Raw genomic sequence first — 113,726 nt, 5'->3', positions numbered from 1 at the left:
ACAAGGCGCTCGCCTTCTACCGTGACGTGCTGGGCCTGGAGGTCCGGGGTGACGTCGGGTTCGAGGGCATGCGCTGGGTCACCGTCGGCTCGCCGCTCCAGCCGGATGTGGAGATCGTCCTGGAGCCCCCGGGGGCGGACCCGGACGCCTCTCCCGCGGACAAGCAGGCCATGGCCGAACTGCTGGCCAAGGGGATGCTGCGCGGAGTGATCTTCTCGACGACCGACTGCGACGAGCTCTTCGAGCGGGTCCGCGCCTCGGGCGCCGACGTCGTCCAGGAGCCCGAGGACCAGCCGTACGGCCTGCGGGACTGTGCCTTCCGCGACCCGGCGGGCAACCTCCTGCGCTTCGCGGAGAAGCGCGCCGCCCGCTGACCGGCACGCCCCTGGGCCTGCCCGGCACCCTTCGGGGCCCGGGGACCGGCCGTCGTTCCCGGGTGACGGCGGGCCCCGGCCGGGGGCGACGGGGGGCCGTGATCACGGGGGAGGGACACTACGTCCGTGTTCCGCGGGCAGGACCGGCCCGCGGGACGAACCGTCCGAACGCTTCGAGGAGCCACCCGTGCCGTCCGCGCGCCCCCGCGTCCTGTTCGTCAGCGACCTGGCCTATCCGGCCAAGGGGCGGCGGTACTGCGACGAGGACATCTCCCTGACCTCGCGGCTGCGCGAGGACTTCGACATCGCCGTGTGCCACCCGCTGGACGCGGCCGCGCTGATGACCGGCTTCGACGCCGTGGTCGTCCGCAACAGCGGGCCCGTCCTGCACTACCAGGCCGCCTACGACGCGTTCCGCGAACGGGCGCTCGCGGAGGGCGTCCGCGTCTACAACCAGCTCTCCGGCAAGGGGGACATGGCCGGCAAGGGCTACCTCCTGGAGCTGACGGCGGCCGGATTCCCCGTCATCCCGACCGTCGACCGCGCACAGGATCTGGACCTGCTGCCCGAGGCCGCCATGTACGTGGTGAAGCCGAGGCAGGGAGCGGACTCCATCGGCCTGGAGTTCGTTTCGCCCGAGGAACTCGCCGCCCTGCCGTTCGGCGACATCCTCGTCCAGCCGCGCGTCGATTTCCGCTACGAGGTGTCGTTCTACTTCGTCGACCACACCCTCCAGTACGCCCTGTACGCGCCCGACCCGGACCGGCGCTGGGCCCTGGAGCCGTACGAACCGACCGACGAGGACCGGGAGTTCGCGCAGCGGTTCATCGAGTGGAACGACATCGCGTACGGCATCCAGCGCGTGGACGCCTGCCGGGCACCCGGCGGCGAGCTGCTCCTCGTCGAGCTGGAGGACCTCAACCCGTATCTCTCCCTGGACGTCCTCTCCCCCGAGACCCGCGACGCCTTCGTGGCGCGGATGAAGACGTCGCTGCGCGCCCTGATCGCCCAGGAGGCGGCATGAACCGTACGGACGGCGGGGCGGGCAGGACCCTGGTGACCACGAGGCCGGTCATCCGGTGGACCCACGTCTTCGTCGACCGGCCCGTGGGGGAACTCGGACGGGCCCTCGCCTTCTGGACGGCGGTCACCGGCACGACGCTGTCCGAACCCCGCGGTGACCAGGGCGAGTTCGTGACGCTGCTGCCCGGCGAGGGGGACGCGTGCGTGAAGGCCCAGGGGGTCGGGGACGGCGTCGGGGGCGCGCACCTCGACCTGTCCGTGGAGGACGTACCGGCGCTGGTGGAGTGGGCGCTGCGGCTGGGTGCCACGGTCGTCGCGGATCATGACGGATGGGCCGTACTGCGCTCCCCCGGCGGGCAGTTGTTCTGCGCGGTGCCGTGGAACGGGGAATCCGCGCGGCCGCCGGTGACCGAGGGACCGGACGGGGCGACGAGCCGGCTGGACCAGGTGAGCATCGACCTGGCGCCGGGTGTGTACGAGGCCGAGACCGGGTTCTGGAGCGAGCTCACCGGGTGGGAGTCCCTCCCCGGAGCGCTCCCCGGGTTCCATCTGGTCAGGCCGCCCGCCGGGCTGCCGCTGCGCGTCCTGTTGCAGCGTCTCGGTACCGGACGTCCCACCTCGGCCCACCTGGACCTCGCCTGCTCGGACGTCGACGCGGTCCGTGCCCACCACGAGGCCCTGGGCGCGACGGCGGTCGGCCGGGGTGCGCGCTGGACGGTGATGCGGGACCCCGTCGGCGGCACCTACTGCCTGACCGGCCGCGATCCCGCGACGGGCAGCCTCCCCTAGGAGCGGCACGCCCCTCGGGGCCGGCCCGGCACGCCCCCTCGGATCAGGACCGAGCCGCGGCGCCCTGGTCCCAGACCTCCACGTCCACGACCGCGTCCACCGCGATCGGCCCGTAGACGTGCGGGAATTCCTCCCCGCCGGGGTCCATCGCCTCGAAGCGGACCGGTGCCGTGAGCCGTTCGGCGTCGACCACGAGGACCACGAGCTCGTCGTCCCCGGTGTAGGAGCCGTACAGCGTGGCGGCCACGGCGGGCAGCTGGCGGCGCAGCGAGCAGTGGATGAAGCCCTCCTCCTGGAGGGTCCGGCCGCGGGTGGATCTCTCGAAGGTGCCCGCCGCGCGGGCCGCGTCCCACAGGGAACGCTCGGTCAGATGCAGCAGAGGTTCGGACATGCCGGCAACGCTACGCACCCAGCCGGGCCGCCCGCACCTCCAAATAGCGGCGCTCGGGCAGGCTGAGGGTCTTGGCCGCCGCCGACGCGTAGGCCTCCCGCGCCGCGTCGGGGTCGCCCGCGCGCTCCAGCAGATGGCCACGGACCGCGTCCAGCCGGTGCCCGGCCGCCGACTCGTCCTCCAGCCGGTCGAGTTCGGCGAGGGCGGCACGCGGCCCGTGCACCATGGCCACGGCGACCGCGCGGTTGAGGCGTTCGACGGGACCCGGGACGCGGCGGACGAGGAGGTCGTACAGACCGAGGATCTCGGTCCAGTCCGTCGCCTCCGCCGACGGCGCCTCGTCGTGGACCGCGGCGATCGCGGCGCGGAGCGCGTAGGGGCCCGCCGGTCCCAGCGCCAGCGCCTCGGTCACCAGCTTCACGCCCTCCTCGATCGCCGCGCCGTCCCAGCGGGTGCGGTCCTGCTCGTCGAGCGGGACGAGTTCTCCGTGCGGCCCGGTCCGCGCCGCGCGCCGGGCGTCGGTGAGCAGCATCAGCGCGAGCAGTCCGGTCACCTCGCCGTCCTCCGGCAGCAGTTGCCGGACGGTGCGGGTCAACCGGGCGGCCTCATGGGTGAGTTCGACGCGCTGGAGCGCCGGGCCGGAGGTCGCCGTGTAGCCCTCGTTGAAGATCAGGTAGAGCGTGTGCAGGACGGCGGGGAGCCGTTCCTCCCAGTGGTCGGGGCGGCCGAGACCGACGCCCCGTATCCGCTGCTTGGCCCGGCTGATCCGCTGCGCCATGGTCGCCTCGGGCACCAGGTACGCCCGCGCGATCTCCGCCGTGGTCAGGCCGCCGACCGCGCGCAGGGTGAGGGCGATCTGCGCGGCCGGGGACAGCGCGGGATGGCAGCACAGGAAGAGGAGGGAGAGGGTGTCGTCCAGCGACGGGGCGCGGTCCGAGCCCGGCGGCGGCGCGGTGAAGGCGTCCCGCGGCGTCAGCGCCGCGGCCTTCTCCTCCCGCAGCCGCCGCGCCTCCTCCGCGCGCAGGGCGTCGACCAGCCGGCGCGAGGCGACCTTGATCAGCCATCCGCGCGGGTTGTCCGGCAGACCCCTCTCGGGCCATTGCCCGGCGGCGGCGAGCAGGGCCTCCTGTGTCGCGTCCTCGGCCGCGTCGAAGTGCCCGTAGCGGCGGACGAGCGCGCCGAGGACCTGCGGCGCGTGGCGGCGCAGCAGGTCCTCGACCTCAGTCGTGTCCCTCATCCCGCTCAGATGTCCCCGGCCCCTTCCTGGATGGGGCGGATGACGACGGGGCGGCCGGTCTGGCCCTCGGGACCCGGACACTGGGTGACCCGCTCGGCGATCTCGGTGACCCGCTCCAGGCTCGCGCAGTCGACCACCCAGTAGCCGGCCATCAGCTCCTTGGTCTCGCTGTACGGGCCGTCGGTGATCACGGCCTTGCCGTCCGGGCCCAGGGACACCTGGCGGGCCCGCGCCGGGTCGGTCAGCCCCTGGGCGTCGACGAGCTCGCCGGATTCGGAGAGGTCGTCGCCGATCGCGCCCATGTAGGCGTACATGGCCTGCAGTTCCTGTTCGGTCCAGGCCGGGGACCCGGCGGACGCCTTGCCCCGCATGGCCTCGTAGTCGGCGTGTGTGCCCTGCACCATCACCAGGTACTTCATGAGTCCGCTCCTTCGGCTTCCTCGGCTCGGACCGCCCGTCGTGGGCGGCTCTCACAGGGGACGTCGGAGCCGGCCCGCGTTTCTCTACACGTTCTCCGCACGTCTTTTCGCGACCTCGTGGGGCGGTGTCCGGTGTGCGTCAGGAAGGTTCCGCCGCGGTCTCCTCCGGCAGATCCGGCCCCTGGCCCTCACCCTGGCCGTCGCCGTGGCCGTGTTCGGGCTCGTCCGCGTAGACCGCGCAGTCCGGGTTGCGGCAGGGCCCGGGACCCCATCTGGGCACCCAGGCGCCCAGAGTCTTGTACCGATGCACGATCGTGGCGACCGGCTGTCCGCATTCCGGACATACATACTCATCCGTGCCCATGCCTTCAGGGTAGGACGGCGGACGTGCCGCTTCCTGTCGTACGTCCCGAAACAAGGCCCGGCCCCGATATCCGGAGACTGCCGGCCTAGGCCCGCGCCGGTCCCCCCGGACGCGGCTCGCGCCACATCGGCCACATCCGCGGGCCGTCCGGCAGGTCGAGGGGGCGGCCCGTGAGCGCGAAGCCGAGCCGTTCGTACAGGGCGCGGCTGCGGGGGTTGCTCGCCTCCAGGTAGGCGGCCAGTCCCTCGCGGTCGCAGCGGTCGAGGACCGACTCGATCAGCGCGCGGCCGAGGCCTTCGCCCTGGCGCCGCGGCGTCACCCCGATCATCCACAGGTAGGCGTGGGCCCGCCCCTCGGGATGGATGCCGGCCGTCAGCCGGCCGATCAGCTCGATCCGTTCGTTGTCCGGGTCGACGGCCTCCCGGAGCTGCGCGGGACCGTCCTCGTCGGCCCCGTCGCCTTCGCCGTCCCCCTGGTTCCCGCCCGCGCCGTCGTGGTTCCCGGCGGCGGGGACGGACAGCCACAGGGCGCACGCCGAACCGTCCTCGGCCAGGTCTATGCGCCCCTCGGCGAGCACCACATCGGTGAAGGCCGCCATCAGATCGGGGTGCTTCGCGCGGCGCCGCGCCGGGTCGGGGAAGACCCAGCCGCTCACCGGATCGTCCTGGAAGGCCTCGTCCAGCAGCCGGACGACCAGCTCCCGGTCCGCCTCGTCCGCCACCCGGATCGCCACACCCATGACCAGCCCCACCTCTCGCCCCAACCCGCCTCGACCGTACGGCGGTTGAGCCTATTACGCCCGCGCCTGGCGGGACGGGCGGGAGGACGCGGTCCCGCCCGCCGTGGGGGCGCGTGGGGCCCGCCCGGTCTCCGTGGGGGCGCGTGGGGCCCGCCCGCTCGCCGGAGCCGGGGCACCGCACGGATGTCAGGTTCCGTACGGTGCCCGGGGTTCCGGGGCGGTCGACCGGTGGCACCGGGCCGGTCAGCTGCTGCGCCGCGTGACGAACTCGGCCAGTGCGATCAGACCGCCCGCCGCCTCGGGGTCGGGCACCGCGCGGGACAGTTCGTGCATCGCCCGGGACATCCGGTCGGCCGCCTGGGCCTGCGCCCAGTCACGCCCGCCCGCCCGTTCGACCGCCAGCGCCGTGCGCTCCAGCTCTCCTTCCCGGTAGGGCGCCGCGTACAGCTCGGCGAGTTCGGCGGCCGCCGGGGTGCCCGAGGTGAGCGCGGCGACCACGGGCAGCGACTTCTTGCGGACGACGAGGTCCGCCCCGGCCGGTTTGCCGGTACGGCCCGGGTCTCCCCAGATCCCGATCACGTCGTCGATGAGCTGGAACGCGAGCCCCGCCTCCCGGCCGAACGCGTCGAGAGCCTCGACGTCCTCGGCGGCCGCCCCCGCGTACAGCCCGCCGATGGCGCAGGCGCTGCCGAGCAGGGCGCCCGTCTTCGCCTCGGCCATGGCGAGGCACTCGTCGAGGGTGACCTCGTCCGGGCCGAGCTTCTCCATGGCCGTGTCCGTGTGCTGTCCGGCGCACAGTTCGACGACACAGCCCGCGAGCCGCGCGGCGGCGGCCGAGGACGCGGGGTGCGGGTCCTCGGCGAGCATCCCCAGGGCCAGGGCCTGGAGGGCGTCCCCGGCGAGGATCGCGTCGGCGTCGCCGAACACGGTCCACGCGGTGGGGCGGTGTCTGCGGGTGGTGTCCCGGTCCATCACGTCGTCGTGCAGCAGGGTGAAATTGTGGATCAGCTCCACGGCGGCGGCCGCCCGTACGGCCGTCTCGCGCTGTCCGCCGAGCGCCTGGACCGCGGTCAGCACCAGCGCCGGCCGGATGGCCTTGCCGGCGTTCCCCGCCGCCGGGGTGCCGTCCGCCCGCTCCCAGCCGAAGTGGTACAGCGCGATCCGGCGCATGGAGCCCGGCAGCGAGTCGACGGCCCCGCGCAGCTCGGGGTCGACGCACGCCCGCGCCCGCTCCAGGACGACCGCGGCCTCCTGCGCGTCGAGCGGACCCGGCGGGCCCGGTCTCTCCGTGGGTCTCCCGCCGGAACCCCGTCGTTCCGAAGGCCCCGCCGGGCGCCGTCCGCCGGGAATTCCGGCCGGTCCCTGCCGCGTCCGGGTCGTCATGTCCTCACCCGCTCGATCGCACCGGAACACCTGCTGACGGTGGCGCCGGGAAGGCCGCCGTGCGCGGGCGCGTGTCCCCGGCACGGTCCCGCCCCGGAGGGCGGGACCACACCGGGCTCCGCTTCGCGGAAGGTCACCGCCAGCGCCCGATCTCGACGTTCTCCAGGATGCCGAGCGCGTCCGGCACGAGCACGGCGGCCGAGTAGTACGCCGTCACCAGGTAGGAGATGACCGCCTGTTCGTTGATGCCCATGAAGCGCACCGACAGGCTCGGCTCGATCTCGTCCGGGATGCCCGCCTGCTGGAGCCCGACCACTCCCTGTTCGGCCTCGCCGGTACGCATGGCGATGATCGAGGTCGTACGGGCGTCGGTGACCGGGATCTTGTTGCACGGGAAGATCGGCACCCCGCGCCAGGTCGGGATGCGGTTGCCGGCCATCTCGATGCTCTCGGGGACGAGCCCGCGCTTGTTCAGTTCGCGGCCGAACGCGGAGATCGCGCGCGGATGGGCGAGGAACAGCTTGGTGCCGCGGCGGCGGCTGAGCAGCTCGTCCATGTCGTCCGGGCTCGGTACGCCGTCGTGCGGCTGGAGCCGCTGGTCGTACTCGCAGTTGTTGAGCATGCCGAACTCGCGGTTGTTGATGAGCTCGTGCTCCTGGCGCTCCTTCAACGCCTCCACGGTGAGCCGCAACTGCTGCTCGGTCTGGTTCATCGGCTGGTTGTAGAGGTCCGCCACGCGCGTGTGCAGGCGCAGGACGGTCTGGGCGATGCTCAGTTCGTACTCGCGCGGGGACGCCTCGTAGTCCACGAAGGTGCCCGGGATGTCCTGCTCACCGGTGTGGCCGGCCGCGAGGTCGATCTCCTTCTCGCCGTACTTGTTGGTGCGCTGCGACGGAATCGCGCGCAGTTCCTGGAGGTGTTCGTTCAGGGACTCGGAACGCTCCGCCACCTGTTCGAGGTCCTGGCGGGGCAGTACGAGCACGGTCACCGCCGTCACCGCGCGGGCGGTGTACTCCCAGATGGCCTCCGGGTCGATGAGCGCCTGTTCGCCGAAGTACGCGCCGTCGGCGAGGACACCGAGCACCGCGTCGCCCCCGTAGGGACCGGTGCCGATCTTCTCGACCTTGCCGTGCGCCAGGAGGAACACCTCCTCGGCCCGGCTGCCGAACGAGGCCAGCACCTCCCCCGGGGCGAACTCCCGCTGCTGGCACCGCTGGGCGAGCTCGCCCAGCACTTCGTGGTCCTCGTACGACCGCAGCACGGACAGTTCTCCGAGCTCCGCGGGGATGACCTGGACACGGTCGCCCGTCTTGACGAACGTCACGCGCCCGTCGCCCACGGAGTAGCTGAGCCGCCGGTTCACGCGGTACGTGCCACCCTGCACGTTCACCCACGGAAGCATGCGCAGCAGCCACCGTGAGCTGATCTCCTGCATCTGTGGCGCGGACTTGGTGGTGGTGGCCAGGTTCCGCGCGGCTGATGTGCCGAGACTCTGCTGCGGACGGTTCTGCTCCGCGCGGACCTCTTCGCCTACCGACATGAAAATTGCCCTCCCGGTCGTGCACTGATCTTCGCGGCCAAGCCTTTCATCACGGTGTGTGCTGATGCCATTACACGAATGAGGGGGAATGGATCACTCCGGACCTGGGCAGGGAGGGGCGATTCCGCGTCGCCCGGGCTGACCGGATCGGCTCGCACGCTGTGCGAACGGCTGGTTCCGGCCACCCGGCCGGATATAGAAGCTGCGGTACCAGACGGCCGCGGCAGGGCGGCCGACGAACAGCGCGAAGGAGTCGGCCATGGCATCGCCCATGTCCGCGGGCAGGTTCCTCGACCGGATCAGGGACGAAGGTGTCCATGTCGTCGAGGTCGGCGACTGGGAGCACCACAACCGCAATCACAAGGGCCCGTGGGGGCCGGTGCACGGGGTGATGATCCACCACACGGTGACCTCGGGCAGCGCGCTCACGGTCGGGCTGTGCCGCGAGGGCCGCGAGGACCTGCCCGGACCGCTGTGCCACGGGGTCATCACCAAGGACGGCGTCCTGCACATGGTCGGCTACGGCCGCGCCAACCACGCGGGGCTCGGCGACGACGACGTGCTGCGCGCGGTGATCGCCGAGAAGGCGCTGCCGCACGACAACGAGGCGAACACCGACGGCAACCGCCACTTCTACGGCTTCGAGTGCGAGAACCTCGGCGACGGGAAGGACCCGTGGCCCGAGGCGCAGCTCGACGCCATCGCCAAGGTCTCCGCCGCGATCTGCCGGTTCCACGACTGGACGGAGCGCTCGGTCATCGGCCACCTGGAGTGGCAGCCGGGGAAGGTGGACCCGCGGGGCTTCACGATGAGCTCCCTGCGGGGTCGCGTCCGCGAGCTGCTGAAGTGAGCTGAGGCGAGCCGAGGCGCCGGGGGCCGGCGCGGACGGCCGGTGCCGCGGGGTCCCGCGTCCGGCCGTCCCCGGACAGGTGTCCGACAATGAACCCGTGACCAGCCCCGACACCCCGGACGGCGGCCCGGACCGCACCGGGCCCGCCCTCGGCGACCCGGAAGCCCCCGGCCCGGCCGCCCCGGGCCGCGCCGCCCGCCCGGCAGCCCCCGTGGACCCGGCGGTCACGGCCGGTCCCGCGGTCTCCCGCACCGCGCCCGCCGGCCCGCACCGGGCCGTCACGACCCCTCTCCTTGGCCCGGGTGTCCCGCGCGGGACACCCGGGCCCGTCGGTCCCTCGCCCCGGCTTCCGTCGCCGTTGACGGAGGCCGGGGACGAGCGGTTCGCCCGGCGCGGGGTGCGCCTGCTGCTGAAGCGGGACGACCTGATCCACCCCGAGCTGATCGGCAACAAGTGGCGCAAGCTGACGCCGAACCTCGAAGCTGCGGCGGGCCGCACGCTGGTCACGTTCGGCGGGGCGTACTCGAACCATCTGCGAGCCACCGCCGCCGCGGGCCGTCTCCTGGGCCTGCCCACGCTGGGCGTGGTCCGCGGCCAGGAACTGGCCGACCGCCCCCTCAACACCTCGCTGGCCCGCTGCGCCGCCGACGGCATGCGCCTTCACTTCGTCGACAGATCGACATACCGGCACAAGACGGAACCCGCGACCCTGGCCGGGATCCTGCGGGCGACGGGCACCGAGGACGCGTACGTCGTGCCCGAGGGCGGCAGCAACGCCCTCGCCGTACGCGGCTGCCGGGCACTCGGTGAGGAACTGCGGGACGAGGACGGCATCGACGTGGCCGCCCTCGCCTGCGGCACCGGCGGCACGCTGGCCGGGCTGGCCGCGGGCCTCGCCACGGGCCAGCGGGCACTGGGTGTCCCGGTCCTGCGCGGCGGCTTCCTCGAAGCCGGCACGACGGCCCTCCAGGCGGCCGCGTTCGGCGCCCGGCGCGGGAACTGGTCCCTCGACGACCGCTTCCACTTCGGCGGCTACGCCCGCACCACCGCCGAACTCGACGCCTTCGCCGAGGACTTCGAGCAGCGGCACGGACTGGCCGTCGAACGTCTCTATGTCGCCAAGATGCTCTACGGACTTGTCGCCCTCGCCGAGGAAGGGGCGTTCCCGCGCGGCACGACGGTGGCGGCGGTGATCACCGGAGCGCCGTTCCCCGGCCCCGGGGGACCAGGCCTCAGGCCGCCTCCCGGTAGGCCGCCGCCTCCTCCAGGTCCAGCCGGCGCAGCAGCGTGCGCAGCATCTCGTCGTCGATGTAGCGGAGGTCGCGCAGCCTGACGAAGACGTCGCGCTCGGCGCCGATCATCTCGCGGGAGAGACGGCGGTAGGTGTCGTCCGCGGTCTCGCCGGTGACCGGGTTGACCGCGCCGAGCCGCTCCCAGACGGCGTTGCGGCGCCGCTCCATGACCGTGCGCAGGCGCTCGGCGAGCGGCGGCGGCAGGGCGTTGCGCTCGTCGGCGAGGAGTTCGTCGAGGCGCTCCTCGGCGGCGCGGGAGGCCTGTGCCTGGGCGTTGGCCTCGGCGAGGGTCTCGGCCTGCGCGTCGCGTCCCGGCAGTTTCAGCAGCCGGATGAGCGGGGGCAGGGTCAGGCCCTGCACGACCAGGGTGCCGATGACGGTGGTGAAGGTCAGGAAGAGGATCAGGTTGCGTCCGGGGAAGGCGTCACCGCCGTCCACGGTGAGCGGGACCGAGAAGGCGATGGCGAGCGAGACGACGCCGCGCATGCCGGCCCAGCCGATGACGAAGGGTGCCTTCCAGGTGGGGTTGGCCTCGCGTTCGCGGATGCGCGCCGACAGGAGGCGGGGCAGGAAGGTGGCGGGGTACACCCACACGAAGCGGGTCGCGACGACGACGAGGAAGAGGGCCAGGGCGTACCAGGCGGCTGTCGTCCCCTCGTAGGCGCCGAGGCCCTTGAGGACGACCGGGAGCTGGAGTCCGATCAGCGCGAACACCGCGGACTCCAGGACGAAGGCGACCATCTTCCACACCGCCTCCTCCTGGAGCCGGGTCGCGAAGTCCACCTCCCAGGAGCGGTGTCCCAGGTAGAGCGCGACGACGACCACCGCGAGCACCCCGGAGGCGTGGAACTGCTCGGCGATGCCGTAGGCGACGAAGGGGATCAGCAGGGAGAGGGTGTTCTGCAGGAGCGCTTCGTTCATGTGGGTGCGCAGCCAGTGGATGGGGATCATCAGGACGAGCCCGACGACGACCCCGCCGACCGCCGCGAGCAGGAACTCGCGGACACCGCCCGCCCAGGTGGCGCCCTCGCCGACCGCCGCCGCGAGCGCCACCTTGTAGGCGGTGATCGCGGTCGCGTCGTTCACCAGGGACTCGCCCTGGAGGATCGTGGTGATCCGTGAGGGCAGTCCCACGCGGCGTGCCACGGCCGTCGCGGCCACCGCGTCCGGCGGCGCGACCACGGCGCCGAGGACGAGCGCCGCGGGCAGCGGCAGGTCCGGTACGAGCAGATAGGCGGCCCAGCCGACCACGAGGGTCGCGAAGAGGACGTACCCGACCGACAACAGCGCGACGGGCCTCAACTGGGCCCTCAGGTCGAGGTAGGAGCTGTCGGTGGCCGCCGTGTACAGCAGCGGGGGCAGCACCAGCGGGAGCACGATGTCGGGGTCGAGTTCGTACGTCGGCACCCCGGGGATGTACGAGACCAGCAGGGCCACGGCGACGATCAGCAGGGGTGCCGGGACCGGGGTCCGGCGGGCGGCACCGGCGATCGCCGCGCTCCCCGCGACCAGCAACAGCAGTGGCAACACGTCCATCGTCTTCCGCCCGCCCTCTTTTTCCGCGCGGTGTCCCGCGCGCCCGACGTAACCTGGCAATCATGAAACAGTGCACGCACGCCGACGCGCTGCCGCAGCCCGAACCCGACCCCGGGAGCGAGACCTGCCTGGAGTGCGTGGCCGCCGGTACCCACCCGGTGCAGCTTCGGCTGTGTCTGGAGTGCGGGCATCTCGCCTGTTGCGACTCCTCACCGCTGCGGCATGCCTCGGAGCATCACCACACCACCGGACATCCGATCATGCGCACGTTCGAGCAGGGGGAGAACTGGCGTTGGTGTTTCGTGGACCACGTCCTCGTCTGAGCCGTGGATCACGTACGCGCGTGACTCCCGATCCGGACGGTTCGACCGTCTGACGTCTGGGTACGTCAACCCGGCGCGCGCTCTTCCTATTTGGGGGCGCAGACCTCTAGCCACTGTCCGTACTCGTGGGCTTACTATGAGTGACAGCAAGGGGCGGGGTCCCCAGGACAGGAAAGTCGGGAGCGCGGTAGCGTCACCGCTGAACGACGTAGCGCGTTACCCCGGGGGGCGACCCTCGGCCCCCGAAAGAGCTCGAATGAGCTTGTACCACCATGGAGGTGAGGGTGTCCCAGATCGCAGGCGAGCCCGCGACGAAGGACTTCGTGGAAGTCCGGCTGCCGGCCGCGGGTGCCTACCTGTCGGTACTGCGCACGGCCACGGCCGGGCTGGCGGCCCGTTTGGACTTCACCCTCGACGAGATCGAGGATCTGCGCATCGCGGTGGACGAGGCCTGCGCGATCCTGCTGCAGCAGGCCGTCCCCGGCTCGGTGCTCAGTTGTGTTTTCCGGCTGATCGACGACTCACTGGAGGTCACGGTCTCGGCACCGACCACCGACGGTCACGCTCCGTCACGTGACACCTTCGCGTGGACCGTCCTGTCGGCTCTCGCGGGCAAGGTCGACTCCACCGTCTCCGAGGACAAGACCGTTTCGATCAGCCTTTACAAACAACGCGGCGCGGGACCCGGGCCGGCGTGAGGAACGGGGACGGGCCGGTGCGGGACGAAGAGCGCGGCACACGGGAGCCTCCCGCGGGGCGCGCCGACGGTCCGGGCGGGCCGCGGCACACGGCGGACGGCGTCGACGGCATCCCCGAGCAGGCCCGGCCGCATCCGGAGATCGGCGTCTCCTCGGCGGCGGCGCAGCCGGGAGCCTTCCCCGTCCGGGGAGGTCCCCCCGGTTCGAGCGCGGCCGAGGACACGGGGGAAGAGCCTCGAGCTCGGGAAATGGTGACGGGCGGGACTATGAGCGAGCACGAGCGAAACGCGGAGCAGAACGTGCAGGGCGCGCAGCACGAGCGAGAGCCTGAGCAGGGCGCGCAGGGTGTGCAGGGTGTGCAGGACGCCCAGCACGAGACCGAAGCCCGGCAGATCCAGCACGACCCCCGTGACCGCAGCGGGGCGCGGGCGATGTTCATCGAACTGCGCAAACTCCAGGACGGCAGCACCGAGTACGCGGAGCTGCGCAATCAGCTCGTCCGCATGCACCTGCCGCTCGTCGAGCACCTGGCCCGCCGCTTCCGCAACCGCGGCGAGCCGCTGGACGACCTGACCCAGGTCGCGACGATCGGGCTGATCAAGTCGGTCGACCGGTTCGACCCGGAGCGCGGTGTCGAGTTCTCGACGTACGCGACCCCGACGGTGGTCGGCGAGATCAAGCGGCACTTCCGCGACAAGGGCTGGGCGGTACGGGTACCGCGCCGTCTTCAGGAGCTGCGGCTCGCGCTGACCACGGCGACCGCGGAGCTCTCCCAGTTGCACGGGCGCTCCCCGACGGTGCACGAGCTGGCCGAGAAGCTCGCCATCTCGGAGGAGGAGGTCCTGGAGGGCCTGGAGTCCGCCAACGCGTACTCCACGCTGTCCCTGGACGTCCCCGACACGGACGACGAGTCCCCGGCGGTCGCGGACACCCTGGGCGCCGAGGACGAGGCGCTGGAGGGCGTCGAGTACCGCGAGTCGCTGAAGCCGCTCCTTGAGGACCTGCCCCCGCGGGAGAAGCGGATCCTGCTCCTTCGCTTCTTCGGCAACATGACGCAGTCGCAGATCGCGCAGGAAGTCGGCATCTCGCAGATGCACGTCTCGCGACTGCTGGCCCGCACACTGGCCCAGCTTCGGGAGAAGCTCCTCGTCGAGGAGTGAGCCCCGCTACTTCTCGTCGCGCGCGTCGCCGCCGGGCCCTCGGATGCCGAGGGCCCGTGTCGTCGCCGGGTTCGCCAGCAGCACCAGGGACACCACGGCGACGGCGGCGAGGGCGATACCGGCGGGGATCGCGACGCTGTCGGCCTGGAGCAGGGTGTAGGCGACGGGCAGCGCCAGGATCTGGGTGACGAGGGCCGGGCCACGGCTCCAGGCGCGGCGCAGCAGCAGTCCGCGCGCGGCGAGCAGCGGCAGCAGCGCGAGCGCGATCAGCGTGACGCCGCCGGTGACGGCCTGCCGCCGGCTGTCGGGATCGCCGGTGAGACCGAGGACGAGGACGCAGACGCCGCCCGCCACGAGGGCGGTCCCCTCCAGCGCGGCCAGCGCCGCGGCGGCGGTCAGCCGTCCGGGGCGGGGGTCGGATCGGGGGGCGTCGGGAGTGGGATTCTGCTCACGGCTCACCCCCGAAGAGTAGCCGTCGGTCCCGGACGTCCGAGTGCCCCGGGGCCGGGAACCGCACCGCCACGGGCGGCGCGGCGATCCGGTTCCGCACCCCTTCCGCACCCGCGATCTCTTACTGGATCCCTACCTCGGTCTGGGACGAGTACCACCCAGTAGGTACGCTGCATCGCATGCGTGCACTTCTCGTGGTCAATCCGGCGGCAACCACCACAAGTGCGCGTACGCGTGACGTGCTGATCCACGCATTGGCCAGTGAGATGAAACTGGAAGTGGTCACGACCGAGTACCGCGGGCACGCCCGGGACCTCGGACGGCAGGCCGCGGACAGCGACGACATAGACATGGTCGTGGCCCTCGGCGGGGACGGCACGGTCAACGAGGTCGTGAACGGCCTTCTGCACCGGGGCCCCGACCCCCGCGTTCCCGGCCTCGCCGTGGTCCCCGGCGGCTCCACCAACGTCTTCGCCCGCGCCCTGGGCCTGCCGAACGACGCCGTGGAGGCGACGGGCGCCCTGCTGGACGCCCTGCGCGAGGAGCGCGAGCGCACGGTCGGCCTCGGTCTGGCCGCGGGCACACCCGGCACCGAGGACGAGTCCGTCCCCTCCCGCTGGTTCACCTTCTGCGCCGGCCTCGGCTTCGACGCCGGGGTCGTGGGCCGGGTCGAACAGCAGCGCGAACTGGGCCGGCGCTCCACGCACGCGCTGTATCTCCGCCAAGTACTGCGTCAGTTTCTGGACGATCCTCACCGCCGGCACGGGACGATCACCCTGGAGCGCCCCGGCGTCGACCCGGTGACCGATCTGGTCCTGTCCATCATCTGCAACACCTCGCCGTGGACGTTTCTCGGCAATCGTCCGGTGTACGCGGCACCTAAGGCCTCGTTCGATACCGGACTCGACGTACTGGCACTCAGCCGCATGTCGACGCCCGCGGTCGCCCGGTATGCCACCCAGTTGCTCACTTCGTCCCCCGAGCGTGGACCCCACGGCAAGCACGCCGTCACTCTGCATGACCTGGCGGACTTCACCTTGCATTCGAAGGTTCCGCTCCCCCTTCAGATGGACGGCGACCATCTGGGACTGCGTACGAGCGTGACGTTCACAGGCGTACGCCGTGCACTGCGTGTGATTGTGTGAGCGGAAGGGGCCAAACTCCTTTCACTCGAACGTTTAGACCAGGGTCCACCCCATGGAAGTACGGCTGTGACTCAGCCGACACCGAGGAATCAAAAAAAACTTTCCTGAAGGGGTTGTATCCGCCGCTGAGGTTTGCGAGTCTCTACGTGGCGCTCGGGACGGCCCGCACCATCGGCCCCCAGAGCACCGGAACCCCTCCTCAAATCACAGGACCACACCAGTCCATCTGGTTGTCGGCCCTTCACTTGTTGAGGGATTCGTGAAAGCGTTCACATTCACAAGCAACGTGCATGTAATACCAAGGAGAGGTAGCAGCCATGGACTGGCGTCACAACGCCGTTTGCCGCGAGGAAGACCCCGAGCTCTTCTTCCCCATCGGCAACACCGGTCCTGCGCTGCTGCAGATCGAGGAAGCCAAGGCCGTCTGCCGTCGCTGCCCCGTCATGGAGCAGTGTCTGCAGTGGGCGCTCGAGTCCGGCCAGGACTCCGGCGTCTGGGGTGGCCTCAGCGAGGACGAGCGCCGCGCAATGAAGCGCCGTGCCGCCCGCAACCGAGCTCGTCAGGCCACCGCCTGACGTTCCACCCCGCACGAGCCTGAGCTTGGCGGCGCGTACAGCGAGTACGCAACTCCCGCCCCCGAGCCGCAGCGCGCAGTACCCCGATGCGCTTGATGCAACGAGCTTTCAGCCCCGGACCACCTTGGTGGTCCGGGGCTCATTGCTGTTCCCGTCCGAAGCCGGTCACACTGAGTGACGATCCTCGCGGAACGCCGACCGGCGCAGCCCACGGGCCGCCGGTGCGGCCCGTGCGCGCGTCGGGCGCGTCACTTGGGCACGACCACCGGGATGTCCAGGAGCACCTGGGTGCCGCGCTCCGGAGCGGCCACCATGTCGAAGCTGCCGCCCAACTCGCCCTCCACCAGCGTCCGTACGATCTGCAGGCCGAGGTTGCCCGAACGGTGCGGGTCGAAGCCCTCGGGCAGTCCGACGCCGTCGTCCTGGACGGTGACCAGCAGCCGGGCGTCCTTGGAGGTGCCGCCGCGCACCGCGGAGACCTCGACGGTCCCCCGGTCGCCCTCGCGGAAGCCGTGCTCCAGCGCGTTCTGGAGGATCTCGGTGAGGACCATGGAGAGCGGGGTCGCGACCTCGGCGTCCAGGATGCCGAAGCGTCCGGTGCGCCGGCCGGTGACCTTGCCGGGCGAGATCTCGGCGACCATGGCGAGCACCCGGTCGGCGATCTCGTCGAACTCCACCCGCTCGTCCAGGTTCTGGGAGAGCGTCTCGTGCACGATCGCGATCGATCCGACCCGGCGCACGGCCTCCTCCAGGGCTTCCCGGCCCCGGTCGGAGTCGATGCGACGGGCCTGGAGCCGCAACAGGGCCGCCACCGTCTGGAGGTTGTTCTTCACCCGGTGGTGGATCTCCCGGATGGTGGCGTCCTTGGTGATCAATTCGCGCTCGCGACGGCGCAGTTCGGTGACATCGCGGAGCAGGACCAGGGAACCGACGCGGGTGCCCTTGGGCTTGAGCGGGATCGCCCGGAGCTGGATCACCCCGTCGGCGCTCTCGATCTCGAACTCGCGGGGCGCCCAGCCGCTGGCCACCTTCGACAGCGCCTCGTCCACCGGGCCCCGGGACGGGGCGAGCTCGGCGGTGGTGGAGCCGAGGTTGTGACCCACCAGATCGGAGGCCAGACCGATGCGGTGGTACGCCGAGAGCGCGTTCGGCGAGGCGTACTGGACGATGCCGTCCGCGTCGAGGCGGATCAGCCCGTCACCGACCCGGGGCGAGGCGTCCATGTCGACCTGCTGGTCGGGGAACGGGAAGGTGCCCGCGGCGATCATCTGCGCGAGGTCGGAGGCGCTCTGGAGATACGTCAGTTCGAGGCGGCTCGGGGTGCGCACGGTGAGCAGGTTGGTGTTGCGCGCGATGACACCGAGGACCCGGCCGTCACGGCGTACGGGAATGGACTCGACCCGGACCGGCACCTCCTCGCGCCACTCGGGATCGCCCTCGCGCACGATCCGGCCCTCGTCGAGCGCCGCGTCCAGCAGGGGGCGGCGGCCACGGGGGACCAGATGGCCGACCATGTCGTCCTGGTACGAGGTGGGCCCGGTGTTCGGGCGCATCTGGGCGACCGAGACGTACCGGGTGCCGTCGCGCGTGGGAACCCACAGGACGAGGTCGGCGAAGGAGAGGTCGGAGAGCAGCTGCCACTCCGAGACCAGCAGATGAAGCCACTCGAGATCGGAGTCGTCGAGGGCTGTGTGCTGGCGTACGAGGTCGTTCATGGAGGGCACGAGTGCGAGCGTACCCGGAGGATCCGACAGGTCCCGAAATCGGCCACGCTCCGGGGGCTCCGGGAGCGCCGTGCGGCCCCCGAGAACACCCGCGGGCCGCGGCGCCTGAGAGGGACCCTCAACCCTCCCGGCACCGCAGCCCGGAGCAACAACGGCCGTGGGGTGTGCGGTCCCATTCGGCCGAAGAGAGGAGCCGGTGCAGTCAGGGCAGAGAGCGCCGGTTCCTCGGTCCGTCTTCCTGTGCGGGGAAGACGGAGGCTTGTTCAGTTTCTCAAAGCATTGTGGACTAGACCATGGTTCCGCGTCCATGCGTCCGCGGTCGCGGACGCGTCCACGACCCTTGCGCTCCGGTCGTGTTGGTCGTCGTTCACTCATCCAACACCAGGAGCGCCCGCCAGACTATCCCGCTTCGGTTCCTGAACGGGAGGCGTCATCGGACGGGCGGAGCCACCGGGCGAGCGGAGGGGCCAGAGCGGGGCGGGACGGATTCCCGCGGGGCCCGGCGGTTCACCTCGCGACGCGCCCCCGCGACGGGGCGACGGAAGGGTGACGCTCTGCTAGATTGGTCTATACCACATGTGTCCCCCTTCGGATTCGGATGCGTTCCTGAGTCCCCTCTCCAGATCGGCAGGCCCAGCGTGGAAGTTGTCATCGTCCCGGACGCCAAGGCGGGCGGCGAGCTGATCGCCGAGGCCATGGCGGAACTGCTCAGGCGCAAGCCCGACGCGCTCCTCGGCGTGGCCACCGGCTCGACGCCGCTGCCCATCTACGCGGCGCTGACGGCCCGAGTGGGTTCCGGTGCCGTGGACACCTCGGGTGCGCGCATCGCACAGCTCGACGAATACGTGGGGCTGCCGGCCGAGCACCCCGAGTCCTACCGCTCCGTGCTGCGGCGCGAGGTGCTGGAGCCGCTGGGCATCGGCATGGACGCGTTCATGGGGCCCGACGGCACGGCGGCGGACGTCCAGGCCGCCTGCGAGGCGTACGACAGGGCGCTGGCGGCGGCCGGCGGGGTCGACCTCCAGCTGCTGGGGATCGGGACGGACGGGCACATCGGGTTCAACGAACCGTGCTCCTCGCTCGCCTCCCGGACCCGCATCAAGACGCTGACCGAGCAGACCCGGGTGGACAACGCCCGGTTCTTCGACGGCGACATCGAACAGGTGCCGCACCACGTCATCACCCAGGGCATCGGCACGATCCTGGAGGCGCGGCACCTGGTGCTGCTCGCGACCGGCGAGGGCAAGGCGGACGCCGTGGCGGCGACGGTCGAGGGGCCGGTCGCGGCGGTGTGTCCCGCGTCGGCGCTCCAGCTGCACCCGCACGCGACGGTGGTCGTCGACGACGCCGCCGCGTCCAAGCTGAAGCTCGGGGACTACTTCCGCCAGACCTTCGCCGCCAAGCCGGACTGGCAGGGCATCTAGAGGCGGGCCAAGCCCCGGAGACAGACCGGTGCCGGGCACTCCCGAGGGAGTGCCCGGCACCGGTGCGTGATGGCGGGGCCAGGGCCCGGGGGAGACACCGGGGCCAGGCCCTGAACCGGGGCCCCGAGGCCCGGAGACCAGGACCTGAGCTGAGGCCCGAAGCCCAGAAGCCCGGCTGAGCTGCCGGCCCAGGGCCCGGAGGCAGGCCCTGGGGGCCGGGTCGCTACGTGCCTGCGATGACTTCCGCCGCCGCCAGGCCGCACACCCGTGCCGCGCCGTGGGTGGCGATGTGCAGGGCCCCCCGGGGCGCCGACTGGGGCACGCCCATCTCGACCACGACGGTGTCGGGGCGGGAGGCGAGCAGGGTGTCCAGGGCCGCCGTCATCCAGGGGTGACGGTGCTCGTCTCGGACCACCGCGACGAGTGGCCGCCCGGCGGCGGCCGCGAGCGCCGAGGAGCCCGCGTCCTCACCGGTGAAGCTGCCGGTCTCGGTGCCGGGAAGCAGCCGGGCCAGCTCCGCCGCGACGCCCCACGGGGTCTCGTCGCCGACGGCGATGTTCGCGACGGGGGTGAGCGCGGCGACGTAGGGAGCCCCGGTGAGCGGGCGGTACGCCGCTGAGCGGGTCACGGTCAGCGCGCGCCGAGCGGCGACCAGGCCCACATCGGCGGCTCGGGCCGTACCGCCGCCCGCTCCGTCCGGCCCACCCGCTCCGTCCGCGCTGCCCGCTCCGTCCGAGCCGGCTGCTCCGTCCGGGGTGCCCACTCCGACCGGGGTGCCCGCACCGCCGGCACCCGCTGTACCGTTCGCACCGCTGGTGACATCGGTACCGCCGGTACCGTTCACGCCACCCGTACCGCTCGCACCACCCGTACCGCCAGGGCTGTTCGATCCGTTCGAGCCGTTCAAGCCAATCGTGGCAGGGCGGGACTCCGGGCCGGAGGCGGCCGGGGAGGCCTTCCGGGCGGCGGCGGCCGCGGCCGTCCACTCGGCCAGCGCCCGCACCCGGTTCGCCGCGTCCGCGAGGCGTTCCTCGGGGAGCTCGCCGGACCGGACGGCGGAGACCAGGGCGTCGCGCAGCCGGCGCACGGTGTCGTCGTCCGCCAGCCCGCCGCCGACGCAGATGGCGTCCGCACCGGCCGCGATGGCCAGCACGCTGCCCCGCTCGATGCCGTACGTCGCCGCGATGGCCTGCATCTCCATGCCGTCGGTGACGATGAGGCCCTCGTAGCCGAGCTCCTCGCGCAGCAGGCCGGTGAGGATGCGGCGGGAGAGGGTGGCCGGGCGGTCCGGGTCCAGCGCCGGGACGAGGATGTGCGCGCTCATCACGGCACGGCTGCCCGCGGCGATCGCGGCCCGGAAGGGAACGAGTTCGCGGGACTGGAGGACCGACAGGTCCGCGTCGATGCGCGGCAGGGCGTGGTGGGAGTCCACCGCGGTGTCCCCGTGGCCCGGGAAGTGCTTGGTGCAGGCGGCCACGCCCGCGGCCTGCAGGCCCCTGACGTAGGCGGCCGTGTGCCGGGCCACCAGGCCGGTGTCGGCGCCGAAGGACCGTACGCCGATGACCGGGTTGGCCGGGTTGGAGTTCACGTCGGCGGACGGCGCCCAGTTGAGGTTCACCCCGCACGCGGCCAGCCTGCGGCCGAGTTCGAGGGCGACGGCCTCGGTGAGCGCCACGTCGTCGACGGCGCCCAGCGCGTGGTTGCCCGGGAAGGACGAGCCGGTGCGTACCTCCAGACGGGTGACGTCACCGCCCTCCTCGTCGATGGCGACCAGGACGTCGTCACGTTCGACGCGCAGCTGGGCGGTCAGGGCGGCGAGTTGATCGGGGGAGGCGATGTTGCGGCCGAACAGGCCGACGGAGGCGAGGCCTTCACCGAGACGGCGCAGCAGCCAGTCCGGAGCCGTGGTCCCGGTGAAACCGGGCTGGAGCACGGTGAGGGCGTCGCGCGTCAGGGTGTCTGTACCACTGGCGAATGTCGTCATCGGGAGGCGTTATCCCTTCACGGCGCCCGCGGTCAGACCCGCGGCCATCTTGCGCTGGACGAGGAGGAACAGGACGACGATCGGCACGGCCATCATCGTGGCTCCGGCCATCATCGGGGCGTACTCGGTGCCGTGCTTGGTGGTGAAGTTGCCGAGCCAGACGGTGGCGGTCTGGTTCTGCTGGCTCAGCAGCATGAGGGCGTAGAGGTATTCGTTCCAGGCCTGGATGAAGGCGTAGACGGATGTCGCGACCATGCCGGGGGCCAGCAGCGGGAAGACCACGCGGATGAAGGCGCCCGTGCGGCTGCATCCGTCGACCATCGCCGCCTCCTCCAGTTCCTTCGGGATGTTGACGATGAAGCCGCGCAGCGTCCACACCGTGAAGGGGAGGATGAAGGTCAGGTACGTGAGGATCAGACCGGAGAGCTTGTCGTACTGGTGCAGGTCGTTCAGCAGCAGGAAGACCGGGATGATCATGGCTACGAGCGGGATCATCTGCACCGCGAGGATGCCGACGATCACGACCTTGCGGCCGCGGAAGGCGAAGCGGGAGATGGCCAGCGCGGCCAGCATCCCGACCACGATGCCGATCACGACCACCGAGACGGAGACGATCAGGCTGCGGCCCACCGGGCCCCAGAAGTCGGCGATGTCCAGCGCGCGGCGGAAGTTGTCGAGCGTGAACCCGGTGGGGAACAGGCTCGGATCGGGGTCGATGGCGTCCTTGGCCGGCTTGATCGCCGTGTTGAGCATCCAGTAGACGGGGAAGCCCGCGGTCAGGAAGACGACCAGGCCGAGCAGGTTCCAGCCGAGCTTGGACTTGCGGGGCCGGGAGGACTTCCGCCCCGTGGCGGACGTACGCCCGGACGTGGCGACGGCGCTCATTCGACCTCTCCGATCTGCAGCATCTGACGCATGTACACGGCGACCACGCCCAGGAGCAGCAGCACGGTCAGCACCGCGATCGCCGAGCCCTGCGCGTAGTCGTTGACGACGAAGGCACGGTCGTACGAGTACGTGGTGAGCAACTGGAACTCCGCCTCCGGGTGGCCGCCCCGCATGACGAAGACCTGCGGGAAGACGCCCATGTCCCAGATGACCGAGAGGGTCGTCAGCATGACGATGATCGGCTTGAGGATCGGCAGCGTGACATGGCGGAAGACTCCCCAGGCACCCGCGCCGTCGAGCCGTGCGGCCTCCTCCAGCTCGGCGGGGACCTGGGTGAGTCCGGCGCTGAGCGTGATGACCACGAAGGGCACCGCGCCCCAGACGACCAGGAGCATGATCACGCTCAGGCCCTGCGTCCCGCTGGCGAACCAGTTGTGGCCGACCATGTCGACGCCGGGCAGCTTGCTGAGCAGCGCGTTGAAGACGCCGTAGTCGGAGTCGAAGAGCCACTTGAAGACGGTGGTGGCCACGATGATGGGCATGCCCCAGCTCGCCACCAGCACGATGTTGATCAGCGTCTTCACCCAGCCGGACACGCGCTGGAGGAGCAGCGCGATCAGCATGCCGATGACCATGGTGAAGACGACGGCGCCGCCGGCGAACAGGATCGTCCGGACGACCACCGCCCAGAACTCGTCGTCCGAGAGCACGCCCTTGAAGTTGTCGAGGCCGACCGACTCGGCCGGCTGGAAGCCCCAGAGCTGGGACTGCCCGAACTTCTGGAAGGAGAGCGTGACCAGGCGCACCAGCGGATAGCCGAGGACGACCGCGAGGATCAGCAGGCACGGGGCGAGCAGGGCCCAGGGGGCCGCCGCCGCGCCCGAGGTCCGCCTGGCGCGTGGCGCCTTCGCGACGGCCGGTGGTGGTGCCTGCCGCGGCGGCGGCACCTTGGCAGTGGTGGTCGTGTCTGCGGCACTCATCGCGCGCTCCTCAGCGGTCCCTCAGGTCGTACGAAAGCGAAGGCCCGTACGGCCGGGCGTCAGGGGGTGAGACCCTGGCCGGGCCGTACGGGAGGCAGGGCCCCGCCCCTCCGTGACGGAGGACCGACGGGGCCCTGCTCTCAGGTCACTTGGTGTTGATGACCTTGTCGATCGCGGTGTCCGCGTCCTTCGCGGCGTCCGCGACGGACTTCTTGCCGGTGCCGATGTTCTGCAGCATGGTCTGCAGGACCTGGGCCTTCTCGACCTGGCCCCAGCCCGGCGCCATCGGGACGAACCAGCTGGACTCGGCCGCGGTGGCCGGAACGGCCGTCGCCGGGTCGCTCTGCAGGCTGACCAGGTCGGTCTTGTTGTTGGGCAGGTTGCCCTTGCCCATCAGGTACTTCTGGCCCTTGGCGCCGGTGAACGCGTTGATCCACTCGGCGGCGACGGCCTGCGCCTTCGACTTCACCGGGACGGCGAGGTCGGAGCCGCCCAGGAAGACCGGGAGGTTCTTGCCGGACGGGCCGGGCATCACGAAGTTCTCGAGGTTGCCCTTGAGCTTGCCGGTCTTGTCGCTCTTCGGGTCCTCGGCGGTCGCGCCCTCCCAGGCCGCACCGAAGATCATGCCGGACTTGCCCTGGCCGTACACGATGTAACGGTCGGACTCGTCCTTGGTCTTGTCGCCGTGCATGTACTTGTCGACGATGGTCTTGAACTCGTTGAGGCCCTTGACCGACTCGGGCGAGGAGAGGTTGGCCTTCCACGTGCCGCCCTCCTCCTTCGCGATGGAGCCGCCGGCGTCGTAGACGAAGGACATGGCCGCGTACCAGTCGCGGGTGGGCTGGTACCAGGCGCTGAACTTGGAGCCCTGCTTCTTCTGGATCTTGTCCAGGTCGGAGGTGAGCTCCGCGTACGTCTTCGGCGTGGACTTCACGCCGGCCGAGGCGGCGATGTCCTTGCGCCAGTTGCCGACGCGGCCACCGGCGTAGTACGGGACGCCGTAGGTCTTGCCGTCGTAGGTCACGGACTCCTTGAGGCCGTCGAGCCAGGTGTCCGAGTTCTCGAACTTCGAGGCGTCGAGGGGAGCGAAGGCGCCCTTGACCATGTAGCCGAGCATCTCGGTGTTGCCCATCTCGACCACGTCCGGCGCCTTGTCGGTGGCGAGGACCGCGTCGAGCTTGGTGTTCTTGTCCGGCCAGCCGTAGTACTCGTGCTTGATCTTGATGCCGGGGTGCTTCGCCTCGATCGCCGTGTCGGCCTGCTTGACCAGGTCGGGCCAGTTGTTCTGCGCGTCGACCGTGAGCCAGACCGTCAGCTCCTTGGCGTCAGCGCCCTTGTCCGACCCCCCGGACTTGTCGTCGTTGCCGCACGCCGCGACGGAGAACATCATGCCCGCGATACCGATCGCGGCTATCAGCTTGCGCTTCACGCCACCCTCCTCAGGGATGCCACAAACCCCCCTGCTCCCCGCGGTGACAAACGCCGTGTACCGCCCGTGGGGCCGGGACTGGACCAATGGTGTAGACCAGTACCGGGAGCTTGGCCTAGACCTAGGGGGGTGTCAAGGGTGTGTAAGCCCGTCCAGTCGGCCGTTATGGGACCTACATATGCAAGGACCTTTAAGTAGCCAAGCGGCACAAATTACGGACCCGTTCGCGGCCTGCGAAAGAACCACCTCCGGTCCGTCCGCGCCGACTTCGGCGACACCGTCTGCGCGCGATGGACTAGACCAACAGGTACGCCGACGGTATATAGAGGGGATCACGGAGCGTGCGGGGAACACGCGCGCAACAAGCCGTGCCACGATGTGAGGCGTGGCCGACGACATGGCGGTCGCTTCGGCATCCGGAGCCGGGAAGGCAGAGCATGAGCACCGACGTCAGCAGTGCGGAGAACGAGGGTGGGGCGCCCATCCGTACCGCGCGCGTGCCCAAGTACTACCGCCTCAAGAAGCACCTGCTCGACATGACGGAGACGCTGCCGCCCGGTACGCCGGTGCCGCCGGAGCGGACCCTCGCCGCCGAGTTCGACACCTCGCGCACCACGGTGCGGCAGGCCCTTCAGGAGCTGGTCGTCGAGGGGCGCCTCGAACGCATCCAGGGCAAGGGCACCTTCGTCGCCAAGCCGAAGGTCTCCCAGGCACTCCAACTGACCTCGTACACCGAGGACATGCGGGCCCAGGGCCTCGAACCGACCTCGCAGCTGCTGGACATCGGCTACATCACGGCGGACGACGCCCTCGCCGGCCTGCTCGACATCACCGCCGGGGGCCGGGTGCTCCGCATCGAGCGGCTGCGCCTCGCCAGCGGCGAGCCCATGGCCATCGAGACCACCCACCTCTCCGCCAAGCGTTTCCCCGCCCTGCGCAGGTCGCTGGTCAAGTACACCTCCCTCTACACCGCGCTGGCCGAGGTGTACGACGTCCATCTCGCCGAGGCCGAGGAGACCATCGAGACCTCGCTGGCGACCCCGCGCGAGGCCGGACTGCTCGGCACCGACGTGGGCCTGCCCATGCTGATGCTCTCCCGCCACTCGATCGACCGGCAGGGAGAGCCGGTCGAATGGGTGCGGTCGGTGTACCGCGGCGACCGGTACAAGTTCGTCGCCCGCCTCAAGCGCCCGCAGGACTGAGCCGGACGGCGCCGTCGCGGACCCGGTCCCGACGACGCCGGCGGAACGGCCCCGGACACGCCGTCAGGCGCCGTACCCGCCGCAGGGGTTGCCCGACGGGCCCGCGGTTCCGCCGCTGCTGAGGGCGTGTGCGCGCCGACACCGACCCTTCACACCAGCCGTCGGGCACGGGTGGTTCCCTAAAGCCCAACCGTCCCCTAGATTGCCTGCGCGTTACCCAGGTGATCGACGAGGGGACGGAGTCGCCCGAATGTCCGACCTGCCCGAAGTGAAACCACCCCTGGTGACACCGGTACGTGTGGTGATCGCCCTCTGTCTGCTCGCGCCCTTCGGGGCGATGCTGTGGGTCGGCTCCTACACGAAGACCGACCCGGCGTTCATCGGCATCCCGTTCTTCTACTGGTACCAACTGCTGTGGGTACCCCTTTCCACACTGCTGACGGTGGTCGCGTACCAGCTCTGGCGGCGTGACCAGCGGGCCCGCACCTCGGCGAAGGAAGGTGCGGAGGCATGAAGGACGGTGTGAACGGCGTCGCCCTCGGCGTCTTCGTCTTCTTCTTCCTGGCCGTCACGGTCATGGGCTTCCTGGCCGCGCGCTGGCGCAGAGCCGCCGACGAGCACACCCTCGACGAATGGGGCCTGGGCGGACGGTCCTTCGGCACCTGGGTGACCTGGTTCCTGCTCGGCGGCGACCTCTACACGGCGTACACCTTCGTCGCGGTGCCCGCGGCGATCTACGCGGCGGGCGCGGCCGGCTTCTTCGCCGTGCCGTACACGATCCTCGTCTATCCGCTGATCTTCACCTTCCTGCCCCGCCTGTGGTCGGTCTCCCACCGGCACGGCTATGTGACGACCTCGGACTTCGTGCGCGGCCGCTTCGGCTCCAAGGGCCTGTCCCTGGCCGTGGCCGTCACCGGCATCCTGGCCACCATGCCGTACATCGCGCTCCAGCTCGTCGGCATCCAGGCCGTCCTGGACGTGATGGGCGTGGGCGGCGGCGACAGCACCCACTGGTTCGTCAAGGACCTGCCGCTGCTCATCGCCTTCGGCGTGCTGGCGGCGTACACCTACTCCTCGGGTCTGCGGGCCCCCGCTCTGATCGCGTTCGTGAAGGACGCCCTGATCTACATCGTGATCGCGGTGGCCATCATCTACATCCCGATCAAGCTGGGCGGCTTCGACGAGATCTTCAAGGCGGCGAGCGACAAGTACACGGCCGCGGGCGCCGGGGGGATCGTCCCGGCCGAGGCGGGCCAGTGGACGTACGCCACCCTCGCGCTGGGCTCGGCCCTGGCGCTCTTCATGTATCCGCACTCGGTCACGGCGACCCTGTCCGGCCGCAGCCGGGAGGTGATCCGCCGCAACACGACGATCCTGCCGCTGTACTCGCTGATGCTGGGCCTGCTCGCCCTGCTCGGGTTCATGGCGATCGCGGCCGGCGTCAAGGTCACCAACGGCCAGCTCGCCATCCCCCAGCTCTTCGAGAACATGTTCCCCGACTGGTTCGCGGGCGTCGCCTTCGCCGCCATCGGGATCGGCGCCCTCGTCCCGGCGGCCATCATGTCGATCGCGGCCGCGAATCTCTTCACCCGCAACATCTACAAGGACTTCATCAACCCGGCCGCGACCCCGCGGCAGGAGACCCGGGTGTCCAAGATGGTCTCGCTCCTGGTGAAGGTGGGCGCGCTGGTCTTCGTCCTGACCATGGACAAGACCGTCGCGATCAACTTCCAGCTGCTGGGCGGCATCTGGATCCTTCAGACCTTCCCCTCCCTGGTCGGCGGGCTGTTCACCCGCTGGTTCCACCGCTGGGCACTGCTGGGCGGCTGGGCGGTCGGCATGCTCTACGGCACGATCGCCGCCTACGGAGTGGCCTCCCCGACCCAGAAGCACTTCGGCGGCAGCTCGAAGGAGATCCCCGGGATCGGGGAGATCGGCTACATCGGCCTGACCGCGTTCGTCCTGAACGTCGCGGTGGCCGTCGTCCTCACCTTCGCCCTCAGGGCGTTCAAGGCCCCGGAGGGCGTGGACGAGACCTCGCCCTCGGACTACACGGCCGACTCGGGCGACCCGGGGGTCGAGACGGAGCTCCCGCCGGCCACGGCGGACGCGAGCCACTAGGAGCGCCGGAGACCTGTCCTGGCCGCGGGCCACGGGCAGGTCCCGGCGACAGCCGGGAACGACGGGCCGCCGGACGAAAACCGGCGGCCCGTCGCCGTGCCGGTCGGGCACACTCACCCGCATGGACATCGTCATCCGGCCGGCGCGGCCCGGGGAGTACCCCACGGTGGCCGAGATCACGGCCCAGGCCTATCTCGGCGACGGACTGCTCGACTTCGGGGAGAACGACCGGTACCTCGCAAAGCTGCGGGACGTCGCCGGGCGCGCGGCCGTCGCCGACGTGCTGGTCGCCGCGGAGGGGGAGCGCGTGCTCGGCAGTGTGACCTTCGTGACGGAGGGCAGCCCCATGGCCGACTTCGCGCGCCCCGGCGAGGCCGAGATCCGGATGCTCGCGGTCGCGCGGGAGGCGCGCGGCCGGGGTGCCGGTGAGGCGCTCGTGCGCGCCTGCGTCGGGCGGGCGCGGGCCCTGGAGGGCGGCTGTACGCGCGTGGTGCTGTCCACCCAGGGCAGCATGCACAGCGCCCACCGCCTCTACGCGCGTGTGGGCTTCACCCGCACGCCCGACCGCGACTGGAACCCGCTTCCGGAGCTCGACGACATCCGGCTGCTCACTTACGAGTTGACGCTCCGGCACGCTCCGTAGCGCTCTTCGGCACCAAGCGGACACAAGATGTGGGGGCAGTCCCGAAGCCCGGCACAAGATGTATGCTCATGCTCGCTGTCACCGCAGGGGAATCCGGTGCGAATCCGGAACTGTCCCGCAACGGTGTACTTGTGCGTGTTCGCGTGTCCGCGTGCCCGCTCTCGTGTCAGTCCGAGGACCTGCCGACAGCGCGCCCCGGCCGTCCGGCCCGGGTGCCGACGACGTCCGGGCCTCGCGGAATGGGCCGGTGGACGCGGTGCGCTGCTGCCCTGGAGCGCTCCCGTGTGCCCCGCTCCTGCCCGCAAGGCCCCGTGCCGAGCGAGGGAGATCCCCACGTGACCATCGCGCCAGCCGATCCGGCTTCAGTGACCGCGCAGCAGGCCCGGGTGGAGACCGACGGTCCCGGAACCGCGCTGCTGCGGACCCTGACCGATCTGACCGCCGATCTCCCCGACGCCGACCCCGGCCGGGTCGCCGCCGCGGCGCTGCGCGGCCGGTCCTCCCGCGCCGACGAGGCGGAGCTGCGCGAACTGGCCACCGAGGCGGCCGCGGGTCTCATCTCCGAGGATCCCGTCTACTCCCGGCTGGCCGCCCGTCTGCTGGCGATCACCATCACCGAGGAGGCCGCCTCGCAGGGCGTCACGACCTTCTCCGAGTCGGTCTCCGTCGGTCACCGCGAGGGTCTGATCGCCGACCGCACGGCCGCGTTCGTCCGGCTGCACACGGCCCGCCTCGACGCGCTGACCGACTCCGAGGGCGACGACCGTTTCGGCTACTTCGGGCTGCGCACGCTGCACAGCCGCTATCTGCTCCGGCACCCGATCACCCGCAAGGTCGTCGAGACGCCCCAGCACTTCATGCTCCGGGTGGCCTCCGGCCTCGCCGAGGACGACACGGCCCGCTCGGTGGACGAAGTCGCCTCGCTCTACCGGCTCATGAGCCGCCTCGACTACCTCCCCTCCTCCCCCACGCTCTTCAACTCCGGTACGCGGCACCCCCAGATGTCGTCCTGCTACCTCCTCGACTCCCCGCTGGACGAGCTGGACTCCATCTACGACCGCTACCACCAGGTGGCCCGCCTGTCGAAGCACGCGGGCGGCATCGGCCTCTCGTACTCCCGCATCCGTTCGCGCGGTTCGCTGATCCGCGGCACCAACGGGCACTCCAACGGCATCGTCCCGTTCCTCAAGACGCTCGACGCCTCGGTCGCCGCGGTGAACCAGGGCGGCCGGCGCAAGGGCGCGGCCGCGGTGTACCTGGAGACGTGGCACTCCGACATCGAGGAGTTCCTGGAGCTGCGCGACAACACCGGTGAGGACGCGCGGCGCACGCACAACCTGAACCTCGCGCACTGGATCCCGGACGAGTTCATGCGCCGGGTCAACGAGGACGGCGTCTGGTCGCTGTTCTCCCCCGCCGACGTGCCGGAGCTGGTCGACCTGTGGGGCGACGCGTTCGACGCCGCCTACCGCAAGGCCGAGGAGGCGGGCCTCGCGAAGAAGACCATCCCGGCCCGCGACCTGTACGGCCGCATGATGCGCACCCTCGCGCAGACCGGCAACGGCTGGATGACCTTCAAGGACGCCGCCAACCGCACCGCCAACCAGACGGCGGAGCCGGGGCACACCGTCCACTCCTCGAACCTGTGCACCGAGATCCTGGAGGTCACGGACGACGGGGAGACGGCGGTCTGCAACCTGGGGTCGGTCAACCTGGGCGCGTTCGTGGTCGGTCAGGACATCGACTGGGAGCGGCTCGACGCGACCGTGCGCACCGCGGTGACGTTCCTCGACCGCGTGGTGGACATCAACTTCTACCCGACCGAGCAGGCGGGCCGCTCCAACGCGAAGTGGCGTCCGGTGGGCCTCGGCGCGATGGGCCTCCAGGACGTCTTCTTCAAGCTGCGGCTGCCCTTCGACTCGCCCGAGGCCCGCGCCCTGTCCACGCGGATCGCCGAGCGGATCATGCTCGCCGCCTACGAGGCGTCCGCGGACCTCGCCGAGCGCAACGGGCCGCTCCCGGCCTGGGGGAAGACCCGTACCGCCCGTGGCGTCCTGCACCCGGACCACTTCGACGTCGAGCTGAACTGGCCGGAGCGCTGGGCCGCCCTGCGGCAGCGGATCGCCGAGGTCGGCATGCGCAACTCGCTGCTCCTGGCCATCGCGCCGACGGCGACCATCGCGTCCATCGCGGGCGTCTACGAGTGCATCGAGCCGCAGGTGTCGAACCTGTTCAAGCGCGAGACGCTCTCCGGCGAGTTCCTCCAGGTCAACTCGTATCTGGTGGGCGAGCTGAAGAAGCTCGGCGTGTGGGACGCGCAGACCCGTGAGGCGCTGCGCGAGTCCAGCGGCTCGGTGCAGGGCTTCACCTGGGTCCCGCAGGACGTGCGCGACCTGTACCGGACGGCGTGGGAGATCCCGCAGCGCGGTCTGATCGACATGGCCGCCGCCCGGACCCCGTTCCTGGACCAGGCGCAGTCGCTGAACCTGTTCCTGGAGACGCCGACCATCGGCAAGCTGTCCTCGATGTACTCGTACGCCTGGAAGTCGGGGCTGAAGACGACGTACTACCTGCGGTCCCGTCCCGCGACGCGCATCGCCCGCGCGGCGCAGGCCCAGGCGCAGCCCGAGAAGACCATCCCCGTCCAGCAGGTCGCCGACCCCGACGCCGTCGCCTGCTCCCTGGAAAACCCCGAGTCCTGCGAGGCCTGCCAGTAATGAGCGACACCACCGCCGAGAAGGCCGCGTCCGAGAAGAACCTGCTCGACCCGGGCTTCGAACTGACGCTCCGTCCCATGCGCTACCCCGACTTCTACGAGCGCTACCGGGACGCGATCAAGAACACCTGGACCGTCGAGGAGGTCGACCTCCACTCGGACGTCGCCGACCTCGCGAAGCTGACGCCGGGTGAGCAGCACATGATCGGCCGGCTGGTCGCGTTCTTCGCGACGGGCGACTCGATCGTGTCGAACAACCTGGTGCTGACGCTGTACAAGCACATCAACTCCCCCGAGGCGCGGCTCTATCTGAGCCGTCAGCTCTTCGAGGAGGCGGTGCACGTCCAGTTCTATCTGACGCTGCTCGACACCTATCTGCCCGACCCGGAGGACCGCGCCGCGGCCTTCGACGCGGTCGAGAACATCCCCTCCATCCGCGAGAAGGCGCAGTTCTGCTTCACGTGGATGGACTCGGTCGAGAAGATGGACCGGCTGGAGAGCAAGGCCGACCGCCGCCGCTTCCTGCTGAACCTGATCTGCTTCGCCGCGTGCATCGAGGGGCTCTTCTTCTACGGGGCCTTCGCGTACGTCTACTGGTTCCGCAGCCGGGGTCTGCTGCACGGCCTGGCGACCGGCACCAACTGGGTGTTCCGCGACGAGACGATGCACATGAGCTTCGCCTTCGAGGTCGTCGACACCGTCCGCAAGGAGGAGCCGGAGCTCTTCGACGACAAGCTCCAGGAGCAGGTCACCGACATGCTGCGCGAGGCCGTCGAGGCCGAGCTGCAGTTCGGGCGCGACCTGTGCGGTGAGGGCCTGCCGGGCATGAACACCGACTCGATGCGGCAGTACCTGGAGTGCGTGGCGGACCAGCGCCTTCAGCGGCTGGGCTTCGCGCCGGTGTACGGCTCGGAGAACCCGTTCTCCTTCATGGAGCTCCAGGGTGTCCAGGAGCTGACGAACTTCTTCGAGCGCCGGCCTTCCGCGTACCAGGTCGCGGTGGAGGGCACCGTCGACTTCGACGAGGACTTCTGACCGTCCCGGTCGTCCTGACCGTTCGTCACCGATGAGAGCCGGGCCGCCCTGTGCGGCCCGGCTTTCGTCACGTACTGCCCCCGTGGCGCCAATCGCCGTGCCAATCCCCATCCATGGAGCGGCAAAGTTCTTCCGGCACGCCTGTTCGCACGCCGTTCCCCCCGGTTACGTTCTGGCCGTCCCGTCGAGCCGCGCACCTCGGCACACCCGGGACGACTGAATTGGCATGCCCATGACGCATCTCTCCATGCTCGCACTACGCGCGTCACAGGCTGCCGTCCCAGAGCGCCGAGAACCCCACCTCCGGCCATGGCGCCCCGAACGGCCCCACCCGGGCCCGAGCGGCACCGGCCTCGAACCGATGGAGGCGACACCCCCATGCGTTCCCAGCGCCCCACCCCCTCCGGCAGACCCGCCCGGAGTCTGCGAAGACTGCTCACCGCCGCCCTCCCCGCCCTGGCTCTCGGCGTCGCCGGGTTCGCCGCGGCCCCTCCCGCGGACGCCCGGCCCGCGCCGGCCCCCCACGTCTCCCGGGCCACTCAGAACGCCGGGGCCCTCACCGACCCTGCCCGCCAGACGGTCCACGCGACCGGCAGGGCCGGCCAGAAGGTCGCGACCAAGCACCTGTGCGCCGAGGCGTCACGGCCCGGTCAGATGTCGTGCTTCGCCCAGCGGCGCACCGACATCGCGCAGAAGCTCGCGGCCCAGGTCTCCCCCGACTCCGCCGCCGCGGTGTCCGGCCTCAGCCCGGCCAACCTGCACAGCGCCTACAACCTGCCCTCGACGGGCGGTTCCGGCCTGACGGTCGCCGTGGTCGACGCGTACAACGACCCCAACGCGGCCGCCGACCTCGCCACTTACCGCTCGCAGTTCGGCCTGTCCTCCTGCACCAAGGCCAACGGCTGCTTCAAGCAGGTCAGCCAGACCGGTTCGACGACCTCGCTGCCCACCAACGACACCGGCTGGGCGGGTGAGGAGGCGCTCGACATCGACATGGTCAGCGCCGTCTGCCCCAACTGCGGCATCATCCTCGTCGAGGCGAACTCCGCGAACGACTCCGACCTCGGCGCCGCCGAGAACGAAGCGGTCGCGCTCGGCGCGAAGTTCGTCTCCAACAGCTGGGGCGGCTCCGAGTCGTCCTCGCAGACCGGCGAGGACACCTCGTACTTCAAGCACCCGGGCGTCGCGATCACCGTCTCCTCCGGTGACGAGGCCTACGGCGCCGAGTACCCGGCGACCTCCCAGTACGTGACCGCCGTCGGCGGAACCGCGCTGAGCACCTCCTCCGGCACCCGTGGCTGGACCGAGTCGGTGTGGAAGACCAGCAGCAGCGAGGGCACCGGCTCCGGCTGCTCCGCCTACGACGCCAAGCCGTCCTGGCAGACCGACACCGGCTGCGGCAAGCGCATGGAATCCGACGTCTCCGCCGTCGCCGACCCGGCCACGGGCGTGGCGGTCTACGACACCTACGGCGGCTCCGGCTGGGCGGTCTACGGCGGCACCAGCGCCTCCGCGCCCATCATCGCGGGCGTGTACGCGCTGGCCGGCACCCCGGGGGCCGCCGACTACCCGGCGAAGTACCCCTACTCCCACACCTCGAACCTGTACGACGTGACGAGCGGCAACAACGGCTCCTGCTCCCCGTCGTACTTCTGCACCGCGGGCACCGGGTACGACGGGCCGACCGGCTGGGGCACCCCCGACGGCACGGCTGCCTTCACCTCGGGCACCAGCACCGGCAACACCGTGACCGTCACCAACCCGGGCAGCCGGTCCACAGCCACCGGCGGCTCGGTGAGCCTGCAGATCGCGGCGAGCGACAGCGCGGGCGCGGCCCTCACCTACAGCGCGACCGGGCTGCCGACCGGGCTGTCGATCAGCAGCTCGACCGGGCTGATCTCCGGCACCGCGAGCACGGCGGGCACCTACGCGGTCACCGTCACGGCGAAGGACGGCACCGGCGCCTCCGGTTCGGCCTCCTTCACCTGGACGGTCAGCACCTCGGGCGGCGGCACCTGCGCCTCGGCGCAGCTTCTCGGCAACCAGGGCTTCGAGTCGGGCGCCACCGTGTGGAGCGAGACGAGCGGGGTCATCACCAATGACACCGGCGAGGCCACGCACGCCGGCTCGTACGACGCCTGGCTCGACGGATACGGCTCGACCCACACCGACACGCTGTCCCAGCCGGTGACCGTCCCGTCCGGCTGCAAGGCCACGTTCACCTTCTACCTGCACGTCGACACGGCCGAGACCAGCACCGGCACGGCCTACGACAAGCTCACCGTCACCGCGGGCTCCACCACGCTCGCGACCTACTCCAACCTCGACAAGGCTTCCGGGTACACCCAGAAGAGCTTCGACCTGTCCTCCTTCGCCGGTTCGACCGTCACGCTGAAGTTCAGCGGCGTCGAGGACTCCTCGCTCCAGACCAGCTTCGTCGTGGACGACACCGCCGTGACGACCGGCTGACCCGCACGCAGGAAGGACGGCCGCCACGGCTGCCGTCCTGCGCGGGGCCCCGGCCGCCGAGGCGGCCGGGGCTGTCGTGCGCGGGGACGGATCCTGATGCCCCGGTGGCACGTCCAACCCCCGAGGAGGCCACCCCATGCGCCGAACGACTCACACCCGGACCATCGTCCTCGCCACTCTGGCCCTGCTCCTCGCGGGCTGCGGCACACAGAGCGGAGGCGACGCGGGCGGCGGTGACACCGTGTCGCCGCCCCCGACCCCGTCCTCGACCTCGACTCCGTCCCCGACCCCGTCCCGCCCGGACTGCGCGACCGCCGAGGGGGAGCTCGGCGCCGCCGACACCGGGCACACCTACTGCCTGGCGCCCGGCGAGACGATCCGTGTCTCCCTGGACGGCACCACCAGTCGTCCCTGGGCTCCCGTGAAGAGCGACGGAAGCTCCCTGGAGGCCACCAACAGCGGGATCGTCCTCCAGCCGGGTGACGCGTCCGCCGCCTACCGGGCGGTCTCGGCGGGAACGGTCCGGCTGACCTCGTCCCGCCCGCTGTGCCCGAGCGATCCGGCCCGGGTCTCCTGCGACGGCCTTCAGGAATGGACGGTCACCGTGGTCGTGCCCCGGGCGTGAGCACCGCGGCGCACGCCGGGCGGCCCGAGGGCGGCCTGGCGTGCGCCGATGGGGGTTACGGGGCCGGACACCGCCGTGTCCGGCCCCGAGGCTCCGCGGAGCCCTAACGCGGCCGGGCCCTCAGCCGCAGGTCGTGGGGCCGCAGGGTGATGCCGACACGGGTCGCGTCGCTGGACCCGGACACCTGCTCGAAGCGCCACCGGGACGCCACGGTCGCGGTGATCAGGGAGAGCAGTGCCATCGAGAAGTGGTCGCTCGGGCACTTGCGGTTGCCCACGCTGAAGGGGCGCATCGCGTACTTCGGGATGTCCTTGGAGCGTTCCGGAAGCCAGCGGTCGGGATCGAAATCCAGATGCTCCTGGTACGACCGGGGGTCGCGCTGGATCGCGTACGGGCTGTAGACGATGTCGGCACCGGCCGGAATCCGATAGCCGCCCAACTCGGTTTCGGCCACCGCGCGCCGCGTCAATATCCATACGGCCGGACGTAAACGCATCGCCTCGACGACGACATTGTTCGTGTGCGACAGCTTCCGGACGTCAGCGAATCCGACGGGCCGGTCTCCCGCGACGGACCGGACCTCGGCGGCCACTTTGTCCGCCTGTTCCGGATGTTCCGTCAAGATGTGAAGCAACCACATGATCGTGGAGGCGATGGTTTCACTGCCGGGAGTGAGTATCGCGACGACTTGGTCGTGGATCTCCTGTTCGTCTATGGGGTCGCCGTCGTCGTTCTTCGCCTCCAGCAATGCCGTCAGCAAATCGTCCGGCTTTTGACCAGATGCCCGCCGCTCGTCGATGATCTCGTCCACGAGTGCGTGCAAATCGGCCAATGCGCGGTCGAATGCGCGTATCGAGGGAAGCGGGAGCCGGTAGAGCGGTCCGGCGGGTATGACCATACGGCGGTACATGCCCCGGAAGACGGTGGTGAGCGCCAGGCTCAGCCGCTCGGCGCGCTCGTCCATGAACCGGCCGCGCAGCAGACAGCGGGCGGCGACACGGACCGCGACGCGGAACGACTCGGAGGTGCAGTCGACCGCGGCGCCGCCGTCCCAGCGCTCGGCGAACGCCTTCGACTCCTCCTCCATGATCGGGCCGTACTCGGGGATGATGTCGGCCCGGAACGCGGGCTGGATGGTCCGGCGCTGACGCCGGTGCTGCGAGCCGTTGGCCGTGGCGACACCCTGTTTGCCCAGCAGTCCTTCGAGCGACTCCCACAGGGGGCCGCCGATCTCGTAGTCGGGGCTGAGCGCCAGCGCGCCGGTGAGCGCGGGGCTGGTGACGGCGTACACCGTCTTGGGTCCCATCCTGAGCCGGACGACGTCGCCGTGGTCGCGCAGCCGGGCGAGGAAGCCCAGCGGGTCGCGGACCAGTTTCCAGCCGTGCCCGAGCACGGGCACCCCGCCACCGGCGAGGGGCGGGACGGACAACTCCCGCACCTCGGGCACCTCGGGTCGTACCGCGTCGACGGTCATTTCTCACCTGCCGCTTCATTGTTGACGTACGGGGGTGTGGAGCGGTCGTCCCAGCTGTCGACCATGTACCGGCCCGACTCGTGGTGGAACCAGTACACGGAGCTGAACCAGTTCCGCATGTTTCCGAGGCACGCCGTGACGGCGATGCTCGTCTCTTTTCCCCGGACCGTACCGTCGGCCAGTGACGCGGCGAACCGTAAGACGGCCTTCTCGGCGACGAGGAATTGTTCCACGCATTCCTCGACCCGCCGCCTCACTTCGGTGACGGCTTCTTCGAGCGTCAGCCCCTGATGGTGAATGAGACTGATTCCGAGATTATGGACCTCGTCGCCCGCTATTTCTTTCGGGAGCGAGCAGAGGTCGTTGTACCAGGCGGCGAATTCCTGACTGAGCAGGGCCGCCCGCTGGAATGCGGGATGCTGTCGCACCTCGGCGGGGAGTTCGCAGCCGGCGCTCGGTTCCAGAAGGTCGGTCCAGATCTGGTGCGCGAAAGTGAGCCGACGGAGTTCCAGGTATTCCGCGACCGTGGGAATGGTGCCGGAGGTCCGGTTCCGGAATTCCTGGTCGTACGCGTCGATCACCGCGTGGAAGTGGCGCGCGAACCGTTCGTTCCAGTTCTCGCCGAGGAACGAGTACAGCCGCACCATGCTGTCCGCGAATCCCGCGACCAGGGGGTCCTGGTGGTGCAGATGGTCCCTGGGGGTGTCGAGGGCCGCATGGAGCCGGAACCTGAGCTTCCGCCAGGCGCCCGCCCGGCCGTGGACGACATCGCGGTCGTGCCGGTCGTCCCAGACGAAGAACCACGCGCTGTAGTCCGCTATCGCCTGGAGGACGTCGTCGGGGGCGCCTATGTAGTAGCCCGCCATGAGGTCCGTGTAGCACAAGCCGTCGGCATACTCCTCGACCTTGTCCGCGGGCATCAGTCGCTTTTCGAGGAGCCAGGTCCTGGTGTTCTCCTGAAGCCTCGGCCAATACGGGTGCAGTTGACGGGGAAACGCGGACTCGATCACCGGGAGAGAGAGCGCCGGTGGCACCGCGAGCACTGTCGATGAAGAGCCGTATGAGAAAGCACGCACGAACAAACCCCTCTCAGCCGCCTGTTGACGTCACGCCCCTCCGGCTGTGCCGGGCGTGCGCCGTTGCGTATCCCCGCACTTCCCATTCAGCACCACAACTGACCGTTCTGGGAACGGATTTGGCCCACTGACTACGCGACCATGCCGAGAATCTCCCCTTGTGTGACTGAATCTGGATCGCCGAGGGAGCACAAGGGATCGAACATACGACGTACATGCGAACGGTGCCTGGTCAGGCGGATCACCTGTCCAAGCACCGTTCGAGCGGACCCACGAGAGACCGTGCGTCACACCGGTCAATTTATGTCACAGCGGCACGGGGCGCCTTGCGAAGCGAGGCTCAGCCGTTCGCCACGGTCGCGTAGCGGGGCTCGTTCTCGGCCATCTGCCGCAGCGCGTCCTTGCGGTCGCGCTTGGAGAGCCGGTCGATGTACAGGTACCCGTACAGATGGTCCGTCTCGTGCTGGAGGCAGCGCGCGAAGTACCCGGTACCGCGCACGCGGACCGGGTTGCCCTTCTCGTCCTGCCCGGTGACCTCGGCGTAGTCGGGGCGGGCGAGCGGCGCGTACGCGGTCGGCACGGACAGGCAGCCCTCGTTGCTCTCGTCCAGCTGACGCCGGTCGGCGGGCAGGTCGACCAGCTTCGGGTTGCAGACCACGCCGACGTGCCGGGTGCCCTGGTCGTCCTGGCAGTCGTAGACGAAGACCTTCAGGTCGACGCCGATCTGATTGGCCGCCAGGCCCACGCCCTCGGCGGTGCGCTGGCTCGCGAACATGTCGGCGACCAGCTGGTCCAGCTCGTCGCCGAACTCGGTGACGTCCTTGCACTCCTTGTGCAGCACCGGGTTCCCGACCACCGTGATCGCGCGCGAGGTGCCACGCTCGCGGTAGCCCGTCTCGCGCTCCTCGGCGTCCTCGGTGTCGATGACGAAGCCGTCGTCGTCCACGGGGAGCACGCCCACGTGCTGCTGATCGGTTTCCTGCTGCGCCATGACGACGTACGCCTTCCTCAGACCTTGGACTTTTCTGCGACTACAGCCTAAAGGTGCGCTCAGCAGACCTCTTCCAGATCCCGCCAGTCACGGGAGTCCGGACTGTCGGCGACCCAGCCGTCGAGCAGGCCGCGCACCAGCGAGGCCGGCGCCGCGAGCCCGCACTCCCGCTCGGGCACCCACAGCTGCCCGTCGGTGCGATGGCCGAGCGGACCCGGGTGCCCCGGCTCGCTGTGGTCGTGCGGGTCGAGGTGTTCCTCGTCGCCCTCGTCGGACGGCATCCGGGACTCGGAGCACATCCGGCACAGCAGCCGTACGGACGAGGACCAGTCCTCCGCGGCGAAGCCGGCGTCGGCGGCGAGCCGCTCCAGCGCGTCCCGGTCGTCCTCGGTGGCCGCCTCGAGCAGCACGACCCAGGTGGGCACCGGCGAGGGCGCCCACAGCTCGATCTCGTCGAAGACCGGGTAGGCGTGCCCGGCGGCCGTGGTCCGCTCGCCGTGCGGGACGCCGTCGTGCAGCACGACCTCGCCCCAGCGGCGTCCGGAGGACGGCAGCGGGATCGACAGCACCTCGACGCGGGCGGGGTCCAGCCTGCGCCCCCACACCACCTCGGCCTCGCCCTCCGGCGACAGCCGGACGGCCGCGCTGCCGAGGTCCATGCCCACGGGCTCGCCGGAGACGGCGGCACCGCCGGGCACCCGCAGCCCGTACGCCTGCCAGGAACGCCGCGCCAGCGGCCAGTCCTGGAGGGCGGTGGCCGCGATCCCCACGTTCCACCAGTCGGGTGCGCCGGTCTCCCGGTCGAGCAGGGCGACGGCCCGCAGGCCCGCTGCCCGCGCCTGCTCCCAGTCGTGCCGGAACTTGTGCAGCAGAGCCAGGTTGAACCAGGACTCGGACAGCCAGGGCTCCAGGTCCGCGGCCCGCGTCAGCAGCGCTCCCGCGTCCTCGTACCGGCCGTCGCCGATCAGCGTGAACGCACGGTCGGTGGCCTGCCGCCATGAGGCGGAGGGCCGGTGTCGTCCCTTGCCGAAGATCCTCACGATTCCCGCCTGCCAGTTCCTGGTGTTACCCGCCTGCCGGTCCTTCGAAGAGTCCCTGGGAGGCAGTGCAGCCCCGGGCCGGCCCACGCCCCCTGACACCCTCTCCCTCGCATCCAACCACGTACCTTCGGACGGCCGCTCATTACCCATGGGTTACCCAGCCCGGGGCAAGGTCAGACCGGCTCGGGACACGACCCGGGCCAGTGCCTCCACGACCTCCGGCTGGTAGTCGCGGGCGGTGGCCAGCCGCAGCTTCTCCAGCGCGGTCAGCGGCCCTGTGGGCCCTGCTGCCCGGGCCATCTCCTCGTATGCGTTCACGGTCCGCACGATGCGCGCGGTGACCGGCTGCTCCCGGTACGGATCCGCCTGCCGCTCCACCACGACGGCGACCTCGGCCTCCACCCCGGTCTGCCGTACGACGGCGCCGCCGAGCAGCGCGATCCGCCGCTGCTCGGCCGCCGGGAGCGTGGCGGTGGCGCCGGCCGGCACGGGGTCGACCAGGCTGAGCTGCCCGATGTCGTGCATGAGCGCCGCGTACTCCAGGACGGTGAGGCCGGGCTCGGACAGGCCCAGCTCGCGGCCCACGGCCCGGCTGAGCGCGGCCACCCGCCGGGCGTGACCGGCCGGTGTGTACCCGGCGATCTCGGTCGCGCGCGCGAGGGAGGCGATCGTCTGGCGGTAGGTGACCCGCACGGCCGCGTAGCGCCGGAAGGACAGCTGGGTGAGCAGCAGCGGCAGCGAGAAGACGGGCAGCGCCCACAGTCCGACCACCGCGACCGCGAGCGCCATGACGGCCCCGGTCGCGCACACCGCCGAACCGATCCCGAGGGTGGCCCGCAGCTCGTCGCGCAGCAGCGGCCCGAACGGCCACCGGGTCCGCGCGTGGGCCGTCACCGCGGCGAGCACGGCGTCCCACAGCGTGGTGAGGACCAGCAGCGCGACCAGCAGCAGGGCCTGCGCCGAGCCGCCCCATTCCAGCAACCTGCCCTGGTCGTAGAGGGGTTGGAAGCAGACGGCGGCGAAGGTGACGGTCAGGACGCGGCGGGAGAGATGGTCGAGCGTCGGCGCCTGTCCCCGTGCCACGTGCGGAACGCAGCCGATCAGTGCCGCCGCCACGACCACGGCGACGACCTGGAGGACACCGTGGTCGGTGCGGTGCCCGGCGTTCTCGCCGAGCAGCGCGTACGCGAGGGCTCCGGCGGCCCCCAGCGGCGCGGACTCCCGTTCCTCGGCCCCGCTCCACCGGGCGAGCTCGCCGACGGCTATGAGCAGGCCGAAGGCCAGCGCCGTGCCGCGTTGGTCGAGCCCTTCCCAGAGGGTGACGCCGAGGGCGAGGAGCGCGAGAAGAAGGGCGAGGACGCGCACCGCCGCGAGCAGCGCGGGGGTCCTCCCGGCCGACGCGGGACGGGCCGGACGCGGGGAGCGGGCGGGGGCCTCGCGCCGCGGGGCGGTGGTGCTCACGGCGCGCTCCGCCCGAGGGTGTCGGACGGATACGCCGGCCTGCCCGGGGAGACGGCCGGGGCGGTGTCCGCGGTCACCGCGGGATGCCAGCCGTGCCGGTCGAGCGCCCGGACCAGCGCCATCACCATCCGGGGGTCGAACTGTGTCCCCGCGCAGCGCCCCAGTTCCTCCAGGGCCGCCGGCACCGGGCGGGCCCTGCGGTAGGAGCGGGTCGACGTCATGGCGTCGAACGCGTCGGCGACGGCCACCACCCGGGCGAACTCCGGGATCTGCGGCCCCGCCAGCCCGTACGGATATCCGCTTCCGTCCAGCCGCTCGTGGTGGTGCAGGATCGCCGAGCGGGCCTCGCCGAGGAACCCGATCCCGCGGACCATCTCGTGCCCGTACTCGGGATGCAGTTCGATGACCCGCCGCTCCTCGGGGGTCAGCGGTCCGTCCTTGCGCAACAGCCGTGTGGGGACACCGAGTTTGCCGACGTCGTGCAGGATGCCGGCGAACCGGAGCACCTCGACGCGCTCGTCGCGCATGCCCAGCTCTCGGGCGATCAGCACGGAGGCCCGCCCGACCCGCTCGCTGTGTCCTCGGGTGTAGCCGTCCTTGATGTCGACGGCCTGGACGAGGGCGCGGATGGTGGCCTGGTGGGCGGCCCGTTCGCGGTGGTACTGGGCGAAGACCCAGCAGGAGACGTACATCGGCAGCAGGACGAGGAGCGCGGCGACGGGCCCGTACGGGCTGCGCCAGAGCACCGCCATCATCAGCCCGGCGAGACCGTGCACGGCGACCGGTGCCAGCGAGCGGGCGAAGAGTCCGTGCCAGGCACCGCGCACCGGAGCGCGCTCGGCCAGGGCCAGGATCCCGCCGTCGAGGACGGTGAGCGCGGCGCTGAAGGCGAGCACCGCGGCTCCGGCGGGCACGAGCGCGTAGGGGAAGTCGGGCGCGACGAGCGCGTCCCGGCCGCCGAGCGCCCCGTAGACCCGGGAGGCCGCCCAGACGGCGACGGCGAGCTGGGCCGCGCGCCAGATCCGGCGCGGGCCGCGCGGGCGCTGTTCGACCCGGGCGAGCAGGGCCCCGGGCAGGGCGACGAGGGCGGCGGCGGGCGGGGGCAGCAGAAAGGCGCCGGCCAGCAGGACGGGGAGGAAGGCGCCCATTCCCTGGGCGGTGTCGCCGCCGGGCGCGCCGGCTCCGTGCGGCCGGAGCGGCAGTGTGACGCGCTCGCAGCCCGCGTAGAGCACGGCGAGGAGCCCGACGATCTCCCAGGGGACGCGGAGGTGCGGCAGGGGAGCCAGACAGGCGAGCGCCAGAAGGACGACCCCGGCCACGTACGCACGGGCCCACGCCGGAACCGAACCCATCCCCGAACCTCCCCCGTACCTCCCCCGGTCTCAGGCTCGGAGCCTAGGGCGGGAGGAGGGAAGGGGGGACGGGTATATGCGAATCCGCGGGCTCCAGGCCCGCGGATTAGCACGTTCGGGTGATAAACGGAGGGCCGGGAGACGGCGGCCGGGGCGTGGCCCTCGCGGTGGAGGGCCGCCCGGGGGTCAGGACTCGCGGGCCGTCGCGGTCACGTCGTGCTCGGGCACGGCCTGTCCGGAGCGGATCAGATCGATACGGCCCATGACCTTGGCCCGCAGATCGGTCGGCACGTCGTCATGCCCGCAGCACCGCTTGACCAGCTTCTTGACGGCCTGTTCGAGGCCGTACTTCTCCAGACACGGAGAGCACTCTTCGAAGTGGACCTCGAACTTGGTGCAGTCCGCGTCCGGCATCTCATGATCGAGGAACTCGTAGAGATGATCGAGTACCTCACTGCAATCCGTCTCGTGCGGCTCTCCGCAGCTCATGAGCCCGAGCCTTTCGCTTCGTTCGACTCTCCGGCGCCGGCGGGGACCAGCCCGCGGTCACGGGCGTAGTCCTCCAGCATGCCGCGCAGTTGGCGACGGCCCCGGTGCAGCCGGGACATCACCGTACCGATGGGTGTCCCCATGATGTCCGCGATCTCCTTGTACGCAAAGCCCTCCACGTCCGCGAGATACACGGCGATGCGGAATTCCTCGGGGATCGCCTGCAGCGCTTCCTTCACGTCGGAGTCGGGCAGGTGGTCCAGCGCCTGCGACTCGGCGGAACGAAGGCCGGTCGACATGTGCGACTCGGCGCGCGCCAGCTGCCAGTCCTCGATCTCCTCGGCCGCGCTGCGCTGGGGTTCGCGCTGCTTCTTGCGGTACGAGTTGATGAAGGTGTTGGTGAGAATGCGGTACAGCCACGCCTTGAGGTTCGTGCCCTCGCGGAACTGGTGGAAGGACGCGTACGCCTTGGCGTACGTCTCCTGCACCAGGTCCTCGGCGTCGGCCGGATTGCGTGTCATCCGCAGGGCGGCCGAGTACATCTGGTCGAGGAATTCGAGCGCGTCCCGCTCGAAGCGCGCGGTGCGCTCGGCGGAGGTCTCCGCCGTCGCGTCGCTCGTGCCCTGGCCCTCGGGCTGCTCCGCCTGGCCGTTTTCGGTCCCTGCGTCGGTCCCAGTGACCGGACCCACCTCCTCCAGCGACGTAGCGAGACCGAGACCGGTCCCACTGGAATCGGAGGATAGACGAACATCATGCCCGCCCGCCGCCCGAATCGGGGCGTTCTTGCCCGCGTGCAGCACCGTCCAGTCCAGGTCAGCGCGGCTGCTGCGGCTCGGGCAGAAGGTCGAACCCATGCGGCGGACTTCCTCTCGTACGAACGGTGCAGCACGCTGCGTGCTGTCTGATCCGCACAACAGAGGACCGTCACTCTGCATTCCCGGCCGTCACCCGAGTGACGCGGCCCACCCGACGACGCCGTCCGTGATGATCTTCAGCGCCTCCTCCTGCGTGAGCGGGGCCCGCTTCGGGACGGCGAAGCCGTGGTCGCCGTAGGGCACCTCCATCAGCTCGTACGAGCCCGGCGGGAACTCCTCCGGCTTCCCGAACGGGTCGTTGCCGCCCTGGACGACGAGCGTGGGCACCCCCGCGCCGAGCAGTTCGCCGGCGCGGGACTTCTCGGGCCTGCCCGGCGGGTGCAGCGGGAAGCCGAGCGCGAGGACGGCGGCGGCCCCGAGTTCGGTCGCGGTCCTGCACGCGACGCGGGCGCCGGCGCTGCGGCCGCCGGAGACCACGGGGAGCCCGGGCCCCGCCAGCGCCGGCCACACGCCCCGCCATCCCACGTCCAGCGTCCTCGGCGCGGGCGCCACCTTCTTCCCGGCCACCCGCCAGGGCTGCTCGACGAGTGCCACGCTCACCCCGTGGGCCGGCAGCACCCCGGCGAGCGCCCGCAGGTCCCGGGCCTCGATGCCGCCGCCCGCACCGTGGCTCGCGGCGAGGACGAGCCGCGCCTTCGCCGCCCGGTGCCAGGTGACCCGGGCCGTACCGGCTTCCGTCTCGACGGTCTCGCTCACATCGCTGATCCTCGTCACGTCAGAAGAGTGTGCCCTCCTCGGGCCCTTCCAGCTCCTTCAGCAGCTCCGCGCCGTTGTTGCGGACATTGCTGACCGCGGTGGAGACGGGGTACGCGCGCATCAGCCCGGTGGGCGGCGGCGCGAGCAGGTCACGCAGCTCGTCCGGGTCCGTGCGGGACGGGTCGAGCCAGCTGTCCCAGCGGTCGGGGGTGAGCATCAGGGGCATCCGGGGATGAATGTCGGCCAGCGCCCGGGGGCCCTCGGCCGGGCCCACCGCGAGCGGTGCCGTCTCCGCCTCGGTCGTGATGACCGAGCAGGTCACCCACCAGGCCAGCGGATGCTCGTCCGGCAGCGTCCGGTCACGCCAGAACTCGTACAGCCCCGCCATCGCGAAGACCGAGCCGTCCGCCGGCGTCACGAAGTACGGCTGCTTGCGCGGCCGCTTCTTCCGGCCCTCGACCTCCAGCTCGCGCTCGGCACCGCCGGTGACCCACTCGTAGTAGCCGTCGGCGGGGATGACACAGCGCCGGGTGGCGAAGGCACGGCGGTACGAGGGCTTCTCGTGGACCGTCTCGGCGCGCGCGTTGATCATCCGGGCGGCGCCCTCGGGCGTCTTGGCCCAGGACGGGACGAGTCCCCACTTGAGCTTGCGCAGCTGGCGAACCGGTTCCTGGCTGTCCGCGTCCTTCACAGGGCGGTCGAGGACGACGTAGACCTCCTTCGTCGGAGCCACGTTGTAGTCGGGCGCCAGGGTCTCCTCGGCGTCCCACTTCTCGACCTCAAAGATTCCTGCGAGATCCTCGGGTCCACGACTGGCTGCATACCGTCCGCACATACGTGCAACACTGCCAGATTCCGTGCCACGAAAGGGAGCCACCGCCGACAATGGACAGCACCGCATCCACCTCGCTGGCCTCGCTCAGCTCCCTGTGGGACGAGGTTTTCGGCACCCAGCCGGACCCTGACCTGTGGGTGGTGATCGCCACCATGGTCGCGGCCCTCGCGGCGATCGTCCCGCACGGCGTCTGGCGCCTCTCCCGCAACGCCATCACCATCGCGCACGAGGGCGGCCACGGGCTGGTCGCCCTGCTCACCGGGCGCAGCCTCAGCGGCATCCGGCTGCACTCCGACACCAGCGGCCTGACCGTCAGCCGCGGCAAGCCGACCGGCCTCGGCATGATCCTCACGGCGGCGGCCGGCTACACCGCTCCCCCGCTGCTCGGCCTCGGCGGCGCCGCGCTGCTCGGCGCGGGCCACATCACCCTGCTGCTGTGGGCGGCCACGGCCCTGCTCATAGCCATGCTGGTGATGATCCGCAACGCGTACGGCGCGCTCACCGTGATCCTCACCGGCGGCACCTTCCTGCTGGTGTCCTGGCTCGCCGGACCCCAGGTGCAGGCCGCGTTCGCCTACGCCGTGGTGTGGTTCCTGCTCCTCGGCGGCGTCCGCCCGGCCTTCGAGCTCCAGGCGAAGCGGACGCGGGGCGGCGCGGGCGACTCCGACGCGGACCAGCTGTCACGGCTGACGCACGTACCGGCGGGGCTGTGGCTGTTCCTCTTCCACGCCGTGTCGCTGTGCTCGCTGATGGGCGGCGGGCGCTGGCTGCTGGGGCTGTGAGCCGCGGGCCGCTGCGAAAAGGCGGCTGAGCTGCGCCGCGGCCGTCCGGCGCGCGCCCGGGACACCCCCTGTCCCGCTCCCCCGGGCGGCGTCACCGGCGGTGACGGACCGGCGGCGGCCCGGCGCCCTGCCACTAAAGTGGGGCGCATGACCGTGAACCCCGCCCACACCGCCCTCTGGCCAGCCCCGCACGCAAGCGGAGCCGTCGACGCGACGGTTCACGTGCCGGGGTCCAAGTCGGTCACCAACCGCGCTCTCGTCCTGGCCGCGCTGGCCTCCGAGCCGGGCTGGCTGCGCCGCCCGCTGCGTTCCCGCGACACCCTGCTGATGGCCGGCGCCCTGCGCGCGATGGGCGTGGGCATCGAGGAGACGGTCGCCTCCAGCTCGACGGTCGCGGCGGGCCCGGACTCCTCCGGCGAGGCCTGGCGGGTCATCCCCTCGGGCCTGCGCGGTCCGGCCACGGTCGACGTCGGCAACGCCGGCACCGTCATGCGCTTCCTTCCCCCCGTCGCCGCCCTCGCGGACGGCCCCATCCGCTTCGACGGCGACCCGAGGTCGTACGAGCGTCCGCTGCACGGCGTGATCGACGCGCTGCGCCTGCTCGGCGCCCGGATCGACGACGACAGCCGCGGCGCCCTTCCGCTGACGGTGCACGGCGGCGGCGCCCTGGACGGCGGCCCGGTGGAGATCGACGCGTCGTCGTCCTCCCAGTTCGTGTCCGCCCTGCTGCTCTCCGCCCCGCGCTTCAACCAGGGCGTCGAGGTCCGGCACACCGGCTCGACGCTCCCGTCCATGCCGCACATCCGGATGACCGTGGACATGCTGCGCGCGGTCGGCGCGCAGGTGGACACCCCGGAGTCGGGCGGCGAGCCGAACGTGTGGCGGGTGACGCCGGGCGCGCTGCTCGGCCGCGACCTGATCATCGAGCCGGACCTGTCGAACGCCCAGCCGTTCCTGGCGGCGGCGCTGGTGACCGGCGGCACGGTCGTGATCCCCGACTGGCCCGCCCACACCACCCAGCCCGGTGACAGGCTGCGGGAGATCTTCACCGAGATGGGTGGCTCCTGCGAACTCACCGAGATCGGGCTCCGGTTCACCGGTTCGGGTGCGATCCACGGTATCGACGTGGACCTCGGCGAGGTCGGCGAGCTGACCCCGGGCATCGCGGCGGTCGCGGCGCTCGCCGACTCCCCCTCCACGCTCCGCGGAGTGGCCCATCTGCGGCTGCACGAGACGGACCGGCTGGCCGCGCTCACCAAGGAGATCAACGAACTCGGCGGCGACGTCACCGAGACCGCCGACGGCCTGCACATCCGGCCGCGACGGCTGCACGGCGGCATCTTCCACACGTACGACGACCACCGCATGGCGACGGCCGGCGCGATCATCGGGCTGGCGGTGAAGGGCGTCCAGATCGAGAACGTGGCGACGACCGCGAAGACCCTGCCCGACTTCCCCGACCTGTGGACCGGGATGCTCGGGAACTGACGGGCGGACCTGGATCATGCGCCGATACGGCAAGAACACCGACGAGGACGACATCCGCCAGCGGCCGAACCGCAAGGGCAACCGTCCGCGTACGAACATCCGCCCCAAGCACGAGGAAGCCGTCGAGGGCATGGTCCTCACGGTCGACCGCGGCCGGCTGACCTGTCTGGTCGAGGGCCGCGCCGTGGTGGCGATGAAGGCACGCGAACTGGGCCGCAAGGCCGCCGTCGTCGGCGACCGCGTGGCCATCGTCGGCGACCTGTCCGGCGAGAAGGACACCCTCGCCCGCATCGTCCGCATCGCGCCGCGCGGCTCGGTGCTGCGCCGCACGGCCGACGACGACGATCCGTACGAGCGCGTGGTCGTCGCCAACGCCGACCAGCTCGCCATCGTCACCGCCCTCGCGGACCCCGAGCCGCGCCCCCGGCTGATCGACCGCTGTCTGGTGGCGGCCTTCGACGGCGGCCTGACCCCGCTCCTCGTGCTCACGAAGTCGGACCTGGCCCCGCCGGACAAGTTCCTGGAGCTGTACGGCGCCCTGGACATCCCGTACGTGGTGACCAGCCGCGACGAGCTGCGGAGCGAGGCCGCCGCCGACCTGGTGCGGGAGCAACTGGTCGGCAGGATCACGGCGTTCGTCGGTCACTCGGGCGTCGGCAAGACGACCCTGGTGAACGCGCTGGTGCCGCCCGAGCAGCGCCGGACGACCGGTCATGTCAACGCGGTCACCGGCCGCGGCCGGCACACCACCACCTCGGCGCTCGCCCTGCCGCTGGCGGGCAGTGCCGGCGGGTGGCTCGTCGACACCCCCGGCGTCCGGTCCTTCGGCCTGCACCACGTCGACCCGTCCCGGGTCATCCTCGCCTTCCCCGACCTCGTGCCCGGCACCGAGGGCTGCCCCCGCGCGTGCAGTCACGACGAGCCGGACTGCGCGCTCGACCAGTGGGTGGCCGACGGCCACGCGGACCCGCAGCGGCTGTATTCGCTGCGCCGGCTGCTGGCCACACGCGAGCGCCGCGAGGGCGACTGACGTCCCCGTGTTTGCGTGTGCCCGCGGTCGGTAAGGGCTTCTCCGGGTCGGTGAATGCATAATCGCACCGAGCCGGTCCGGGCCAGCAGTCGACGTGCGATGGAGGACAAGACATGGCGTGGCTGCTGGTCGTTGTGGCGGGACTGCTCGAAACCGGCTTCGCCGTCTGCCTGAAGCTCTCCCACGGCTTCACCAGACTCTGGCCGACCGTCGCCTTCTGCGTCTTCGCCCTTGGCAGCTTCGGCCTGCTGACGCTCTCTCTGAAGAAGCTCGACGTCGGTCCGGCCTACGCGGTGTGGACCGGCATCGGCGCGGCGGGCACCGCCATCTACGGCATGATCTTCCTCGACGACCTGGTCTCGGTCCTCAAGATCGTCTCGATCAGCCTGGTCATCGCCGGTGTCATCGGGCTCCAGCTCTCGGGATCGGCGCACTGAGCGCGCACCCCGCGCCCTGAGCGCACCCCTTGAATGCGCGTCCCCTGGCCGCCGTCGGGCCACCCGAGGCGCCCCGCCCTCAGACGCCGAGCCGGTGGGACGGTGCCAGCGCGGTCCTGACCAGTTCCGCGACACCGCCCCGGGCGGGCGGCGCGACGACGCACGACAGCGCGAGCCGGGCGACCAGTTCGCAGGTCCGGGTGACCTCGGGGGTGTCCGCGCGGGACAGGGCGAGCGCCGCGACCGCGCGGTCGCGGACCAGTGCCACGAAGTCGGCGGGCGAGGGCAGCGGTCCGTCGGCCCGCCGCTGGGCCGGCACCACGGACGACGAGGGCGCGGCGGACAGCGCGGGCGACGGCAGCCGCTCGCTCCAGCATCCGGTCAGCATCGCCCGCACCAGCGCGTTGCTGCGGGCCGTGGAGGTGGTCCACTCGGCGGTCGCGGCCAGCCGCTCCCGCACGTCCGTGTGCGCGGCGAGGGCCCGGTCGACACCCGCGAGATAGGCGTCGGCCTCCCGCCGTACGAGGGCGCGTGCCAGCCCTTCCTTGCTCCCGAACTCGTTGTAGAGCGTCTGGCGTGACACTCCGGCCACCGCGGCCACATCGACCATCCGCACCGCGGACCACGGCCGGCGCGCGAGTGCCGTATAGGCGGCGTCCAAGAGCGATTCGCGCGCTGCGGGCATCATCGCCTCCCTGGGGCGAGCGGCTCTGGAGCCAGGTTTGACGCGTGCGGGAGCACTGTCAAGGGGTCGCGGCGGCCCTGTGGGGCGCGCGTCCGAGGCCGTGCGCGCCCGGACCGGGTACGAGCCCCCGGGCCGCTCCCCCGCGGACGCGCCGGCGCGGTCCGGCCCGGAGATCACCTGCCGGTCCTGTGTAGCCCCGTCACGACGCGGGCAGATACGGTTCACCCATGCCCGACTACCGCGATGACCTGCGCCTCGCCCATGTCCTGGCGGACGCCGCCGACGCCGCGACGATGGACCGCTTCAAGGCGCTCGACCTGAAGGTCGAGACCAAGCCGGACATGACACCGGTGAGCGAGGCGGACAAGGGCGCCGAGGAACTCATCCGCGGTCATCTCCAGCGGGCCAGGCCGCGGGACGCGGTCCTCGGCGAGGAGTACGGCATCGAGGGCACGGGTCCCCGCCGCTGGGTCATCGACCCGATCGACGGCACCAAGAACTACGTCCGCGGTGTGCCCGTGTGGGCCACGCTGATCTCCCTGATGGAGGCAGGCGAGGGCGGCTACCAGCCGGTCGTCGGCGTCGTCTCGGCCCCCGCGCTCGGCCGTCGCTGGTGGGCGGCGAAGGGGCACGGCGCGTTCACCGGCCGCAGCCTGTCCTCGGCGTCCCGTCTGCGGGTGTCCAAGGTCTCGCGGATGGCCGACGCGTCCTTCGCGTACTCCTCGCTGTCCGGCTGGGAGGACCAGGGCCGTCTGGACGGTTTCCTCGATCTCACGAAGGCGGTCTGGCGCACCCGCGGTTACGGCGACTTCTGGCCGTACATGATGGTCGCCGAGGGCTCGGTGGACATCTGCGCCGAACCCGAGCTGTCGCTCTGGGACATGGCGGCGAACGCGATCATCGTGACCGAGGCAGGCGGCTCGTTCACCGGCCTCGACGGACGCCCCGGCCCGCACAGCGGCAACGCGGCCGCGTCGAACGGCCTCCTCCACGACGAGATGCTGGGCTACCTGAACCAGCGTTACTGAGTGGCGCAAGGCGGCCGTGACGTGACGCTGCCACACGGCCGCCGCCGGGCGCTCTGCCGCGGGCCCGCCTGAGAAATCGCCGGCCGAGCGGGTCGCGCCGAGGGCACCGCGAGTACCGGACAGACCCTCCGGCGGAGGTGGTAGCGCGGGGGCGCCTGAGCGGCGCCGACGGTTCTCGCCTCGCCGGGCGGCGCCCCGGGAATCGGTGGTAGGGCCGGGACGCCTGAGCGGCAGTGCCGGACCCCGGGGCTGCTGAGCAACCCCGGGCGCCCCCGAACTCGCGGCACGCGCCCCCTTGTTGACCCTCTCTTTAACTGCGACCCTGAGAGCTCCCCCACTTGTGAACTTGTGAACCGCTTCTCTTTGCGCTCCGTCGAGGAGCCGGGGAGCCCGCGGCTCACAGAGGAGGTGGCTCCAGCCCATGCTCGTCCGCGACGCCATGAGCACGGTGGTCCTCACCATCGGCCCGGCACACACCCTCCGGCAGTCGGCCCGCCTGATGTCCGCACGCCACGTCGGGGCGGCCGTGGTCCTCGACGAGGACTCGTCCGGCCTCGGCATCCTCACCGAGCGCGACATCCTCAACTCCCTCGCCCACGGCCAGAACCCGGACTCGGAGACAGCCGGCAGCCACACCACCACCGACGTCGTCTTCGCCGCGCCCACCTGGACCCTGGAGGAGGCCGCGGCCGCGATGTCGCACGGCGGCTTCCGGCACCTGATCGTGCTCGACGGCAGTGGCCCGGTGGGCATCGTCTCGGTCCGCGACATCATCCGCTGCTGGGCACCCGTCCGGCAGCAGGTACCGGCCTGAGCGGACCGCCGGGTCCACCCTGAGCACCTCGGCGGACCTGAACCGACCGGCGGATCCCGCCCGAACACACAGGCGGGCCTGAACTCCCGGGCGACTCCGGGGCGTTCGGGCCCGCCCTTCGCACCCGGCACACCGGACTCGCCCCGAAGGTGGATAGTGTCCAAGTCAGGTCAAGATCTAAAATCACACTCATTCGGGATCTGGTGCACCTGCTGTTAGGCTGACCTGTATGAGTGACCTGTTGGAACGCCTGCGCGGACGTGGATGGCGCTTGACCGCGCAGCGACGTGTCGTGGCCGAGGTCCTCGACGGCGACCACGTCCACCTGACGGCCGACGAGGTACACGCCCGCGCCGTTGCCAAGCTGCCCGAGATCTCCCGGGCCACCGTCTACAACACGCTGGGTGAGCTGGTCTCGCTCGGCGAGGTGCTGGAAGTCGCCACGGACAAGCGCGCCAAGCGGTACGACCCGAACGCGCACCGTCCGCACCACCACCTGGTGTGCGCCCGGTGCGGGGCGATCCGCGACGTCCATCCGATCGGCAACCCGCTCGGCGACCTCCCCGACTCGGAGCGCTTCGGCTTCACCGTCTCGAACGTCGAGGTGACCTACCGCGGCATCTGCCCCGACTGCGCGGCCATGGCGGCGTAGAAGCGCACGAACGCCCACACAGGCACCCGAACCCCGGCACGCCACGCGCGCTGGGGTTCTTCCTTCCCCGCGCCCTGTTCCCCGTTCACCGTCGGACCTTCCGGGTTCCGGGTTCCGGGTTCCCGGCTCGCCGTCGGCTCTTTCCGGTTCGCTGTTCACTGTTCGCTGTCGCGTTTCCGCGTAGGGTCCGCAAACGAACCGAGGGCCGGAACCCTTTCGGATTCCGGCCCTCGGCCTTCAGTAGCGGGGACAGGATTTGAACCTGCGACCTCTGGGTTATGAGCCCAGCGAGCTACCGAGCTGCTCCACCCCGCGTCGATGAACTGAACAGTACGTCAAGACCGTGGCCCGCGCAAATCCATTGACCGGGGGTCCGGCGATCGCCCTCCGGCCCCGTCACCAGGGGCGGGTTCCCGGGGTGACAGGTCCGGCGGACGGACCCGGTACACCCCGGCTGCCCCTCACGCGGACAGTTCCTCCCGTAAGGCGTCCCGCAGTCGCGCCGCCCGCTCGGAGACCTCCGCCGGCCCCAGCGACACGGCCCGGTCGGCCCAGCGCTGCCCCTCGGCGAGCTCACCGCGCCGCGCGTACACGAGCGCCAGCCGGAGCGCCGCCCGCCCGTGACCCGCGTCGGCCGCGCGGGTCCACCACAGTGCCGCCTCCGGCTCACTCCCCTCGCGGGCGAGCAGCAGCCCCAGGTTGAAGGCGCCGTTGCGCGACCCGGCCTCGGCGGCCTCGCGGTACCAGCGCGCCGCCTCCACGACATCGCCCCGCGCGGCGGCCAGCATCCCGACCCGCACCTGTGCGCGCCGGTGCCCCTGGGACGCGGCCCGCTCGTACCACTCCTCGCATTCGCTCTTCTCCTGCGCGGGCTCCCCGAGTTCGTGCGCGGGCGCCGGGGGCCGCCGGGCGTCGAGCACGGCGGCGAGCCGGTAGGCGGCCTCGGCACTGCCCCCTCCCGCGGCGCACCGCAGATGCCGCTCGGCGGCCGGCTCGTCGCCCTCCCTCAGCCGCGCGATGCCCACCTGGAGCGCCGCTTCCGTGTGTCCGGCGGCGGCGGCACGCTCGTACCACCGCAGCGCCGCGGCGTCGTCGCCCTCCGTGGCCCGTCCCGCGTGCAGGATGCCGAGGTTGAACGCGGCGTCCACGCTCCCGGCCTCCGCGGCCTTGGAGAACCACGGCTCGGCCCCGGCCGCGTCACCGCCCTGGAGCAGCAGGATCGCCAGGGCGTTGGCGGCCTCGCGGTGACCGGCGTACGCGGCCCTGCGGTACCACTGCTCGGCCTGCGCGGTCCGTCCCTGCTCGGCGCAGAGCAGCCCGAGGTTGTACGCGCCGTTCACGTCGCCCGCGTCCATCGCGGCCCGGTACCACCGCTCGGCGGTCTGGGTCTCCCCCCGCTCGGCGTGCAGTGCGCCCAGCGCGTTGGCGGCGTTCCCGTCCCCGTCCTGCGCGGCCCGCAGCCACCAGACGGCGGCGCTGTCGGGATCCCCGGCGTCGCGCAGCAGGAATCCGAGGGCGCACGCGGCGCGCGCCTCGCCGTCCTTGGCGGACGTCAGATACCAGCGCCCGGCCTCCTTGAGGTCGCCGCGCTTCTCCAGGATCGCCCCGAGATGCAGTGCGGCCCTGCGGTGCCCGCGCGCGGCGGCCTGCCGGTACCACTGTTCGGCGGCCTGTCCCGCGGCGCCGATGACACCGTTGTCGCCCACGGCCTCGCCCGAGTCCAGGGCTTTGCGGTCGAGTGCGCGCGCCAGCCGGTACGCGGCCTCGCGGTGCCCGCGCTCCGCGGCGGCCCGCATCCACTGCTCGGCACCCACGTCGCTACGATGCTCCAGCAGATCGGCGAGGGCGTAGGCGCCCAGGGCGTGGCCCTGTTCGGCGGACTGGCGCAGCCAGTATTCGGCGGCGGGCTCGTCACCGCGCTCGCGGTGGTGCCGGCCGAGCGCGTGCGCGGCGGCGGCACTGCCGGCCACGGCGGCGATCCGCCACCATCCGGCGGCCTCGTCGGCATATCCGCGCTGGTAGAGGAGGACACCCAGATTGTTGGCGGCGGCACGGTCGCCCGCGGCGGTGGCCGCGCGCAACTGCGGTTCGGCCGCGTCGAGATCGCCGCGGCGCAGCAGCATGGCCCCGAGGACGCTCATCGCCTCGACGTCGCCGGCTTCCGCGGCCGACCACTGGCGCGCCTCCTCGGCAGCCTCGCCGGTCTCGTCCCGGTCGGAAGGCTGCGTGAGATCCGCAGGCTGCACAAAGTCGGCAGGCTGCGCAAACCGCCCTGTATCCAACAGAGTTGCCTTGTCCCCCATAACGTCCATCGTCGCACCACCTGCAAACTGGGTACACCTGGTATACCGCAGCCAGTTAGGTCACTTCAGCGTTTTGTCGACATGCCCACAGAGAGACAAGTCAAACACAGAACGCCCAACTGCCCTCGCATGTCGCGGCACTTCACACGAGTCGCCAGGTCACCGGCGCACTCCGGCGTGGCGTCACACACGTCGAAGGCCCGGATCCATGAACTGGATCCGGGCCTTCGACTTCAGTAGCGGGGACAGGATTTGAACCTGCGACCTCTGGGTTATGAGCCCAGCGAGCTACCGAGCTGCTCCACCCCGCGCTGTTGTTCCTCAACCGTACCACGGCGCGGGGTGGGTCCTGATCAGCTGCCTCCGGAGCTCTTTTCGCTGCTCGGGCTGCTACTGGGGCTGCTGCTCGGACCGGGGTCCGCGCCGGAACTGCCGCTCTTGTCGGCGCCCTTGCCGTCCGACTTGTCCGCGCCGGAACCGCCGGCGGTCTTGTCCGCCTTGGCCTGCGCGTCCTCGGCCCGCTTCAGCGCGTCCTCAAGGTCCTTCTGCGCCTCGCCGTACGCCTTCCAGTCGCCCTTCTTGAGGGCTTCCTGACCCTGGTCGAAGGCCTTCTGCGCGTCGGTGAGCGCGGCCTGGACCGTCGGGTTGCTCGACGTGGGCGGTTTCGTGGTGCCCTCGTCCGGCGGCTCGGTCGAACTCTCCGCTCCGAATACCTTGTTGAGCGCCTGGCCCAGCGTGTCCTCGAAGGCGGTGTTGCCTCCGTAGGTCACCAACACCTTGCGCAGCAGCGGGTACTTGAGGTCGCCACCACGGACGTAGACCGGTTCCACGTAGAGCAGTCCGCCGTCCAGGGGAACGGTCAGCAGGTTGCCGTACTCGACCTCCGAGTCGCCGCCTCTGAGGAGTCTGATCGACTCGGCGATGGAGGGCTCGGAGTTGAACTGGCTCTGTACCCGTTTGGGTCCGTCGACCGTTCTGCCGGTCGGCAGTTTCAGAACGCTGATCTTGCCGTAACCGGGCGTCCCCGCCTCGGCGTTGACCGACACGAACGCGCTCAGGTTGTCACGGCCGTTCGGCGTCATCGTCGTCGTCAGCGAGAACGCCTGCGACGACTCCCCCGGCAGCTTCATGCTCAGGTAGTACGGAGGCACCGCGCTGCCCGACTTGTTGGTCGGGTCGTCCGGCACCTGCCACACCTCGCTGCCGCTCAGGAACGTCTGGGCGTCCTTCACGTGGTAGCGGGTGAGCAATTCGCGCTGGACCTTGAACAGGTCCTGCGGATACCGCAGATGGGCCATCAGCTCCGGCGAGATCGACTGCTTCGACTCCACCGTGTCCGGGAACGCCTTCATCCAGGTCTTCAGGACCGGGTCCTCGGTGTCCCACTGGTAGAGCTTGACCGCGCCGGTGTACGCGTCGACGGTCGCCTTCACCGAGTTGCGGATGTAGTTGACCTGGTTCTGCTGGGCCACCACCGCGCGCTGGTTGTTGGCCGCCGTCAGCGAGTCCGCCGTGGTGTCGCCGAGCGTGGTGCGCGAGGCGTACGGATAGCCGTTGGTGGTGGTGTACGCGTCGACGATCCACTGGATCTTCCCGTCGACGACCGCCGGGTAGGCGTCACCGTCGATGGTCAGCCAGGGGGCGACCGCCTCGACCCGCTCCTTGGGCGTGCGGTTGTAGAGGATCCGCGAACCCTCGCCGATCGCGCCCGAGTACATGATCTGCGGTTCGCCGAACGCCACCGCGTACGCGGCCCGGTTGACCGGACTGGCGAGGCTGATGCCGCTCTTGCCCTTGTAGCTGGTGGTCTTCTCACCGCTGTCGTCGGAGTAGTCGATCTCCTTCTGGGGACCGCCGACGATCGAGTACTGGGTGGTCTTCTCCCCGTAGTAGATCTGCTGCTGGTACGCGCCCAGGTCGCCCTTGGACGGCAGGTCGTACTCGGTGAAGACCGGGCGGCCCTCGCTGTCGGCCGTGGTGCCCTTGGAGGCGACGACGCCGTATCCGTGCGTGTACCGGAAGTGGTCGTTGATCCAGTTGCTCTTCGGGATGCCCGCGAGGTTCAGCTCGCGCAGACCGATGACCGTGTCCTGGTCCTTGCCGTCCTTGGTGTACCGGTCGACGTCCAGGTTCGACGGGAAGCCGTAGTAGTTCCGTACCTGCTGGAGCTGCTGGAAGGTCGGCGACACGATGTTCGGGTCCATCAGCCGGATGCTGGCGACGGTGTCGGCGTCGTCACGGAGCTCGGCCTTGTCCTTGGTGTCGCTCGCCCCCGCGTAGTCCTGCACCTCGGCGCGGGCGATCCCGTACGCGTCGCGGGTCGCCTTGAGGTTCTTCTCGACGTACGGCGCTTCCTTGGCCTGCTCGTTCGGTTCGACCTGGAACTTCTGGACTATCGCGGGGTACAGGCCGCCGATGAGGACGGCCGAGAGCACCATGAGGCCGAAGCCGATCACCGGCAGCTGCCAGGTGCGCCGCCACAGCGTCGCGAAGAAGAGCAGCGCGCAGATGACGGCGATGCAGAACAGGATCGTCTTGGCGGGCAGGTACGCGTTCGCGTCGACGTACCGCAGACCCGTCCAGTTGCCGGTCGCCTTGAAGTCACTGGACTTCACAGCGAGCCCGTACCGGTCGAGCCAGTAGGCGACCGCCTTCAGGGCGACGAAGACGCCGAGGAGCACCGAGAGGTGCCCGGTGGCCGCGGCCGTGGCACGCGCTCCGGGGCTCGTGATCCGCAGACCGCCATACAGGTAGTGCGTGAGCGCGGCGGCGATCAGCGAGAGCACGGCGGCGGCGAAGCCGAAGCCGAGCAGGAAGCGGTACCAGGGCAGGTCGAAGGCGTAGAACGAGACGTCGAGGTGGAACTGGGGGTCCTTCTGGTGGAAGGGAACCCCGTTCACCCACATCAGCCACGTGCGCCACTGGCCCGAGGCGGAGGCGCCGGCGATCAGCCCCACCAGGGAGGTGATCGCGAGCAGCAGCCAGCGCTTGTAGGGCGCGATGCCCATGCGGTACCGGTCGAGGCTCTGCTGCTCCATCGACATGGCGCTCAACGGCGGGCGCAGCCGGTGCGCCAGCCAGATGTTGAAGCCCACCGCGGCCGCCATCAGCAGACCGAAGACGAAGAAGAGCCCGATCTTGGTCCACAGTGTGGTGGTGAAGACCGACGAGTAATGAACCGAGCGGTACCAGAGCCAGTCCGTCCAGAACCCCGCGAACATGACGAAGGCCATGGCCAGCACGGCCAGCAGGCCCAGTGTCATGAGCAGGGTCCGGACACGCCGGGACGGCCGGCCCACTCTGATCCGTGGCCCCGTCGGGCCTCCGCCGCGGTCCGGCATCTGGAAAGCCAAGGTGCGCACCTCGAAGTCGCTGTCGAATCCGTCGGGCCCCCTGTCGGAGGGCCGTCAGCAAGGCTCCGTGATCGAGGAGCCTCATCTATGCAACTTACTCACGCTTTACTCGGTTCCCGATTCAGGTTACGAACGAGGCAGGATTGTGACCATGTCCAACACTCCCATGGCAGCGAGCCCCCTGACCCGGGCCGTACTCGAGATCGACGAGTACGCATCCGGCCTCGGCTGGGACCAGCCCGCCCGCCTCTTCGCCCTCGTAGACACCGCACGGCTGCGGGCCCAGGAACCCGGCATCGCCGCCCAGCTCGGCCTGGAGCACGAACAGGAGACCACCGGTCTCACCCCCGTCGAGCAGGAGGAGATCCCCGCCGGCAAGCCGCTGGACGAGTTCCTCGGCACCATCGCCTGGCCCGACTCCGTCGTCGGCTGCGCGCTCACCGTGGAGCGGCTGATGCTGCCGCCGTCCGCGGAGAACTCGGTCCCGGAGGGGCTGAGCGGCAAGAAGCTCACGCAGTGGGTCGCGGCCCACCCGGACCGCCAGGAGGTGCGCATGACGGTCGGTGTCCTGCGTGACGGCACCCGCGACTCGGCGCTGCGGCTGCGCGAGAAGGACGCGGCGACGGAGGTGCTCACCGGCTCGGGCCTCGTGCCGGGCCTGGCGGAGGCGCTGTCGGCGACGTTCGCGGACTGATCCGCGCACGGACGTGACAGGGGGCGCCCCGCGAGTCGCGGGGCGCCCCCTGTCACGGACGGGCGGTGTCCGTCAGCCCTTGGTGCCGCACTTGGGCAGGTCGGATGTCCGGCCCGCCTCGATGTCCTTCAGGGCCTTCATCGCGTCGTCGATGGTGTCGACCTTGACGAGCCTGAGCCCGTCGGGGGTGTCCTTGGCGGCCTCGGCGCAGTTGTCCTTGGGCGTCAGGAAGTACTGGGCGCCCTTGTTGCGCGCGCCGACCGTCTTCATGTCGATGCCGCCGATCGGGCCGACCTTGCCGTTGTCGTCGATGGTGCCGGTGCCGGCCACGAACTTGCCTCCGGTGAGGTTCCCCGGAGTGAGCTTGTCCACGATGCCGAGCGAGAACATCAGACCCGCGCTCGGGCCGCCGACGTCGGCGAGCTTGATGTCGATCGTGAACGGGAACGTGTGGTCGACCCCGGCCGAGATCCCGACGACGGCACGGTCGGGGAGGTCGTCGTCGGACTTGACCGTGGTGAGCGTCACGTCTTTGGTCGCGGTCGCGGTCGTGTGTTCCTTCGTGGCGGCGGCCTGCTCCTTGGCGGGCACGATCCTGAACACGACCTTGTCGCCGGGCTTGTGCTTGGTGACGAGCTTCGCGACGTCGTCGGGCGCCTTCACGGCCGTACCGTCGACGGCCTTGATCACGTCACCGGCGTGCAGCCGTCCCTCGGCCGGAGAGCCCTTGACGACCGTGGAGACGATCACGAAGGACTTCACGGGGATGCCCAGTTCCTTCAGGGCGGACACCTTGGCGCTCTCCTGCGACTGGCTGAACTCCTCGGCGTTCTCCTGCGTCGACTCCTGCTCGGTCTTGCCGTCCGGGTAGAGCGTGTCGTGCGGCACGATCTTGCTGTCGTGCGCCAGCCAGCCGTAGACGGCCTCGACGAGGTTCATGTTGTAGTCGGCGCTCGTGACCCGGACGGTGGTCATGTTCAGGTGTCCGGTCGTCGGATACGTCTTGCGGCCCGAGATCTGCAGCACCGGCTCGCCGTCATGGTCACCCAGCGTGTTCACCGTGGGACCCGGCGACATCTCCGAGTACGGCACTTTGATGAACACTCCCGCGCACAGGAGCGCGATCAGGATCAGAGTGGAGGCGAGCATCGTCGCGGTGCGGCGTGGCATGGAACGACAGTACGGGACGGTGGTGTAAGCGCACCGTCGGGGCCGTCCGTACGTGGTGGGCCCAGAACACGCCCGAACGCCACGAAGGCCGCGTTCCGGGCCGAGGCCCGAAGCGCTCCGCACGGTCCGGGCCGCCCGGGACCTTCCGAGCGGGCCGTGGACCTCAGAGCACGTCGGAGGGGGACTTCTCCCGGGCGTCGGTCCGCTCCATGGCCTCGCGGAAGCGCGTGTATCCGGCGAGCTCGACACCGTCTCCCGCGGCCTTGCGATTCCGGCCGGCCCAACTGCCCCACAGACCGGCACCGATCGCGGCCATCAGCGGAATCAGCAACCAGGCAAGAGCTGCCATGCCGACCTCCCAACCCCACGAGCGACCGCTACTGACTGATCAGCAGATTAACCATCCGCAGTGTCAACGCTCGCGGCAGGGCCCCGGTTACGCAACCGGACGGCAATTATCAGTCGATCGGACCCCGGTGGGTGCCTGACGCCGGGTGATCCGGCCCGTCTCAGCAGGCTCCGACCCATTCCTGCGAACCGTCGGAGAACCTCTGGTGCTTCCAGATCGGCACCTCGTGCTTGAGGTCGTCGATGAGCCGGCGGCAGGCCTCGAAGGCCTCGCCTCGGTGCGGGCACGACACGGCGACGATCACGGCCAGGTCCCCGACCCGCAGGTCGCCCACCCGGTGAACGGCGGCCAGCGCCCGCACCGGATAGGAGGCCGCCACCTTTTCGGCGACACGACGCATCTCCGCCTCGGCGGTGGGGTGGGACGAGTACCCGAGCTCCTCGACGTCGGCACCGCCGTCGTGATTCCGCACGGTCCCCACGAACAACGCGGTCCCTCCGGCGGCGTCGTCCCCCACCGCCTTGAAGACCTCGTCCAGGGAGAGCGGTTCGTCGCGGATCGCGAGCAGCCGGATCGGGTCCTGCGCGGCCCGCTCACCGGGGTGGTCGTAGGTAGATGCCATGCCCCCCATCGTGCCGCACCCCGCCGACCCGGTGGAATACGGCTTTCCCCCGGCACGCACGCGTACCACTTGGAGCCTCCTCCAGACGCCCGGGCCCGGCCCGGCGCAGCAGCCGCGACACAGCGCGGCCCAGCGCGTCACCGGCACGGCACGCCCCCGGTGCAGCAGCCCGGTGGCACGGCCCGGCTCAACCCGGCGCGGGCCGGCGCGCCACTCGTGCGGCACGGCGCGACCCGGCACAGCCCGGCTCAGCCCGGCTCAGCGCGTCACCGGTGCTGTGCCCCGGAACGAACCGGCTCGGGTCCGGGGTGGCCTGTCGGTGGTCACCCCGGTGGCCCAGCGGCGCGGACCCGGTGTCAGAACCTGCGCCGGGCCTTCCGGGCCCGGCGGACCACCGCGGCCGCGCCCAGCAGGGCCACCGTCGCGCCCGCCGCGCCCGCCGCGGTCGCGTCCTTGCGGCCCAGCCTCCGGCCGGCCACCGTGTGGCGCCCCGCGACCTCCTCCAGCAGCTCCGCCAGGACCTCCTCGTTGGTCCAGCGCGGCCGCCACCCGGCGTCGTGCAAGCGGCTCCCGCTCACCACCCAGGGGTACATCGTGTAGGCGAGGTCCCCGGCGGGCGAGGGAGTGAGCCCGATCCGGTGAAGCCTGGCGGCGGCGCCCAGCGCGACAGCGGAGGGAAGCTCCATCCGCCGGATCCCGCTCAGCTCCTCCACCTGCTCCTGCTCCAGCCAGCCGTCGCACCCGACGGCCAGCTCGCCCTCGACCTTCTCGACGACCGCGTACTCCAGCGCGGCGCACAGGTCCTCGACGTGACAGAACTGCCACGCGGGCCTCGACCCCGTCACGACCAGCAGCCGAGGAGACTCGAAATACCTGGTCAGCGCGGTGTCCGTACCCCCGCCGACGAGGACCGCGGGCCGGACGACGGTCACGTTCAGACCGGGGTGCGCCCGCGGCGCGCGGCGCGCGAGCCGCTCGATCTCCAGCAGGTCGCCGACACCCGTCGCCTCCGCCGTCGCCCGCAGCTCGGCGTCCTCGGACAGAGGCAGCTCGTTGTCGGGCAGCGCTCCGTAGACCATCGCCGACGTGCACAGCACGACCCGGTGGACCCCCGCAGCCGCGGCGGCGGTGAGCACGGTCTGCGTCCCCCGGACGTTGTAGGCGGTCCGGGCCGCCGCGTCCGTCTCCAGATCGAGGTCGAGCGCCAGATGGACCACGACGTCCGCCCCACGCAGCTTCTCGGCGATCGCCGGGTCCCGGACGTCCAGGATGTGCCACTCGGCGTCGGCGCACTCGCCGCGCCGCTCGTCGATGGCGACGACCCGCTTGATCTCCTCACTGGCGGCCAGCCGCTCGGTGAGCAGGGCGCCCACACCGGCCGCCGCGCCGGTGACCGCGACGACGGGGCCGCGCGAGGCTGGGCTGGTTGAGTGGTTTCGCGCTGCGCGAACCTGCGGATCTGGGGAACTCACCGGGCGTCTCCAGCGGTTGTCTTCAGTAATGGACGCGTCTGACGCGTCCCTACCAGGTGGCATCCATCCTGCCGCAGGCGACGAGTCGGCGAAGCACCGAGGCCCGATCGGGTTCAGGTGTCTACGCTGGGTGGTGTTGTGGGCAGCCGCCGTCGGAACGAACCGGCGGCCTTACCAGCCGAGGAATCCCGTGAGTGACACCCCATTCGGATTCGGCCTTCCGCCGGAGGAGCCGGACAACGGCGACGAGGGCAAGAAGAAGGACCAGCAGGGCGGCGGTGGTCAGGGACCGTTCGGTTTCGGGCCGTCCGGAGCCGGTGGCCCCGGAGCCGACAATCCGCTCGCAGCCATGTTCGGCTCGATGAACCCGAACGACCTGGGCGCCGCGTTCCAGCAACTGGGACAGATGCTCTCGTACGAGGGTGGCCCGGTGAACTGGGACATGGCCAAGCAGATCGCCCGGCAGACGGTCGCCCAGGGCACCTCCGACGGCACCAAGGACGCGAGCGTCGGCCCCGCCGAGCGACTCGCGGTCGAGGAGGCCGTCCGTCTGGCCGATCACTGGCTGGACGACGCGACGTCCCTGCCGTCCGGTGCCACCTCCGCGCTCGCGTGGAGCCGCGCGGAGTGGGTCGAGGCGACCCTGCCCGTGTGGAAGGAGCTCGTCGACCCCGTCGCCGAGCGGGTCGGCGCGGCCATGGGCGATGTGCTGCCCGAGGAGATGCAGGCCATGGCGGGCCCGCTGATCGGCATGATGCGCTCCATGGGCGGCGCCATGTTCGGTACGCAGATCGGCCAGGCCGTGGGCGTGCTCGCGGGCGAGGTTGTCGGCTCGACCGACATCGGTCTGCCGCTCGGCCCGGTCGGCAAGGCCGCGCTGCTGCCGCTGAACATCGAGTCGTTCGGCAAGGACCTGAGCGTCCCCCAGGAAGAGGTGCGGCTCTACCTCGCCCTGCGCGAGGCCGCCCACCAGCGCCTCTTCGCGCACGTGCCGTGGCTGCGCTCGCACCTGTTCGGCGCTGTCGAGGGATACGCGCGCGGGATCAAGGTCGACACCGCGAAGCTGGAGGACGTGGTCGGCCAGTTCGACCCGCAGAACCCCGAGGAGCTCCAGCAGGCACTCCAGCAGGGCATGTTCCAGCCCGAGGACACGCCGGAGCAGAAGGCGGCGCTGGCCCGCCTGGAGACGGCGCTCGCACTGGTCGAGGGCTGGGTGGACGCGGTCGTCCACTCGGCGGCCAAGCCGCGGCTCTCGTCGGCCGACGCGCTGCGCGAGACCCTGCGCCGCCGCCGCGCCACGGGCGGTCCCGCCGAGCAGACGTTCGCCACGCTGATCGGTCTGGAGCTGCGCCCGCGCCGGCTCCGCGACGCCTCGCGCCTGTGGGCCTCGCTCACCGACGCGCGCGGTGTGGACGGCCGGGACGGCCTGTGGGCCCACCCGGACATGCTGCCGACGGCGTCCGACCTGGACGACCCGGACGGCTTCGTGCACCGCGAGCACATGGACTTCTCGGAGATCGACAAGATGCTCGGTGAGGCCGCGGGCGGCACCGCCGAGAAGCCGGACCTGAAGAAGCACGACGGCTCGGAGGACTCCGGCAAGGGCGACGACGCCGAGTGAGCCTGCACGACGACGCCGCCCTCGTGCTGAAGGACCACGAGGGCCAGGAAGAGCTGCGCCAGGTCTATCTGGACCACCTGTCCGCGCACCCGGACGGGATGTGGAAGTCCTGCCACGCCGGGCACCTCACGGCGAGCGCCCTGGTGATCGACCCGTCACGCGGCCGTGTCCTGCTGACGCTGCACCGCAAGCTCCGGATGTGGCTCCAGATGGGCGGGCACTGCGAGCCGGGCGACTCGACCCTGGCCGAGGCCGCCCTGCGCGAGGCGACGGAGGAGTCGGGCATCGAGGGCCTGACCCTGCTGCCGGGCGGCCCCGTGACGCTGGACCGGCACGCCATCCCAGCGCCGTGCCACTGGCATCTGGACGTCCAGTACGCGGCCCTGGCCCCTGCCGACGCCGTCGAGGTCATCAGCGACGAGTCCCTCGACCTGCGCTGGTTCGCCTACGACGAGGTCGCCGAGGCGGCCGATGATTCGGTCGTACGCCTGCTGGAGGCGACCCGCGCCCGGCTGTGAGCGGCACGCGCCCGGACAGGGGTGAGGGGCGACCGCCCTTGCGGTCGCCCCTCACCCCTGCTCGCCGGCCCGTCGCTTCCGGGACGGGCGGACGTCAGCTCCAGACGTTGCCCTGGTTCTGCGCGTGCACGCCCTGCTGCCCCATGCCGTACTGGGCACGCAGACCCTGGCCGATCACCGCGTTCTGCGGCGGCAGCAACTCACTGGGCTGCACGAGCGCGTAACCGCTGCCCAGGAAGCTGAGCTCCCAGCCCTCACCGGTGTTGCCCCGGCGCCGCCACACTCCCGAGGAGTGCGTCTGGGCCTGCATCTGCACGCGCAGGCCGGTGGACCACGCGACGATCGCGTCGGCGTCGCAGTTGACGTACTTGTCCGGTGTGACCTGCATCATCAGCGGCATCCCGGAGGTCATCAGCGCGACCTTGCCGCGTCCCGTGATGTTGAGCTGGTACTTGCCGGAGCCGGAGATGCCGTACTGGCTGTCCACGGCGATGACCTCGTGGTGCAGGCCGGAGTCCATCGCCAGCACATAGCTGCTGTCGACGGTGAGGCCGTCCTGCTCGATGTCGACCACGTGGACGTGCTGGCCGAGGTTGGCGAGGTAGATCGTGCCCTGCCCGTGGCAGCGCATCAGGTCGAGGCCCTCGCCGGTGTGCGCACGCGAGCGGCGCTGGCCGTTGTTCTGGTACTCGGCGTCGAACTCGACCAGACCCTGGTACGCGACCATGGTGCCCTTGCGGGCGAGGATGTCGTCGTGACCCTCCAGGACGACGCGCAGCATCTGCGAGTTCTGCAGGCTGTAGCGGTCCTGGGTCTGCTGCTCGTTGTAGCCGAAAAGCGGGCTCTGCATGATGTCCTGCTCCCCCTCAGCCCCGGACTCGGAGGCGGTCGGTGCTGTCCTCGCTGGGCTGGACGACGACGATGCCCTGCCCGGAGAACGCCATCTGGTACGCCTCGCCGCTACCGCGTCCGATCAGCGACTGCGCCTTGAAGCTGCGCTTGCCCTTTACCTTGAGGTTCGGGGACCAGGCGACGAGCGCGTCCGGGTCGACGTACGTCTCGTCCTCACCGCCGCCGCAGTCGACGACGATCGGCTTGCCGCGGGAGGTCAGCGCGACCCATCCCTGACCGGAGATCTTGGTGTTCCACAGACCCTGTCCGGCGAACTTGGCGAGCCCCTTCACGCGCTCGACGCCCCACGTGAGGTGGGCGTCGAAGGCGAGCAGATTCGTCGCGTTGACGGAGATCGCGTCCCCGTTGAGGTTGATCACGACGACGTTCGCCCCGTAGTCGGCGAGGTAGAGCAGACCGTCGCCGGAGCACTTCATGAGGGGCGCGCCCTCGCCGGTCATCCAGTCGCGCGCGATCTGGCGGACGGCGGGCGGGTTGGGCTCGTACTGGACGAACCCTTCGTAGGCGACCATCGACCCCACGCGCGCGAGGAGGTCGTTTCCGGTCTGCATGGCGACCTTCAGCATGTGATTGCCGTGGTTCTCCATGCGCGCGGTGACGGGCGCAGGGGCGAAGCCCGCGAGTGGCTGGTTCATGACGGGCTCCCTCAGACCTCGTACGGCTGGACGACGACGAAATTGCCTGGCGCGGCACGGAACTGGAGGTTCACGCTCTCGCCGGTGTCGCCGGGGTAGGCGTTCCGGCGCATCCTCACCTGGCTGGAGACGATCACCTGCGCGGCGGCGGACCAGGCGACGACGGCGTTGCAGTCGGCGAACGTCGTGGGCGTCACCGGCAGGACGACGGGCGCGCCGTGCGTCTTGACGACGATGGTGCCCGTCCCCTGGAACTGCATCGTGAACAGCGCGCCCCCGGGGATGCCGTGCCCCTCGATGCGACGGACCTCGTACTGGAGGGACTCGTCGAAGGCGAGGACGTTCTCCGCGGAGACGCAGATCGCGTCCCCCTGGAGTTCGATGGGGTGCACATGGGTGGCGTTCTCGGCGAAGAACACCTGGCCCTGGCCGGTGCAGCGCATCAGCTGCATCTCCTGGCCGGTGGCGTTGCCCACGAGCCGGCCGGCGAACCCGGCGCCCTTGTAGCTGAAGTCGACCTTGCCCTGGTACAGCACCATGCTGCCCTGGCGGGCGAGTACGGGCTGGCCTCCGATGCCGAGGTCGACGCGGATGAGCTTCTTGTTCTGCGGCGTCCACCGCTGACCGGTGGGCGTCTCCTTGAAGGCTCCAAGCGCGGCGGTCACACCGGCCCCGCCCTGCGGAGCGCCCTGGGGTGCGCCGTAGGGAGACGGGGCACCGGCCTGACCCGGGTACGGCGCGGGTGCCTGGCCGGGGACCTGGCCGTACGGCGGCTGCTGGCCGTATCCGGGAGGCGCCGTCGGGGGCTGCTGACCGTATCCGGGAGGAGCGGTCGGTGCCTGCTGGCCGTAGCCGGGCGGCATGTGAGCCGTCTGGCCGGGCGGCTGCTGGCCGTAGCCCGGCGGCGGACCGGGCGGGCCGGGCGGGCCGGGCGGCTGCGCGTACGGCGCGGGACCCGGCGGCGGGACGGTGCCACCCGGCGGGGTGTGCAGCGGTCCCACGATCGTGGGGGCGGCGTGCACGGAGGGCACGGGCGCGTGAGCGGGCGGAGTGGCACCGGGCGGCGGCGCGAAGCCCTGGCCGGCGGGGGCCGGGGCGGGTGCCGCCGGAGCGCCGAACGTGGGCGGCGCGGTGGCCTGGGCCGGCGGCGCGAAGGACGGCGCCGCGCCGGACTGCGGCTGCGGAGCGGCGGGCTCCTCCTCGGCGACCTCGCCGCCGAAGTTCTTCAGCAGCGCGTCGAGACCGCCGTCGAAGCCCTGTCCCACCGCGGCGAAGCGCCAGACGTCCTTGAGGTAGAAGTCGCCCAGCATCACGGCGCGCTCGGTGGAGAACTCGGCACCGCTGAACGCGTACCGGGCCACCTCCTCGCCGCCCGCGACGACGCGGAGGTATCCGGGAGCGATCTGCGACATCTGTCCGGCGCCGTCGATCGTCGCCGTGAACGACAGCTTCTGGATGCCTGCCGGAATCCGGTCGAGGGTGACCCGGAAGGACTCCGTGTCGCCCGACTGCGAGCCGAGGAGCTGGATGGACTCCTCGGGGGACTTCGGCTGGTTGAAGAAGATGAAGTACCGGTCGTCCGACAGCCGTTCGTCGGCGTCCAGACCGAAGCAGCTGATGTCGAAGGTGAGTCCGGGGCCGGTGATCTGTACGCCTACGTACAGATCCGTGCCCGCGGTGAGGTCACTGATCTTGGCCTTGTGGCCGCGTTGGAATTCCCTGGCCATGCGTAACGACCGTCCCCCATCCCGATACGAGTGCGTCGCGTCAGGCTAACGGCAAAGTCCGGAAGTGGACGAAGCCGGTGCAGACCCGGTACACAATCGCACTCCGGGCGGGACAGTCGGCGCGCCCCTACTCGTCGCGTGCGGCCGGGAGGTGGGGCAGCCGCTCCGCGGCGACGACGCCCTCGAGATAGCCGCGGGCGCGCTCGGTGCGCGGATACGCCTCGAGGAGCCGCCAGAAGCCGGGCCCGTGACCGGGTACGAGCAGATGGGCGAGTTCGTGGAGGAGGACGTAGTCGACGACGTACTCGGGCATGCCCTGCAACCGGTGCGACAGACGGATGCTGCCCTCGGCGGGGGTGCAGGAGCCCCAGCGGGTGTTCTGGTTGGTGACCCAGCGCACCGATTTGGGCCGCGCGCGACCGTCGAAGTGGAGGGCCGACAGCCGCTCGGCGCGTTCGGCCAGCTCGGTGTCACCGAGCACCCGTCTGCTTTCCTGCGCGGCCAGTTTGTCGAGCATGACGGTCACCCAGCGCTTCTCCTCCGCCTCGGACATCCGGGCGGGGATGAGGACGACGGTGCGGTCGCCTTCGCGGTACGCGGAGACCGTTCTGCGCCGTCGGGCGCTCCTGCGGACCTCGATCGCGCTCGCCCCCGAACCGCTCGGCGGCGGGCTCGTCGTGCTGCGCTGTGACGTCGCGGCACTGTGCGGTGGGTCGGCGGGCACGCCCCCGACGTTACCTGCTGCACATGGCGGAAGTCCCGCCCCCGGGACGGTTCGATGCCGATCCGCGTTCTGCCCGTCTCATTCGTACGACGAACGGTGCCGTCTGTGGACAACTTTCGGCGGGCACCGGCGGGCACGGGCATGCTGGCACTCGGTCCGCGCTGCGGGAGTGCGTCGCGGACATACGGGGACGTACTACGGTCTACGGGGGTAGGTCATGCATCCGATCGTGAAGCCCGCTCTGCGGCGCGGCTGGCGGGATCTCAACACCGTGCAGTTCGGGATGACACCGGCGCACGCGATGGTGCTGGGCCCGATGGACACGGCGACAGGCAGTTTCCTCGAACTGCTCGACGGGACACGCGGAATGCCGCTGCTGCGCGAGCAGGGGCGCGTGATGGGGCTGCCCGACGGCCATGTGGACGGGCTGGTGGACCGGCTGGCCGGGTCCGGCCTCCTGGACGACATGACCGGAGGCGGCCCGGCCGCGGACGCTCTGCGCGGGAAGAAGGACGTCATGGACCGGCTGCGGCCGGACCTCGCCTCCCTCTCCCTTCTCGCCCACGAGCCCGGCGGGGCCGTCGAGCGCCTGGCCGCCCGCCGCCACCTGCGTGTACGGGTGCGGGGCGCGGGCCGGGTGGGGGTCCTGCTGGCCGCGCTGCTCTCGGGCGCCGGCGTGGGCGAGGTCGAGGTGCGGGATCTCGGCCGTGTCGAACCGTGGGACGTGGCGCCCGGCGGCCTTCCCGTCGAATCCATCGGCGAACGCCGGGAGGACGCTGCCCGGCGGGCGGTGCGCCGAGCCGCCCCGGACCGACCGCCCCGCGCTGTCGCCAGGGACGAGAAGGGGGAGGAGACGCGCGGACTGTCCCTCGTGATCATCGCTCCCCGGGACGGCCTCGCCGTCCACGCGCCGGACCCCGCCTCGGCCGAGAGCCTGATCACCTCGGGGACACCCCATCTCTACGCGGGGATCGCCGAAGCGACCGGAGTCGTGGGTCCCCTGGTCCTGCCGGGCGACACCGGTTGCGCGGGCTGTCTGGACCAGCGGCGCACCGACATGGATCCGACCTGGCCGCGACTGGTCGCGCAGTGGCGCTCCGGGCGGCAGCGACGGGTGGCCGCGTGCGATCTCGCCCTGTCCGCGGTGGTCGCCGGACTCGCCGCGAGCCACGCGCTGTCCTTCCTGGACGGAGATCCGCCGCTCTGCACGGGGGCCCGTTGGGAGGCGTCACTGCCCGGATGCGAGTGGCGGGCGACCCCGGTCCGGGCGCACCCCGCCTGCTCCTGCGGCACCGCGACGAAAACAAATGATGAGCCAACCCCCGAGGACGGCGAAGCACACGCGACAATGTCAGGGCGACAGCCGCACGCGGCACAGCTTGCTGGGACCTGGAGGGCGCATGTCTGATCTTCCCCGGAAGGCAGTCACCCGGACTGCCAAACTGGCCGCGCTGCCACTCGGCTTCGCCGGGCGGGCGACCTGGGGACTCGGGAAGCGAATCGGCGGGAAGTCGGCGGAGATCGTGGGCCGCGAACTCCAGCAGCGCACAGCCGAACAGCTCTTCAAGGTCCTCGGAGAGCTGAAGGGCGGTGCGATGAAGTTCGGGCAGGCGATGTCGGTGTTCGAGTCGGCGCTGCCGGAGGAGATCGCGGGTCCTTACCGCGCGGCGCTGACGAAACTCCAGGACGCGGCGCCTCCCATGCCCACGCGCACGGTCCACTCCGTTCTGGAGGAGCGGCTCGGCGCGGACTGGGCCGAGCTGTTCATGGAGTTCGAGGACAAGCCGTCGGCGGCCGCCTCGATCGGCCAGGTGCACCGGGCGGTGTGGCACGACGGACGTGAGGTCGCCGTCAAGGTGCAGTATCCGGGGGCGGGCGAGGCCCTTCTGTCCGATCTGACCCAACTCAGCCGCTTCGCCCGGCTCCTGGGGCCCCTGATCCCCGGAATGGACATCAAGCCGCTCATCACGGAGCTGCGCGACCGGGTCTCCGAGGAACTCGACTACGGCCTGGAGGCGCAGGCCCAGGCCGCGCACGCCGAGGAGTTCGCGGACGACCCGGACGTGCTGGTGCCCGCGGTGGTGCATCAGTGCGAGCAGGTTCTGGTGACGGAGTGGATCGACGGTGTGCCGCTGTCGGAGGTGATCACCGACGGCACGCCGGAGCAGCGGGACCGCGCCGGCCAGCTGCTGGCCCGGTTCCTCTTCTCGGGCCCGGCCCGCACCGGCCTGTTGCACGCCGATCCGCACCCGGGCAACTTCCGTCTCCTGCCGGACGGGGAGAACGGCTGGCGACTGGGTGTCCTGGACTTCGGCACGGTGGACCGGCTTCCCGGCGGTCTGCCCCAGCCGATCGGCGACTCCCTCCGGATGACCCTGGAGGGTGACGCCGAGTCGGTCTACGAACTGCTCTGCGAGGAAGGCTTCGTCAAGGAGTCGATAGACCTGGCACCGGACGCGGTCCTGGACTACCTGCTGCCGATCATCGAACCGGCCGAGGCGGACGAGTTCACCTTCACCCGAGGCTGGATGCGCAACCAGGCCGCCCGCATCGCGGACCCGCGCTCCCCCGCCCACCAGTTGGGCAGGCAGTTGAACCTGCCGCCCTCGTATCTCCTCATACACCGGGTGACCCTGAGCACCATAGGTGTCCTGTGCCAGCTCGGCGCGACAGTCCGGCTGCGGGACGAACTGGAGCAGTGGCTGCCGGGGTTCGTGCCGGAGGAGGACCTGGAGCTGTTCGAGGACGAGGAGCTCAAGGACGAGGAGCTGGGCGAGGAAGTGGCGGCCGCCGAGGCGTGAGCCCGCGTCGCGGACCGGCCGGCGGGGCGGAACGGTCGGCCGGACCGGTCGGCGGGACCGGTCGGCGGGGTGGGTGGTCGGCGGGACCGGCTACCACCAGGCCGAGTCGAGACGGCCCTCGATCGCTCTGAGGTTGCTGCGGGCGCAGTTGTCGCAGAAGTAGCGGCGGGTGCCGTTCTCCAAGGAACAGGTCCACGTCGGCTGCGGACCGGTAGCCGTGGTGCCGCAGAGGGCGCACACGATCGTCTCGGCTTCGTCGGCTTCGTCGGCGTCGGGCTTCGGTGCGGGGCCGTTGCTGTCACTGTCTTCGGGAAGACTCGTCACTCGGGCGACGATATCTCCGCGGCGGGCGGTTCGCGCGGTGCAACGCACCGCGGGGGCCGGTCCGTTCGGACCGGCCCCCGCGGGCTTGCCTGCCTGTGAGTGCTGCGACTGCAACGGCTGCTACGACGGTGTACGTCGATTACTGCATGACCGCCATGGCCAGCGCGCGCCGGGCTCGCATCGAAGCGCGCTCGGCCCGGCGCTGCATGCGGCGAGCGGCCGCCAGGCGCACGGCCTGACGTTCCCGCTCGGCCTGGTGCAGTCGCTCGTGCATATGCGCACGAGCCAGGGCTTCTGGGATGAGTTGCATCTCTCGGGTCCTGTTCTGACGCGAGTCGTTCGCGCCGGTGGTGGCGAAGTCTGTAGTCGCGGAGCCTGCGGGCTCGCTGGCGGACGGCTTCATCGGTGCCTGTTTCTTGGGGTCGTTCGTCAGGGGGCGGTCGATCGTTCCTCGGATGTTCATGCCGCGACCGGGTTCTTGCGCGGGCGGCCACGCGGCCGCTTGCGGGCCACGACGACACCCTGGACGAAGAGCTCGCCACCCCAGACGCCCCAGGGCTCACGCCGCTCCTTGGCGCCGGCGAGGCAGGCCTCCATCAGCGGGCAGGTGCGGCAGAGCGACTTGGCGTACTCGACATCGGCCGGCGACTCGGCGAAGAAGACCTCCGGGTCGTAGGAACGGCAGGGGACGGGCACGCCGAGGTTCTCGATGGCGTCGTCGAGCGCGGTGAGCGCGGTGAGCGGGATCAAGGTGGAGTCCTCCGTGAGGCCGGGCGGGGGGATCGTTTCGGAAGGCGGTACTGACGGGGCGTGCGCTTCGAGTTGCACGGTTCGTCTTCCTCGTCTGGTCGTGCCGGCCGTGGTCGGCCGGTTGGCGGCTGGTACCGGGTTCTTGTCTTGTCCCGAGGCCCCTTCGCTCTGTCGTCCCCGGTCGGGGACAAACAGAAGGGCCGCGGATCCCGGGTGGGGTTCCGCGGCCCTGAAGGCGCCGGCCTGATGGTGAATCAGGCTGGATCACTCCAGGGTTCAGGCCCACGGAAGGCCCACATCGTGTGGTGCTGCTGCGTCTGCTTCAGGGATCCGGCACCGGCTGCCGCAAAGGCATAGGCATGTGCTTCTGCCACTACTGCCGCTTCCAGTGCCTGGATCGGTCGCTCATTGCGCTCACTGACGGGAAGACCCGCGAGAGACACGGAGGACGCCGGCCGGACGGCAGGAATGCCGGACAGACCGGTACCCAGGTTCGAGACGCCGAGCGGGCACGTGGAGACGACGACCGAGGGATCGGTCATTTTCACGGTCTTGATGAAGCTGGTGTCGATGCTGATCACGGGAATCGCCTCCTCTCGGCGTCTTGGGGGACCGGGCGAACCGGTCCGACGGATATTAAGTACAGCACGGAACCAGGGCCTTCGAGAAGGCCGCTGCTGCCGTGGTTAAGAACCTATGGGGATTGCCGGGGCATGCGCAAACTATTTTCCCGACGAGTTTGAATCAGTTGCCCTCACCGGGTTCCGCTACCTCCCGACCTGCGCAGATGGCCAGAACATCGGCTCCGAAGCGGTTCAGTTTGCGGACACCGACCCCGGGGATGCGGGCGAGCTCGCCCTCGTCGTCCGGCGCGGTCTCCGCGATCGCGATCAGCGTCCTGTCGGTGAAGACGCAGAACGCGGGCTGCCCGCTGCGTTCCGCCTGCACCTTGCGCCACTCGCGCAGCCGCTCGTAGAGACCCTCGTCCATGTCGGAGGGACAGCCGTCGCAGCGCATCAGCTTCATCTCACCCGCGTCGGTGAGCGTGCGGCCGCAGACCCGGCAGCGCGCGGGGCTGCGGCTCGTACGCCGTTCGGCGGCGACGCCGGCTCTCGCGGCGCCGCGCTCGATCCCGCCGCCGGCGGCGCCGGCGCGACCGCCCGCCGTGGCGACGGAGCCGGGGCGCAGACCGTCGAGGAACCGGCTGGGGCGCCGGCCGGCGCGGCCTCCGGGCGAGCGGGCGAGCGCCCACGAGACGAAGAGGTGTTCTCTGGCGCGGGTGACACCGACGTAGAGGAGACGGCGCTCCTCCTCGACCTGTTCGTCGGTCTTTGCGTAGGTGATCGGCATCATGCCCTCGGCGACTCCCACCAGGAAGACGACGTCCCACTCCAGTCCCTTGGCGGAGTGCAGGGAGGCGAGGGTGACGCCCTGCACGGTCGGGGCGTGCTGGGCGCTCGCGCGTTCGTCGAGTTCGGCCACCAGGTCGCCGAGCGTCGCGTCGGGCTTGGCGGCCGCGAAGTCGTGCGCGAGGTTCACCAGGGCGGCCAGCGACTCCCAGCGCTCTCTGACCGCGCCGGAGCCCGCCGGGGGTTTGCCGGTCCAGCCTTCGCCCGAGAGCACCGCGCGGACCTGCGACGGCAGGTCGACGACGTCGTCGAGGAGCGAGTCGTTGCCGCCGAAACGGGCCGCGGCGCGCAGGGCCGCTCCCGCCTTGCGCACCTCCGGGCGGTCGAAGAACCGCTCGGCGCCACGCAGCTGGTAGGGCACACCCGCGTCGGCGAGTGCCTGTTCGTAGGTCTCGGACTGGGAGTTCGTGCGGAACAGGATCGCGATCTCGCCGGCGGGGACGCCCGAGGCGACGAGATCGCGGATGCGACGGGCGGCGCCCTCGGCCTCGGCGGGCTCGTCCGTGTACTCGGCGTAGACGGGTTCGGCGCCCGGGGGCCGCTGGGAGATCAGTTCGAGACGGTGCTCGGCGGCCCGGCCGCGCGCCTGGGAGAGCAGTCCGTTGGCCAGGTGGACGACCTGGGGCGAGGAGCGGTAGTCGCGGACGAGCTTGACGACGGTGGCTCCGGGATGGCGGGTGCGGAAGTCGAGAAGGTGGTCGGGGGTTGCACCGGTGAACGAGTAGATCGTCTGGCTGGCGTCGCCCACCACGCACAGGTTGTCCCGCTCGCCGAGCCACAGGTCCAGGAGGCGCTGCTGGAGCGGGCTGACGTCCTGGTACTCGTCGACCACGAAGTGCTGGTACTGGGAGCGGACCTGCTCGGCGATGTCGTGCCGGTCCTGGAGGATGGCGACCGTGAGCAGCAGGACGTCCTCGAAGTCGATGACCGCGCGGTCACGCTTGAGGTCCTCGTAGGCCGAGTAGATCTTGGCGGTCTCGGCCGGGTCCCGGGGGGCTTCGCGCCCGGCGCGGGCGGCGGCCGCGGCGTAGTCGGCGGGGATGGTCTGGGTGACCTTGCACCACTCGATCTCACTCGTGACGTCCCGCAGCTCTCCGCGGTCGAGGCGGATACGGCAGGCGGCCGCCGCGTCCGCGACGAGCTGGATCTTGCGGTCCACCAGCCGGGGCAGTCCGCCACCGACGGCTTTCGGCCAGAAGTACTGGAGCTGGCGCAGCGCGGCCGAGTGGAAGGTGCGGGCCTGGACTCCTCCGGCGCCGAGCTGGCGCAGCCGTCCGCGCATCTCCCCCGCGGCCCGGTTGGTGAAGGTGACCGCGAGCACGCTGGAGGGCTGGAGGATCCCCGCGCGCACCCCGTAGGCGATGCGGTGGGTGATCGCCCGCGTCTTGCCCGTGCCGGCTCCGGCCAGCACGCACACCGGACCGTGCAGGGCGGTGGCGACCGCGCGCTGCTCGGGGTCGAGCCCGTCGAGCACCGCGTCGGCCGTGTCCGGAACCTGCGGGAAGAGGGAGGAGTGCGTTGCTGCTGTCACACAGCCATGCTGCCAGGTCGGCGGAGGCGGGTGAGCCGGTTGTCCACAGGGAGGCGGCTGCGGTCGTACGAATGCGGCGAGCGTCACGTGCGCCGGAGTCCCGGGGTCGCCTTTCGGCCATGCCCCGGGCGTCACGCTCCCCCCTCGCCGCGACCGTGTCACCTGCGGTGGGGCGCGGGTGCGGCGAGCGTCACGCCCCGGCGCGCGCCTCCGATACCCCCCACGGGAATGGTGACCGGGTGGCCTGCGTTCAACTTGCAGCGACCACGCACCCGAAGCCGTGAAGGAGCGCATGAGCATGCAGGGCACTGTGACGATGTACAGCACCACGTGGTGCGGCTACTGCCGTCGGCTCAAGAGCCAGATGGACCGTGAGGGCATCGCGTACAACGAGATCAACATCGAGCAGGACCCGCAGTCCGCAGCGTTCGTCGAGAAGGCGAACGGTGGCAACCAGACCGTTCCGACGGTCCTGGTGGTCGCCGCCGGTGGCGCCGAGGTCGTCATGACGAACCCGAGTCTCGCCCAGGTGAAGCAGGCCCTCACCGCCTGACCTCACGCGCGCATGACGCTGCCCCTCCGGCGAGCTCGCCGGAGGGGCAGCGTCATGTCCGGGGCACGCTCAGGGGGCGTTCCGGGTCGGCAGGGGCTTGCCGTACCAGAGCTCGATCAGACGGGCCGCGATCGAGATCCCGTAGGGAGGCAGCACCTCCCCGGACTCGAAGGCGGACCGCAGGTCGTCCCGGGAGAACCAGCGGGCCTCCTCGATCTCCTCGCCGTCGACGTCGATCTCCGACGAGGTGGCGCGGGCCCGGAAGCCCAGCATGAGGCTGGAGGGGAACGGCCAGGGCTGGCTGGCGACGTAGTCGACCTCGCCGACCGTGACGCCGACCTCTTCGAAGACCTCACGGCGCACCGACTGCTCGATCGACTCCCCGGGCTCGACGAAGCCCGCGAGGGTGGAGAAGCGGCCTTCGGGCCAGTGCACCTGCCGGCCGAGCAGGATGCGGTCCTCGTCGTCCGTGACGGCCATGATCACGGCCGGGTCGGTGCGCGGGTAGTGCTCGGCGCCGCACGCGGGGCAGCGGCGGATGTGACCGGCGGCCGCGATGACGGTGCGCTCGCCGCAGCGGGAGCAGAAGCGGTGCAGCCGCTGCCAGTTCTCCAGGGCGACCGCGTGGACCATCAGGCCGGCGTCACGGGGGGACAGCAGGAGACCGGCCTCGCGCAGGCCCGCCGGGCGGGCGGACTGGTCGATGCGGCCGGGAAGCGCGTCCTTCTGGAGCGCGAAGTAGCTCACCCCGTCGTCGTCCGTGCCCAGGAAATAGCGGTGCGCCTCGGTGAGCGGGGCCTCGAAGGAGGGCGTCATCAGCAGTTCGGTGGTGCCGTCGGGCATCTCGTCGATGAGCACCTGACCGCCGGAGACCACGAAGGCGCGGGTCGTGGGGTGGCTCCAGGCCGCCGCGAGCCAGGCCTCGTCGAGCCGGTGGTGGGCGGCCCGGTCAATGCCGCTCGGGGCGGTGAGCGAGATGGGACGGTCGGCGCTGTGGTCGGTCCAGGTGGTCACGGATGCTTCCAACTCCCCCGGTGGAACGGTTATTTCGGCGGGCGGTTCAGCAGGACGCGCGTGCGGTGCGCTCTTGGGGCTGGGATTCGGCTTGTTCAGTGTGTCTCGCGCCAGTTCTCGGCGAGGTCGCCCCACAGGTAGGCGGTCGTCTCGACGCCCTTCATGAGGAGGTCGAGTTCGACCTTCTCGTTGGGGGCGTGCCAGCCGTCGGAGGGAACGGAGATGCCCAGGAAGAGCACCGGGGCGCCGAGGACTTCCTGGAGGTCGGCGGCCGGTCCGGAGCCGCCCTCGCGGGTATAGCGGACCGGCTGCTCGAAGGCCCGGCCCATGGCGCGTACGACGGACCGCAGGGCGGGGTGGTCCAGCGGGGTCAGGCACGGGCGGGTCGCCGCGCCGAACGTGATCTCGTGCCGGATGCCGTCGGGCACCTGCTCGGCCGCCCAGGCGCGTACGGCCTTCTCGATGTGGTCCGGGTCCTGCCCGGCGACGAGCCGGAAGGAGAGCTTCACCAGGGCCGAGGACGGGATGATCGTCTTGCTGCCGGCGCCCTGGTAGCCGCCGCCGATGCCGTTGACCTCGGCGGTCGGGCGGGCCCAGACGCGCTCCAGGGTGGTGTGACCGGCCTCTCCGTGGGTGGCCGCCGACCTGGCCGTGCGCAGCCATCGCTCCTCGTCGAAGGGCAGCTCGGCGAAGAGTTCGCGCTCGCGGTCGGTGAGTTCGGTGAGCCCGTCGTAGAAGCCGGGGACGGCCACGCGCGCGTGCTCGTCGTGCAGGGCCGCGACCAGGCGGGCGATCGCGGTGGCCGGGTTGGGCACGGCGCCGCCGAAGGATCCGGAGTGGATGTCCTGCTCGGGTCCGTGCAGGACGATCTCGCACTCGGCGAGGCCCCGCATGCCCGTACAGACCGTGGGGGTGTCCTCGGACCACATGCCGGTGTCGGAGACGATCACGACGTCGGCGGCGAGCCTCCGCGCGTGCTCCTCGACGAGTTCGCGGAAGTGCGGGGAGCCGGACTCCTCCTCGCCCTCGATCAGCAGCTTGAGGTTCACGGCGGGGGTGGTGCGTCCCGTGGCGGCGAGGTGGGCCCGGACGCCGAGTGTGTGGAAGAACACCTGGCCCTTGTCGTCCGCGGCCCCGCGCGCGTGGAGGCGGTTGCCCCGGATCACCGGCTCGAAGGGGTCGGTGTCCCAGCCGTCCTCGCGGGTGGCGGGCTGCACGTCGTGGTGTCCGTAGACGAGGACCGTGGGTGCGTCGGGGTCCTCGGAGGGCCACTCGGCGAAGACGGTCGGCGCGCCCGCGGTCGGCCAGACCTCGCAGGTCGGGAAGCCGGTCTCCCGGAGTTCGGCGGCAAGCCAGTCGGCGCTGCGTGCCACGTCCGCGGCGTGCTCGGGCTGAGCCGAGACCGAGGGGATGCGCAGCCACCGACCGAGGTCGTCGAGGAAGGCGGCGCGGTGGGTCTCGATGTACGTACGGACGGTGCTGACGGCGTTGTCAACGGGCTTGCTCATGTTCCTGAGCCTATCCGCCCACGGAGGCGTGTTCGTCCGGCGGTTCTCCCGGGACCTCGTCCTGCGGACCTGCCGGGTCCTCGGTGAGCAGCCGTTCCAGCGCCGCGCGGTCCGGGAGGCCGTCCGGTCGTACGACCTCGCCGTCGCGGACGTACAGGAACGTGGCGGTGACGGATTCCACGGGCACTCCCTGCCGCTCGGCCCAGCCCAGGCGGTACAGCGCGAGCTGGAGCGGATCGGCCGTGCGGCCGTGGCCGGTCTTCCAGTCGACGATCTCGTACGTCGTCTCCTCGCCTTCGCCGTTCCGGTAGACGGCGTCGATCCGGCCGCGGACGACCCGGCCGGCGATCGCGAGCTGGAAGGGCACCTCGACGCGGTACGGGGTGCGGTGCGCGTAGGGACTGCGTTCGAAGGCGTCCTTCAGGGTCTCCAGGTCGTGCTCGTCGGCGATCTCCGCCTCGCCGCCTGGCAGGTCCTCGGGGTCCAGCATCGGCAGCCGCAGTTCCTCGAAGCGGGACTCCACCCAGGCGTGGAAGCGCGTGCCCCGGCGCGCGGCGCGCTGCGGGGGGCGCGGCATGGGGCGGGCGAGTTCCTGTGCGAAGCCGTCCGGGTCGGCAGCCAGACGCACCAGCTGGGAGGCGGTGAGCGAGGCGGGCAGGGGGACGTGGGTGACCCGCGCGCGGGCACGCATGAGCTCTCCGGTGAGCGCGTCCAGGTCGCGGTCCCAGGACGCGAGGGTGCGCGCCTCCTCGGACGTGAGGCGCGGGCTGCCTGTCTCCCGGGAGTGCGGGCGGGCGGCGGGGCCCTGGGCCTGGTGCGGCACCGTGGGACGTTCGCCCCCTCGGCCGGCCGGACGCTCTCCCGGCCGCTCCGTCGCCCAGGAGTCCCAGTCCGGGTCGTCGTCCCCCGGCCGCGCGCTCTCCGGGAGGCCGTCCCGCGGGAACGGGTCCTCAGGGAGGGTGTCCTCGGGGAACCCGCCTTCGGGGAGGCCGTCCTCGGCGTACGCGTCGGATTCGGCGTACGCGTCATACGTGTCGTACTCGTCGTACGGCTGGGGGTCGTCCTCGGGCGGGGGCGGCCAGTCCGGATCGTCGTGGGAGCCGGGGTCGTGGGCGGCCGGGTACGGGTGCGCCTCACCCCTGCCCGCGTCGGCGCCCGGGTGGGCCTCGTCGTGGGAGGCGACCCGCTCCAGGTGGGCGAGTACGGTCTCCGCCGCCGCGCGGCGGCGGACGAGGGCCGCGTCGTCGAGCGGGAGCGGCCAGGCATGGTCGGCGGCCGCCTCGCGCAGGGCCGGGTTCTCCTCGTCCTCGGCCGGTTCGTCGGCCCAGACCTCGATCTCGCCGTGTCCGGCCGCGCAGTGGTCGTAGAGGGCGTGCAGGAAGTCCGAGGGGCCGCGCGTCCGCTTCTGGGAGGGCCCCCACCAGTGGCCGGAGCCGAGCAGGAGTGAACGGGGGCGGGTGAACGTCACATAGCCGAGGCGCAGTTCCTCGGTGTGCTGGTGAGCCTTCATGGCCTCGTGGAAGGCCTTGATGCCCTTGGCGTCCCAGGTCTCGACGTCGGGCAGCGTGTCGGCGTCGCCGCGCAGCCGGTGCGGCAGGACCTTGCCCTGGGCGGTCCATTTCTCGCGGCCCTGTCCGCTGGGGAAGGTGCCGTCGACGAGGCCGGGCACGGCCACCACGTCCCACTCCAGGCCCTTGGACTTGTGCGCGGTGAGCACCTTGACGGTGTTCTCGCCGCCGGGCAGGGCGTTGTCCAGCCCCTTCTCGTACTGCGCGGCGGTGCGCAGGAACCCGAGGAAGGCCAGCAGGCTCGCCTCGCCGTCGCCGGAGGCGAAGGACGCGGCGATGTCCAGGAAGTTGGACAGGGTCTCGCGGCGGCGGGCCGCGAGGGCGTGTGGGGACGCGGAGAGCTCGACCTCCAGGCCGGTGACGGCGAGGACCCGGTGCAGGACGTCCATGAGCGGGTCGGCCAGCGAACGGCGCAGGTCGCGCAGTTCGGCGGCGAGCCGCGCGAAGCGCACGCGCGCGTCCGGCGAGAAGGGCAGCCCGTCGTCGTCCCCCGCGACCTCGATGGGCGTCTCCAGGAACGTGTCCAGGGCGTCGGCGAGCGATATCACCTCGGCCGGGTCGACCCCCTCGACGGCCGCGGCGAGCCTGCGGTCGGGATCGCCGTCGGTCCCCACGCGCGCGTGGGACACGAGCAGCCGGGCGCGGCGCCCGAGGAGGGCGAGGTCGCGCGGGCCGATCCGCCAGCGCGGACCGGTGAGCAGCCGGACGAGGGAGGCGTTCGCCCCCGGGTCCTGGAGGACTTCGCAGACGGCCACGAGGTCGGCCACCTCGGGCAGGTGCAGCAGGCCGGAGAGGCCCACCACCTCGACGGGGATGTCACGGGCGACGAGCGCGCCCTGGATCTCGGCGAAGTCGGTGGCGGTGCGGCACAGGACGGCGATCTCGGCGGGCGCCTTTCCGGTGCGTACGAGATGGGCGATCGAGTCGGCGAGCCAGCCGATCTCCTCGGCGTGGGTGCGCAGCAGCGCGCAGCGCACCAGGCCGTCCCGCTCGGCCCCGGGGGCGGGCCGCAGGGCCTCCACGCCCGCGTGCATGGCGCGCAGCGGCTCCGCGAGGCCGTTGGCGAGGTCGAGGAGGCGGCCGCCGCTGCGCCGGTTCTCGCTGAGCGACTGGCGGGTGGCGGGGCGGCCGTCGGGGCGCGAGAAGTGCTCGGGGAAGTCGTCGAGGTTGGCGACGGAGGCGCCGCGCCAGCCGTAGATCGCCTGGCAGGGGTCGCCGACCGCGGTCACGGGGTGTCCGCTGCCGCCGCCGAACAGTCCGGCGAGCAGGACGCGCTGGGCCACCGAGGTGTCCTGGTACTCGTCCAGCAGGACCACCCGGAACTCGTCGCGGAGGATCTCTCCGACCTCGGGACGGGTGTCGGCCAGGGTGGCCGAGAGGGCGATCTGGTCGCCGAAGTCGAGGAGGTCGCGCTCTCGTTTGGCGGCGCGGTAGCGGCCCACCAGCTCGGCGAGTTCACGCCGGGCGGCGGCGGTCTCGGGGACCTTGCGCAGATCCGCGTTGGTGAGTCTGGCGCTCTCCAGGGCGCGCAGCAGCTCGGCGTCGTGGGCGCGCAGGTCCTCGGCCGTCACGAGGTGTTCGGAGAGCTCGGAGTCGAGGGTCAGGAGGTCCCCGACCAGGTCGGGGAAGGAGCGGGTCAGCGCCGGGTACGGGCCCGGTGCCTCGCGCAGCACGCGCGCGGCGAGCTGGTAGCGGGTGGCGTCGGCGAGGAGCCGGGAGGTCGGTTCGAGACCGATGCGCAGGCCGTGGTCGGTCAGCAGCCGGCCCGCGAAGGCGTGGTAGGTGGAGATGACCGGCTCGCCCGGCGGGTTGTCGGGGTCGATGACGTCCGGGTCGGTGACTCCCGCCTTGACGAGCGCCTTGCGGACCCGTTCGGCGAGTTCGCCCGCCGCCTTGTTGGTGAACGTCAGACCGAGGACCTGCTCGGGTGCCACCTGCCCGGTGCCGACCAGCCACACCACGCGCGCCGCCATCACCGTGGTCTTGCCCGAACCCGCTCCGGCCACGATCACCTGCGGGGCGGGCTCCGCGGTGATGCACTCCGTCTGTTCCGGGGTGAACGGGATGCCGAGGAGCTCTTTGAGCTGTTCGGGGTCGGTGATACGGGCGGGCATGTCGCAGAGGCTAGCGGCGTCCACTGACAGCGGTGGCCAGATCGGCACCTGGGACGAAAGAAGCGCAGGTCAGCACATGTGGTGCTATACGTCACTCGCTGACGCGACGTTCCCGGGGCCGCTCACTCGACCACCTGGCGGCCCTCCGGCCGGGCACTGCAGGACGCCCGGAAGGAGCAGTGCGTACAGTGCTGGCCCGTCGTCGGCGAGAACCGCTCGTCGAGGACCTTGCCGGCCGCGTTCGCCAGCAGGTCGCCGACCCACTCGCCCTCCAGCGGCTCCTGCGCCTGCACCTTGGGAAGGGTCTCGCCGCCGTTCTTCTTGGCGGCGCCCTGGCGGAGCTGCACGAGTTCGGCACCGCCCGCCTCGGGACGTACGCCGTCGAAGACCTCGTCGACCGCGCCTTCGCCGACGGCGAGCTGGTAGACGGCCAGCTGCGGGTGGTGGGTCACCTCGGCGGCGCTCGGCGCCTGCTTGCCGGTCTTGAAGTCGACCACGTAGGCGCGGCCCTCGGTGTCGGCCTCGACACGGTCCATGGAGCCGCGGATGCGCACTTCGTAGGAGCCCGCTTCGAGCGTCACGTCGAAGTCGTGCTCACTGGCCACCGGCGTACGCCCGGTGCGGTCCATGACGTGCCACCTCAGGAAGCGTTCGAGCGCTACGCGCGCGTGCTCCTTCTCCTGGGCGGACTTCCAGGGGGCGTCGAAGGCGAGCGCGTTCCACACGGAGTCGAGGCGCTCCATGAGGACGTCGAGGTCCGCGGGGGTGCGTCCGGACGCGACCTCGTCGGCGAGGACGTGGACCACGTTGCCGAAGCCCTGGGCGGCTGTCGCGGGCGCGTCGGCCTTCACCTCCCGCCCGAGGAACCACTGCAGGGCACAGGTGTTGGCGAGCTGGTCGAGGGCGCTGCCGGAGAGCACGACGGGCTGGTCGCGGTCGCGCAGCGGGACCTTGCTCTCCGTCGGCTCGTACATGCCCCACCAGCGGTAGGGGTGCGCGGAGGGGACCAGCGGGCGGCCGTCCTCGTCGGCGAGCGCGGCGAGCCGCGCGAGGCGGCGGGCGGCGGCCTGCCTGAGGTTCTCCGAGACACGGGGGTCGACCGTGGTGGCGCGCAGCTCGGCGACCAGCGGGGCGACGGCCAGCGGGCGGCGCGGGCGGCCGGTCACGTCCTTGGGTTCGACGCCGAGCTCGGTGAGGAAACGGGAGGGCTGGTCGCCGTCGTCGGCCGGTGCCTTCACCGCTGTCACGACGAGCCGTTCACGCGCGCGGGTGGCGGCCACGTAGAACAGCCGGCGCTCCTCGGACAGGAGTGCCCCGGGGGTGAGGGGTTCGGCGAGTCCGTCCCGCCCGATGCGGTCGGCCTCCAGCAGGGAGCCGCGGCGGCGCAGATCCGGCCACAGGCCCTCCTGGACGCCCGCGACGACGACGAGGCGCCACTCCAGGCCCTTGGAGCGGTGGGCGGTCATCAGGCGTACGGCGTCGGGTCGGAAAGCCCTGCGGGTGAGCGTGTCGGCCGCGATGTCCTCGGCGTCGATCTCCTCCAGGAAGTTCAGGGCGCCACGGCCCCCGGTGCGCTCCTCGGCGCGCTCGGCGGTCGCGAACAGCGCGCACACCGCGTCGAGGTCCCGGTCGGCGTTGCGGCCGGCCGCGCCGCCACGCCGGGCGGCCCGCTCCAGGCGCTGCGGCCAGGGCGTGCCGTCCCACAGGTCCCACAGGGCCTCCTCGGCCGTTCCGCCGCCCGCGAGACGCTCACGCGCCTTGCGCAGCAGCGCGCCGAGGCGCTGGGCGCCCCGGGCGTACGCGGGATCGTGCGCGACGAGCCGCTCCGGCTCGGCCAGCGCGCGGGCGAGCAGGACGTCGGACGGCGGCGGTACGAGGTTCCCGCCGGCCCGCTCCTCCTCCCGCAGGGCACGCCCCAGGCGCCGCAGGTCGGCCGCGTCCATGCTCGCGAGAGGCGAGGCCAGGAGGGATAGCGCGGTCTCGGTGCCGAGCCAGGACGCGGCGTGGACGCCGGCCGTCCCTTCCCGCGGATCGTCGGCGGCGCCGGACGTCCCGTCCGGTCCGGGCGTCTGGTCCGCGCCAGGCCTCCCGGCCGCGCCGGACGCCCCGTCCGTACCGGTCTCCGACTCCGCGCGTGCCACCGCCCGCAGCGCCGTCAGCAGCGGTGCGACCGCGGGTTCGTGCCGCAGGGGCAGATCGTCGCCGTCGATGTCGAGGGGCACGCCGGCCGAGGTCAGCGCCCGCCGGATCGTGGGGATCGTGCGGGAACCGGCGCGCACGAGGACGGCCATCTCTCCCCAGGGGACACCGTCCTCCAGGTGGGCGCGTCGCAGGATGTCCGCGATGTTGTCGAGTTCCGTCCCGGACGTCGGGTACGTGTAGACCTCGACGTGCCCCCCGTCCCGTACCGGGGACAGCTCGCGGTGGGCGCGCACCTTCTGCGCCGGCAGCCGGGTCAGCGGCATGCGCAGGGTGAGCCGGCGGGTGGCCTCCAGCAGACCGGCGCCCGAGCGGCGGGAGGTGCCGAGGACCTCGACCGGGGCCGGGCGGCCGTCCACGCGCGGGAAGGCGTCGGGGAAGTCCAGGATGCCGTTCACGTCGGCGCCGCGGAAGGCGTAGATCGACTGGTCGGGGTCGCCGAAGGCGACGAGGGTGCGCCCGCCGCCGGCGAGGCCGCGCAGCAGCCGCACCTGCGCGGGGTCGGTGTCCTGGTACTCGTCCACGTAGACGGCGTCGTACTGCGCGGCGAGCCGTTCGGCGACCTCGGGGCGGCGGACGAGGAGCACCGCGCGGTGGACCAGTTCCGCGTAGTCGATGACTCCTTGCAGGTCGAGGACGTCGAGGTACTCGGCGAGGAAGGCGGCCGCCGCACCCCAGTCCGGGCGGCCGATGCGCCGCGCGAAGGCATCCAGGGCGTCGGGGCCGAGCCCGAGTTCCCGGCTGCGGGCGAGGACCGCGCGGACCTCGTCCGCGAAGCCGCGCGTGGTCAGGCAGGCGCGCAGTTCGTCCGGCCAGCGCACATGGGCGAGGCCCAGCCGCTCCAGATCGGGCTGGCCCGCGAGCAGCTCGCGCACGGCCACGTCCTGCTCGGGGCCGGACAGCAGTCGCAGGGGCTCCACGAACAGGTCGCTGTCCTGGTGGGCCCGGATCAGGGCGTAGCAGAAGGAGTGGAACGTGGTGGCCCGGGGCGCACGGGCGGCGCCGATGCGCAGCGCCATGCGGTCGCGGAGCTCGACGGCCGCCTTGCGGCTGAACGTGAGCACCAGGATCCGTTCCGGGTCGCCTCCGTGTTCGATCCGGGCGGCCACGGATTCGACGAGCGTGGTCGTCTTGCCCGTACCGGGACCCGCGAGAACGAGCAGCGGTCCGCTCCCGTGGTCAACCACCGCGCGCTGTCCTGCGTCAAGACGAGGGGGATCCACCCGGGCCGGCGTGGTGCGCACCAGCCGGTACGCACCACGGGCCCCCTGGCGCACGGAGGGGTGCGTCAGGCGCCTGCTGGAGGAAGTCGAGCTCACGTGGTTCGCCGGTCCTGGTGGTCGTACTGGTTGGCGGACTGCCGCGCGAGGGCGGTGACCGCGGGAGAGGGGGACGCGTGCCGACGACGCTACGCCGGTCCGGTTCATGGAAGGAGGGCTTCCGATTCTTCCCTCGCGCCTCGCACGTCCCGTGCGTCCCATGCCGTACGAACGTACGGCATGTCACGGATGTGCCTCGTTTCCCTCGTACGGGCCTCAGTGTCCCCTTCGGCCCCGTGAATGCCGGAAGCTGTCAGGTGTGACCTTCCGCGCGATCGCCGCCGTCCCATCGGGCCCGTCTCATGTCGACGCGTGGCAGATGTCCCGCGGCGGCCCGGCTCGCCTCCTTCAGAGGCGTCCCCTCGGCGCGGTAGCGGGCCAGCGCGTCCAGTTCGTGGCCGGGCAGCAGTACCCCGTCGGCGCGCATGACGCGCCACCACGGAACCGCTCCGCCGTACAGGGCCAGCACCCGGCCCACCTGGCGCGGCCCGCCCTCCTCCAGCCATTCGGCGATGTCGCCGTACGTCATGACGCGGCCGGGCGGGATCTGCTCGGCGACGTCGAGGACCCGCTCCGCGTACTCCGGCAGCGCGTCCGCCGGAAGGCTCTCCTCGCTCATCCGCCCCATCCTGCCCCACGCCACCGACAACGCGGCCCCGCGGCGACTGTGCGTATTCCTTCCCGCCGGGTGACGCTTGTAGCAGACTGCGCGCCCCGCATTTGCACCCTGATGCCCCCGTGTGTCGGTCGGGCATGCCACCATCGTGCGGGCGGTGACTGGTGATACGAGATCAAGAAGAGACCATGAGGCAGCAGGGCGTGCACCCCGAAGACGCGGAGGGCACCTCCGCTGCCTCGTCACGCCCGGACACCGAGGGCGTCGACGAGAAGGACACGGACGACACAACGAATGAGTCCTTCTCCGTGACGGGCGGGACGGACTCCGGCGACGCCGCGGAATCCTCGCCCGAGGCCCAGGAAAACGCGTCTCCCGAGACCCGGGCGACCTCGACCCCGACCCCCGGGGACGAGAAGCGGCGGGACGAGCGCGGCACCGTCTGCGCGGACGAGGTCCACGCGGACGAGGTCGAGGGCGACGAACCGCTCCTTCCCGCGCGCGTGCACCGCCCCTCCGACCTGATGCGGCTCCTGGTCGGCGTTCTCGCGATCGTGGTGCTGCTGGCCATCGCCGCGTTCGCGCACGGCACCACCTCGGGCCTCGAACAGGACATCAACAAGGGCACCGGGCAGGCACCCGATCTGCTGATCAAGATCGCCGGACTGGCGTCCAGCATCGCGATCCTCCTGGTACCGGTCGCCTTCGCCATCGAACGGCTGATCAAACGGGACGGACTGCGCATCGCCGACGGCGTCCTCGCCGCGGTCCTCGCGCACGGAGTGACACTCGCCACGGACCTCTGGGTCGCCAAGGGCGCCCCCGGCTCCATCCAGGAGGCGCTCACCCAGCCCTCGCCCGGCGACGTCCACGCCCTCACCGACCCGGTGCACGGCTATCTCGCACCGGTCATCGCCTACATGACGGCGGTCGGCATGTCCCGCAGACCGCGCTGGCGCGGGGTCCTGTGGGTCGTGCTGCTCCTCGACGCCTTCTCCATGCTGGTCACCGGCTACACGACCCCGTTCTCGATCATCCTGACGGTGCTGATCGGCTGGACCGTCGCCTACGGGACGCTGTACGCGGTCGGTTCGCCGAACGTGCGGCCGACCGGACGGACGCTGATGGCGGGCCTTCGCCACGTCGGCTTCCACCCGGTCAGCGCCGCCCGCGAGGAGATGCCGGAGAGCACGGAGAGCGGCGACCGCGGCCGGCGCTACTTCGTCACCCTGGAGGACGGACCACCGCTCGACGTCACGGTCGTCGACCGCGAGCAGCAGGCACAGGGCTTCTTCTACCGCGCCTGGCGCCGGCTCACGCTGCGCGGCATCACCACGCGCCGCAGCCTCCAGTCACTGCGCCAGGCCCTGGAGCAGGAAGCGCTCCTCGCCTACGCGGCCATCGCGGCCGGCGCGAACGCGCCCAAGCTGATCGCGACCTCCGAGCTGGGACCGGACGCCGTGATGCTCGTCTACGAGCACACCGGCGCGCACACCCTGGACTCCGTGCCCGACGAGCTGATCACCGACGAACTGCTGCGCGACACCTGGCACCAGGTGCAGGCGCTCCAGTCCCGGCGCATCGCGCACCGCCGGCTCGCGGGCGACGCGATTCTGGTGGATCGTTCCGGCACGGTGATCCTCACGGATCTGCGCGGCGGCGAGATCGCGGCGGGCGATCTGGTCCTGCGCATGGACATCGCCCAGCTCGTGACCACCCTCGGGCTCCGCGTGGGCGCCGAGCGCGCGGTGGCGTCCGCGGTGGGCGTGCTCGGCCCGGACGCCGTGGCGGACTGCCTGCCCATGCTCCAGCCGATCGCGCTGACGCGCTCCACGCGCGCGACACTGCGCAGACTCGCCCGCGAACGCGCGCAGCGCGAACGCGAGGCGGTACTGGAGGCCTCGCGGCAGGCCAAACTCGCCCGCGCCGCCGAAGCCGCCGAGGAGGGCGGGGAACCGGCCCCGCCGCTGCCGGAGAAGGCCGGGAAGAAGGCCGTACGCGCGGAGCAGCGCGCCGAGAAGCGAGCGATCGACGAGGCCCTGGACGAAGCGCGCGAGGAGGACCTGCTCACCCAGATCCGCCACCAGGTGCTGCTGATCAGACCCCAGGCGCCCGTGGAGCCGGCCCGGCTGGAGCGGGTCAAGCCCCGCACGCTGATCAGTCTCATCGCCGGGGCGATCGGCGCGTACTTCCTGCTCACCCAGCTCACCCACATCGAGTTCGGGACCCTCTTCGACAATGCCGAATGGGGCTGGGTGGCGGCGGCCGCGCTGTTCTCCGCCCTGAGCTACTTCGCGGCGGCGATGAGCCTCCTCGGCTTCGTACCCGAGCGGGTGCCGTTCCTGCGGACGGCGGCGGCCCAGGTCGCCGGCTCGTTCGTGAAGATCGTGGCACCCGCCGCGGTCGGCGGCGTCGCCCTCAACACGCGCTTCCTCCAGCGTGCCGGGGTGCGGCCCGGGCTCGCGGTGGCGAGTGTCGGCGCGTCGCAGTTGTTCGGGCTCGGCTGCCACATCCTGATGCTGCTGTCCTTCGGCTATCTGACCGGTACGGAGAAGACGCCGTCCCTGTCCCCGTCCCGCACCGTCATCGCGGGCCTGCTGACGGTCGCGGTGTTCATCCTCGTGGTGACGTCGGTGCCGCTGCTGCGCAAGTTCGTCTCCACGCGCGTGAGGTCGCTGTTCGCGGGCGTCGTGCCGCGCATGCTGGACGTGCTGCAGCGACCGCAGAAGCTCGTCACCGGCATCGGCGGCATGCTGCTGCTGACCGCCTGCTTCGTGATGTGCCTGGACGCGTCGATCCGGGCGTTCGGCAACGAGGAGACGACCACGCTCAGCCTCGCCAGTGTCGCCGTCGTCTTCCTCGCCGGCAACGCGCTCGGCTCGGCGGCACCGACCCCGGGCGGCGTGGGCGCGGTCGAGGCGACCCTCACCGTCGGCCTGATCGCCGTCGGCCTGCCCAAGGAGGTCGCGGCGCCGGCGGTGCTGCTCTACCGGCTGCTGACCCTGTGGATCCCGGTGCTGCCCGGATGGCTGTTCTTCAACCACCTGACACGCAAGGGCGCGCTCTAGGGTCCGCGCGAGGACGGCCCGTACGCCCCCGTGCAACCCGTACCAGCGGCGGGCCGACGGCCCCTGTGCCGGCGCGTAGAGGCGGCGGACGGACGGCCTCGTCCCAGCCCGCGCCCACGGGCGCGGGCCCTGGCTCGCGCCCTCACCCACACGGCTCGTGCCCCGAGCGCCCCACCCCGCCCGCCCGCAGGATGGGGAACATGCCGAACCCGTCCCCGCGTGCCGCCGCCGTGTTCGTCACCGCCGCCCTGCTGGTCTCGTGGGTGTCCGGTTGCAGCGGTGGCTCCAAGGATGAGGATCTGACGGCGCAGAAGCTGGACTGGAAGGCGTGCCCGGCGCCGTCCGAGGCCCAGGGCGGCGGCAACGCCCCCTCGCCGCTGCCGGGTGGCGCGGAATGGCAGTGCGCCACCTTGAAGGTGCCCCTCGACTGGTCCGAACCGAAGGGCGCCACGATCGGGATCGCGCTGATCAGGGCGAAGGCGAGCGGTGACCCCGGCAGGCGCATCGGCTCGCTCATCTTCAACTTCGGCGGACCCGGCGGCTCGGGCGTCGCCACGCTGCCCGCCTTCGGACAGGACTACGCCGCTCTGCGCACCCGGTACGACCTGGTGAGCTTCGACCCGCGCGGAGTCGGCCGCAGCGCGGGGGTGAAGTGCGAGAACGACCAGCAGCTCGACAGGTTCTTCCAGCAGGACGCCACTCCGGACGACGCCGCCGAACAGCAGGCGCTCCTGCGGAACACCAGGACGTTCAACGGAGCCTGCGAGAAGAACTCCGGCAAGGTCCTCCCCCACGTGCGCACGACGGACGCCGCTCGCGACATGGATCTGATGCGGCAGGTGCTCGGCGACGACAAGCTGCACTACTTCGGCATCTCTTACGGCACCGAACTGGGCGGCGTCTACGCCCACCTGTTTCCCAAGAACGTGGGCCGAGCCGTGTTCGACGGGGTCGTCGACCCGACCCAGAACGTGGAACAGAGCTCCCTCGGCCAGGCCAGGGGCTTCCAGCTCGCGCTGGACAACTTCGCCGAGGACTGCACCTCGAAGGTCGAGGACTGCCCCATCGGCGACAGCCCGCAGGACGTCAAGGACCGCATCGCCCGGCTGCTGAAGGAGCTCGACAGCAAGCCGATCCCCGGTGTCTTCCCCCGCCGGCTCACCCAGACCGCCGCGACGAGCGGCATCGCGCAGTCGCTGTACTCCAAGGACTTCTGGGAGTACCTGACGGAGGGACTCCAGCAGGCCTACGACGGCGACGGCAAGGTGCTGATGCTGCTGTCGGACTCGATGAACGGGCGCAGCGAGAACGGCCAGTACAGCAACATCACCCCCGCGAACATCTCCATCAACTGCGCCGACGACAAGCCGCGTTACACCGCGGACTTCGTGAAGTCGAAGGTTCCCGCATTCCGGGCCGCCTCACCGCTGTTCGGCGACTATCTGGCCTGGGGCATGGTCAGTTGCACCGACTGGGCGGTGCCGGGAGCCGCCGAGCACCCGGACGTCAGCGCCCCCGGCGCGGCACCGATCCTCGTGGTCGGCAACACCGGCGACCCCGCGACACCGTACGAGGGCGCCCGGGCGATGGTGAACGCGCTCGGCAAGGGCGTCGGGGTCGAGCTGACGTACAAGGGCCAGGGGCACGGGGCGTACGACAGCAAGGACAAGTGCGTGCAGGGCGCGGTGAACGGCTATCTGCTGGAGGGCACCGTGCCGTCGGCCGGCACCATCTGCTCCTAGAAAACCGCAGGTCAGAGCGTTATCCACAGGCCTCGACGGCGGTCGGCGGCCGGCGCCTACTATGGCCTGCATGTGATCCGCGAACTCGTGCGGACCACCGGCGAGGGGGGCACTCATGACACGTTTCGCACGGTGGACGGCCACGGCCGCCGCCGCGTTGCTGCTGGCCGGCTGCGGCGGGGGCTCACCGGCCGACGGCAAGAACGAGGGGAAGAACGGCGACAGGACGCCGTCCACCGCGCCGCCCTCCGGCGGGTCACCGGGGCTGCCGGCCTCGCTCACCTCGCAGAAGCTCGACTGGGGCCGCTGCAAAGGCACTTCGGACTCCCCCGCACCCGGGAGCGGCTGGCGCTGCGCGACGCTCAGGGCGCCGCTGGACTACGCGAAGCCGCGCGGCGCGACGATCGGCCTGGCGCTCATCCGCTCCAAGGCGACCGGCGGCCAGAGCAAGCGCATCGGCTCGCTCCTGTTCAACTTCGGCGGCCCCGGCGGCTCGGGCGTCTCCACGATGCCGTGGTACGAGAGCATCGTCGGCCCGCTCCACGAGCGCTACGACCTGGTGAGCTGGGACCCGCGCGCGGTGGCTGCCAGCGAAGGGGTGCGGTGCCGCGGGGACAAGGCGATCCAGGCTTCCGAGTCGGTGGACGCGACACCGGACGACGCGGCCGAGGAGGCGGCGTATCTCAAGGACGCCACGGACTTCGGGAAGGGCTGCGCGAAGGCCGCCGGGAAGCTGCTGTCCCATGTCTCGACGACGGACACGGCCCGCGACATGGACCTGATGCGCCAGGTCCTCGGCGACCGCCGGATGCACTACTTCGGCATCTCGTACGGCACCGAACTGGGCGGTGTGTACGCCCACTTGTTCCCGAAGAACGTGGGGCGCCTGGCACTGGACGCGGTCGTCGACCCGAGCGCCGACACCGTGGGCCACGCCAAGAACCAGACGCTGGGCTTCCAGCGCGCCCTGGACGACTACCTCAAGTCCACCGGGCAGGACCCGAAGCAGGGTTCCCGGAAGATCGCGGACCTGCTGAAGCGGATCGACGCGAACCCGCTGCCCACGTCCGGCGGGCGCGAGCTCAGCCAGACGCTGGCTCTCACCGGCATCGTGCTGCCGCTCTACAGCGAGGCGGGCTGGCCGGGTCTGACCGAAGCCCTGAAGGACGCCGAGGACGGGGACGGCTCGGCCCTGCTGAAGCTCGCCGACGACTACAACGACCGTGACGCCTCGGGACACTACGGCACGACGACCCAGTCCCAGCGGGTCATATCGTGCTTGGACGACAAGGAGCGGCCGACTCCCGAGGAGACCAGGAAGCGGCTGCCCGAGTTCGAGAAGATCTCGCCCGTCTTCGGGGCCTTCATGGGCTGGGACACGGCGGGCTGGTGTCACGACTGGCCGGTGGCCGGTCAGTACGACACTCCCGAGGTCAGTGCGCCGGGAGCCGCACCCGTCCTGGTCGTCGGCAACACCGGGGACCCGGCGACGCCCTACGAGGGCGCGCGCAGGATGGCGGACGAGCTCGGCAAGGGCGTCGGTGTGGAGCTCACCTGGAAGGGCGAGGGCCATGGCGCCTACGGGAGCGGGAGCGACTGTGTCGACTCGACCGTGAACAGCTATCTGCTGGACGGAACGGTGCCGAAGGACGGCAAGGTCTGTTCATGACGAAGGCGGGGGTCTCGCGAACACCCGGTTCGCGAAACCCCCGCCATCGAAAGAGCGGGCCGGTCGGCCGGTCAGTACACCGGCTTCTCGGGCTCGATCTGGTGGACCCAGCCGATCACACCGCCGCCGACGTGCACCGCGTCGGAGAAACCGGCGGACTTCAGGACGGCGAGGACCTCCGCGCTGCGGACACCCGTCTTGCAGTGCAGGACGATCTTCTTGTCCTGCGGCAGGGTCGCCAGGGCGGTGCCCATGAGGAACTCGTTCTTCGGGATCAGCTTGGCGCCGGGGATCGAGACGATCTCGTACTCGTTGATCTCACGGACGTCGATGATCTCGATGTTCTCGCCGTCGTCGATCCACTCCTTGAGCTGCTTGGGAGTGATCGTCGAGCCGGCGGCCGCCTCCTGGGCCTCCTCGGACACGACGCCGCAGAAGGCCTCGTAGTCGATGAGCTCGGTGACGGTGGGGTTCTCGCCGCAGACCGCGCAGTTCGGGTCCTTGCGGACCTTGACCTGGCGGTACTGCATCTCCAGGGCGTCGTAGATCATCAGGCGGCCGACAAGCGGCTCACCGATGCCCGCGAGGAGCTTGATCGCCTCGTTGACCTGGATGGAGCCGATGGACGCGCACAGCACGCCGAGGACGCCGCCCTCGGCGCAGGAGGGGACCATGCCCGGCGGCGGGGGCTCCGGGTAGAGGCAGCGGTAGCAGGGACCGTGCTCGGACCAGAAGACGGAGGCCTGTCCGTCGAAGCGGTAGATCGAGCCCCACACGTACGGCTTGTTGAGCAGCACGCAGGCGTCGTTGACCAGGTAACGGGTCGCGAAGTTGTCGGTGCCGTCGACGATCAGGTCGTACTGGCTGAAGATGTCCATCACGTTCTCGGCCTCGAGCCGCTCTTCGTGAAGGACCACGTTCACGTACGGGTTGATGCCCAGTACGGAATCGCGCGCGGACGCGGCCTTGGAACGGCCGATGTCCGCCTGGCTGTGGATGATCTGACGCTGCAGGTTCGACTCGTCGACTTCGTCGAACTCCACGATGCCGAGCGTGCCGACGCCCGCCGCGGCTAGGTACATCAGCGCCGGCGATCCGAGGCCGCCGGCGCCCACACAGAGCACCTTGGCGTTCTTCAGCCGCTTCTGCCCGTCCATGCCCACATCGGGGATGATCAGGTGGCGGGAGTACCTGCGGACCTCGTCTACGGTGAGCTCAGAGGCTGGCTCGACCAGGGGTGGCAGCGACACGGGGACTCCGTTGGTCGGTCTATCACTACGGTTGTTCTCCCCGTAACACTGCCACGCCCTTCTTCATTCCGAGACACCCGTTCCGATCCGCGAGACGATCTCGTCCCAGTAGCCGGGCATCGTCTCCCAGGGGTCGGCCGTCCCGCCGTGATCGGTGCGGTCGGTGAAGTAGATCGTCGAGGCCCCCTGCCAGCGCGCGATGCGCAGTGCCTCGTCCAGGTGACCGCGCGGCACGCCGTGCACGAAATGGCAGAAGCGCTCGGGGGGATAGTCGGCGGTCCATTCGGCGACCTGCGACCAGCGGTACTCGCTCCAGGGGCCCGAGAAGGTCACCAGTTGGTCGGCGCTCTCGGCGTATCCCGGGTGCGGGTGGGTGCCGTGGCCGAACACGAGGTGGGCGCCGTCCCGGAGCGCGCGCAGCTCGTCGGCCGTCCGGCGGACGTCGGGCAGCGCGGCCCGTTCGGTGGGGCAGCGGTCGAGGAGGAATCCGTCGGCCTGGTACCAGTCGAGATGGCGGCGCGCGTCGGCGATCGTCTCGCCGAACGGGCGTACGCCATGGGCGGCGTCGAGGAGTCCCAGCACCCGGACGCCCGCGTTGCGCAGCCGTCCGGTGGCTTCCAGGCAGCGCGGGTCGGGACGCTCGCCGGGACCGCTGTCCACGTTCAGGACGACCCAGTGCAAGGGGGTGCCGGGGCGGGTGAGTTCGTCCCATTCCAGCGGAGCGACGAGGGGATGCGCATAGCCGGGGACACCGACGCCGAGTCCCAGGTCGGTGCTCGCGCTGCCGGTCGCGGTTCTGGTCAGATACGACATGCCGCCTCCATCCAGATGTCGGCCAGGGATTCCTCGAGGTTGATCCGGGGCCGCCAGCCGAGCCGGTCGCGCGCGGTGCGCACGTCGGCCTGCTGCCAGCTGCCGCAGCCGTCCGGGTAGGGGTAGGACACCGGGGCCACGTGGTCGGGTTCGGGACGGGGGTGGCCGATGGACGGCCTCATGGACGGGCCGGGCGGGCCGTCGAGTTCGTGCAGGCTGCCGCTGTAGCCGGCCACGCGCGCGAGGACGGCGGCGGCGTCGCGGAGGCGTACGGCGCGGCCCGAGCCGATGTTGATGACCCCCTGTGCGGCGGACAGGGAGGCGGCGTGGACGGCGCGGGCGACGTCACGGACGTCGATGAAGTCGCGCTGGACGCCGAGGCCGCCGAGCTTGAGTTCGCCGTCGCTCGCCTGCATGGCGCGGCGCAGGGCCTCGGCGAGCCGGCCGAGCGGGGATCCGGCGGGCGTGCCGGGGCCCGCGGGCGAGAAGACACGCAGGACCACGGCGTCCAGGCCGGAGCCGAGGACGAGTTCCGTCGCGGCGAGCTTGCTCACGCCGTACGGGCCGCCCGGGCGCGGCACGGCGTCCTCCGCGGTGGAGGAGCCGGGCTGGCTCGGCCCGTACTCGGCGCCGCAGCCGAGCTGGACGAGCCGGGCCCCGCAGCCGCTGCGGCGCAGGGCCTCGCAGACGGTGGCGACGGCGACGGTGTTGTGCCGGGTCAGTTCGCGGGCACCGCCGCGGGTGGCGCCCGCGCAGTTGATGACGACTCCGGGGTGCACCGCGTCCAGGAAGCGGGTGAGCGCGCCGGGGCTGCCCGAGGCGAGGTCGAACCGGACGTCGGCGTCGTCGCCCCGGCCGAGCGCGGTGAGCTGCACGGCCGGGTCGGCCAGCAGTCTGTCGGCGACGAAGCGGCCGAGGTACCCGTTGGCTCCGATCAGCAGGACCCTCATCGGGCGGCTCCCGGGGCGGATTCTCCGGTTCGGGAGGTGATCATCTGGCTGTCTCCTTCAAGGTGATGCCGAGGTCGGGAAGAGGGCCCGCGGTGTCGGCCCCGCGGGAGAAGGGGGTCCGGATCCGGGCAACTGCCCGGATCCGGGGCGGACTCACGGCGGTGGGGCCGCCGTGGGCCGGTTCCGGAGGGCCACGGCCGCCCGGCCACCCGGCTCCACCCGGCCACCCGGCCGAACGGATCGCCGGGCCGGCGGGCTCGGTGCTCCGGCGGGACGGTGCGCCGGGGGCTCGGATCCATCGCGGCTCATGGGGCCTCGCGAGGCAGGGCGTGGGCCGAGGCGTGGGTGAGCGTGCGGGTGGCCTGGACGAGGAGGACGAGGGCGCCCGCCCCGCAGGCCAGGGCCGGCACGGCCCCGGCGCCCGCCGCTTCGACAAGGCTGTCGACGGGGGCGGCCAGGAACGAGCAGCCGGGCAGTCGCGATGCGAAGGCCATGGCGAGGGCCGTGGCCTCCACCGCGCCCGCGCCGGCCAGCGCGCGGCCCGGGACGCGGGTGAAGCCGCGTGCGGTGAGCAGCCGCGCGAGAAGGATCAGGGCGCCGAGGGCGCCGGCTCCGGCGTAGGCGGGCGGCTCGTCCAGTGCTGTCCCGCACAGTGCGAGAAGCCCGCACAGCGCGGCCGCGAACAGGCCGAACGCCCCGAGGAGCAGGGGGCGTACGGAGGCGGCGAACTCCTCCAGGCCGCGGCTCGCGCCCAGCCGGCCGCGGGCGCGGGCGGCGAAGAGGTGGGCGCACCAGGCGGCCGGGGCGCAGGCCAGGAGGAGAGCCAGCACGGGTGCGGCCGCCAGAGGCCAGGGGCCGTGCGGGCCGCCGTGCCGGGCGGCGCTCAGCAGTCCGTCTCCGGCGAGGGCGTACGCGATGAGCCAGCAGGCCCCCACGCGTGCGGCACCCGTCGTGCGGTGCGGGGTGCTCAAGGGGCCGCGCCGGAAGGCGAGGTACAGGCCCGACGCGACGGCCAGGGCGCCGAACGCGGCGACGGCCGAACGCGGTTGCCCGTCGGTGAGCCGCAGCCCGACGACGACGGCCGTGCCGAGGAGGCCGGGCACCAGGGCGAGCGCGGCCCAGTAGGGGCGCGGTCCTTGGCGTCCGGGGGGCTCGGTACGGGGGGCCGTCTCCCCGTCGCGGGCCGCGCGGGCGTACATCTCCTCGGCGAGCGAGAAGACGTCCCGGTGGCGCAGGCGGGCGGCGGTCCGGTCGGTGACCCCGTGCGCCTCCAGACCCGCCGCGATCTCCAGTGGGTCCACGGCCCGTTCGCAGAGCTCGCGATGCCGGTGCAGGAGTGCCTTCACGGGGTCCACGGCGCCACGGCGCCCGGCGGACCCGCGCGGGCCGTGGGAAGCCTCGCGTGCGGAGTCGCCTTCGCTCAGGGGAGCGATGCCGCGCACCGGGTCGCCGCCCCCGGCCCCGCTTCCGGCCCCGTCCTCGTCCCCGAAAGGACCGGTGGGGTGTGCCGGCCGCTCGTCCCCGGTGCCGGGGCCGGCCGTCGTACCAGGGCTCGTCGTCGGCCCGGCCATGGCGGGGATCGCTGTCGCGGGGATCCGTGTCGCGGGGGCCGTCGTCAGGCCGAGGCTCGTCGGGCCGGGGCTCGTCGGGCCGGGGCTCGTCGGGGCGGGAGTCGTCGACCCGGACCGGTCAGGGTCGTTCGGGTCGGCGAGTTCGTGCGGGGCACCCGGTCCCGCGCTGTCGGTCGTCACGCGCCCTCCCCCACGGAAACGGGTACCGGCGTGGGCGGGGGCATGGTGGCCCGTACCGGCGCCCCTTCCGCCCAGCGTGGCCGGCGCGCGGTCATGAAGCGGGACTCGGTCCAGCGCCCCGGCACATGGGCCTCGGCGGGGACGCCGAAGGGCAGCGGCTCCCCCTCCTCGTCCACGACGGGGCGACGCACCGGGGAGTGCGAGACGATCTCCAGGTAAATGCCGTGAAATGCCGTGATGTTCTGCTCGACGGTGAAGAGTTCGAGGGCGCGGGCACGGGCGGCCGCGCCGAGCCGCTCACGGCGCTCGGGGTCACGCAGCAGTGCCACGCACGCCTCCGCGAGCGCCCGCGGATTGCGCGGCGGAACCACCAGACCCGTACCGCCGATGACCTCGACGACCGCGCCCACGTCCGTGGAGACGGTGGCCCGGCCGCAGAGCATGGCCTCGACGAGGCTCACCGGGAAGCCCTCGACGACGCTGGACAGGACGACCAGGGCTCCGCAGGCGTAGGCCTCCGCGAGGCTCGGGATCTCGGGGCCGCCGATCTCCTCGAAGGAGACCGGGTTGTCGCCGACGGCGTGCACCCCCTCCGCCTCGTCGGGGAAGAGCTGCGCGGCCAGCGCCTTGCAGTGGGCCAGATAGGCGGCGGCGTCCGGGTCCTCGGCGGGGGCGCCGACGATCCGCAGCCGGGTCCTCGGCTCGGCCTTGCGGATCTCGGCGAAGGAGTGCAGCAGGGAGATCAGGTCCTTGGCCGGCTCGACGCGGCCGACCCACACCAGCGTGTCGGGGTCCGCGCACCGGCTGCCCCGCACTCCCTCCCCGACGTCCGCGAAGCGGGCGGCCTCCATGCCGGGGTGGACGGTGCGCAGCTTGGCGCGGTCGGCGCCGCAGCGCTCCTGCCAGCGGCGGGCGTGTGTGTTGCCGGGCGTGACGAGCACGGCCGCGCGGTAGACCTCGGTGGCGAGCCGGCCGTGGAACGCGGCGAGCAGCGCCCGGACGGCGGGGGCCTCTTCGAGGGTCGCGGCGGCCAGGTAGTGCGCCCTCAGGTGCACGCCGTACTCGGTGACCAGCAGCGGGACGCCGAGGAAGTGCCGGGCGAGGAGGCCGGGCAGCGCCGCGGCCCCGCCGGCCGCGGCGTGGCAGAGGTCCGCCGAGCCGAGCGCGTCGTCCTCGTACCAGTCCAGGGAGAGGGGGCGCAGGGCGCGCTCGATGTGGGCGGCGACGGTGAGCAGGTCGGGAACGCGCGCGGTGCGGGCCGTGCGGAGCGCGCCGGGTGCGCGGCAGGCGCGCTCCAGGACACGCACCGCGTTCTCGGAGCGCAGGGCGGCGGCCAGCCCGCCCTCGTCCCGGGCGAGTTCGGCCAGCCCGTACAGCGCGCTGGCGAAACGGTCCGCCTCCACGCCGGCGGAATCCGCCGGGTCTCCGGGGGCTTCGGAGGCTTCGGAGCTCGCGGTCCGCGGTCCCCCGCACACCGCCGCGAGCAGTTCTCCGTACGCCTCGGAGAACCGGCGCCGGGCCCGGCGCCCGTGCACCACGCCGTCGTCGTGCGCCGTCCACAGCGGTGCCGTGCGGACACGGCCGACCTGGGGCGGCAGCTGGATCCAGCCCTGGTCCTCCTGGCGCTCGGTGCGGCTGAGCGCGTAGATGTCGAACTCGTGCTGCCCGAGCCCGCGGACGAGCCGGTCGCACCAGAGTCCGGCGTCACCGCTCACATACGGATAGCCACCCTCCGTAAGCAGTCCGATGCGCACGAGCACACCCCCGATCTCCCGTATGAGGAGCCGCCGTTGACCCGGCGGCTCGCAGCGGGACGAAGGTATGCGGACAAGGCGGTGGTGCGACGGACGGTTGTCCATCGCACCACCAAAAGGGGTGAACGGTCGTAACTTTCCCGCGCAGGTCGCGTTTCGTCGCGCTACGAGATCACGCGGGCACGTATGCGCGGGCCGCCGGCCCCCGGATCACGCCGGGGGCACCTCCTCGCGCTCCGCGCGGCGCCGTGCCGCGATCTCCGGGTCGAGCGCCGGTACGGCGGCCAGCAGTTGCCGGGTGTACGGGTCGCGGGGACTCTCGTAGACCTCGCCGGCGGGGCCGTACTCGACGAGCCGGCCGCGCCGCATCACCGCGACATGGTCGCTGACCTGGCGTACGACCGCGAGATCGTGCGACACGAACACCAACGCGAGCCCGAGCTCCCGTTGCAGCTCTCCGAGCAGGGCGACCACCTGGGCCTGCGTGGTCACGTCGAGCGCGGAGACCGGCTCGTCGCACACGATGGCGCGCGGTTCCGCGGCCAGCGCCCGCGCGATGCCGACGCGCTGGCGCTGTCCGCCGCTGAACTCGTGCGGGTAGCGGTCGTAGTGCGCCCCGTCGAGCCCCACGCGCTCCAGCAGTTCCCGTACGCGCCCTCGAATGCGCCCCTCGTCCCGCTCCCCGCGCGCCCGCAGCGGGTCGGCGATGGACTCGCCCACGCTGCGCCGGGGGTTGAGGGACGACACCGGGTCCTGGAAGACCATCTGCACGGAGGGGCGGACGCCCGACTGTTCGCGCCCCTCGTGACGGACCACGCCGGCCGTGGGTTCCAGGAGCCCGACCAGCATCCTTCCCAGGGTCGTCTTCCCGCTGCCGCTCTCGCCGACGACACCGAGGGTCTCGCCCCGGCGGACGCTCAGCGACACGTCGTCGACGGCGGCGAACCGCCGCTTCCCGCGCCCGAACTCCCGCCGGAGCCCGACCGCTTCGAGGACGATGTCGTCCGGCCCGGCGTCCCCGGCCGGGGCGTCACCGTCCTCGCGCCGGGTCGGCCCGGCCGCCCTCGGTGTGTCCACCCGCGGGACGGCGCCGAGGAGTTCGCGGGTGTACGGCTCCCGGGGCGCGCCGAGGACGGCGCCCACCGGCCCGTGCTCGACCGCGCGTCCGTGCCGCATGACCAGGATCTCGTCGACGCTCTCGGCCGCGACCCCGACGTCGTGGGTGACCAGCAGCAGCCCTGTCCCGGTCTCCTGGCGCAGGGTGTGCAGGAGGTCGAGGATCTGCGCCTGGACCGTCACGTCGAGGGCCGTGGTGGGCTCGTCGGCGATCAGGAGCTCGGGTTCGCAGGCCAGCGCCATGGCGATGAGGGCGCGCTGGCGCATGCCGCCGCTGAACTCGTGCGGACGCGAGCGGGACCGGCGGGCGGCGTCGGGGATGCCGACGCGGTCCAGCACGTGCACCGCACGCGCGCGTGCCGCTCGCCGGGACGCCCTGGTGTGCACCCGGTACACCTCGGCGATCTGGTCGCCGACCGCGTAGTACGGGTCCAGGGAGGACAGCGGGTCCTGGAAGACCATGGCGGCCTTCCGCCCGCGCAGCCCGCGCAGTTCGTCGTCGGACGCCCGCTGTACGTCGACGCCGGCCACGCGGACCGTGCCGTCGACGCGTGCGCCGGTGCCCCGGTGCAGCGCCAGCAGGGCCGACGCCACGGTGGACTTGCCCGAGCCGGACTCGCCGACCAGACCCAGTGCGCCGCCCTTCTCCAGCCGGAAGGAGAGCCCGTCGACGGCACGCAGGCCCCCGAAGTCGACGACGAGGTCGTTCACTTCGACCAGCGGGGCGGCTGAACCGGCCGGGGAGGAGTCCGCGGCGGAGTCGGGTGACGTGCCCGGGTCCGCCTGCCGAAGCGTGGAGAGGGTCGGGGAAGAGTCGCTCATGCCAGCACCACCCGTCGGTCGGCCACCGCGTAGAGCACGTCCGCGACGGCGTTGGCGATGACCACGAAGAAGCCGATGACCAGGACCATGCCGACGACCACGGGAAGGTCGACGACGTTCACCGCGTGCACCAGTTCCTGGCCGATGCCGGGCAGCCCGAAGAGGGTTTCGGTGAGGACCGCGCCGCCGATGGCACTGCCGACGTTGTTGGCGTTCAGCGCGATGATCGGCGCGAACGCCCCACGCAGCGCGTGCCGGCCGATGATCGACCGCTCGCCGACGCCGTAGGCGCGGAAGGTCCGGATGTGGTCCTCGGCGAGCGTCTCCAGCATCGACGCCCGGGTGAGCCGGGCGAACGTGGCGGCCTCGATGAGGGCCAGGGAGAACCAGGGCAACAGCAGGTTCCAGCCCCATTGTTCGGGGTCCTCGGTGAGGCTGACGTACTGCGGGAAGGGCAGCAGCCGCAGTTGCCCGCAGACGACGATCATCAGCACGAGGCCGATCACGAAGACGGGGGTGGCCACGCCCGCGAGCGTGACGCCGGTCAGCACGCGCTCGGTGAGCCGGCCGCGCCGCCACGCGGACAGCACGCCGGTGCCGACGCCGAGGACCAGCCAGAGGATCATCGCGCCGAACACGAGCGACAGGCTGACCGGCAGCTTCGTGAGGATCAGCCGGGTCACCTGCCGGCCGCTCTGGTACGACTGGCCGAGGCAGGGCGCCGAGCAGTGCTCGACGGACGTGCCCGTGGAGTAGTCCTGGCCGACGAGGATGCCCTGGAGGAAGTGCCAGTAGCGCACGTAGAGGGGATCGCCGAGCCTCAGTTGCTGGGCCACCTGGTGCACCTGCTCCGGGGAGCAGCGGGGGCCGCAGGTGATCTGGGCGACGTTGCCGGGGGTGACGAAGAAGACGACGTAGACGATCACCGAGATGGCGAGCAGGGTGATCACGGTGCCGACGGTGCGGCGCAGGACGAATCCCGCGAAGCCGTTCATGCCGCGGCCCCCTTCCCGCCGGCGGCTTCCGCCTCGGCGTTCGTGTCCGCCGGGGACTTCCTGGTGTCGGCGTCCGCCTTGGCCTCCTGCTTGCGGCCGGTGCCGACGCGCAGGCGGGAGGCCGCGCGCGGGTCGAGGGCCGTGCGGATGCCGTCGCCCAGGACGGTCAGCGCCAGGACGGTCACGAAGAGCGCGCCGGCGGGCAGCAGCAGGTACTGCGGGGCGGCCTGGTACCAGACGTCGGCGGCGGTGAGCATCTGTCCCCATGAGGGGGTGGGGGGCTTGACCCCGACCCCCAGGAAGGAGAGCGCGGCCTCCACGCTGATGTTCATCGGGAAAAGGAGCGCGGCGTACGTGATGACCGGCGCGGCGAGTCCCGGCAGCAGTTCACGGCGGGCGATCCGCCAGGTGCCCCAGCCGCTGAGCCGGGCGGCAGAGACGTAGTCGAGCCCCTTGAGGGCGAGCGTCTGGGCTCGCGTGATCTTCGCGACGTTGCCCCAGGCGATCAGGCCGATGACGAGTGCGACGAGCAGGGGCCGGGGAAAGCTGCTGGGCACGATCGCCAGCAGCGCCAGGGACATGATCATGAGCGGCATCGCGATGATGATCTCGGTGAAGCGGCTCAGCAGCTGATCGAGCCACCGCGCGCCGAGGGCGGCGGCGACTCCGACCACGACCCCGATGAGGACCTGCACGACCGTCGCCCCCAGGGCGACGCCGAGGGAGACCCGGGCGCCGTAGGCGAGGCGTGCGAACAGGTCGCGGCCGGTCTGGGGTTCGACGCCGAGCCAGTGGTCGGCGCCGATGCCGCCGAACGGGCCGACGGGGACGCCGCCGCGCGCGGAGTCCACCAGCGAGGGGTGGTACGTGGTGGGGTCCTGGCCCTCGATCGCCGTGAGCAGCGGCGCGGCGAGCGCGATCAGGGCGAGCAGCGCGACGACGGCCGCCGCGACGAGGGCGGCGCGCTGCGCACGCAGCCGCCGCCAGAACTGACGGGCCCCCGAGGCCCCCGCGGCGGACGGGTCCGCCGCGGGGGCCGGGGAGGCGACAAGTGCCTCGCTCACGGTGCTACTTCACCGAGACCTGGGAGATGTCCAGAACGCCGGTCCAGTCGCTGATCACGATGTTCTTGACGCCCTCGCCGTACAGGCGCTTGTAGACGGGGTGGAACAGCGGCACGGTCAACGCCTGCTCACCGATCTTCTTGTCCAGCGCGCCCCAGCGCTTGGCGGCCTCGTCGAGGTCGGTCAGCTTGTTGATCGCGTCGATCTCGTCGTTGACGGACTTGTCGTCGAGGAAGCCGGAGTTGAAGTTGGCGCCGTCCTTGACGATCTGCCGGCCGTCGAAGATCGGGGCCAGGAAGGGACCGCCGGAGGGCCAGTCGGCACCCCAGTGGGCGAGGAAGAAGCCGGGCTCGTTCTTCGCGCTGTGGATCTTGTCGCTGTAGTCGTTCTCCTCGAGACCCTGGAGCTTGACGGTGATGCCGGCCTTCTTGAGCGCGTCCTGGACGGCGGTCGCGATCTCCGGGCTGGTCTCGAAGTCCTTGCTGTTGGAATGCGTGAGCGTGATGGTCAGGCCGTTCTTGTGGCCCGCCTCCGCCAGCAGTTCCTTGGCCTTGGCCGCGTTGCCGGAGGCGCCCGCCGGGAACAGGTCGTACGGCGTGTAGCCGAAGGACTTCTGGTTCGGCAGGTACGTCGTCGCCGGCTCGGCGAGGGACGAGCCGCCCGCCGCGTTGATCACCGAGCTGCGGTCGATGGCGTACGAGATCGCCTGGCGCACCTTCGGGTCGTCGAACGGCTTCACCTTCGGGTTGAAGGCGAGGTAGTTCGTGTAGCCGAAGTGGCCGGTTCCGACGCGTGAGGCCAGCGCCTTGTCCCCGGTCACCTTGGCGAGCTCGGCCGGGCCGAGGTTGGTGTCGGTGGTGACGGCGGTGGCGTCGGCGCCCTGGGAGGAGGACAGCCGCTGGTTGATCACGGAGGAGTCCAGCCCGGACCGTACGTCGATCGTGTCCGGGTAGGCCTTGCGCTCGGCGTCGGTCGACGCGGACCAGTGGGTGTTGCGCTCCAGGGTGAGCCGCTCGCCGTCGTTCTCGTTCTTGACGACCTTGTACGGGCCCGAGGAGACCGGGTGCTCCTCGTACTTCGTGCCGGTGTCCTTGGCCTTCGGGACGGGGGTGGTCTGCGTCTGCGTGGCCAGGTAGGGGAACTCGCCCTCGGGCTTGTTCAGGTGGAACACGATGGTCAGGTCGTCGGGCGTCTCGATCGAGTCGAGGCCCTTCTTGTCCTTGTAGGGACCTTGGTAGTCGGCGCCGCCGATGAGCCAGTCCCTCAGGTAGGGCGCGCCGCCGGAGAGTTCGGCGGCGAAGGAGCGCTCGATGCCGTACTTGATGTCGGCGGAGGTGATCGGCGAGCCGTCCTCGAACTTGAGGCCCTTCTTCAGGGTGTACGTCCACACGGTCGCGTTCTTGCTGGGGCGGCCGGTGTCGGTGGCCAGGTCCGGCACGACCTGGGCGCCGGCGGCCCCGTTCTCGCGGTTGCGGGTGGTGAGCGTACGGAAGACGAGCGAGGGCACGTTGCCGCCGCCGGAGGTGTAGAGCCTCGCGGGGTCGAAGTCCGACTGCGGGTTGGAGTTCAGGACGGTCAGCGTGCCGCCCTTGTGGGGCTGGGAGTCGCCACCGGAGCTCTTGGCATCGTTGTCCTTCGGCCCGCAGGCGGCGGCGCCCGCTGCCACGACCAGGCTGACGGATGCCGCGGCCACGCGGCGCGCTATGACGGACGATTGACGCATCGGAAGACGACCTCTCGGATGACTCGAATACTGAGACGGAATGACACGGAGTGAGACAGCGGAGCGCAGGGCTCGCCCAGGGCGTCAGGCGTCGGAGTCAGACCGGACCGAAAGGGGCACGGACGCGCCGAACCGCGGAGGTTCGGGAGCGCACGGGAACAAGACGGGAAGGAATGCGACGCACTCGCCGGAGAGGGCGGGCGTCAGCAACAGTGGATGTCGGCCACGCAGAGCGCGGTCACGCCGATGAGCGCCAGCTCGATGGCGGCGCGAACGGAGGCGTGACGGGAGGACATGCGGAAAATATGAACGATCTTTTTCCGCATGTCAAAGCGATGTGGACGCTTTCCGTCAACTCGTGGGATAGGGCCAGGCGTTGGGCCGGCAGTGGATTCCGTCGTGGTCGAGGAACTTGGTCTGCTGCTGCATGACCGGGGCGAGGTCGCCGTCCTTCTCGCAGGTGACGTGCCCGTATCCGAGCCGGTGGCCGACCTCGTGATTGATCAGCATCTGCCGGTAGGCGTGAATCTCGTCACCGAAGCCGTAGGTCTTGGAGCCCTGGGCCCAGCGGTAGGCGTTGATCATGACGCGCTCGGTGGACGCCGAGTCGCACGACACGTTGTCCTCCGTGGTGTCGAGCCCCGACTTGGCGCACCACTCGGCGGTGGTGCCGGGGCTCGCCAGCGTGATGACAAAGTCCGGTTTGCCCGAATCGACCCGTTCGAAGGTGCGGGCGCCACCGTGGGCCCAGCTCCTCTTGTCGTTCAGGGTCTTCTGCACGGCGTCGGCGAAGAGCGCTCCGTCGAGACCGAGGCCCTCTTCGATGTCGACGCGATAGGTGTACCTGTGTCCCTTGCCGGGCGCCTTGGCGACTCCGGGCACCGCGGCGAACTTCCCCGACCCCTTGAGCTTCGCCCCGAGCGGGTAGGTCCTGGCCATCTGCTGGTCGTACGTCAGGGGCGCGGCGGCCACCTGTGGCTGTCCCGACTGGGTGGGCCGGTCGTCGCCGCGGGAGGCGGAGTCCTGGGTCGCCCGGCCGCCCGTGTCGGCGGACTGCGCCCGCGCGTCGGCGTCGTTCCCGCCCGTGGCCATCTGCCCGGCCACGACGACGGCCAGCACGGTGGTGACGGCGGCCGCCGCGATCCCGGTGAACGCCCAACCCTTGCGGGCCTTGCCCTCGCCCTGATCGCCGGCCTCCGACGGTGGCCGGTCCCCGGTGCCGGCGGGCTGGGCGTTCCAGTCCGCGGGGTCGTCGAACCCCGTACGAGGGCCGGGCGTCCGGCCCCCCGCACCGCCGCTCTGCCGCCCTTCGAGGTCGAACGCGTCGACGTACGCCTGCCGGGGCCCTGCCGCGGCCTTGCGGCGCTGCTGGGGCACCCGCGGCCCGGCGGGCGCTCCCTGAGGAGCACCTCCGGCCCTGGACTCGCCCCAGCCGCCGCCCTGTTCACGCTGCTCGGGATGCCCGCCCCGCACCTGCGGCATCCCGTGGGCGGGGGTCCCGTCGGGGAGACGCGGCGTTCCGTGAGCCGGGGTCGCCTCGGAGGAACGCGGCACCCCACGCGCGGGGGTGCCGTCCTGGAAACGCGGAACGCCGTGAGCCGGGGTGCCGTCCGGGAAGCGCGGGACTCCGTGGGCCGGGGTGCCGTCCGCGTAGCGGGGCACCCCACGCGCGGGAGTACCGTCCGCGACCCGCGGGAAACCGTGCGCCGGAGTGCCGTCGGAGAATCGTGGCGCGCCCTGCTGCGGGCCGCCGCCCGCGGGCGGGTAGGGACCCAGGGAGCCGGGTGGGCGCGTCGCCCCACGGCGGGCGTCCGGGCCCGGCGCCGGAGCCGGTGCCGCCTCGTCCGCCGGAACCGCTCGCGTCTGCGCGGTGTCCGTCTTGCCGGCCCGCCCCCGACGACTGTGTCGTCCCACTTCCCGCCTCAGCTCTCCGCGCCGACTGCCACCGAAGAGGTCAACTCTCCCAGATCCGCCAGGAGTTCACGGAAGGCGGTGGCGACCGTCTCCGGATACTCCATCATGGCGACGTGCCCCGCGTCCGGCAGGGACAGCAGCCGGGAATCGCGGAACGCACGGGCCGCGCGCTGGGCCATACGGTAGCCGACAAGTTGGTCGCGGCCGCCGTAGACCAGGAGGGTCGGGGCGAGCACCCGTTCGGCCTGACGCCACAGTCCGTGCTGGCCGCCGAGCGTGTAGGCGTTCACGACCCCGCGCGCGGAGCGTGCCATGGCGTCCCAGAAGTAGGGCAGGGCGAGCCGCCGCTCCATCTCCTCGACCGCGTTGCGGAACCCCTCGGGCGTCACGATGCCGGGATCGCCGTAACAGAGGGCCAGTACCCCACGTACGCGCTGCTCAGCGCTCCAGTCCCTGGTGAGTTTCGTGAACAGTCCCGCCACCCCGGGCAGAGCGAGCAGCGCGGTCGGCAAGGCCGTGCGCTGCGCGCGGATCTCGGGCAGCGCGGGGGACACCAGCGTGAGCGTCCGGACGAGATCGGGCCGCACGGCCGCGACGCGTGTCGTGACGGCTCCGCCGAGGGAATTGCCGAAAAGATGTACGGGACCGCGGCCGGACGCGTCGAGATGGCGGATGACCGCCCGCGCGTGTCCGGTGACCGAGTAGTCGCCGTCGTCCGGCGGCGGCGAGTCGCCGAAGCCCGGCAGGTCGAGGGCCTCGCTCTCCACGAGCCCGTCGAGCCGGGACATCAGCGCCGACCAGTTCTGCGAGGAACCGCCCAGACCGTGCACGTACAGGGCGGGCGGCAGGCCCTCCCTGACCGGCGGTCTCGACCGGATCGTCAACGTGATGCCGGGAAGCCCGACCGATCGCAGCCGCTCTCCCTCCGCGACCCTGACGGCGCCGACCCTCGGCATGACACTGGCGGTCGGCGCGGAAGGGAGTTCGGTCGAAGACATGCCGCAATGTTACGAGACGATCACGCGGGCGCTCATGTGTTCGCGGTCACAGATCGCGGGCCGATCGCATAGCGTCCGGATCGCGTGTCTCCTAGGCTTCGAACGAGGGCACTCGTCCGCATATCAGGAGCGCACTCGTACCGTTCGGGAAGAGGAACCATGACAGTCGACCCGACAGACCCCGCAACGTTCGACGACCAGTTCCGGGAGATCCCCGACGCGGAGGCCCCGGAGGCCGACGCCGCCGAGCAGTCCGCCGAGCTGGATCCCGCGGACGACGTCGACCCGGAACCCCCGGGCGACCGCCTCAACGCCGACGACGCCGATCTGGCCGAGCAGGCCCGGGTCGTCCGGCTGAACGAGGACGACTACAGGTGACCTGACATCCACAAGGTGATCCGACATCGCAGATCAGCGCCGCCGCGGCGGCCGGGTGCCCAGCTCGTCCCCTTCGGCACACTGTGCGCCGTCCCGGTCGGGGTCCGGTCCGTGAAATTCTCCGCTCGCACCGCACACAGCAGGGTTACCGAAAAGTACGATGGCGGCGCGGCGCACACCGCACGTGGACAACTTTGGGAGGCGGCGTGACAGCCATCGAGCAGACAGAGGCAGCACGCCCGCGGGGCACTCGCCTGCCGCGCCGTGCCCGACGCAACCAGCTCCTCGGCGCCGCCCAGGAAGTTTTCGTTGCGCAGGGATACCACTCGGCCGCCATGGACGACATCGCCGAGCGCGCGGGCGTCAGCAAGCCGGTTCTCTACCAGCACTTCCCGGGCAAGCTCGATCTGTACCTCGCCCTGCTGGACCAGCACTGCGAGTCGCTGCTCCTCGCGGTGCGGGCGGCGCTCGCGTCGACGACGGACAACGCGCTGCGCGTCCGCGCGACGATGGACGCCTACTTCGCGTACGTCGAGGACGACGGCGGCGCGTTCCGGCTGGTCTTCGAGTCGGACCTGACCAATGAGCCGGCGGTGCGCGAGCGCGTCGACAAGGTGACGCACGAGTGCGCCGAGGCGATCTGCGACGTCATCGCGGAGGACACGGGTCTCTCGCGCGCCGAGTCGATGCTCCTCGCCTCGGGCCTCGGCGGTCTGGCCCAGGTGGTGGCCCGTTCCTGGCTGCACAGCGACCGCAGCGTCCCGCGCGACCAGGCGGTCCAGCTGCTGACCTCGCTCGCCTGGCGGGGCATCGCGGGTTTCCCGCTGCACGGCACCGACCACCAATGATCCGCCCGATCACCGGAGCGCCGGATCACCGACGCGAAGGAAGCGGCCGGGGCACGCCCCGGCCGCTTCTTTGTTCCCGTCGGCTGTTCGCTCCTGGCGTTCCCGGGCGGAGCGTGCGGGTCCCCTCGCCGGGCTAATGTGTGCTGCGTACGGCGCGTACGAACGCGCACATGACTGACCGTCGGAGGGACAAAGCCGTGGAGGTCAAGATCGGCGTGCAGCACGCGCCCCGCGAGATCGTTCTGGAGAGCGGTCAGACCCCGGAAGAGGTCGAGCGCGCGGTGTCCGAGGCGCTGGCCGGCAAGTCGCAGCTCCTGAGCCTCGTGGACGACCACGGCCGCAAGGTCCTGGTTCCGGCCGACCGGCTGGCGTACGTGGAGCTCGGCGAGCCCACGCAGCGCAAGGTCGGATTCAGCGCTCTGTAGAGCGACTGGGCGACGAGCGAGTACGGGAAGGGCCCGGTGACATCGTCACCGGGCCCTTCCCGTACTCGCTCCGTGCTGCCTCGTCCTGCCCGGACGCCCGTCCCGCCGCCGGACACCTCCGCAGATGGAGCACATGCCGGGCACGGAGGAGGGTTGCGTTCCGAACGTCAGGGGTAGGACCGGCTACGACCGATTTGCACCGGCCGTGCGGGAGGGACCCCCACCATGTTCTTGGAAGCGTTCGGCTCAGCGCTGCTCGGTCTCGCGCTGGCGTGGGCGGCCTCGTACCGCCTGCCCCACCGGTTGCCGACACGCAGCCTGGTCCTGTCGACGGGCGTGGCGGGAGCCCTGTTCGGCGCCTTCCTGACGCACACGGCACTGGGCTCCGGCCACTTCCTGGCCATCCTGCTCGGCGCGGTGGCCGTGTCCGCGGCACTGCTGTCGCTGCTGCTGCGCCCCGAGGAGCGTTTTCGACGCCGCTCGGCGACGGCGTAAGCCGCTGCGAAGGCCCCGCTCCCGCGACCGTGAACCGCGTCCGTAGGCCCGGACCGCTCCGCGTCAGGCCGCCAGGCCCAGCGCGGCCATCCGCTTGGTGTGCGCCTCGGTGATCCGGGAGAACATCCGGCCGACCTCGGCGAGATCGAATCCGTCCGCCACGCCGCCCACGAGCATCGTCGACAGGGCGTCGCGGTCGGCGACCACGCGCTGCGACTGGGAGAGGGCCTCGCCCATCAGCCGCCGCGCCCACAGCGCGAGCCGGCCCCCGACCCGCGGGTCGGCGTCGATCGCGGCGCGCACCTTCTCGATGGCGAAGCCGGCGTGACCGGTGTCGTCGAGGACGCCGAGGACGAGCTTGCGGGTGTCCGAGTCGAGTCGGGCCGCGACCTCGCGGTAGAAGTCACTGGCGATCGAGTCGCCGACGTACGCCTTGACGAGCCCCTCCAGCCAGTCCGAGGGAGCCGTCTGCCGGTGGAAACCGTCGAGCGCGGCGACGAAGGGCTCCATCGCCTGCGTCGGCTCCGCGCCGACCGCGGAGAGCCGGTCCCGCAGCTGCTCGAAGTGGTGGAACTCGGCGGACGCCATCTTCGCCAGCTCCGCCTTGTCGCTCAGCGTGGGCGCCAGTTTGGCGTCCTCCGCGAGCCGCTCGAACGCCGCGAGCTCGCCGTACGCGAGCGCTCCGAGCAGGTCCACGACCGCGGCGCGGTACTGGGGCTCGGCCGAGGCCGTGTCCCAGTTCTGCGCGGCGACTCCGGTGGCCGCGGGGGCGGTGTCGGGGGTGGCCTCGGCGGGCTTCTCAGCGGCGTTGTCAGGCGTCGTCATGAAGCGCACAATAGCCCGCTCACCGTACGAGGGAAGTCCCTGGTCAACCTGTGTGACGACGACAACGTGACCAAATCGGCCATCGCATGTGCGCGATTCCGGGGTATGGTGGTAATGCGCCCGGCGAGTAAATTCGACGGGCCGCACGAATGAGGATGCCCGGTCGGTGGCCCGATCGGCTCCGACCCGACAGCCCTCCTCGTCGGTACGGCACATTGCGTACGGCATCCGGAGGGAACCCTCAGCGGTACGAGAGCTCGAGCGTCGGCAGTGGTCCCATGCCACCCGGCCCGCCCGTCAAGAGCGGCCGACGTCCCCGGCACGGTCCCGACACGACCCCCGCGCTCGCCTCGCACCGCGTACACAGAAGAGGCAGCACCCTGACTACGACTTTCCGAGACCTCGGAATCCTCCCTGAGACCGCCGAAGCCCTTGAGGCCGTCGGCATCATCAACCCCTTCCCCATCCAGGAGATGACGCTCCCCGTCGCCCTTTCCGGCAGCGACGTCATCGGCCAGGCCAAGACCGGCACCGGCAAGACGCTGGGCTTCGGCCTTCCGCTCCTGGAGCGGGTCACGGTCCCCGCGGACGTCGAGGCGGGCCGGGCCAAGCCCGAGCAGCTCACCGACGCCCCGCAGGCGCTCGTCGTCGTCCCCACGCGCGAGCTGTGCACCCAGGTGACCAACGACCTGCTGACCGCGGGCAAGGTCCGCAACGTACGCGTTCTGGCCATCTACGGCGGCCGGGCGTACGAGCCCCAGGTGGAGGCCCTGAAGAAGGGCGTCGACGTCATCGTCGGCACCCCCGGGCGCCTGCTGGACCTCGCGGGCCAGAAGAAGCTCAACCTCAAGCACATCAAGGCGCTCGTCCTCGACGAGGCCGACGAGATGCTCGACCTGGGCTTCCTGCCCGACGTCGAGAAGATCATGAACATGCTGCCGGCCCGCCGTCAGACGATGCTGTTCTCGGCGACCATGCCGGGCGCGGTCATCGGTCTCGCGCGCCGCTACATGTCGCAGCCCACGCACATCCGCGCCTCGGAGCCGGACGACTCGGGCGCGACGGTCGCGAACACGAAGCAGTTCGTGTACCGCGCGCACAACATGGACAAGCCGGAGATGGTCTCGCGCATACTGCAGGCCGACGGCCGCGGTCTCGCGATGGTCTTCTGCCGCACCAAGCGGACGGCGGCGGACCTCGCCGACCAGCTCCAGCAGCGCGGTTTCGCCTCCGGCGCGGTCCACGGCGACCTCGGCCAGGGCGCCCGCGAGCAGGCGCTGCGCGCCTTCCGCAACGGCAAGGTGGACGTCCTCGTCTGCACCGATGTCGCCGCGCGCGGCATCGACGTCGAGGGTGTCACCCACGTCATCAACTACCAGTCCCCCGAGGACGAGAAGACGTACCTGCACCGCATCGGCCGCACCGGCCGCGCGGGTGCCAAGGGCATCGCGATCACCCTCGTCGACTGGGACGACATCCCGCGCTGGCAGCTGATCAACAAGGCGCTGGACCTCGGTTTCCCGGCCCCGCCGGAGACGTACTCGACCTCTCCTCACTTCTTCGAGGAGCTCAGCATCCCGGCCGGCACCAAGGGTGTCCTGCCGCGTTCCGAGCGGACCCGCGCCGGGCTCTCGGCCGAGGTCGTCGAGGACCTGGGCGAGACCGGTGGCCGTGGCGGTCCGCGTGGCCGCGGTGGCCGTACGGCCGCGCCCGCGCCCACCGAGCGTGAGCGCGAGCCGCGCACGCCCCGCCAGCGCCGTCGTACGCGCAACGGTGCGCCCGCGGACGAGACGCCCGCCTCCACGACCGCTCCGGCGGCCACGGAGTCGCCCGCGTCCGTCGAGACCGCCGAGCCCCGCACCCCGCGCCGCCGTCGGCGGACCCGCGGTGGAGCGGGCGAGGCGGCGGCAGCTGTCGCCACCCCTGTGACCGAGGCCGCGGAGACCGCCGTGGCGACGGCGGAAGGTGTCGCCGACGAGCCGGCCGCGCCGCGCCGCCGCCGGACCCGCAAGGCCGCCGCGACGTCCGTGGAGTCGGCGGAAGCGGTGGTGAACGCCGCCGAGGCCGTGGTCGAGAGCGCCGCCGCCGAGGTCGTCGCCGAGGCGCAGACCGCGCCGGCCCGCCGCCGCACCCGCAAGGCCGTCGAGACGGCGCCCGCCGCCGAGACGGTCACCGAGGTCATCGAGGCTCCGGCCAAGCCCGCCCGCCGACGCACCCGCAAGGCCGCGGAAGCGGTCGTGGACACCGTCGAGGCCGTCGCGACCGAGGTCGCCGACACGGTCGCCGAGGCCAAGCCGCGACGCACCCGCAAGGCGGCGAGCACCGCCACGGACACCACCGAGGCCGCCGAGGCGACCGAGGCGACCGAGGCCAAGCCCGTACGCCGCCGGACCCGCAAGGCCGTCGCCGACGCCGAGATCCCGGCCCAGGCCGCCGAGGCCACGGAGACCAAGCCCGCCGCCCGCCGACGCACCCGCAAGGCCGCGGAGGCCGTCGTGGACACCGTCGAGGCCGTCGCGACCGAGGTCGCCGACACGGTCGCCGAGGCCAAGCCGCGACGCACCCGCAAGGCGGCGAGCACCGCCAC

Annotated in this window: 98 protein-coding genes, 2 tRNA genes and 1 riboswitch (1 of these 101 only partly in view); of the genes, 40 read left to right on the top strand and 60 right to left on the bottom strand. The window is 71.5% G+C overall.

The features are described from left to right. From ACF07B_RS25600 to ACF07B_RS25590, 3 genes are all read left to right on the top strand, one after another. Window positions 1–374 carry the 3' portion of a VOC family protein gene (locus ACF07B_RS25600; RefSeq protein WP_329301610.1) on the top strand. It extends 46 nt beyond the left edge of the window, so 374 of the gene's 420 nt are visible here — the last part of the coding sequence; its start codon lies off the left edge, out of view; the stop codon is at window positions 372–374. A gap of 187 nt (window positions 375–561) precedes the next feature. Further along, window positions 562–1,398 carry a hypothetical protein gene (locus ACF07B_RS25595; protein WP_392180653.1) on the top strand — a complete coding sequence of 279 codons (837 nt, stop codon included), beginning with the start codon at window positions 562–564 and terminating at the stop codon, window positions 1,396–1,398. Continuing rightward, window positions 1,395–2,186 (top strand): VOC family protein, encoded by a 792-nt coding sequence (locus ACF07B_RS25590; protein WP_392180652.1) that lies wholly within the window; start codon window positions 1,395–1,397, stop codon window positions 2,184–2,186. Before ACF07B_RS25595 ends, ACF07B_RS25590 begins: the two co-directional genes overlap by 4 nt. A gap of 43 nt (window positions 2,187–2,229) precedes the next feature. On the opposite strand, the gene ACF07B_RS25585 is transcribed toward ACF07B_RS25590, so the two are convergent. The 7 genes from ACF07B_RS25585 to ACF07B_RS25555 all read right to left on the bottom strand — a co-directional run bounded on the left by ACF07B_RS25585 (window position 2,230) and on the right by ACF07B_RS25555 (window position 8,259). Next, window positions 2,230–2,577: a DUF952 domain-containing protein gene (locus tag ACF07B_RS25585; RefSeq protein ID WP_392180651.1), complete on the bottom strand. Its 348-nt coding sequence runs from the start codon at window positions 2,575–2,577 to the stop codon at window positions 2,230–2,232. A gap of 10 nt (window positions 2,578–2,587) precedes the next feature. Continuing rightward, window positions 2,588–3,814 carry an RNA polymerase sigma factor gene (locus ACF07B_RS25580; RefSeq protein WP_392180650.1) on the bottom strand — a complete coding sequence of 409 codons (1,227 nt, stop codon included), beginning with the start codon at window positions 3,812–3,814 and terminating at the stop codon, window positions 2,588–2,590. Window positions 3,815–3,819: 5 nt separating this feature from the next. Continuing rightward, on the bottom strand, window positions 3,820–4,233 hold the full coding sequence (locus tag ACF07B_RS25575) for a YciI family protein (RefSeq protein ID WP_369484319.1): 414 nt from the start codon (window positions 4,231–4,233) through the stop codon (window positions 3,820–3,822). A 139-nt stretch (window positions 4,234–4,372) separates the two neighbouring features. Next, entirely contained in the window at window positions 4,373–4,597 is a 225-nt protein-coding gene (locus tag ACF07B_RS25570) for a hypothetical protein (protein WP_392180649.1), read from the bottom strand. Window positions 4,598–4,682: 85 nt separating this feature from the next. Next, window positions 4,683–5,336, bottom strand: a complete 654-nt coding sequence (locus ACF07B_RS25565; protein WP_392180648.1) for a GNAT family N-acetyltransferase — start codon at window positions 5,334–5,336, stop codon at window positions 4,683–4,685. Window positions 5,337–5,579: 243 nt separating this feature from the next. After that, on the bottom strand, window positions 5,580–6,719 hold the full coding sequence (locus tag ACF07B_RS25560) for a family 2 encapsulin nanocompartment cargo protein polyprenyl transferase (RefSeq protein WP_384235979.1): 1,140 nt from the start codon (window positions 6,717–6,719) through the stop codon (window positions 5,580–5,582). A 133-nt stretch (window positions 6,720–6,852) separates the two neighbouring features. Next, window positions 6,853–8,259, bottom strand: coding sequence for a family 2B encapsulin nanocompartment shell protein (locus ACF07B_RS25555; protein WP_369484323.1), 1,407 nt, complete (start codon window positions 8,257–8,259; stop codon window positions 6,853–6,855). A 259-nt stretch (window positions 8,260–8,518) separates the two neighbouring features. Here ACF07B_RS25555 and ACF07B_RS25550 point away from each other — a divergent pair, with 259 nt between their 5' ends. After that, window positions 8,519–9,109: an N-acetylmuramoyl-L-alanine amidase gene (locus tag ACF07B_RS25550; RefSeq protein WP_362403003.1), complete on the top strand. Its 591-nt coding sequence runs from the start codon at window positions 8,519–8,521 to the stop codon at window positions 9,107–9,109. Between the two features lie 358 nt (window positions 9,110–9,467). Next, window positions 9,468–10,442, top strand: coding sequence for a 1-aminocyclopropane-1-carboxylate deaminase/D-cysteine desulfhydrase (locus ACF07B_RS25545; protein ID WP_392180781.1), 975 nt, complete (start codon window positions 9,468–9,470; stop codon window positions 10,440–10,442). Here ACF07B_RS25545 and ACF07B_RS25540 read toward each other — a convergent pair. Beyond that, on the bottom strand, window positions 10,342–11,937 hold the full coding sequence (locus tag ACF07B_RS25540; RefSeq protein ID WP_392180647.1) for a Na+/H+ antiporter: 1,596 nt from the start codon (window positions 11,935–11,937) through the stop codon (window positions 10,342–10,344). The two genes, ACF07B_RS25545 and ACF07B_RS25540, sit on opposite strands and share 101 nt — an antisense overlap. A 62-nt stretch (window positions 11,938–11,999) precedes the next feature. Here ACF07B_RS25540 and ACF07B_RS25535 point away from each other — a divergent pair, with 62 nt between their 5' ends. The 3 genes from ACF07B_RS25535 to ACF07B_RS25525 all read left to right on the top strand — a co-directional run bounded on the left by ACF07B_RS25535 (window position 12,000) and on the right by ACF07B_RS25525 (window position 14,118). Further along, window positions 12,000–12,260, top strand: coding sequence for a UBP-type zinc finger domain-containing protein (locus ACF07B_RS25535; protein ID WP_362402997.1), 261 nt, complete (start codon window positions 12,000–12,002; stop codon window positions 12,258–12,260). Between the two features lie 284 nt (window positions 12,261–12,544). Beyond that, a complete protein-coding gene (locus ACF07B_RS25530; protein WP_328448386.1) occupies window positions 12,545–12,958 on the top strand; it encodes an anti-sigma regulatory factor in 414 nt (137 codons plus the stop codon). Then, window positions 12,955–14,118, top strand: coding sequence for a SigB/SigF/SigG family RNA polymerase sigma factor (locus ACF07B_RS25525; protein ID WP_392180646.1), 1,164 nt, complete (start codon window positions 12,955–12,957; stop codon window positions 14,116–14,118). Before ACF07B_RS25530 ends, ACF07B_RS25525 begins: the two co-directional genes overlap by 4 nt. Before the next feature lie 6 nt (window positions 14,119–14,124). On the opposite strand, the gene ACF07B_RS25520 is transcribed toward ACF07B_RS25525, so the two are convergent. Further along, window positions 14,125–14,577, bottom strand: coding sequence for a hypothetical protein (locus ACF07B_RS25520; protein ID WP_392180645.1), 453 nt, complete (start codon window positions 14,575–14,577; stop codon window positions 14,125–14,127). Between the two features lie 170 nt (window positions 14,578–14,747). On the opposite strand from ACF07B_RS25520, the gene ACF07B_RS25515 reads away from it, so the two are divergent. Then, window positions 14,748–15,713, top strand: coding sequence for a diacylglycerol/lipid kinase family protein (locus ACF07B_RS25515; protein ID WP_384235987.1), 966 nt, complete (start codon window positions 14,748–14,750; stop codon window positions 15,711–15,713). 317 nt (window positions 15,714–16,030) lie between these two features. After that, window positions 16,031–16,288, top strand: a complete 258-nt coding sequence (locus ACF07B_RS25510; protein WP_006380970.1) for a WhiB family transcriptional regulator — start codon at window positions 16,031–16,033, stop codon at window positions 16,286–16,288. Between the two features lie 248 nt (window positions 16,289–16,536). On the opposite strand, the gene ACF07B_RS25505 is transcribed toward ACF07B_RS25510, so the two are convergent. Beyond that, window positions 16,537–18,003: a PAS domain-containing sensor histidine kinase gene (locus ACF07B_RS25505; protein WP_362403071.1), complete on the bottom strand. Its 1,467-nt coding sequence runs from the start codon at window positions 18,001–18,003 to the stop codon at window positions 16,537–16,539. A gap of 647 nt (window positions 18,004–18,650) precedes the next feature. On the opposite strand from ACF07B_RS25505, the gene nagB reads away from it, so the two are divergent. After that, the gene (nagB, locus tag ACF07B_RS25500) at window positions 18,651–19,436 is read left to right on the top strand and encodes a glucosamine-6-phosphate deaminase (RefSeq protein ID WP_362402985.1); all 786 of its coding nucleotides are present in this window, start codon (window positions 18,651–18,653) and stop codon (window positions 19,434–19,436) included. Window positions 19,437–19,659: 223 nt separating this feature from the next. On the opposite strand, the gene ACF07B_RS25495 is transcribed toward nagB, so the two are convergent. The 4 genes from ACF07B_RS25495 to ACF07B_RS25480 form a co-directional block, all read right to left on the bottom strand. Beyond that, window positions 19,660–21,420: a glycoside hydrolase family 3 protein gene (locus ACF07B_RS25495; RefSeq protein ID WP_392180644.1), complete on the bottom strand. Its 1,761-nt coding sequence runs from the start codon at window positions 21,418–21,420 to the stop codon at window positions 19,660–19,662. Between the two features lie 9 nt (window positions 21,421–21,429). Then, window positions 21,430–22,305: a carbohydrate ABC transporter permease gene (locus tag ACF07B_RS25490; RefSeq protein WP_369484031.1), complete on the bottom strand. Its 876-nt coding sequence runs from the start codon at window positions 22,303–22,305 to the stop codon at window positions 21,430–21,432. Next, window positions 22,302–23,288 (bottom strand): carbohydrate ABC transporter permease, encoded by a 987-nt coding sequence (locus ACF07B_RS25485; RefSeq protein ID WP_369484032.1) that lies wholly within the window; start codon window positions 23,286–23,288, stop codon window positions 22,302–22,304. The genes ACF07B_RS25490 and ACF07B_RS25485 overlap by 4 nt, the downstream gene beginning before the upstream one ends. Before the next feature lie 145 nt (window positions 23,289–23,433). Continuing rightward, window positions 23,434–24,717: an extracellular solute-binding protein gene (locus ACF07B_RS25480; protein WP_392180643.1), complete on the bottom strand. Its 1,284-nt coding sequence runs from the start codon at window positions 24,715–24,717 to the stop codon at window positions 23,434–23,436. Between the two features lie 437 nt (window positions 24,718–25,154). On the opposite strand from ACF07B_RS25480, the gene ACF07B_RS25475 reads away from it, so the two are divergent. The 8 genes from ACF07B_RS25475 (at window position 25,155) to ACF07B_RS25440 (ending at window position 35,528) form a co-directional block, all read left to right on the top strand. Next, complete coding sequence (locus ACF07B_RS25475) at window positions 25,155–25,919, top strand: GntR family transcriptional regulator (protein ID WP_326785595.1); 765 nt, start codon at window positions 25,155–25,157, stop codon at window positions 25,917–25,919. A gap of 250 nt (window positions 25,920–26,169) precedes the next feature. Next, the gene (locus ACF07B_RS25470; protein WP_392180642.1) at window positions 26,170–26,433 is read left to right on the top strand and encodes a DUF3311 domain-containing protein; all 264 of its coding nucleotides are present in this window, start codon (window positions 26,170–26,172) and stop codon (window positions 26,431–26,433) included. Then, window positions 26,430–28,040: a monocarboxylate uptake permease MctP gene (mctP, locus tag ACF07B_RS25465; RefSeq protein ID WP_369484035.1), complete on the top strand. Its 1,611-nt coding sequence runs from the start codon at window positions 26,430–26,432 to the stop codon at window positions 28,038–28,040. The genes ACF07B_RS25470 and mctP overlap by 4 nt, the downstream gene beginning before the upstream one ends. A gap of 121 nt (window positions 28,041–28,161) precedes the next feature. Beyond that, window positions 28,162–28,683 carry a GNAT family N-acetyltransferase gene (locus ACF07B_RS25460; RefSeq protein WP_384241707.1) on the top strand — a complete coding sequence of 174 codons (522 nt, stop codon included), beginning with the start codon at window positions 28,162–28,164 and terminating at the stop codon, window positions 28,681–28,683. Window positions 28,684–28,770: 87 nt separating this feature from the next. Beyond that, window positions 28,771–28,863, top strand: a riboswitch (cobalamin riboswitch). Between the two features lie 155 nt (window positions 28,864–29,018). Next, window positions 29,019–31,400, top strand: coding sequence for a ribonucleoside-diphosphate reductase subunit alpha (locus ACF07B_RS25455; RefSeq protein WP_392180641.1), 2,382 nt, complete (start codon window positions 29,019–29,021; stop codon window positions 31,398–31,400). Continuing rightward, window positions 31,400–32,434 (top strand): ribonucleotide-diphosphate reductase subunit beta, encoded by a 1,035-nt coding sequence (locus ACF07B_RS25450; RefSeq protein ID WP_392180640.1) that lies wholly within the window; start codon window positions 31,400–31,402, stop codon window positions 32,432–32,434. Before ACF07B_RS25455 ends, ACF07B_RS25450 begins: the two co-directional genes overlap by 1 nt. Before the next feature lie 378 nt (window positions 32,435–32,812). Further along, the gene (locus ACF07B_RS25445; RefSeq protein ID WP_392180639.1) at window positions 32,813–34,903 is read left to right on the top strand and encodes a putative Ig domain-containing protein; all 2,091 of its coding nucleotides are present in this window, start codon (window positions 32,813–32,815) and stop codon (window positions 34,901–34,903) included. 136 nt (window positions 34,904–35,039) lie between these two features. Continuing rightward, window positions 35,040–35,528 (top strand): hypothetical protein, encoded by a 489-nt coding sequence (locus ACF07B_RS25440; protein WP_369484040.1) that lies wholly within the window; start codon window positions 35,040–35,042, stop codon window positions 35,526–35,528. A gap of 103 nt (window positions 35,529–35,631) precedes the next feature. Here the strand turns inward: ACF07B_RS25440 and ACF07B_RS25435 are convergent, their stop codons facing one another. From ACF07B_RS25435 to ACF07B_RS25390, 10 genes are all read right to left on the bottom strand, one after another. Next, a complete protein-coding gene (locus ACF07B_RS25435; protein WP_392180638.1) occupies window positions 35,632–37,002 on the bottom strand; it encodes a cytochrome P450 in 1,371 nt (456 codons plus the stop codon). Then, on the bottom strand, window positions 36,999–38,078 hold the full coding sequence (gene cyc1, locus ACF07B_RS25430) for an epi-isozizaene synthase (RefSeq protein ID WP_392180637.1): 1,080 nt from the start codon (window positions 38,076–38,078) through the stop codon (window positions 36,999–37,001). The genes ACF07B_RS25435 and cyc1 overlap by 4 nt, the downstream gene beginning before the upstream one ends. 340 nt (window positions 38,079–38,418) lie before the next feature. Then, complete coding sequence (gene def, locus ACF07B_RS25425) at window positions 38,419–39,069, bottom strand: peptide deformylase (protein ID WP_369484043.1); 651 nt, start codon at window positions 39,067–39,069, stop codon at window positions 38,419–38,421. A 59-nt stretch (window positions 39,070–39,128) separates the two neighbouring features. Beyond that, complete coding sequence (locus ACF07B_RS25420; RefSeq protein WP_326785606.1) at window positions 39,129–40,109, bottom strand: hypothetical protein; 981 nt, start codon at window positions 40,107–40,109, stop codon at window positions 39,129–39,131. Between the two features lie 153 nt (window positions 40,110–40,262). Continuing rightward, window positions 40,263–41,486, bottom strand: coding sequence for an HD-GYP domain-containing protein (locus ACF07B_RS25415; protein ID WP_392180780.1), 1,224 nt, complete (start codon window positions 41,484–41,486; stop codon window positions 40,263–40,265). A gap of 80 nt (window positions 41,487–41,566) precedes the next feature. Beyond that, a complete protein-coding gene (locus ACF07B_RS25410; RefSeq protein ID WP_392180636.1) occupies window positions 41,567–42,922 on the bottom strand; it encodes an HD-GYP domain-containing protein in 1,356 nt (451 codons plus the stop codon). Between the two features lie 186 nt (window positions 42,923–43,108). Then, window positions 43,109–43,411, bottom strand: coding sequence for a mycothiol system anti-sigma-R factor (rsrA, locus tag ACF07B_RS25405; RefSeq protein WP_369484045.1), 303 nt, complete (start codon window positions 43,409–43,411; stop codon window positions 43,109–43,111). Next, window positions 43,408–44,100, bottom strand: coding sequence for an RNA polymerase sigma factor SigR (gene sigR, locus ACF07B_RS25400; protein WP_326790805.1), 693 nt, complete (start codon window positions 44,098–44,100; stop codon window positions 43,408–43,410). Before sigR ends, rsrA begins: the two co-directional genes overlap by 4 nt. 255 nt (window positions 44,101–44,355) lie before the next feature. Then, complete coding sequence (locus ACF07B_RS25395; RefSeq protein ID WP_392180635.1) at window positions 44,356–45,000, bottom strand: alpha/beta family hydrolase; 645 nt, start codon at window positions 44,998–45,000, stop codon at window positions 44,356–44,358. A 1-nt stretch (window position 45,001) separates the two neighbouring features. Beyond that, window positions 45,002–45,817: an SOS response-associated peptidase gene (locus ACF07B_RS25390; protein ID WP_369484047.1), complete on the bottom strand. Its 816-nt coding sequence runs from the start codon at window positions 45,815–45,817 to the stop codon at window positions 45,002–45,004. A gap of 50 nt (window positions 45,818–45,867) precedes the next feature. On the opposite strand from ACF07B_RS25390, the gene ACF07B_RS25385 reads away from it, so the two are divergent. The 4 genes from ACF07B_RS25385 (at window position 45,868) to ACF07B_RS25370 (ending at window position 49,554) form a co-directional block, all read left to right on the top strand. Next, window positions 45,868–46,599, top strand: coding sequence for a M50 family metallopeptidase (locus tag ACF07B_RS25385; protein WP_362402943.1), 732 nt, complete (start codon window positions 45,868–45,870; stop codon window positions 46,597–46,599). Between the two features lie 147 nt (window positions 46,600–46,746). Next, window positions 46,747–48,087, top strand: a complete 1,341-nt coding sequence (aroA, locus tag ACF07B_RS25380; protein ID WP_384238198.1) for a 3-phosphoshikimate 1-carboxyvinyltransferase — start codon at window positions 46,747–46,749, stop codon at window positions 48,085–48,087. Window positions 48,088–48,103: 16 nt separating this feature from the next. Then, a complete protein-coding gene (gene rsgA / locus ACF07B_RS25375; protein WP_384238196.1) occupies window positions 48,104–49,117 on the top strand; it encodes a ribosome small subunit-dependent GTPase A in 1,014 nt (337 codons plus the stop codon). A gap of 113 nt (window positions 49,118–49,230) precedes the next feature. Then, complete coding sequence (locus ACF07B_RS25370; protein ID WP_329301577.1) at window positions 49,231–49,554, top strand: multidrug efflux SMR transporter; 324 nt, start codon at window positions 49,231–49,233, stop codon at window positions 49,552–49,554. A gap of 79 nt (window positions 49,555–49,633) precedes the next feature. Here ACF07B_RS25370 and ACF07B_RS25365 read toward each other — a convergent pair whose 3' ends face one another. Then, window positions 49,634–50,242: a TetR/AcrR family transcriptional regulator gene (locus tag ACF07B_RS25365; protein ID WP_392180634.1), complete on the bottom strand. Its 609-nt coding sequence runs from the start codon at window positions 50,240–50,242 to the stop codon at window positions 49,634–49,636. A 224-nt stretch (window positions 50,243–50,466) separates the two neighbouring features. Between ACF07B_RS25365 and hisN the strand changes: the two genes are divergently transcribed. The 3 genes from hisN to ACF07B_RS25350 all read left to right on the top strand — a co-directional run bounded on the left by hisN (window position 50,467) and on the right by ACF07B_RS25350 (window position 52,733). Further along, entirely contained in the window at window positions 50,467–51,267 is an 801-nt protein-coding gene (gene hisN, locus ACF07B_RS25360; protein ID WP_362402933.1) for a histidinol-phosphatase, read from the top strand. Between the two features lie 421 nt (window positions 51,268–51,688). Continuing rightward, window positions 51,689–52,081 (top strand): cyclic nucleotide-binding/CBS domain-containing protein, encoded by a 393-nt coding sequence (locus tag ACF07B_RS25355; protein ID WP_369484051.1) that lies wholly within the window; start codon window positions 51,689–51,691, stop codon window positions 52,079–52,081. A gap of 229 nt (window positions 52,082–52,310) precedes the next feature. Beyond that, the gene (locus ACF07B_RS25350) at window positions 52,311–52,733 is read left to right on the top strand and encodes a Fur family transcriptional regulator (RefSeq protein ID WP_392180633.1); all 423 of its coding nucleotides are present in this window, start codon (window positions 52,311–52,313) and stop codon (window positions 52,731–52,733) included. Window positions 52,734–52,974: 241 nt separating this feature from the next. Here ACF07B_RS25350 and ACF07B_RS25345 read toward each other — a convergent pair. The 4 genes from ACF07B_RS25345 to ACF07B_RS25330 all read right to left on the bottom strand — a co-directional run bounded on the left by ACF07B_RS25345 (window position 52,975) and on the right by ACF07B_RS25330 (window position 58,377). Continuing rightward, window positions 52,975–53,048, bottom strand: a tRNA-Met gene (locus ACF07B_RS25345). Window positions 53,049–53,194: 146 nt separating this feature from the next. After that, window positions 53,195–55,045, bottom strand: a complete 1,851-nt coding sequence (locus ACF07B_RS25340; RefSeq protein WP_392180632.1) for a sel1 repeat family protein — start codon at window positions 55,043–55,045, stop codon at window positions 53,195–53,197. Between the two features lie 228 nt (window positions 55,046–55,273). Then, a tRNA-Met gene (locus ACF07B_RS25335) sits at window positions 55,274–55,347 on the bottom strand. A 42-nt stretch (window positions 55,348–55,389) separates the two neighbouring features. After that, the gene (locus ACF07B_RS25330; RefSeq protein WP_392180779.1) at window positions 55,390–58,377 is read right to left on the bottom strand and encodes a UPF0182 family protein; all 2,988 of its coding nucleotides are present in this window, start codon (window positions 58,375–58,377) and stop codon (window positions 55,390–55,392) included. A gap of 163 nt (window positions 58,378–58,540) precedes the next feature. Between ACF07B_RS25330 and ACF07B_RS25325 the strand changes: the two genes are divergently transcribed. Next, window positions 58,541–59,083: a PPA1309 family protein gene (locus ACF07B_RS25325; RefSeq protein WP_392180631.1), complete on the top strand. Its 543-nt coding sequence runs from the start codon at window positions 58,541–58,543 to the stop codon at window positions 59,081–59,083. A 72-nt stretch (window positions 59,084–59,155) separates the two neighbouring features. Here the strand turns inward: ACF07B_RS25325 and ACF07B_RS25320 are convergent, their stop codons facing one another. The 4 genes from ACF07B_RS25320 to ACF07B_RS25305 form a co-directional block, all read right to left on the bottom strand. Next, window positions 59,156–60,253, bottom strand: coding sequence for a PDZ domain-containing protein (locus ACF07B_RS25320; protein ID WP_392180630.1), 1,098 nt, complete (start codon window positions 60,251–60,253; stop codon window positions 59,156–59,158). 163 nt (window positions 60,254–60,416) lie between these two features. Further along, entirely contained in the window at window positions 60,417–60,602 is a 186-nt protein-coding gene (locus ACF07B_RS25315) for a hypothetical protein (protein ID WP_369486268.1), read from the bottom strand. A gap of 160 nt (window positions 60,603–60,762) precedes the next feature. Further along, entirely contained in the window at window positions 60,763–61,224 is a 462-nt protein-coding gene (locus ACF07B_RS25310) for a molybdenum cofactor biosynthesis protein MoaE (RefSeq protein ID WP_369486269.1), read from the bottom strand. A 356-nt stretch (window positions 61,225–61,580) separates the two neighbouring features. Further along, window positions 61,581–62,696: an SDR family oxidoreductase gene (locus tag ACF07B_RS25305; RefSeq protein ID WP_384241718.1), complete on the bottom strand. Its 1,116-nt coding sequence runs from the start codon at window positions 62,694–62,696 to the stop codon at window positions 61,581–61,583. Window positions 62,697–62,886: 190 nt separating this feature from the next. Between ACF07B_RS25305 and ACF07B_RS25300 the strand changes: the two genes are divergently transcribed. After that, the gene (locus ACF07B_RS25300; protein WP_392180629.1) at window positions 62,887–64,317 is read left to right on the top strand and encodes a zinc-dependent metalloprotease; all 1,431 of its coding nucleotides are present in this window, start codon (window positions 62,887–62,889) and stop codon (window positions 64,315–64,317) included. Beyond that, a complete protein-coding gene (locus tag ACF07B_RS25295; RefSeq protein ID WP_392180628.1) occupies window positions 64,314–64,835 on the top strand; it encodes an NUDIX hydrolase in 522 nt (173 codons plus the stop codon). Before ACF07B_RS25300 ends, ACF07B_RS25295 begins: the two co-directional genes overlap by 4 nt. 94 nt (window positions 64,836–64,929) lie before the next feature. Here the strand turns inward: ACF07B_RS25295 and ACF07B_RS25290 are convergent, their stop codons facing one another. The 4 genes from ACF07B_RS25290 to ACF07B_RS25275 all read right to left on the bottom strand — a co-directional run bounded on the left by ACF07B_RS25290 (window position 64,930) and on the right by ACF07B_RS25275 (window position 68,833). Further along, a complete protein-coding gene (locus ACF07B_RS25290) occupies window positions 64,930–65,685 on the bottom strand; it encodes an AIM24 family protein (protein WP_384241712.1) in 756 nt (251 codons plus the stop codon). A gap of 16 nt (window positions 65,686–65,701) precedes the next feature. Beyond that, the gene (locus tag ACF07B_RS25285; RefSeq protein ID WP_326785629.1) at window positions 65,702–66,382 is read right to left on the bottom strand and encodes an AIM24 family protein; all 681 of its coding nucleotides are present in this window, start codon (window positions 66,380–66,382) and stop codon (window positions 65,702–65,704) included. 11 nt (window positions 66,383–66,393) lie between these two features. Beyond that, window positions 66,394–68,109: a TerD family protein gene (locus ACF07B_RS25280; RefSeq protein ID WP_392180627.1), complete on the bottom strand. Its 1,716-nt coding sequence runs from the start codon at window positions 68,107–68,109 to the stop codon at window positions 66,394–66,396. Between the two features lie 127 nt (window positions 68,110–68,236). Further along, on the bottom strand, window positions 68,237–68,833 hold the full coding sequence (locus ACF07B_RS25275; RefSeq protein WP_369486625.1) for a M48 family metallopeptidase: 597 nt from the start codon (window positions 68,831–68,833) through the stop codon (window positions 68,237–68,239). A 217-nt stretch (window positions 68,834–69,050) separates the two neighbouring features. Here ACF07B_RS25275 and ACF07B_RS25270 point away from each other — a divergent pair, with 217 nt between their 5' ends. Both ACF07B_RS25270 and ACF07B_RS25265 read left to right on the top strand, forming a co-directional pair. Continuing rightward, a complete protein-coding gene (locus ACF07B_RS25270) occupies window positions 69,051–70,241 on the top strand; it encodes a TOMM precursor leader peptide-binding protein (protein WP_392180626.1) in 1,191 nt (396 codons plus the stop codon). Continuing rightward, the gene (locus tag ACF07B_RS25265) at window positions 70,234–71,634 is read left to right on the top strand and encodes an ABC1 kinase family protein (protein WP_392180625.1); all 1,401 of its coding nucleotides are present in this window, start codon (window positions 70,234–70,236) and stop codon (window positions 71,632–71,634) included. Before ACF07B_RS25270 ends, ACF07B_RS25265 begins: the two co-directional genes overlap by 8 nt. Window positions 71,635–71,724: 90 nt before the next feature. Here the strand turns inward: ACF07B_RS25265 and ACF07B_RS25260 are convergent, their stop codons facing one another. The 5 genes from ACF07B_RS25260 to ACF07B_RS25240 all read right to left on the bottom strand — a co-directional run bounded on the left by ACF07B_RS25260 (window position 71,725) and on the right by ACF07B_RS25240 (window position 75,735). Beyond that, window positions 71,725–71,958 (bottom strand): hypothetical protein, encoded by a 234-nt coding sequence (locus tag ACF07B_RS25260; protein ID WP_392180624.1) that lies wholly within the window; start codon window positions 71,956–71,958, stop codon window positions 71,725–71,727. 139 nt (window positions 71,959–72,097) lie between these two features. Continuing rightward, window positions 72,098–72,421 (bottom strand): hypothetical protein, encoded by a 324-nt coding sequence (locus ACF07B_RS25255; RefSeq protein WP_369486621.1) that lies wholly within the window; start codon window positions 72,419–72,421, stop codon window positions 72,098–72,100. Then, window positions 72,418–72,786: a WhiB family transcriptional regulator gene (locus ACF07B_RS25250; protein ID WP_028802016.1), complete on the bottom strand. Its 369-nt coding sequence runs from the start codon at window positions 72,784–72,786 to the stop codon at window positions 72,418–72,420. The genes ACF07B_RS25255 and ACF07B_RS25250 overlap by 4 nt, the downstream gene beginning before the upstream one ends. 176 nt (window positions 72,787–72,962) lie before the next feature. Then, on the bottom strand, window positions 72,963–73,289 hold the full coding sequence (locus ACF07B_RS25245; RefSeq protein WP_392180623.1) for a hypothetical protein: 327 nt from the start codon (window positions 73,287–73,289) through the stop codon (window positions 72,963–72,965). A gap of 163 nt (window positions 73,290–73,452) precedes the next feature. Next, on the bottom strand, window positions 73,453–75,735 hold the full coding sequence (locus tag ACF07B_RS25240) for an ATP-dependent DNA helicase UvrD2 (protein ID WP_392180622.1): 2,283 nt from the start codon (window positions 75,733–75,735) through the stop codon (window positions 73,453–73,455). Window positions 75,736–75,946: 211 nt separating this feature from the next. Here ACF07B_RS25240 and ACF07B_RS25235 point away from each other — a divergent pair, with 211 nt between their 5' ends. Further along, entirely contained in the window at window positions 75,947–76,201 is a 255-nt protein-coding gene (locus ACF07B_RS25235) for a mycoredoxin (protein ID WP_326785638.1), read from the top strand. A gap of 69 nt (window positions 76,202–76,270) precedes the next feature. Here the strand turns inward: ACF07B_RS25235 and nudC are convergent, their stop codons facing one another. The 5 genes from nudC to ACF07B_RS25210 all read right to left on the bottom strand — a co-directional run bounded on the left by nudC (window position 76,271) and on the right by ACF07B_RS25210 (window position 86,542). Further along, the gene (gene nudC / locus ACF07B_RS25230) at window positions 76,271–77,215 is read right to left on the bottom strand and encodes an NAD(+) diphosphatase (RefSeq protein ID WP_384234284.1); all 945 of its coding nucleotides are present in this window, start codon (window positions 77,213–77,215) and stop codon (window positions 76,271–76,273) included. A gap of 95 nt (window positions 77,216–77,310) precedes the next feature. After that, a complete protein-coding gene (locus ACF07B_RS25225) occupies window positions 77,311–78,723 on the bottom strand; it encodes a dipeptidase (protein WP_392180621.1) in 1,413 nt (470 codons plus the stop codon). Window positions 78,724–78,733: 10 nt separating this feature from the next. Then, window positions 78,734–82,405, bottom strand: a complete 3,672-nt coding sequence (locus tag ACF07B_RS25220; RefSeq protein ID WP_392180620.1) for a UvrD-helicase domain-containing protein — start codon at window positions 82,403–82,405, stop codon at window positions 78,734–78,736. 122 nt (window positions 82,406–82,527) lie between these two features. Further along, on the bottom strand, window positions 82,528–85,923 hold the full coding sequence (locus ACF07B_RS25215; protein ID WP_392180619.1) for an ATP-dependent helicase: 3,396 nt from the start codon (window positions 85,921–85,923) through the stop codon (window positions 82,528–82,530). 253 nt (window positions 85,924–86,176) lie between these two features. Beyond that, complete coding sequence (locus ACF07B_RS25210) at window positions 86,177–86,542, bottom strand: MGMT family protein (protein WP_392180618.1); 366 nt, start codon at window positions 86,540–86,542, stop codon at window positions 86,177–86,179. 185 nt (window positions 86,543–86,727) lie between these two features. Between ACF07B_RS25210 and ACF07B_RS25205 the strand changes: the two genes are divergently transcribed. The 3 genes from ACF07B_RS25205 to ACF07B_RS25195 all read left to right on the top strand — a co-directional run bounded on the left by ACF07B_RS25205 (window position 86,728) and on the right by ACF07B_RS25195 (window position 93,018). Beyond that, the gene (locus ACF07B_RS25205) at window positions 86,728–89,607 is read left to right on the top strand and encodes a lysylphosphatidylglycerol synthase domain-containing protein (RefSeq protein ID WP_369484616.1); all 2,880 of its coding nucleotides are present in this window, start codon (window positions 86,728–86,730) and stop codon (window positions 89,605–89,607) included. A gap of 200 nt (window positions 89,608–89,807) precedes the next feature. Then, entirely contained in the window at window positions 89,808–91,349 is a 1,542-nt protein-coding gene (locus tag ACF07B_RS25200) for an alpha/beta hydrolase (RefSeq protein WP_392180617.1), read from the top strand. 115 nt (window positions 91,350–91,464) lie between these two features. Continuing rightward, on the top strand, window positions 91,465–93,018 hold the full coding sequence (locus ACF07B_RS25195) for an alpha/beta hydrolase (RefSeq protein ID WP_392180616.1): 1,554 nt from the start codon (window positions 91,465–91,467) through the stop codon (window positions 93,016–93,018). A 71-nt stretch (window positions 93,019–93,089) separates the two neighbouring features. Here the strand turns inward: ACF07B_RS25195 and moeZ are convergent, their stop codons facing one another. From moeZ to ACF07B_RS25135, 12 genes are all read right to left on the bottom strand, one after another. Then, window positions 93,090–94,268, bottom strand: a complete 1,179-nt coding sequence (gene moeZ, locus ACF07B_RS25190; protein WP_362406369.1) for an adenylyltransferase/sulfurtransferase MoeZ — start codon at window positions 94,266–94,268, stop codon at window positions 93,090–93,092. 63 nt (window positions 94,269–94,331) lie between these two features. Beyond that, entirely contained in the window at window positions 94,332–95,081 is a 750-nt protein-coding gene (locus ACF07B_RS25185) for a spherulation-specific family 4 protein (RefSeq protein WP_392180615.1), read from the bottom strand. Further along, entirely contained in the window at window positions 95,069–96,031 is a 963-nt protein-coding gene (locus ACF07B_RS25180) for an NAD-dependent epimerase/dehydratase (protein ID WP_329301550.1), read from the bottom strand. The genes ACF07B_RS25185 and ACF07B_RS25180 overlap by 13 nt, the downstream gene beginning before the upstream one ends. A gap of 305 nt (window positions 96,032–96,336) precedes the next feature. Further along, on the bottom strand, window positions 96,337–97,782 hold the full coding sequence (locus ACF07B_RS25175) for a hypothetical protein (RefSeq protein WP_392180614.1): 1,446 nt from the start codon (window positions 97,780–97,782) through the stop codon (window positions 96,337–96,339). Continuing rightward, the gene (locus ACF07B_RS25170) at window positions 97,779–99,536 is read right to left on the bottom strand and encodes a DUF3492 domain-containing protein (protein WP_392180613.1); all 1,758 of its coding nucleotides are present in this window, start codon (window positions 99,534–99,536) and stop codon (window positions 97,779–97,781) included. The genes ACF07B_RS25175 and ACF07B_RS25170 overlap by 4 nt, the downstream gene beginning before the upstream one ends. A gap of 210 nt (window positions 99,537–99,746) precedes the next feature. Further along, window positions 99,747–101,474, bottom strand: a complete 1,728-nt coding sequence (locus ACF07B_RS25165) for a dipeptide ABC transporter ATP-binding protein (RefSeq protein ID WP_392180612.1) — start codon at window positions 101,472–101,474, stop codon at window positions 99,747–99,749. Beyond that, window positions 101,471–102,469: an ABC transporter permease gene (locus ACF07B_RS25160; protein WP_392180611.1), complete on the bottom strand. Its 999-nt coding sequence runs from the start codon at window positions 102,467–102,469 to the stop codon at window positions 101,471–101,473. The genes ACF07B_RS25165 and ACF07B_RS25160 overlap by 4 nt, the downstream gene beginning before the upstream one ends. After that, window positions 102,466–103,533: an ABC transporter permease gene (locus ACF07B_RS25155; protein ID WP_392180610.1), complete on the bottom strand. Its 1,068-nt coding sequence runs from the start codon at window positions 103,531–103,533 to the stop codon at window positions 102,466–102,468. The genes ACF07B_RS25160 and ACF07B_RS25155 overlap by 4 nt, the downstream gene beginning before the upstream one ends. Before the next feature lie 4 nt (window positions 103,534–103,537). Continuing rightward, window positions 103,538–105,256, bottom strand: a complete 1,719-nt coding sequence (locus ACF07B_RS25150; RefSeq protein WP_392180609.1) for an ABC transporter substrate-binding protein — start codon at window positions 105,254–105,256, stop codon at window positions 103,538–103,540. A 203-nt stretch (window positions 105,257–105,459) separates the two neighbouring features. After that, the gene (locus ACF07B_RS25145) at window positions 105,460–105,552 is read right to left on the bottom strand and encodes an Ms4533A family Cys-rich leader peptide (protein WP_318658278.1); all 93 of its coding nucleotides are present in this window, start codon (window positions 105,550–105,552) and stop codon (window positions 105,460–105,462) included. Between the two features lie 55 nt (window positions 105,553–105,607). Next, a complete protein-coding gene (locus ACF07B_RS25140; protein WP_392180608.1) occupies window positions 105,608–107,170 on the bottom strand; it encodes a DUF3152 domain-containing protein in 1,563 nt (520 codons plus the stop codon). An 8-nt stretch (window positions 107,171–107,178) separates the two neighbouring features. Continuing rightward, window positions 107,179–108,168, bottom strand: a complete 990-nt coding sequence (locus tag ACF07B_RS25135) for an alpha/beta hydrolase (RefSeq protein ID WP_362406392.1) — start codon at window positions 108,166–108,168, stop codon at window positions 107,179–107,181. 159 nt (window positions 108,169–108,327) lie between these two features. On the opposite strand from ACF07B_RS25135, the gene ACF07B_RS25130 reads away from it, so the two are divergent. From ACF07B_RS25130 to ACF07B_RS25115, 4 genes are all read left to right on the top strand, one after another. Beyond that, window positions 108,328–108,546 (top strand): hypothetical protein, encoded by a 219-nt coding sequence (locus ACF07B_RS25130; RefSeq protein WP_369483915.1) that lies wholly within the window; start codon window positions 108,328–108,330, stop codon window positions 108,544–108,546. A 206-nt stretch (window positions 108,547–108,752) separates the two neighbouring features. Further along, a complete protein-coding gene (locus tag ACF07B_RS25125) occupies window positions 108,753–109,394 on the top strand; it encodes a TetR/AcrR family transcriptional regulator (RefSeq protein WP_369483914.1) in 642 nt (213 codons plus the stop codon). Between the two features lie 197 nt (window positions 109,395–109,591). Then, window positions 109,592–109,819 carry a DUF3107 domain-containing protein gene (locus ACF07B_RS25120; protein WP_028801993.1) on the top strand — a complete coding sequence of 76 codons (228 nt, stop codon included), beginning with the start codon at window positions 109,592–109,594 and terminating at the stop codon, window positions 109,817–109,819. A 225-nt stretch (window positions 109,820–110,044) separates the two neighbouring features. Continuing rightward, entirely contained in the window at window positions 110,045–110,314 is a 270-nt protein-coding gene (locus ACF07B_RS25115; protein WP_328448511.1) for a hypothetical protein, read from the top strand. Between the two features lie 63 nt (window positions 110,315–110,377). On the opposite strand, the gene ACF07B_RS25110 is transcribed toward ACF07B_RS25115, so the two are convergent. Then, window positions 110,378–111,139, bottom strand: coding sequence for a ferritin-like fold-containing protein (locus ACF07B_RS25110; protein ID WP_392180607.1), 762 nt, complete (start codon window positions 111,137–111,139; stop codon window positions 110,378–110,380). A 473-nt stretch (window positions 111,140–111,612) separates the two neighbouring features. Here ACF07B_RS25110 and ACF07B_RS25105 point away from each other — a divergent pair. Further along, on the top strand, window positions 111,613–113,726 hold a 2,114-nt coding region (locus ACF07B_RS25105; RefSeq protein WP_392180778.1), incomplete at its 3' end, for a DEAD/DEAH box helicase.

Origin of the sequence: Streptomyces sp. NPDC015532 (assembly GCF_043078065.1) — a bacterium.
Lineage (GTDB): Bacteria > Actinomycetota > Actinomycetes > Streptomycetales > Streptomycetaceae > Streptomyces.
This window is presented reverse-complemented; position numbering and strand designations above follow the sequence as displayed.

What these genes read in the sequence shown, in the direction of transcription:
- ACF07B_RS25475 (WP_326785595.1), top strand. Translation starts at nt 25,155, where the DNA reads ATGAGCACCGACGTCAGCAGTGCGGAGAACGAGGGTGGGGCGCCCATC.
- ACF07B_RS25495 (WP_392180644.1), bottom strand. Translation starts at nt 21,420, where the DNA reads ATGACGACATTCGCCAGTGGTACAGACACCCTGACGCGCGACGCCCTC.
- ACF07B_RS25135 (WP_362406392.1), bottom strand. Translation starts at nt 108,168, where the DNA reads ATGTCTTCGACCGAACTCCCTTCCGCGCCGACCGCCAGTGTCATGCCG.
- ACF07B_RS25445 (WP_392180639.1), top strand. Translation starts at nt 32,813, where the DNA reads ATGCGTTCCCAGCGCCCCACCCCCTCCGGCAGACCCGCCCGGAGTCTG.
- ACF07B_RS25460 (WP_384241707.1), top strand. Translation starts at nt 28,162, where the DNA reads ATGGACATCGTCATCCGGCCGGCGCGGCCCGGGGAGTACCCCACGGTG.
- ACF07B_RS25340 (WP_392180632.1), bottom strand. Translation starts at nt 55,045, where the DNA reads ATGGACGTTATGGGGGACAAGGCAACTCTGTTGGATACAGGGCGGTTT.
- ACF07B_RS25200 (WP_392180617.1), top strand. Translation starts at nt 89,808, where the DNA reads ATGCCGAACCCGTCCCCGCGTGCCGCCGCCGTGTTCGTCACCGCCGCC.
- ACF07B_RS25225 (WP_392180621.1), bottom strand. Translation starts at nt 78,723, where the DNA reads ATGAGCAAGCCCGTTGACAACGCCGTCAGCACCGTCCGTACGTACATC.
- ACF07B_RS25505 (WP_362403071.1), bottom strand. Translation starts at nt 18,003, where the DNA reads ATGAACGACCTCGTACGCCAGCACACAGCCCTCGACGACTCCGATCTC.
- ACF07B_RS25115 (WP_328448511.1), top strand. Translation starts at nt 110,045, where the DNA reads ATGTTCTTGGAAGCGTTCGGCTCAGCGCTGCTCGGTCTCGCGCTGGCG.
- ACF07B_RS25570 (WP_392180649.1), bottom strand. Translation starts at nt 4,597, where the DNA reads ATGGGCACGGATGAGTATGTATGTCCGGAATGCGGACAGCCGGTCGCC.
- ACF07B_RS25490 (WP_369484031.1), bottom strand. Translation starts at nt 22,305, where the DNA reads ATGAGCGCCGTCGCCACGTCCGGGCGTACGTCCGCCACGGGGCGGAAG.
- ACF07B_RS25290 (WP_384241712.1), bottom strand. Translation starts at nt 65,685, where the DNA reads ATGCAGAGCCCGCTTTTCGGCTACAACGAGCAGCAGACCCAGGACCGC.
- ACF07B_RS25440 (WP_369484040.1), top strand. Translation starts at nt 35,040, where the DNA reads ATGCGCCGAACGACTCACACCCGGACCATCGTCCTCGCCACTCTGGCC.
- ACF07B_RS25580 (WP_392180650.1), bottom strand. Translation starts at nt 3,814, where the DNA reads ATGAGGGACACGACTGAGGTCGAGGACCTGCTGCGCCGCCACGCGCCG.
- ACF07B_RS25195 (WP_392180616.1), top strand. Translation starts at nt 91,465, where the DNA reads ATGACACGTTTCGCACGGTGGACGGCCACGGCCGCCGCCGCGTTGCTG.
- ACF07B_RS25435 (WP_392180638.1), bottom strand. Translation starts at nt 37,002, where the DNA reads ATGACCGTCGACGCGGTACGACCCGAGGTGCCCGAGGTGCGGGAGTTG.
- ACF07B_RS25540 (WP_392180647.1), bottom strand. Translation starts at nt 11,937, where the DNA reads ATGGACGTGTTGCCACTGCTGTTGCTGGTCGCGGGGAGCGCGGCGATC.
- ACF07B_RS25575 (WP_369484319.1), bottom strand. Translation starts at nt 4,233, where the DNA reads ATGAAGTACCTGGTGATGGTGCAGGGCACACACGCCGACTACGAGGCC.
- ACF07B_RS25330 (WP_392180779.1), bottom strand. Translation starts at nt 58,377, where the DNA reads ATGCCGGACCGCGGCGGAGGCCCGACGGGGCCACGGATCAGAGTGGGC.
- ACF07B_RS25285 (WP_326785629.1), bottom strand. Translation starts at nt 66,382, where the DNA reads ATGAACCAGCCACTCGCGGGCTTCGCCCCTGCGCCCGTCACCGCGCGC.
- ACF07B_RS25160 (WP_392180611.1), bottom strand. Translation starts at nt 102,469, where the DNA reads ATGAACGGCTTCGCGGGATTCGTCCTGCGCCGCACCGTCGGCACCGTG.
- ACF07B_RS25515 (WP_384235987.1), top strand. Translation starts at nt 14,748, where the DNA reads ATGCGTGCACTTCTCGTGGTCAATCCGGCGGCAACCACCACAAGTGCG.
- ACF07B_RS25130 (WP_369483915.1), top strand. Translation starts at nt 108,328, where the DNA reads ATGACAGTCGACCCGACAGACCCCGCAACGTTCGACGACCAGTTCCGG.
- aroA (WP_384238198.1), top strand. Translation starts at nt 46,747, where the DNA reads ATGACCGTGAACCCCGCCCACACCGCCCTCTGGCCAGCCCCGCACGCA.
- ACF07B_RS25205 (WP_369484616.1), top strand. Translation starts at nt 86,728, where the DNA reads ATGAGGCAGCAGGGCGTGCACCCCGAAGACGCGGAGGGCACCTCCGCT.
- ACF07B_RS25365 (WP_392180634.1), bottom strand. Translation starts at nt 50,242, where the DNA reads ATGATGCCCGCAGCGCGCGAATCGCTCTTGGACGCCGCCTATACGGCA.
- ACF07B_RS25410 (WP_392180636.1), bottom strand. Translation starts at nt 42,922, where the DNA reads ATGGGTTCGGTTCCGGCGTGGGCCCGTGCGTACGTGGCCGGGGTCGTC.
- ACF07B_RS25510 (WP_006380970.1), top strand. Translation starts at nt 16,031, where the DNA reads ATGGACTGGCGTCACAACGCCGTTTGCCGCGAGGAAGACCCCGAGCTC.
- ACF07B_RS25355 (WP_369484051.1), top strand. Translation starts at nt 51,689, where the DNA reads ATGCTCGTCCGCGACGCCATGAGCACGGTGGTCCTCACCATCGGCCCG.
- ACF07B_RS25565 (WP_392180648.1), bottom strand. Translation starts at nt 5,336, where the DNA reads ATGGGTGTGGCGATCCGGGTGGCGGACGAGGCGGACCGGGAGCTGGTC.
- ACF07B_RS25235 (WP_326785638.1), top strand. Translation starts at nt 75,947, where the DNA reads ATGCAGGGCACTGTGACGATGTACAGCACCACGTGGTGCGGCTACTGC.
- ACF07B_RS25485 (WP_369484032.1), bottom strand. Translation starts at nt 23,288, where the DNA reads ATGAGTGCCGCAGACACGACCACCACTGCCAAGGTGCCGCCGCCGCGG.
- ACF07B_RS25450 (WP_392180640.1), top strand. Translation starts at nt 31,400, where the DNA reads ATGAGCGACACCACCGCCGAGAAGGCCGCGTCCGAGAAGAACCTGCTC.
- ACF07B_RS25535 (WP_362402997.1), top strand. Translation starts at nt 12,000, where the DNA reads ATGAAACAGTGCACGCACGCCGACGCGCTGCCGCAGCCCGAACCCGAC.
- ACF07B_RS25180 (WP_329301550.1), bottom strand. Translation starts at nt 96,031, where the DNA reads ATGAGGGTCCTGCTGATCGGAGCCAACGGGTACCTCGGCCGCTTCGTC.
- ACF07B_RS25370 (WP_329301577.1), top strand. Translation starts at nt 49,231, where the DNA reads ATGGCGTGGCTGCTGGTCGTTGTGGCGGGACTGCTCGAAACCGGCTTC.
- ACF07B_RS25590 (WP_392180652.1), top strand. Translation starts at nt 1,395, where the DNA reads ATGAACCGTACGGACGGCGGGGCGGGCAGGACCCTGGTGACCACGAGG.
- ACF07B_RS25585 (WP_392180651.1), bottom strand. Translation starts at nt 2,577, where the DNA reads ATGTCCGAACCTCTGCTGCATCTGACCGAGCGTTCCCTGTGGGACGCG.
- ACF07B_RS25185 (WP_392180615.1), bottom strand. Translation starts at nt 95,081, where the DNA reads ATGTCGTATCTGACCAGAACCGCGACCGGCAGCGCGAGCACCGACCTG.
- rsgA (WP_384238196.1), top strand. Translation starts at nt 48,104, where the DNA reads ATGCGCCGATACGGCAAGAACACCGACGAGGACGACATCCGCCAGCGG.
- ACF07B_RS25150 (WP_392180609.1), bottom strand. Translation starts at nt 105,256, where the DNA reads ATGCGTCAATCGTCCGTCATAGCGCGCCGCGTGGCCGCGGCATCCGTC.
- ACF07B_RS25470 (WP_392180642.1), top strand. Translation starts at nt 26,170, where the DNA reads ATGTCCGACCTGCCCGAAGTGAAACCACCCCTGGTGACACCGGTACGT.
- ACF07B_RS25265 (WP_392180625.1), top strand. Translation starts at nt 70,234, where the DNA reads ATGTCTGATCTTCCCCGGAAGGCAGTCACCCGGACTGCCAAACTGGCC.
- ACF07B_RS25165 (WP_392180612.1), bottom strand. Translation starts at nt 101,474, where the DNA reads ATGAGCGACTCTTCCCCGACCCTCTCCACGCTTCGGCAGGCGGACCCG.
- ACF07B_RS25320 (WP_392180630.1), bottom strand. Translation starts at nt 60,253, where the DNA reads ATGCCACGCCGCACCGCGACGATGCTCGCCTCCACTCTGATCCTGATC.
- ACF07B_RS25350 (WP_392180633.1), top strand. Translation starts at nt 52,311, where the DNA reads ATGAGTGACCTGTTGGAACGCCTGCGCGGACGTGGATGGCGCTTGACC.
- ACF07B_RS25270 (WP_392180626.1), top strand. Translation starts at nt 69,051, where the DNA reads ATGCATCCGATCGTGAAGCCCGCTCTGCGGCGCGGCTGGCGGGATCTC.
- def (WP_369484043.1), bottom strand. Translation starts at nt 39,069, where the DNA reads ATGGCGCAGCAGGAAACCGATCAGCAGCACGTGGGCGTGCTCCCCGTG.
- ACF07B_RS25560 (WP_384235979.1), bottom strand. Translation starts at nt 6,719, where the DNA reads ATGACGACCCGGACGCGGCAGGGACCGGCCGGAATTCCCGGCGGACGG.
- ACF07B_RS25145 (WP_318658278.1), bottom strand. Translation starts at nt 105,552, where the DNA reads ATGTCCTCCCGTCACGCCTCCGTTCGCGCCGCCATCGAGCTGGCGCTC.
- ACF07B_RS25390 (WP_369484047.1), bottom strand. Translation starts at nt 45,817, where the DNA reads ATGTGCGGACGGTATGCAGCCAGTCGTGGACCCGAGGATCTCGCAGGA.
- ACF07B_RS25385 (WP_362402943.1), top strand. Translation starts at nt 45,868, where the DNA reads ATGGACAGCACCGCATCCACCTCGCTGGCCTCGCTCAGCTCCCTGTGG.
- ACF07B_RS25550 (WP_362403003.1), top strand. Translation starts at nt 8,519, where the DNA reads ATGGCATCGCCCATGTCCGCGGGCAGGTTCCTCGACCGGATCAGGGAC.
- ACF07B_RS25310 (WP_369486269.1), bottom strand. Translation starts at nt 61,224, where the DNA reads ATGGCATCTACCTACGACCACCCCGGTGAGCGGGCCGCGCAGGACCCG.
- mctP (WP_369484035.1), top strand. Translation starts at nt 26,430, where the DNA reads ATGAAGGACGGTGTGAACGGCGTCGCCCTCGGCGTCTTCGTCTTCTTC.
- ACF07B_RS25255 (WP_369486621.1), bottom strand. Translation starts at nt 72,421, where the DNA reads ATGAACATCCGAGGAACGATCGACCGCCCCCTGACGAACGACCCCAAG.
- rsrA (WP_369484045.1), bottom strand. Translation starts at nt 43,411, where the DNA reads ATGAGCTGCGGAGAGCCGCACGAGACGGATTGCAGTGAGGTACTCGAT.
- ACF07B_RS25315 (WP_369486268.1), bottom strand. Translation starts at nt 60,602, where the DNA reads ATGGCAGCTCTTGCCTGGTTGCTGATTCCGCTGATGGCCGCGATCGGT.
- ACF07B_RS25555 (WP_369484323.1), bottom strand. Translation starts at nt 8,259, where the DNA reads ATGTCGGTAGGCGAAGAGGTCCGCGCGGAGCAGAACCGTCCGCAGCAG.
- ACF07B_RS25280 (WP_392180627.1), bottom strand. Translation starts at nt 68,109, where the DNA reads ATGGCCAGGGAATTCCAACGCGGCCACAAGGCCAAGATCAGTGACCTC.
- ACF07B_RS25210 (WP_392180618.1), bottom strand. Translation starts at nt 86,542, where the DNA reads ATGAGCGAGGAGAGCCTTCCGGCGGACGCGCTGCCGGAGTACGCGGAG.
- ACF07B_RS25110 (WP_392180607.1), bottom strand. Translation starts at nt 111,139, where the DNA reads ATGACGACGCCTGACAACGCCGCTGAGAAGCCCGCCGAGGCCACCCCC.
- hisN (WP_362402933.1), top strand. Translation starts at nt 50,467, where the DNA reads ATGCCCGACTACCGCGATGACCTGCGCCTCGCCCATGTCCTGGCGGAC.
- ACF07B_RS25325 (WP_392180631.1), top strand. Translation starts at nt 58,541, where the DNA reads ATGTCCAACACTCCCATGGCAGCGAGCCCCCTGACCCGGGCCGTACTC.
- ACF07B_RS25220 (WP_392180620.1), bottom strand. Translation starts at nt 82,405, where the DNA reads ATGCCCGCCCGTATCACCGACCCCGAACAGCTCAAAGAGCTCCTCGGC.